Origin of the sequence: Mangrovibacterium diazotrophicum, from assembly GCF_003610535.1 — a bacterium.
GTDB lineage: Bacteria > Bacteroidota > Bacteroidia > Bacteroidales > Prolixibacteraceae > Mangrovibacterium > Mangrovibacterium diazotrophicum.
In genome coordinates this window covers 115,343-230,685 of record NZ_RAPN01000006.1, presented here as the reverse complement: position 1 = coordinate 230,685, position 115,343 = coordinate 115,343, and the positions used below count along the sequence as shown (strand labels likewise).

The window sequence follows — 115,343 nt, the reverse complement described above, 5'->3', positions numbered from 1 at the left end:
TTTTATATTTCTTTTTTATTATTGAAAAAACTTTTTCCAACTCCGAGATTCCAGAATTAATTGTCTCTTTTGCCTCGGAGTCAAAGGATTTTGGATTTTCTTTTTTTATTCTTTCAACCCGATATTTTCGAATGGTGTCAAAGATTTCCTGTCCGTTGGCACATTGAGAACCAATTGTCAAAATAACGGTAAGTATTATTAAAATCTTTGGTTTCATTCTTCTTTCAAAATGTTTGGTAACGTCTGTGTATATGACGGGTGTATTATATATCGCTTATAACGGCGATTTCCCAAAGCTCCATCAACCGACCGTTCCAATGAATTTTCAGCGTTATTTGGTGCTTTCGTTTTTGCAAGAGATAGATTTCGGTTCACGGGTATTCGGGCTTGGTTGTTTTATTCTTTTCGATTCCCAATTTAACATTAAAATGCTTAATTGCTTCTTTTCCTATTTGGTAATTATCAACAAGAGTTGAATATTGGTTGGGGTTGGCCGCAGATAAACAAAGACAAGGCAATTATCATTTGATCATGAGCAATTGGTTTTGCACGGTCATGATCATTTGATAACGGCTCCGCTGGCAGTTGGGCGAGCAATTATCATTTGATAACGCCTCCAAAAAATGATTGGACAAGCAATTATCATTTGATAATAGCTTCCCCGGGAGTTGGTCGACCAATTATCATTTGATCATGCCCTCTCCAACGCGTTGGGCGGCCAATTATCATTTGATAATGCCTCCACCAAACCATCGGACGAGTAATTATCATTTGATAACAGGAGAAATTGGTGGTTTTGCTGGTTAAGCATTTTCTAATTAATCCAACGCATCCATCACCCTGAAGAGTAGTTGCTTGTTGGTTTCGATTAGCTGGTAGCCCCGGCGGATTTCTTCAGCCGATTGCACAAACGGTGCGTCAATGAGGTGGTGGCTAAAAACGTCGAGCATCCCGTCGATGGCGTCTTCGGTTACTTCGAGGTGGCATTGCAGCGCCAGCACTTTGGTGCCAATCGCAAACGATTGGTTGGGGGTGACTTCCGAATAAAACAGGCGTTTGGCTTGCGGCGGCAGATCGAAAGTGTCGCCATGCCAGTGGAAGACGACGGTTTCGTCGGGGAAAGCCTTCAAAAGTTCTGTGTTTTTCCCTTCTTCGGTTTTATAAATCGGGAACCAGCCAATCTCGGGCTGTTTTCCCGGGTAAACCCGCTGCCCCAGCGCTGCGGCCAGTAACTGCGATCCCAGGCAAATGCCAACCACTGTTTTGCCGTTGTCGACAGCCGTGCGGATGAACTGCTTTTCTTCCTTCAACCACGGGTGTTCGGCTTCGTCGGTCACGCTCATCGGGCCACCCATAATTACCAGCCGGTCGAAGCTGTCGAGTGGGGGAAGGATGGAGTTCGCTTCGTAAAAACGGGTGTAGTTTACGCTGCAGTTGTTGGCTGCAAACCATTCGGTGAGGGCGGCCGGGCCTTCAAAAGGCACATGCTGTAAAACGTGGATGCGGAGTGGGTTCATGGTTTTTTATTTGGATATCCGAAGGTATAAAATCGCGCCCGAAGTTTGCAGCGCCGCTTTCGTCGAATTAACGGTTTCTTTAGATGTTTCTGTTATCTTTGCACTTCAAAATTTTTGGAATCTCGATTCACAGGAATTATTTGTAGGGGCAAATTGGCGCAAGTAGCAGCCGATTCAACTCTCCCATTCCGGCTATGGCCGGAATCTCCCTCCCTTGGAAAGGGAGGGCCGGGGTGGGTAATTCTTCGTAACGGGAACAAAAAGAGACTCAATTTTAAAAAGGGCTTATGATTTCGGTTGACCAGTTGGTGGTGAGTTTTGGTGGTTTTGATTTGTTTAAAGGCGTGTCGTTCCTGATTACGCCCAAGGACCGTATCGGTTTAACCGGTAAAAACGGGGCCGGCAAGTCGACCATGCTGAAGATGTTAGCGGGTAAGCAAAACCCGAGCGAAGGAACCATCTCGATGCCGAAAGATGTACGCATTGGTTACCTGCCGCAGCACATGGTGGTGTCGAACGACAAGACGGTTTTCGAGGAAACCAGAACAGCTTTCGACGAGATCCTGTCGATGAAAAACGAGATCGACAGCCTGAACCACGAAATTGCAACCCGCGAGGATTACGAATCGGACAGCTACATGAACCTGATTCACCGGGTAACCGACCTGAATGATCGTTACCTGATGTTTGGCGGGAATAACATGGAAGCCGAAATTGAGCAAACCCTGAAAGGTTTGGGTTTCGAGCGGAAGGACTTTACGCGCCACACGTCGGAATTCAGCGGGGGCTGGCGCATGCGGATCGAGTTGGCAAAAATCCTGCTCCGCCGGCCGGATGTGTTTTTACTCGATGAGCCGACCAACCACCTCGACATTGAGTCGATCCAGTGGCTCGAAGATTTCCTGAGCAGCTACAGTGGTGCCGTGGTGCTGGTTTCGCACGACCGCGCCTTCCTGGACAATGTTACTAACCGGACGGTTGAGATTTCACTCGGCCGCATTTACGACTATAAAGCCAACTACAGCAAATACCTCGAACTGCGCAAGGAGCACAAGGAGACGCAGCTGGCAGCCTACCGCAACCAGCAAAAGCTGATTGAAGAGACGGAGCAGTTCATCGAGCGGTTCCGCTACAAAGCTACCAAGGCTGTGCAGGTTCAATCGCGCTCGAAGATGCTCGAAAAGCTGGACCGTATTGAGGTGGAAGAAGAAGATAATTCGCGCCTGAACATCAAGTTTCCGCCGGCGATCCGGTCGGGTACTGTGGTGGTTGAATGTAAACACCTGTCGAAAAGCTACGGCAATTTCGAGGTGTTGAATGATATTGATTTGGTGATTGAGCGGGGCGATAAAGTCGCTTTTGTTGGAAAGAACGGCGAAGGAAAAACAACCCTGGCGAGGGTAATTTTGAGCGAGCTGGAACACACCGGTGAGCTGAAGATTGGCCACAATGTGAAGGTGGGCTACTTTGCCCAAAACCAGGCCCAGCTGATGGATGAAAACCTTACTGTGCTGGAAACCATCGACCAGATTGCTGTAGGCGATGTTCGCACCAAAATCCGCGATATTTTGGGGGCTTTCATGTTCTCGGGCGAAGATGTGGATAAGAAAGTGAAGGTGCTTTCCGGTGGCGAGCGCACCCGTTTGGCCATGATCCGTTTGATGCTGGAGCCGGTGAACTTCCTCGTGATGGACGAACCGACCAACCACCTGGACATGCGCTCGAAAGAGATGCTGAAAAACGCTTTGGCCGAATACGACGGAACCGTGCTGGTTGTATCGCACGACCGTGAATTCCTGGATGGTTTGGTGAAGTGCGTTTACGAATTCAAGAATAAGAAAGTGAAGCAGCACCTTGGCGGTATCTACGATTTTTTGCAAAAGAAAAAGCTGGAATCGCTGAAAGAGCTGGAGCAGAAAGTACCGAACGCTTCACAATCAGCGAAGCCGGAGGAAAAGAAAGTTGCACAACAGGAAAGTACGCTGAGCTACGAAGAGCGGAAGGAAATCAATAAAGCCATCAGCAAACTCGAAAAGTCGGTTGAGCAATCGGAAAACGAGATTGCCCGCCTTGAGGATGAGATCGCGGCGATGGATGAAAAAATGGCCAATCCTGAAAGCATGAGCGATCCGTCCATCTTTGAGCAATACGAAAAGCTGAAAAAGGATTTGGAAGCGGTGATGGAACAGTGGGCCGAATACACCGAAGAGCACGAAAATTTGCTGAAACAAAAGACCTGGTAGAAGGAAGGTAAAAGGCAGAAGTCAAAAGTAGAAAGTATAAAGTCAAAAGTAAAAAGGAGTTGGAGTCGCAGTGGCAGTCGCAGTTTTTAGGTAGCGAATTTGGAATTTGAAACCTGGAACTCGTAACTTGAAACTCATAACTCGAAACTCTCAGAACATCATAACTCGCACAAAATGTATAACAGAGACAGAGCACCAAAGCAAAAGTCGGACGATATGATTTTCGGTATCCGTGCCATAATCGAAGCCATCAATTCGGGTAAAGAAATTGACAAGGTATTATTGCAAAAAGGGGAGCGGGGAGACCTTTTCAAAGAGGCGTTCGATCTGATTCGCCAGCATGAAATTCCTTTTCAGTATGTGCCGGTTGAAAAACTGAACCGCATTACCCGAAAAAACCACCAGGGGGTGATTGCTTTTGTGTCTCCCGTCACTTTTTATGATATTGAAAATTACCTGCCTACTTTGTTTGAAGAAGGTAAAAACCCGGTGATCCTGGTGCTTGACCAGGTAACGGATGTGCGCAACTTTGGTGCGATTGTTCGTACGGCAGAGTGTGCCGGTGTGGATGCTGTTTTGGTTCCGGATAAAGGTGCCGCGCGCATCAATGCCGATGCAGTGAAAACCTCGGCAGGAGCTTTGCACCTGGTGCCGGTTTGCCGTACAAAAGACCTGAAAAAATCGGTTCTTTACCTGCAACAATCAGGCTTGAAGATTATCGCGGCAACTGAAAAGTCGTCGGAAAATTACATCAAAACCGATTACAGCGGACCGGTAGCAATTGTAATGGGATCGGAAGAGTTTGGAATTGATCGCCAGATTCTGGACCTGGCGGATGATCGGGTTCAAATACCGATTTTGGGCAAGATTCAATCGTTAAACGTATCAGTGGCTGCCGGACTACTGGTTTATGAAGTTGTCCGGCAGCGAGCCGAGGCTAGTAGCTAATCGGCACCTGACGTTTGAACGTTTCTTCGAGCGAGATAAAGGTTTCGGTACTTGAAACGCCCGAAATCTTTTGAACTTTGTCGCTCAATATTTCTTTAAGGTGCTCGTTATCGCGAGCATACACTTTCACAAAAATGGCGTATGCACCAGTGGTGTAGTGGCATTCCACGATTTCGGGAATCGACTGCAGCATGGATGCTACGTCTTCGTAAAAGCCACCTTTTTCAAGGAATACACCCACGTAGGTACATGTTTTATAATCCACCTTTTTAGGATCGATTTGATAGCCAGAGCCTGTAATTACGCTCATTTCGATCATGCGATTAACGCGTTGGTGAACAGCTGCGCGTGATACGCCAACTTCAGCCGCTACATCTTTAAACGGAATACGGGCATTCTTGGTAATAATGTCAAGAATGTGTAAGTCTATCTGATCCAGATTGTTTCGTAATGTCATAATGTCGAAAAATCAAGTTTGATTTAATGGGGTAAAAATAAGCAATATTTAGCAAATAGAAATTATTTATACATATATTCTTTCATTTTGATTGGAGTTAACACAGCGATAATCTTGATGTAAGCATTTTGTTATTAGTATGTTGCGAGAGTGAGTTGTACCCGTATCATGAAAGAATATGACAAAAATCAGAATTTATTCTTTCAATTAGTAGTTTAAATTTTGAGGTTAGTTTTAAATTGCTATTTTTGCAATCGTAAATGTGTCAAATTGATATAGGCTGAAGATATTGAATTTGACTTCTCGCTAAAATTGTAGGATTCTTAACTAATTGACATTATGATGAAAAATGGTAAGCTGAGTTGGCTTCTCATTCTATTGGTATTGATTGTTGTCAGTATTGCAGGCGTATTTGTGCCCAGCGGCTTCGGTGGGCTTGATGATCCAAACATTGTAACCGGAGATGTAGCCTGGATGTTGACTGCTACTGCTTTGGTACTATTAATGACTCCCGGTTTGGCCTTCTTCTACGGAGGTATGGTAAATCCCAAAAATATTTTATCAACCATGCTGCAAAGCTTCATCGCCATGGGCGTTGTTAGTGTTGTGTGGGTTTTGGTTGGTTTCAGTCTGGCGTTCGGCGACAGCATCGGACCCGAAGGATATGGCCTTTTCGGTAATCCCGGAACCTTTTTCCTTTTCCGAAATGTGTGCGGCGCAACTGATCCGAATTTAAGCCCGACCATTCCGTTGGCTTTGTTCGCGATGTTTCAGTTGAAATTTGCCATCATCACACCTGCCTTGATTACCGGATCTTTCGCCGGACGGGTACGCTTCCGTGCGTACATGTTATTCATGGTTTTATTCACTTTATTTATATATGCACCTTTGTGTCACTGGACCTGGCATCCGAATGGATTCCTTCGTAACTGGGGAGTTCTCGATTTTGCAGGGGGTACCGTTGTACACATGTCTGCTGGTTTTGCGGCGCTTGCCGGAGCTATTTTTCTTGGTAAACGCAAGGATTTTGGCAAAGAGATGAAACCAGCCAACATTCCTTTTGTTCTACTTGGAGCAGGTATGCTTTGGTTCGGGTGGTTTGGCTTCAACGCCGGATCGGCTTTAGGAGCCAACTCAACAGCAGCTTTAGCGCTGATGAACACGAACACGGCTTCTGCTGCAGCTATGCTGGCTTATTTGTTCTACGACATGGCAAAAGGTAAAAAACCTTCGGGTATGGGTGCTGCCATTGGTTTGGTTGTAGGTTTGGTTGCCATTACGCCTGCCGCCGGTTTCGTGAATGTTGGTTCGAGCTTGTTTATCGGGGTTGCTGCTGCAATCGTGAGTAACATCGCTATCGAGCTGCGTTCGAAAACCCGCCTGGACGATACGCTGGATGTTTTCCCGGCACACGGTATGGGCGGTATTGTTGGTATGTTGCTGACTGCCGTGTTTGCACAGGAAGTCGGTTTGATCCATGGTGATCCTACAACATTCCTTTTCCACTTGGCGGCTTTGGTAATTGTTGGTATATTCACCTTCGGTGGATCGATGCTGATGTACAAGATTACCGACATGATTGTTTCGTTGCGCGTTTCTGCTCAGTCAGAGAAGATTGGTTTGGATATCAGCCAGCACAACGAATCGTACGATTTTGAATATAAAAGCGATAGTAAGCTTTAACGAGTCGCTCTTTTATATGCTCGAAACTCCCCTTGTCTCCGGGGAGTTTTTTTATGCCCTGAATTTCGGGCAACAAAAAAACCGTTCAGGAAATTGAACGGTTTTTTTAATATTCTTTGGATTCGTTACTTGATCGCAACTTGCCGCTTGAAATCCATTTCCAACGAAATGAATGTTTCTGTACGGGCAATTCCTTCAATTTCCTGGAATGCTTCGTCGATAAGCTTCTTTAAGTGCTTGTTGGTTTTGGTTTGAATCTTCACAAAAATGGCATACTGCCCAGTTGTGTAATGACATTCAACAACCTCCGGGATCTCGCGCAAAGCTTTGGCCACTTGTGAGTGGTATTTGGCTTTTTCAAGATAAACTCCCATATAAGCACAAGTGTTGTAACCCAACTTAGCCGGGTTAACGATGAACTCACTTCCCGAAACAACACCCAAATTTAAAAGACGCTGCACGCGCTGATGAATGGCTGCACCTGATACGCCGCATTCCCGAGCTACTTCAAGGAATGGAATACGGGCGTTCTTTGTTATAAGTTTGAGGATTTTCTCGTCCAGCTCATCAATCTGTGGTAGCGGTTCAATATGATCTTGGTTCATTGTGTAATTTTAATGTGAGATTGAAATTTGGAAGTATAAAAATACGATAAATGCTAAATATTCGATTCAAATTTTTCAATAATTGTAACCTATTGTGTTTAATAAATGAAAAAATGAAAACTCGCTTTCATTTTTTGCGGCTGCAAATGTATGATATTTTTATCAAATTCCGAATGACAATAACCGCGCCAAATAAATTTAATTATTGACAACTGTTCTCTTCTGCAGGTTCGCCAAATTTCGGCCCAATTCGTTGACATCATGGCCACTTGGGTTTTGGTAAACACGAAGGTCAAACTCGGGCAAAATAGCCAGAACATGATCGAAAATATCGGCTTGGATGCCCTCGTAATTTGCCCAGCGCTGGTCCTTGCTGAACACGTAAATTTCGATGGGAAGCCCTAATTCCGTGGGTTGCAGATGGCGCACCAGGAAAGTCATTTCTTCGTGAATATTCGGATTTTGACGTAGGTAGGCTTCCAGGTAGTGTCTGAAAATCCCGAGGTTGGTTTGGCGCCGACCATTATAAACATCTCCGTCCTGCACGTTCAGTTTTTCGTTGAATGACTTTATTTCTTGCTGTTTGTTGGTGATATAGTCTTTCAGAAGGTAAAAGTGACTCAGCTTCTCCAAAAGTTTTGGATCTGCAAAACGCACACTTTTCATGTCGATATTGATGGAACGTTTGATCCGGCGGCCACCGGATTCTTCCATTCCTGCCCAGTTGTTGAATGACTCAGATACCAATGCGTACGTTGGAATGGTGGTGATCGTTTTATCCCAGTTTTGGACTTTTACGGTGGTCAGTGAGATGTCGATTACGGTACCATCAGCTTTGTGGCTGGGCATTTCAATCCAGTCACCTGGTTTCAGCATTTTATTGGCCGACAGCTGGATACTGGCAACGAACCCGAGAATTGAATCTTTGAAGATCAACAACAAAACGGCAGCCATGGCACCCAGTCCTGCGAAAATACCCAAAGGTGATTTGCCAATCAGGATGGCGATCGCAAAAATCAGCGAAACAAAAATGATCAGGATTTGGACGAGCTGAATGTATCCTTTTATCGGCCGGGTTGCGGCGTAAGGCGTTGTTTGGTACATGTCGTTGACCGCGTTTGCAGTGCGCACAGCAGTCATCGCAAAGATGAACACGAAGTATACCCGCGCAATAACCGAGAGGATCGTTGAGACGATTTCGACACCCGAGAAGCTGTAAACGGCGTAAATAATAAATGCAGACGGAATGTGAGCGAGCGCGCTGAATACTTTTCGATCAATCAGGAAGTCGTCCCAGTCAGTTTTGGTTTTTTGAAACAGTTTGTGGATCAGCGAAACCAGGATCAGGCGGGTGAGCAGTTGCGCGGCAACCGCTGCTAGAATTAGCACAATGACACTGATGGTGATTGAAAAGGTCATTGCCCAGTGGTCGAGGATATTCAGTTCTTTAAAAAAGTCAAAAAGCCAAATGTTAAACTGTTTCATGATTTATGTTTTTTCTGAAGTCGGATTTTTATCTGTAATTTGAGGGTCTAAAAATAGCAATTTGCCCAAATTATGAAGCGGTCTCTTTTTATATTCATCATTCTTTTACTGTCGGTTAGTGGTTACACGCAGAAAACCTTTGAAAAATATTTCGAACCCAAAACCTTGCGGGTTGATTTTACCCTTGCGGGAGATAGTAAAAGCACCGAGCTTTTTCTGGAACAATTGAAGAAACAAGGATCTTGGGCCGGAAGTCGCACGCATTTGGTTGATGAGCGCAATTATGGCAATTTCCGTTGCAGTTTAACTGATGCCGAATCCCGAGAGGTGATTTATTCCAATGGCTTCGGTTCTCTTTTCCAGGAATGGCAAACAACAGCGGAAGCGGAGGAAATCAGCCGAAGCTATTACCATGTGCTATTGCTGCCTTTTCCGAAGCGGGATGTGAATTTCAAAATAGAAATGCGGAACTGGGATGGCGGTTACGAGGAGCTCATCAACCTACCGATTGATCCCCGGGATTATTTTATCGTGGACGAAGCGAAGCCGGATTACCCGGTGAAAACCATCATGGAAAACGGCAAGCACCAAAATAAAGTTGACCTGGTTTTTCTGCCAGAAGGATATACGGCTGATGAAATGGGCAAGTTTGAAGCCGACATCAAACGACTGATAGATTACATGTTTGCGATGTCGCCCTATGATAAGCACAAAACGGATTTCAATTTATATGCGGTGATGGTGCCGTCGGCAGAGTCAGGGACTGATATTCCTGGCGACAAAGTCTACAAGAATACCGCTTTCAATTCCACTTTTTACACTTTCGATTCTCCCCGGTATTTGACTACCCGTGACTTGAAGTCGGTGCATGATGCTGCTGCAGCAGCTGTTTACGACCAGGTTTATGTGCTGGTGAACTCGGCTACATACGGTGGAGGAGGCTTCTACAATTACCTGAACCTGACAAGTGTCGACAATGAGCGTTCCCCGCAGGTATTTGTGCATGAGTTTGGACACGGTTTCGCCGGTCTGGCCGACGAGTATTATTCGTCGGATGTATCTTATGAGGAATTTTACAATTTGAAGGTTGAACCTTGGGAGCCGAACATTACAACCTTGGTCGATTTCGATCGAAAATGGAAATCGATGATTGAGCCGGGAACTCCTCAGCCTACGCCAAGAACAGCAAAGTATAGCAAAGTGATTGGTGTATTTGAAGGTGGCGGTTACACGGCCAAAGGAATTTACAGTCCGATGATCGATTGCCGCATGAAGACCAACGAGGCTGCCGGATTTTGCCCGGTATGCTCCAAAGCCATTGAAGAAGCGATCCGCTTAAATTGCGAATAAGTCAACAGAGGTCATTTGCAGGCAGCACCGAAATCCCGGAGTAGTTGCGGGCAGTTTATTTTTGTCCGTTAGTGGGCACTTTGTACCATTTATTTACCGGAGTAGGGGGCGTATAATTTTTCAGGTACTCAATTGCCTCCGAGCTGTTGTTGGCATTATAGTAGAGGTCGCGGTAGGCAGGTTTGGCAAAGTTCTCGTCGAATGAGCGTTCGAACTGGCGGAACAGGTCGTCATAAAAACCATTTGTATTCATAAAAACGATTGCCTTATCGTGGTAGTCCAGCTGTTTCAGTGTGATCACCTCCAGAATTTCTTCCAATGTTCCAAATCCTCCGGGAAGCGCCACGAAAGCGTCAGAAAGATCCCGCATCAGTGCTTTGCGTTCCATCATGTCTTTGGTGACGTACAACTCGCGGGCATGCTCCGAAACCAGGTTGTGACCCTTCAGTTTTTCGGGAATGATGCCGATGGTATGCGCGCCGTGCTCCTGCGCTTTTTCGAGCATGCTGTGCATTAACCCAACATTGGCCCCGCCGTTGACGAGCGTCTGGTTGGTATCTCCGATCAGGCGGGCCAGCTCAATGGCTTCGTCCACGTAGATTTTTTCCAGCGCGTTACTGGAGGATGCAAAAACACAAATTTTCATCTTTTTAAAGTCTTGAGTAATGAGACATGATTCCTGAGAAAAAAAAAGAGTCATGAGCCTGGAGATTTTAGTCTCGTTACTCATGACTCTCAGCTTATGACTTTTTATTAAGCATCGATGTTTGCGTACACCGCATGATCTTCGATAAACTGGCGGCGTGGCGGAACTTCGTCGCCCATCAGCATGCTGAAGACATGGTCGGCTTCAGCCGCATTTTCGATGGTTACCTGGCGCAATGTGCGGCGCTCGGGGTCCATTGTCGTTTCCCAAAGCTGCTCGGCGTTCATCTCACCAAGACCTTTGTAACGTTGGGTGTGTACCGACGATTCTTTACCGTCTGCCCATTCGTCGATCAGGCGCTGACGCTGCTGTTCGTTCCAGGCGTACTCTTCTTTTTTACCTTTTTTCAATAAGTAAAGCGGAGGAGTGGCAATATACAGGTAGCCGCTTTTGATCAGTTCTTTCATGTAGCGGAAGAAGAAGGTCATGATCAGTGTGGCAATGTGGCTTCCGTCCACGTCGGCATCGGTCATGATCACAATCTTGTGATAGCGCAATTTTTCGAGGTTGACCGCTTTCGAGTCTTCTTCAGTTCCGATTGAGACACCCAATGCAGTGAAGATATTGCGGATTTCTTCGCTTTCGAATACTTTGTGCTGCATGGCTTTCTCCACGTTCAGGATTTTACCGCGCAACGGCAAAATTGCCTGGAACCGACGGTTACGGCCTTGTTTGGCGGTACCACCTGCCGAGTCCCCTTCGACCAGGAATACCTCGCAGGATGCCGGGTCACGGTCGGAGCAGTCGGCCAGTTTACCGGGCAAACCACCACCGGTCATCACGTTCTTACGTTGAACCAGCTCGCGGGCCTTGCGGGCAGCATGACGGGCTGTTGCAGCCAAAATTACTTTGTTAACGATCGCTTTGGCCGACTTCGGATTTTCTTCCAGGTAGTTGGCCAGCATTTCGCTCACAGCCTGGTCAACCGGCAAACTAATTTCCGAGTTACCCAGTTTGGTTTTTGTCTGTCCTTCAAACTGAGGTTCCTGAACTTTCACCGAAACAACAGCTGTCAATCCTTCGCGGAAGTCGTCACCGTTGATGTCGAATTTCAGTTTCGTCAACATGCCGGTTGTTTCAGCGTAGTTTTTCAAAGTTCTTGTCAAACCACGACGGAAACCTGTCAGGTGTGTTCCACCTTCAATGGTGTTGATGTTGTTGACATATGAGTGAATATTTTCGGTAAACGAGGTGTTGTAGTGCAGGGCAATTTCCACCGGCACATCACCTTTTTCCGAAGAAATATGGATTGTTTCGTCGATCAGCTTCTCGCGGTTAGCATCCAAATACTCCACAAATTCTTTCAGACCGGCTTCAGAGAAGAATGTTTCCGCTTTGTATTCGCCGTTTTCATCCTGTTCGCGAAGGTCAGTCAGGCTCAGACGCACACCGGCATTCAGGAACGCCAACTCGCGCAAACGTGCCGAGAGGATTTCGTATTTGTAGGTTGTTGTCAGGAAGATGCTCGCATCAGGTTTGAAAGTCACGAATGTTCCTGTGCGATCAGTTTCGCCAACAATCTTAGCAGAGTAAAGTGGCTTACCAATACTGAATTCCTGCACCCAGACTTGTCCGTTACGGTGAACTTCAGCTTTCAAGTGAGTTGATAGCGCGTTCACACACGAAACACCCACCCCGTGCAAACCACCGGATACTTTGTAGCTGTCCTTGTCGAATTTACCACCGGCGTGCAATACGGTCATTACAACCTCAAGCGCCGATTTATTTTCTTTTGAGTGAGTTTCTGTTGGGATACCACGGCCGTCGTCTTTTACCGTGATTGAATTATCTTCATTAATAAAAACTTCAATGTTCTTACAGTAACCCGCCAGTGCTTCGTCAATCGAGTTGTCCACAACCTCGTAAACCAAGTGGTGCAGACCTTTTTCGTTCACATCCCCAATGTACATGGCAGGGCGTTTGCGCACTGCTTCCAAACCTTCCAGTACCTGAATACTGTCAGCTGAATAATTGCCATTCCCGTTTCCGTTTGTTGGCTTATTTTCTAATTCGCTCATCTATAAAATGTTTGGTATTATCAAAACGTTTTAATCATCCTCTTCGAGTAAAGTCGTAAAGGATTGTTATTTCAACTTTTCGTGAAAAGCTGTTTGCTTGTTTATAACCGGGGAAATTCCTGATTTTTGGTGATTTATTGCTGTAATTTTTAATCGTTTGTTTTTCTCCCGCATTAACACGCAAATATAGCAAAAATACGGCTTAAAATGTCCGTTTTTGGAGACGAAAGACTGAAAGTTTTCAACAAGAAATTAAAAATTAAATCACAGTATTTCAGTGTTTTATATTTTCGATTTATGTCGCTGCCAATTCGGGGTTTTGTATAACATCAAATTTTGTCAAATCAGAAGGCTAAACTGGCTCCAACGAGCACATTCAGGCCTTGACTTCTGTAACCGGGGAACAATTCATATCGCTGAGATGTGATGTTGTTGGCACGTCCCCAAAGGCTGATATTTCCGGTTAGTTGGTATTCAACACCCATGTTCAGTTCGATGATTGATTTCAGGCTCGTGATCTCCGAAGTGGTGTTCAATACGGTTGTGTTGTCGGTATCGTATTCGACTGTTTGCGTCAGCGCTTTTCGCGAGCCAATAAAGTTGATGTCGGCCGTAAAGCGAAGCGGTCCTTCCGGATCGAAGTAAAGTGACGCTGAAGATTCAAATGAGGGCTGCAAAAAGGCTTCAGCCAGCGAGTCGAGGCTGTACGAATGGTATTTCGCATTCAGGCGCACGTCGATTTCCTGATTCAAGGCGTACTGCAATTCTCCACCCAAGGTGAACTGCTTCACTTTGTCGTACATTACTTGGAAGGTATTGTTGCGGTAAAGCGTTGCCGTCGGTTCGTTCAGGATGCTGTTTTCCAGATAATAGAAGTGCTGGTTTTTGATGCTCGCATAGTCCGCCTGCAGTTCGTAGCTGAAATTTGGTGTAAACTTGCCCTTGATACCTCCTGTCAGGATATAACTGTACTTCGTGTTTTTCACATTTTGGTCGGGGCGAACGTAAGGATTCTCTTTGGCGATAACCGAGTAGTTGTTTTCTTTCAAATAGCCATCGGTACCGGCGTAAAGAGTGATGACATTTTTCACCGGCATAAATTCGATCCGCGTATTTGGAGCCAGCATGTAGTCGTTGTCTTCATCTTTTTCGAACACGGTGTAGCTGTTGATCCCAATTTTGAATTTCAGCATCTCCGTATCGAAAACGGCCGCCGGATTCACTTTCAATACCAGCTGATTTCTTTTGTCGATCGTTTGCGTGTAGGGCATGTAAACGCTGTCGGTTGTGCTGTATGTGACGCCGGCGTCCAGCACGCCTTCCATCAAATCAATCGGGGCAGAGAAGAGGCCGTTCCATTTTACCAGGTGTTCTTTTTGCCCGGTTTGCGTGCCAAAGTATTGGTATTTTATTCCGGTCTGCAAATTCATCGCTGCACGCGGGTCTTCTTTTTTCGCGTAGTTCAACGAGAAACCGGCAGAGGGGAAAGCTTGTTTTTCATCCCACATTGGCATGTAAAGTTGTTTGTCTTCGTCCGAAAGACTCTCGCCGGTATAACCATAATAACGGAAAGATTCACGCTCATAGAAAATTTTTGATGACAGCAGGCCCGATTTCAGATGGTTGTTCATGAAAAACTCAGCCAGGTTTTCATTGTCGGGTGCTTTTACCTTGTCGTCATTCTCGAGTTTGATTTTACCATTCGAGAGGTGGCTTTTCAGGTGCACGCCCAAGTCGGTTGTTCGGCTGGCTTTTGCATTGTAAAAGAATTCGCCGTATTGCGAAAGGTAATTTCCAACGCCCAGTTTCAGCAAACCACTGTTCAATCTGTCGCCGCGTTCGGGAACCATGCGTGCAGCTTCCACCGGTTCAACACTGAAATTGGTGATCATCGGCTGCGTTTTAATCTGGTACTCGAAAGTTGGTTTTTCATTCGACGGTGCAGCGATCTGCGGCATATCGTTGATTTTGTAGGCGTCGGAAATGGTTGGTTTGTACGCTTTGACAACCTCCACTTCTTTACGCAATTCGGTACTGTCCTTTTGGGCCGAAGCAATTACGACGCTCAGGCCAAGAAGGATTGTCAGTGCGGTATGTTTGATGTATGTTGTGTTCATTTGTCTGCTAAATTGTTTCTTTTTCAAAACTCGTTTTCTCTAATTCTGATTGGGGTCAATCTGCATTGGCTCCGGTTTTTGCTCCTGTTGCTGTTGCTCCAGTTCTTCCAGGTGCTGCAATTTGGATTTAGCCAGCTCAATAATACCATCGTTTTCTTCCGGGTAATTTTCGATCATACTCATCAGCGTATGTTTGGCCTGGAATTGATCACCGTTAGCCAGGTAGATGTCTGCCAGCAAGATGAAGCCTTTGGCCAGCCAGTATTGGTGCGGTGTGTTTTTCGAAATGAAGTCCATGATTTCATTTTCTGACCTCTTGGTTTTGCCTTGGTTGAAAAGTATTTCAGCCTTCAGGTATTTGGCTTCTGCACCTTCCGGCGACTGCGTGTCTTCAGCTAAACTTTCCAGCAGCGGGAACGCTTCTTTTTCCTGTTTGGTTTGAAGGTACGACTTGGCCAGTTTGTAGTCGGCTTCGCGCTTCTGCACTTCCGAAAGGTTTTCCGATGCCAAAACTTTCTGAGCGGCATCCACACTGGCTTTGAAGTTGCCCAGCTCGTATTGGCAGCGCATGATTCCTGTTCTTGCTTTCAGCAGGTTCCATTTGTTGCCCGAACTAACTTCGAGTCGTTGGTAATGAATCAGAGCCTGGTCGTAGTTCGCAGCATTGAACTGCAGTTCGGCAGCCCGGCCCAGCGCGGCTTCTGTGAAAATATTGTCGGTGCGGTCCAGTACCAATTCGTAGTCTTTTAGTGCAGCCGAGTATTCAGCGTCGGCATATTTAGCTTCGGCCAGGTAAAAACGGGCGTTCAGGCTGAAACTGCCCTGTGGATAATTTTGCAGGTAAAGTTCCAGTTGCTGACGGGCTTTTGGATCCTTGCTCATCACCAGTCGTTCGGCCGCCAGGTAGGTTAACGAATCCTGTTCGCTTGCTGTTACTTGCACGTTGGAACCTTGGCGTTTGGCGTAAGCAAAGTAGGCGTCCACATTATTCTGCTCGATGTAATTGTTTTTGATACCGAGCATGGCAGCTTGTGATTCCTCGCTGTCCGGATATTTTTCAGTGATTTGCTTGTAGTAGCTCATCGACTGGTTGTAGTCCGATTGGTTGTAGCTGATCAACCCAAGTTGCAGTAACGCTTTCGGGCGATAGCTGCTCTGCGGATACTCATCCAGTAGGTTTTTATAGTATGAAACAGCCGTCGGGAGTTGGTTCTCGCGTTCGTAGGTGCGTCCCAATTCATACAAGGCATCGTCAACATAAGCTGACGTCGGGTAGGTTTGAACCAGGTTTTTCAGACTCGCGATTTTTTGTTCCGGGTGGCGTTGAACGCCTTCGCTCATTGCTTTTTGGAACAGGGCGTAATCGGCGTCGTACTTATTCAGCGTTAACGCGTTGGCGTAAGCATTTTGCGAACTGTTGAAGTCGCGGTTGATGTAACTGCAGTCGCCCAAACGGTTGTAGGCATCGGCCAGTTTTTCGTCTTGTTCCGGTGCAGATTGAACGAATTTATTGAATGCTGCAGATGCTGCAGCGTAATCTTTCAATTTGAAATAGGCATATCCAAGGTTGTAATTGTAGCTCTTGTATTCGTCGGTTGTGCGGGCTGCCGGCATTTGTCCGAAACGCTCGAAACCGTTGATCGCCGCTTCGTAGTTGCCCAGGCGGTAGTTTGCTTCAGCTTTCCAGAAAGTGGCTGTGGCGCGCAACGTCGGGTTGAACTCGCCGTTCTCAAGCGATTTGTCGAAACAAGCAATGGCTTCGGAATAGGAAAGGCCCTTGAAAAGTTCCAAACCACGGTAGTAGGTCACGCGTTGGTAAGCTTTTCGGATGGCTTGGTTTTTTACCTGAATTTTTTCAATTGAAGCGATGGCATCCTTGAAATTATTGGTGCTCATATAAACCTGCACCAGGTAATTGTAAGCTGCATCATTTCGTTCCGAGCTCGGATAGAGCGCGATGTATTTATCGAACGCGTTGATGGTTTCGTTGAAAGGAGAATAAGAAAGTTCGTAGGTGATTTTCGCATAGTTGAACAAGGCGTCTTCCTGAATTGCCCGGTCGAAACTCATGTCTGATGCTGCTTCGAAGGCAATCCGCGCTTTGTTTTTATCGCCAGTATGAACGTAGCAATCTGCTAAGTGATAATAGGCATTTTGAGCCATTTCATCTTTCCCCGCAGTAGCATATTCAAACGGAGTGATTGCTTTCTCGTAATTCCCGGTCCGGTAATAGCAGTAAGCAAACAGGTAGTTTTCGTCGCGCTGGCGGCTTTTCGATGTTTCGAAATAGCGCTCCAAATATGGAATGGCCTTGTCGAACTGTTGCAGGTGGAAATAAGAGCTTCCTAAAATTTTCGAGAGCTCCGGCACTTGTTGCTTGTCGGCCTTGACTATTAACGGTTCGGTAAATTCAATTACTTTTTCGTATTCGCCACGTTTATAGTAAATCTGGCTCATGTAGAACGGAATGACAGGCGAAAAAGCAGGATTGTCCTTCAGTTGGTTGAAGGCTGTGAGCGCACTGTCAAAATCGTTGTTCATGTATTTAATGTGGCCCCAATAGTAGGTTGCCTGGGGTGCGTAGGTTGATTTTCCGTTTCGGACTTTATTGAATTCTTTTTCAGCTTCAGCGTAACGCTTAATTTGAAAAAGTGAGTATCCATTTTGATAATTCATCCGATCCTGATCCTGCTTGGAAAAGCCGTTGCGCGGTAATTCTTTATAGATGGCTACCACTTTGGGATAGCGTCCGTCTTTAAACCAGGCATTTGCCAATTCAAAGTTTGCCGCATTTGTATAGGGGCTTTGCGGATGATCGCGCAGGAATTTCTCCATGCGTATTTCGCCGTTCTTTGCGTCGGTCTTTAAAGCACAAAGTGCTTGGTAGTATACTGCTTCAGCGTAAACGTCTGATTCGGGATCTGACTCCTTTTCAACCTGTTCGAAAATTGCCCCGGCCGAGATGAACTGGTTCTTGGAGAACAAATCCCGGGCCGTGTGAATGTCGGCAGAAACAGATTGATTATGGATGGTTTTTTGAGCAAAAGTGACAGAGGTGAAGAGGCATATTGTAAGCGCTAACAATACTTGTCTTGTTTTCATTGGCATTAATTTAATAGACTGTAAAAATAGCATTTAAGTGAAGCGTTCTACAAAATCCTTGCCTTAGTTCTCAACAAATGGCTGTTTATTTTGAAGCTTTCATAGGCGGTTAATCAAAAAAACTTAGTTTTGTGGGAAGCAGCATTAAAACACCGAAATGCAGAATAATCCGATCATTCGTTTACAGGGAGTTGATGTTTACCAGCAGGAAAATTTGGTTTTGGCCGATGTGCACCTGGAGGTGCGGTCGGGCGAGTGGGTTTACCTGATTGGGAAAGTTGGTAGCGGGAAGTCGAGCCTGATAAAATTGATTAACGCGGAGTTGGAAATTTTTAATGGAGAAGCCTATGTGGCCGGTTACAACCTTCGGCGAATCAAGAACCGCGAGATCCCGCTTTTGAGACGGAAGATCGGAGTTGTTTTTCAGGATTTTCGTTTGCTGACCGATCGTACCGTTCGTAACAATTTAACTTTTGTGTTGAAAGCGACCGGCTGGAAAAATGACAAAGCGATCAAAGATCGAATTCACGAAGTGATGGAGCGAGTAGGGATGTTGCATAGCCTGGACCGGATGCCGCACGAACTTTCGGGAGGGGAGCAACAACGTGTTGTTATTGCCCGCGCTATTTTGAATGATCCGGATCTTATTTTGGCCGACGAGCCTTCCGGAAATTTGGACCCGGAGACTTCTGCCGAGCTGATGAAAATCTTCAGGGATCTGAACCGGAGGGGCAAAACCATTGTGATGGCCACGCACGATTACCAGCTGATTGAGAACTTCAAAGCGAAAACCCTGCTTTGTGCCGACCTTCGACTTTCGAACCCTGATAAAGAACAGCTGGAAATCGATTTTTCACAACTTTTAGAGCAAAAAAAATGATGTTTCGAAGAAACACCGGTTTCTTCAAAACATCATCATTGGATTCTGGAAGCAAAAATTACTCTGCCACTACTGTGTCAGGCATTGCTACTTCAACTGAATCAGGCATTGCCACTTCAACTGAGTCAACTACTGTTTCTTCAACTGCAGGTGCTACTTCTTCTTCAACTGGTTTTGTTGCTTTTGAACCACAAGAAGCCATGATAGCCATAATACCTAACAAAAAGATAATCTTTTTCATAACAAATAAGGGTTTAACTTGTAAATAATTCAGGGTAAAAAACACTCTTAACGGTGGGACCAAGATAGCCAAAAGAATTTATCTCCAAACAAAAGGGTCTGGAAAATTAAAAAATATCAATAAAATGTTTGATTTTTTTAAGAATATGTTACCGCAGGTTATTGAAAATGCTTTTCAGCACCGGTTGCTCATTCTCCCAGCAAAGATCCTTGGATGCGATCAAAAGTTTATTTAGATATTCCTTTCTAAGATCCTCATTATGTAAAAGTTCCTCGATTTGCTTGGCCATTCCCTCGGGTTGATGAGTCTGTAATATTTGTCCGATGCCATATTTTTCGACAATTCGGGTCATTTCGGGCAAGGAGCTGACCAGTACCGGGATGCGGTGCTGGATGTAATCGAAGAGTTTATTGGGCAATGCATAGCGATAGTTTAGTCCGAGGTCTTCTTCAATTGAGAGCCCCAAGTCGGCCTGGGCTGTGAGTTGCGATAGTTCCTGAAATGGGATCTGTCCAAAAAATTTGACTTTGAACTGCAAATTTAATTGGCGGGCGAGGATTTTTAAGTATTCTTCCAGGTCTCCTGAACCAACCAACCATAGTTGTACGCCCTGCAAAAAGCGCATGGATTGAATGGCAAACTCAAGACCACGTCCCAAATTGAGCGCCCCCTGATAAATGACAATCTTTTCTTCGTGGGGCACAACGGTCAGGTCTTGTTGGTACTCCAGTGATTGGTTCCGGACAGGTAAATTCCGAATGACTTTGAAAGGGGTACCGTATAATTTTTGGTATTCGTCGGCAATTGATTGCGAAACGGTGAAAGCATTTTTTAAACGCGGCAGAATGAGTTTCTCCAGTCGTCGCCACATTCTCTGTTTAAATGGCCGGTCAATCAATTCGGGAACTTCGGTGAAATATTCGTGGCTGTCGTAAACCAGTTTCTTCCGACTTAGTTTGGCCGCAAAATAGCTTGCTGCAAGCGTGTCCAAATCGTTGGATAATATGATTTTCGAACGCGAAAAAAGAAGACGGAAAAACAGGCGAAAGTTAAATTCAACGTAAAACAGCGGTCCCCGTTCGAAGAACAAGCGCATGCGGTGCGTAGCGTAGTCGCGCTCGGCAAGCGGCATACTTTTTCGCTTTCTTCTCCCGGTAAGTTTTGGTGTATAGCCCATCTCCAACAGGCTCTGAGCCACCTTGTGAACCCGATTGTCTGTTACCAGGTCGTTGATAACAACAATATCAATTTTTTTTGAGCGTACCGACATGTACTTTACTTTTCAACCGGTGCCAAATATACGACAATGCGCTGTTGTTTTTATGTTTATTCGTTGTGCTGCAGCACAAAATCAGCTAAATTTTAAATAGGATCGGTAATTAAACGGATTTGAGAACGCATCTATTATCTTTGGCAAAAAATCAATTCATGATTCGTTTCGAGCAAAATTTTTCGCTGAAAGCATACAACACATTTGGTATCGAGGCTACGGCCCGATATTTTTTTGAATTTACCGAATTTGAAGATCTACCTTACTTTTTAGCCAATTTTCAGGAGTGGCAGAAGTTGCCCATCTTGTTACTGGGAGGTGGAAGCAATATGCTTTTTGTGGATGATTTTGACGGGGTGGTTATTCACTCCAATATTCCTGGAATAAAGCAGGTTAATGAAGATCGCAATCATGTGTGGCTGGAAGTCGGTGCAGGAGAAAACTGGGATCGGTTTGTAGCTTATTGTGTTAGCGAGTGGCATGGCGGTGTGGAGAATTTATCACTGATCCCAGGGAATGTGGGGGCAGCACCGGTCCAGAACATTGGCGCATATGGTGTGGAGGTTTGCGATTACATTGAAAGTGTGAAAGGTTTCGATCTGAAGACTTTTGAGGCCTACGATATTCCGGCGGCTGAGTGTCGGTTCGGCTATCGCGACAGTGTATTTAAACATGAGCTGAAGAACCGCTTTATTGTGACCTCTGTTGTTTTTCGCCTCGATAAATTCATTGAATACAAATTGGATTATGGTGATTTACGAGCTGAGGTTGAGAAAAGAGGAGGGGAGAACATCCACTTTGTTCGCGACGCGGTGATTGCAATTCGTGAATCGAAGTTACCTGATCCGGAGGTTTTGGGAAACGCAGGGAGCTTCTTCAAAAATCCGATTGTAGAGAGCGATTTCGCAGAAAAACTGAAAAAGCAATTTCCTCAAATACCTGTTTACCCGGCCGGTGAGGGCAAGAATAAGTTAGCAGCCGGTTGGTTGATCGATCAATGTGGATTGAAAGGATATCGGGTTGGCGATGCCGCAGTGCACGAAAAGCAGGCTTTGGTGTTAGTCAATCACGGTGCAGCTACCGGGAATGAAATTTACGAATTGGCCAAACACATTCAGAACTCCGTTCACGAACGGTTTCAGGTAGCATTGGAGCCCGAAGTCAATATGATCGGAATCTAATCTTTTTTATCTTTTTTGCTGATGTTTGGCGTCACTCGAATGATAGTAGCGCCTGGATTCTGCACGTCTTCATCGTAGGTATTCTCGTTCCCGGTTCTTTTCGTCGGGTCAACCAGAATCTGTTCCTTGATGTCCTGGTTTAATTGATCCATGCTTTGTTCCAGATTCGAGCGTTGCTTCTCTTCGTCGTATGTTGTAATCGGGTTGACCATGTAGGTACGGTAGGTAACGTAAATATGGGCCTTATTGAGATAAGTCGGAACAACATTCACCACTTTCGGTGCCATCGAAACGTGATTTACCATCAGGGAGTCGCCGGCTTCAACAGCCATTTTAAAATAACCGGAATGATCGGTCGCTACAATTTTCGATGTTCGGTAGTTAATTAAAAAAGCGCCTTCCAACGGGAGGGAATCTTGCGAATAAACATATCCGTCGTACACAAAAGATTGCGAAGTTGTATTTTGACAGTAAGCGATCGCATTGATCGATAGAAGAGTGATCAGGATTAGAACCAGCCTTTTCATTTTTGAGGGTATTACCGTAGTTTCTATGTCTAATTTATATTAACGTTGGTTGAATTCAAAGGTTTTAAACGGATTCTTTTTTTAACGGTTTATCTTCTTCTCTTGAAGAGCCCGAACAGATCACTCAGTGATACTGTCAAACCCGGGTTGAACTCGTCTGGATTGTAGGGATTTAACCTGACGGATCTGGCTCTATCCGGGTGGTAGCCCAGCGATCGGAGTTCTGCATATAATTTTTCCATGTTGTGTTCGAAGTTCTTCATTTCGTACGAATAGGAATTGCTAATGACCGGACGAATCATGTAAGTACGGTATGCCACTTCAATTTTTTGCTTTTTGGTGGGCGATTCACCAACATGAACAATTTGCGGAGCCAATGAAAGGTGATTTATCATAAGCGAATCACCCGGTTGGGCAAAAGTCTTAAAATAACCAGTGCTATCGGTTGCCACAATCTTCATGGTCCGGTAGTTAATCAGGAAAGCATTTTCCACCGGAATACTGTCTTCAAGTAGTAAATATCCGTCGAACGCCACCAGCTTGGGCGTATCTTCAACCTGGGCAAAAACTTTGGCTGCGGAGAAGCAAAGTATGATTACAACTATGGGGCGCATATTTTTTATGCAAACATAGCCCGATAGTCTGTTAAGGTAAACTAATGTTAGCTAAATAGAATCAACTTGTGTTAAAGGATGTTTACTCGAAAATCTTATTCTCGTTTAAGGCATTCCTGTATTTGGCAGCATTGGCATTGTGCTGCGCTAAAGTACGGGCAAAATTGTGGTAACCTGAGAAATCTTCGCGGGCACACATGTACAGGTATTTGTTGTTGTCAGCATGCAACACGGCTTCAATGCTCGATACTTCCGGGAAATTAATCGGGCCGGGAGGGAGGCCGGCAAATTTGTAGGTGTTGTAGGGCGAATCAATTTCAAGATGCCTGGTCAGGATTCGCTTGATGCCGAAATCACCCAGGGCAAATTTAACCGTCGGATCAGCCTGCAAAAGCATGCCTTTGTGAATCCGGTTCAGGTAAAGTCCGGCAACAATTGGTTTTTCATCCGGCTTGATGGTTTCTTCCTGAACAATAGAGGCTAATGTAATTACCTGTACTGGTGTCAGTCCAAGCGAGTCAGCTTCGGCCAATCGCTTGGCGTTCCAGAAACGGTTGTACTCGGCGTGCATGCGCGACACAAATTGTTCCGGGGTTGTGGTCCAGTACATTTCGTAGCTGTTCGGGATGAACATGGCGTGAAACGAAGGTTTGTCGAAACCATATTGCTCCATGATACTTGCTGAATCCAGATAAGCGATCAACTCGGCTGAATCCGGTTCAATATACTTGGAGACTTTTCCGGCCAAATCTTCCATGAAACGGAGATTATTGAAGGTGATGGTGATTGGTTTTTGGTTACCGGCCTTCAACATATTTACCAGCGAATTGGAGTTCATTCCTTTATCGAAAATATATTTTCCGGGCTTAATAAAAGCAGGATAGTCTTTCTTGTTTGCAACCCATTTGAAAGCTTTCTCATTCTCCAGAATGTCCATTTTGCGCAGCGAATCAAGAACTTGTTCGAAACTTGCGTCGTAAGGAATAGTAATGCTGCCGGGACTCTTGACGTTCTCTTCAAAGATGTAGTTAAAAAGGCGGTAGCCGTACAACCCAACCGCAACAAAAGCGATTGCAAAAATGACAATAATGAGCTTGTTTAATTTGGGAAAAAGCATCAGGCGATTGCGCGTATTCAGTTCCATGTTTTCAATTTTGTCCTGCAAAAATAAACTTTTCTGAGAAACTCAATCCGTGTAAGCTTTTCTTTAAGTTTAGTCGTTAAATCAAAAGGGAAAAAGACTGAATTAATTCAAATTAGCTATTTTCGTGAACTCAATAAAAATCAACTCAAAAAAACTTTAAATATGCATCAGGTAAAACTAGCTGACAACATTTATTATTTGGGCTATAATGACCGCAGAACAAACCTGTTCGAAAATATCTGGCCGATTCCTCACGGCGTTTCCTATAACTCTTATTTGATTGACGACGAGAAAGTTGCCTTGGTTGACACGGTTGAACGTGCCTACATTGACGACTATTTGGAAGACATCGATGCAATTCTGGGAGGACGCCCGGTTGATTACCTGGTGATTAACCATATGGAGCCGGATCACTCGGGTGCGTTGCGTGCCATTGTGATGAAATATCCGAACATCACCCTGGTTGGAAATAAAAAGACTTTCGGTTTTGTTGAATCATTCTACATGAAGCCGGTTAATACGCTGGAAGTACACGATGACTCAACTTTGGAACTGGGAAAAACAAAACTTCAGTTTCAAACCATTCCAATGGTTCACTGGCCCGAAACAATGGTGAGCTACGAAGAAACCAACAAAATCCTCTTCTCGGGTGATGCTTTTGGTAGTTTCGGAACTTTGGACGGTGGTGTTTTCGATGATGAGATCAACCTCGAATTTTACAAAGACGACATCATGCGTTACTTTACCAATATCGTTGGTAAGTACTGTCCGCATACGCAACGCGCGATCAAAAAATTGTCGCCACTGGATATTAAAATGATTGCAGCTACTCACGGTCCAATCTGGCGTACCAACCTGGATTGGGTGCTTAGCCGTTACAACAAGTGGAGCACCTACACGACTGAACCTGGTGTTGTGGTGGTTTACGGTTCAATGTATGGTAACACGCAGAAGATGGCCGAAGTTATTGCCCGCCAGTTGTCTGTTCGCGGGATTAGAGATATCCGTGTTTACGATGCTTCGAAGACACACAAATCCTATATTATCAACGATATCTTCCGTTACAAAGGATTTATTGTTGGTAGCTGTGCTTACAACAACGCGATGTTCCCGAATGTGGAAAACCTGATTACAACAGTTGAACACATGGGCGTGCGCGATCACTTGCTGGGCGTTTTCGGAAGTTTTGCATGGAACGGTGGCGGTGTTAAAAACCTTATGAAATTTGCAGACAGCTGTGGTTGGGACCTGGTTGCCGATCCGGTGGAAGAAAAAGGAGCCCTGAAAGCTGAAAAATACCAACAGTGTATTGATCTTGCCAATGCGATGGCTGATCGGATTTTAGCAGAATAATTTACGAAAGCATAAGTCAAAGCCGTTGGAGTTTTCTTCAACGGTTTTTTTGTGCCCTTAAAAAAACGATTGAAAGAGGGGATAGATACAAAACAAAAGCCATCAAGGAATCTTGATGGCTTTTTTACTACTACTACTCAATTACTACTAAACAACCCCTACCCGAGGGGTATATCTTTGTTATAAGGTTATTCCGGTTTTAAAGATAGCAATTTCTTTAAAACCGCTCAATTCATGTTTCAATTTTTTTCCTTCGGCCACTGATTTTAGTTCGGCAATGAAGTCAACTAAAGTCTCATCAATTGTTTGATCTTCAACGATTCTACCTGCGTTGAAATCGATCCAATTTGATTTTTTTTCTGACAGTGGTGTGTTAGTAGAAATTTTTAATGTTGGCACAAAACTACCGAACGGTGTTCCGCGACCGGTGGTGAACAACACAATCTGGCAACCGCTGAAACCTAAAGCAGAAGCAGCAACCAGGTCGTTACCCGGAGCACAAAGCAGGTTCAAACCGTTCTTTTTGATTGGTTCTGCATATGCTAGTACGTCAGTAACGGTAGCAACACCACCTTTTTGTGTACAACCAAGTGATTTGTCTTCCAAAGTTGTGATACCTCCTTTTTTGTTACCCGGTGACGGGTTTTCGTAAACCGGAAGGTCGTGTTTCAGGTAGTATTCTTTGAAACCGTTGATCATGTCGACGGTTTTGTTGAATACTTCCTCCGTTTCCGAACGTTCCATTAACAGGTGCTCGGCACCGAACATTTCCGGAACTTCAGTCAGGATGGTGCTACCGCCCTGGGCAACAAGGAAGTCAGAGAATGCACCAACAAGTGGGTTGGCGGTGATTCCGGATAACCCGTCGGAACCACCACATTTTAACCCTACTTTCAAGGTCGAGAATGGTACATCCTCGCGCTTGTCATGACGCATTTGCTCATAGATTTCCTGAAATAATTTCAGGCCCTCTTCTACTTCATCTTCCACATCCTGAGCAACTAAGAATTTTATCCGACTGGCATCATACTCGCCGATGAATTTTTTCAAGTGATCAATCTGGTTGTTTTCGCATCCCAATCCCATTACCAGCACGCCGCCGGCATTCGGGTGATTGATTAATTGAGCCAACGCTTTTTGGGTGTTGGTGTGGTCGTCGCCAAGCTGAGAACATCCGTAGCTGTGTTTAAACACCTGCACGTTGTCGATGTCTGTCGGGTTATTTTGTTCTTTGAAAAGCTGAATAATCTGTTCGGCCTGTCCGTTCACACAACCCACAGTCGGAACAATCCACAACTCGTTACGGATTCCCACATTACCATTGCTGCGCTTAAATCCTTTGTAAGTCAGCGATTGGTTTTGGTAGGCAACCTCGTTCAACTTTTGGTTGAACTCGTAACACATAGTTCCCGACAAGTTGGTTTTTGCGTTTTGGACGTGCACGTAATCGCCCGGTAAAATTGCAGAAGTCGCGTGTCCGATCGGAGCGCCGTATTTTACGATGTCTTTTCCTTCAGCAATCTCTGCGATAGCAATTTTATGCCCGCGGGGCACATCGTTCAGAATTTCTAATGGTGTGCCTTCCAAGTCAATTATTTCTCCCTTGCTAAAATCCTTCAACGCAATAATGACATTGTCCAGCGGGTTAATTTTGATGTAATTTGCCATTTTACCGGTCGTTTATTTTTTATTGATTATTAATTATTAGCTACTTCTTGTTTAGCTTTTTCTTCGATCGTGATTTTCATCAATGGGTTGTTGGCATCCAATACTGCTTTGACAGCTTTTTTCATACCAACTTGCTGAATCAGGAATAAGTAGTGACTAACAGTCAATGTCAGGTTTGGAACATTATTCAGGTCTTGTTTCCAAACTTTTTCCAATTTCAATACTTTTTCAACCAATTGGTAAATTGAAATCGGACGTCCGTCGCATTCAGCCCAAGCTTCTTTGTAGAAATCCAAAATCCATTGGTCATCCTGTACGGTGTAAGTATTTCCTTCAGTTTCTCCTTTGAAGTATGAAATCATTGCAGCCAGCGAGAAAACCAATTTTTGTGGTAACATGCCGTGTTTTTCAGCGAAACCTAACAATGAAGGAAGGTTACGTGTTTCCCATTTCGACATCGCGTTCAAAGCGATACTTTGCCACAGGTGACGGATGAATGGGTTTGAGAAACGTTCCAGGATTTTGCCGGCAAATTTTTGCAATTCTTTTTCAGTACCGTCCAATACCGGAAGAACTTCTTCGTAAACCATTTCTTTCATGAAGTTACCAACTTCCAAACTTTCGTAAGCTTCGCGAACAGTTTCAATACCATACAGGTACGATACTGCGTAGCTACCAGTGTGACATCCGTTCAGTACAGCAACTTTTTGCTCGCGGAAGCGGGTCATATCTTTTACGAATTTCACTTCCAAACCTGCTTTGTCAGCCGGGAATTCAGCAGCTACCCATTCCGGACCTTCAATTACCCATAAGTGGAAATACTCGCCAACTACAACCAGGTTGTCTTCGTAACCCAATTCAGCTTGAATATCCTTGATATCATCTTTCGGGAATCCGGGAACGATGCGGTCAACTAGTGTGTTACAGAAAGCACAAGCTGTGTTTACCCAGTTGATGAAGTCAGCACCAAGGTTCCAGTTTTCAGCGTGTTTCAGTACATATTTTTTCAAAATGTCGCCGTTGCGGTCGATCAATTCGCAAGTGAAGAAAATCAAACCTTTGTCGGCAGCACCTTCGAACGCTTTGAAACGTTCGTACAACAGGGCAGTAACTTTACCCGGGAACGAGTTTTGAGGTTGCATATCCAACTTGTCGTTTTCGTCCCAGCTGATACCAGCTTCAGTTGTGTTTGAAACAACAAAACGCAATTCCGGATTCAGGATCGCAGCTTTGTAAACTTCAAACTCAGTGTAAGGATTGATTCCTTTATTAATACATTGAATGAATTCAAATTCTTTTACTGGTTTACCTTCTTTGATACCTTTCAGGTAAACGTGGTAAAGACCATCTTGCTTGTTCAGCAAATCAACCATTCCGTTCGGAAGCGGTTGTACTACATCGATACCTGCATTGAAGTCGATCTCGTTGTTCATTTTTTGAACGATCCAATCAACAAAAGCACGTAAAAAGTTTCCTTCTCCAAATTGTAAGATGCGACTTGGGTATTTCGCAGCATTTTCAACGTTTGTTCTATTCAGTTCCATGTTCTTGGTTTATTTTTTTAATTCTTCCGTTTTCGTACACGGGATTCATGTTAAAAAAATCGTGTTCGTACACGATATTGTCTGCGAATGTAGAAAAAATATTTATTTTCCGTGTAATAGTGAGTTGTTAAATTTTTTAAACGATTGAAAGTCAAGTGATAAGTTAAGTGCTTTTTGTTCATTTCAGAAACAAGGGAGATGGTTGTAAGTAGCTCGTATTAAAAAGATTATAAAATCGGATATTTTGGTGTCTTTTTTTCGTGGTTTTTACCGTGTAGAATGATTTTAAATTAGTCGGTAAAAGTCGCAGTTTAGATTAAATTTACATGACAGGAATAAATCGGAAATGCGAAAAAACATTGTAGTGATAACCGGAGGTCCCGGATTTGGAAAATCAAGTTTGATCGAAGCGTTGTCTGTAAAAGGTTTTCAGGTCGGTGGCGAAGCAGCTCGGGAAATAATCGGCGAGCAGATGGAAACTGGGGGAGAGACTTTACCCTGGAAAAATAGGCGCGCGTTTCAGCAGGCCGTTTCCCAACGGCGGATTGACTTTTGGGAGTCGGTTGATGGCGTGGATTGGGCTTTCGTCGATCGGGGAATTCCGGATCAGCTCGCTTTTGCTTCGTTTCGAGGTTTCGAGCCCTCCGCAATATTAAAGTCACTGGCTTCGGAATATCAGTATTTCCCGGTTGTTTTCATTTGTCCTCCCTGGAACGAAATCTATGTTCAGGATGAAGTTCGAACCGAGTCGTTTGACGAAGCCTGTCGGATCCATGAAATGATTTGTAAAACGTACAATGATTTGGGATACCGGCTGGTTGATGTTCCACTTTGCTCGTTGGAGGAAAGATGTGCCTTCATTTTGAGTGAATTGAAACTGAGTTCGGGAATTAATCAGTAATTTAAACGCAAAGTTTATTCACCCCCGGCGAACACGCTGGTAAAACCAATAGATTATGAAATTTTCGAGAAGAGGCTTTTTAAAGAGCTCTGCAGTTCAGGCAGCGGGAATTGCTGCTATCCCGATGATTGTTTCCGAAACGGTGAGCGCTTCGCCCAAGAAGAAAGCAGAAGAACTTTCGACTGGTGACGTGATTCTTTTTCAAGGTGATTCAATTACCGATGCCGGGCGGAATCGGGAGCGCCAGCTTGCAAACGACGCAAGTTCTTTTGGAACCGGCTATGCCCTGATGGCAGCCGCTTCAATATTGGAACAAAACCCGGAAGAGCAATTGAAGATTTATAACCGTGGAATTAGCGGGAATAAGGTTTACCAGCTTGCAGATCGCTGGCAAGAGGATTGCCTGGATCTGAAACCTGCGCTGCTGAGTATTCTAATCGGAGTGAATGACTATTGGCACAAGCGCAACGGAAAATACGATGGTACGGTTGAGGTTTACGAGACTGACTTTAGGGCATTGCTGAAGCGAACTTTGGATTCATTCCCCAATGTAAAACTGGTCGTTTGCGAACCCTTTTCGATTGATGGCGGCACTGCTATTGGCGAAGGTTGGCAAGATGAGTTTACGCCTTACCGCGAAGCTGCCAAACGAATTTCCGACGAATTTAAAACAGCTTGGGTACCTTACCACACACTATTCAAAGAGGCATTGAAACATGCACCTGCTGCCTATTGGTCTCCCGATGGTGTTCATCCATCGATGGCGGGCGCGCAGCTGATGGCCCAGGCCTGGCTGAAAGTTGTTTTTGGTTAATCGAATATCGACACTGAAATGAAATAAAAAAGGCCGGAATATCCGGCCTTTCTCTTTATCGTTATCGGGCAATTATGCCATCACTAACAATTCTTTTACCTGGTTGTAGACGTTTTGTCCGTTGAACCCAAGTTTTTCGTCCAGTACCGTGTAAGGAGCCGAGAATCCGAATGATTCCAGACCGAACACTTTACCATCAGCGCCAACCAATCCTTCCAAAGTTACAGGCAAACCGGCAGTCATACCGAATTTTTTGATACCTGCAGGAAGAACTTCAGCTTGGTATTCTGCACTTTGTGAGCGGAATAAACCTTCAGAAGGAACAGACACGATGCGACATTTCACACCGTCTTTTCCCAAAAGTTCAGCTCCGGCAACCAATGTGCTCACTTCTGAACCACTGGCCAACAAGATCACATCTGGCGTTCCTTCGCAATCAGTTACGATGTAAGCACCTTTTTCAGCTTGCAAAGCTTCGCTGTAGCGATCTCCTTTTGAAGGCAGGTTGGTGATATTTTGACGAGACAAAATCAACGCAGTTGGAGTTGAAGTATTTTCCAAAGCCAGTTTCCATGAAGCTGTTGTTTCTTCACAGTCGGCCGGACGCAATACCAACATTGAGTTTTGTCCGTGGTGGTTTTTCAGTTTTTCCATCAGACGGATTTGAGCTTCTTGCTCAACCGGCTGGTGAGTAGGACCATCTTCACCCACGCGGAATGCGTCGTGTGTCCATACATATTTAACTGGTAACTGCATCAAACCGGCCAGACGGGCTGCTGGTTTCATGTAGTCGGAGAATACAAAGAAGGTTGCACAAACCGGGATTACACCGCCGTGCAATGCGATACCGTTCATCACAGCGGCCATTGTTAACTCAGCTACACCAGCTTGCAGGAATGAACCGCTGAAATCACCTTTTTTGAATGAAGTTGTTTTCTTCAGGAAGCCGTCTGTTTTGTCTGAGTTTGACAAGTCGGCAGAAGAAACGATCATGTTTTCAACTTCACCGGCAAAAGCAGCCAATACAGCTGATGAAGCGGCACGGGTTGCAGAATTTGCTTTTTGAGTGATTTTGCTGAAATCGAAATCAGGTGTTTCTTTCGAGAAGAATTTCTCGAATTTAGCAGCCAATTCCGGATTTGCTTTTGCCCATTCAGCTTGCGCCGCTTTTTTCTCGGCAGCAGCAGCGATCAATTCTGCTTTGCGGGCATCGAACATCGCTTGTACTTCGTCGAAAATAACGAATGCGTTTTCAGGATCACCACCAAGGTTAACGATGGTTTTTTCCAGTGATGCACCAGCTTCACCCAACGGCATACCGTGAGTAGCACATTTACGTTCGTAGTTTGCACCTTCAGCTGTAACAGCACCTTTGCCCATAATTGTTTTACCAATGATCAGGGTTGGTTTGTCAGCTTCTGCGTGAGCTACGTGCAATGCACCACGGATTGCTTCAATATCGTTTCCTTCGATGGTCAAAACTTTCCATCCCCAGGATTCATATTTTTTAGCAGTGTCTTCGTTGGTTACCTCGTTGGTTTCAGTCGACAACTGGATGTCGTTTGAATCGTAGAACATGATCAGGTTGCTCAATCCCAGGTGACCAGCCAAACGTCCGGCTCCTTGAGAGATTTCTTCCTGAACACCACCATCCGAGATGAATGCGTATGTTTTGTGGGCCATCCACTCGCCGAAACGAGCTACAAGGAAACGCTCAGCAATGGCGGCACCAACAGCCATTGTGTGTCCTTGTCCAAGAGGTCCCGATGTGTTTTCAACACCGCGAGCCACGTCTACTTCCGGGTGACCCGGAGTTACGCTGCCCCATTGTCTGAAGTTTTTCAAATCGTCCATGCTGTAAGTTCCGGTCAACGACAGGATAGAGTACAACATCGGAGACATGTGTCCCGGATCCAGGAAGAAACGGTCACGGTTGGCCCAAGTCATATCGCTCGGGTCATAATTCAAAAATTCAGAAAATAAAACACTTACAAAATCAGCACCGCCCATGGCACCACCCGGGTGGCCGGATTTCGCTTTCTCAACCATAGCTGCAGACAAAATACGTACGTTATCAGCAGCTCTTTCAATCAACTTGTTACTCATGATTTAATTAATTTTTTTGCCAGAAATTTGATCTATGATTTTTGACGATAAATGCAAATTTAAAATAATTCCCGGATAAAGAAGTCTTAAAAAAAAGATACCGGTACTTTTCGCGTGATTGCTTAAGATACCGGTATCCGAATAAGATTTATCGAGTCAACATTATGGCAGGATGCGAACCATGATGATTCCTTCGATGCTTTTCAGCTTGTCTGCTAAGTCAGCACCAGGGCATGAGCCGTCAAGGTCGATAATGTTGTAAGCAATGTCTGCTCTGTTTTTATTCAACATGTTGGCAATGTTCAAACCTTCAGAAGCCAGCAGGCTTGAGATTTGGCTTACCATTGTCGGGATGTTTTTGTTGGCAATCACCAAACGAGGAGAACCTGTGCGGTCCATTGTTGCTTCAGGGAAGTTTACTGAGTTCACAATGTTACCGTTTTCAAGGTAGTCGCGAACCTGGTCAACAGCCATGATGGCACAGTTGGTTTCCGATTCTTCAGTTGATGCTCCCAGGTGAGGAATTGGGATCACATTTTTCATTTTCAAGGTAGCTTCGTCCGGGAAGTCAGTTACGTAGCAACCTACTTTTCCTGATTCCAAAGCAGCAGCCATATCAGCAGTGTTTACCAGACCACCACGGGCAAAGTTCAGGATGCGAACACCGTTTTTCATCATCTTGATTTTGTCCTTGTTGATGTAGCCTTTTGTTTCTGCTGTTTGCGGAATGTTGATCGTTACGTAGTCAGCGCTGGCCAACAACACTTCGATGCCTTCAGCACGTTTCACATTACGGCTCAAACGCAAAGCTTGTTTTACCGAAAGGTAAGGGTCGTAACCCAAAACTTCCATGCCCAATGCCTGTGCAGCGTTAGCGATCAAAACACCGATAGCACCCAGACCGATAACAGCCAAACGTTTGCCACGGATTTCGTTTCCACCGAAGTTTTTCTTGCCGGCTTCAACCAATGCAGGAACTTCGTCGCCTTTGCCAATCAGGGTTTTTGCCCATTCGATACCCGGTGCAATACCGCGTGCCGATAAAAGCATTCCCGCAATTACTAATTCTTTTACTGCGTGAGCGTTTGCTCCCGGTGTATTGAAAACGACGATACCGTTTTCTGTGCATTTTTCGATTGGAATGTTGTTTACCCCAGCTCCGGCACGGGCAATCGCTTTCAGCGACTTTGCAAGCTCCATGTCGTGCATTGCCTGACTGCGCACAACAATTGCGTCAGGATTCGAAAACTCGCTGGCAATTTCGTATTGATCCAGCGGAAAATTTTGCAACCCTTTTGGGTCAATCTTATTTAAGGTTTGAATCTTAAACATGTGTGTATAATTTAGAAAAGTGCCTAATAATAATTCGATTTTTTAAAGCATGACAAAGATCACAATATTATTGAAGAAATGGTCATTCGTGATTGATTTTTTGACGAATTTGAAATGATGCTAACAATTTTTTTAAGTTTTTATTTCTGAAAATTCGCCATTAATACGAAATCATAAGTTCAGTTTTTTGAGGATACGGGAAAAGCGTTTTTTGGATTTGTTCCGGAGTAGAATTGATAGGAAATGAGGAGGCTTTTGAAGGGCCTTTATTTGCTTTTTCGCCAGCCTTCCATCGATCGGACGGTCGACTCAACGCCCTTGTTCACAAACTTAACTTCCTGGATGGAGTAGAAAGCATTCGGGTTGTAGGTACGAATGGTTTCAATTACCTCGGCAATGTCAACCCGCTTGATAATGGAATAGATAACAGCCACCTTTTCATTCGCTCCGTAAGCATCGTGGTAGGTTATTCCGTAACCTTTGGCCTTAAGTTTGGCAATCAGGTTGTCGGCGTTGGTGCGGGTTATAATTTGAAGGTGAACGATACCAACCGCTAGTTTTTCTTCCAGAATCAACCCGATGTAATTGCCTGCAGCGAAACCAGCACCGTAGGCAACATAAGCCACCCAGTTGTCGATGTTCTGAATGATTTTACTCATGGTCACCAGCCAGATGATGACCTCGAAGAATCCGAGTAGGGGAGCGATCCGTTTCTGACCTTTGGAAACCATCACGATTCGGAGGGTTCCTACAGTTACATCGCTGATGCGTGCCAGCACAATCAGGACGGGCAAAACCAGGTACGAAAACAGGTCGCTATGATAAAAGTCAGTCATTTGGTCAGCGCTGAATTTTTTGCGAATATAAAGCAATTCTATTCAATTAAACAAAAAGCGCGTGTTATATTTGGATGATAGAAATGCTTTGGCCTTGGTTGTGAGTTTGTTAATGAGAAAGCATTTGAGGGCACCACTACCCCTCGTCTTAGCTTTAGCGGTGACGAGGGGTTTGCTACTGGGCGTTTGTAACGCCCGTTAGCAGATATGTTGTACTGCTGAGTATTTTGCCATATATTGTTGCTAAAAATGTCTGCCGATAACTATTTTATCACCGATCAAAATGCCGTTTACTTTTTAACATTCACAGTTGAAGATTGGATCGATGTGTTTACGCGAAAGGAATATAAAGTTGTCATAGCCGATTCGTTTAATTACTGCATCGAAAATAAAGGTTTGGAGGTATATGCCTGGTGTCTGATGTCAAATCACGTTCATTTGGTTTGTCGGGCAAAGGAAGGTTTCAGAATAAGTGATATCATCCGGGATTTTAAAAAGTTTACAGCCAAAAGCATTTTGAAGATGATAGAGAAAGAAACGGAAAGCAGAAAAGAGTGGATGCTTTACCGTTTCCGGTATGCGGGCAAGTTTGATAACCGGGTGAAAACATACAAATTTTGGCAGGAAACTAACCACGCTATTTTGTTGGATAATTCAAATTTGATTGACCAACGGATTAATTATACACACGAAAATCCGGTCAGGGCAATGATCGTTTACCGAGCAGAAGAGTATCTTTATAGTTCGGCCAGAGACTATGCAGGGGAAAAAGGATTTGTGCATGTTCGAACCACCATGTAAAGTGAGTTACAAACTCAATACAGCTAGCCCCTCGTTACCGCTAGCGCTCAAACGAGGGGCAGGTGAGTACAGAGCTTCTAACCTGCTTTTTTAAGGCGCTAACCTGGGGTACGGCCTTGCTACCCCACTTTATTAACGTGCTAACCCGGGGTACGGAGGTTCTAACCCGTTTTTTTGCCTCGCCAACCTACTTTTTAAAGTCTCTAACCAAGGTTAGAAGGTTGCTAACCTACTTTTTTGAGTTCCCAACCCGGGTTGGAGAGTCTCGAACCTGTTTTTTTGCCTTGCCAACCCGGGTTAGAAAGGCTCGAACTTACTTTTTTAATGTCCTACCCCTGCTGATACGGAACTGTGACTCGTGGCTTGCTTGCTAAAAACAATTGAGGGCTTCACCCGGAAGTGAAACCCTCAATATAGTGTCGTTTTTGTCTACCTAAAATTCGCTGGTGAAATGGAACTTGATATCCTTGAATTCGTCCTGAGCCATTTGCAGGATGAAGCCCGAGTCGGCCATAAACACGTCACGGCCACGTTTGTCAACGGCCATTTTCTGGTGTTTCCGTTTTTTGAATTCAGTCAGCATTTTTTGGTCGTCACACTCAATCCAGCAGGCTTTGTGCATCGGTAGTGTTTCGAAGCGACATTTTGCGCCGTATTCGTGCTCCAAGCGGTATTGGATTACTTCGAACTGAAGCTGTCCAACCGTTCCGATAATTTTACGGCCGTTGAACTGGCTGGTGAACAACTGGGCAACACCTTCTTCCATCAACTGGTCAACTCCTTTTGCCAACTGCTTCGATTTCATCGGGTCGGCATTCTCGATGTAGCGGAACATTTCGGGGCTGAAACTTGGCAAGCCTTTGAAATGCACGTCCTCGCCCGAAGTAATGGTGTCGCCAATAATCAGGTTGCCGGTATCAGGCACCCCGATGATATCGCCCGGGAATGCTTCGTCAATCACTTCTTTTTGAGAAGCCATGAAAGCGGTTGGGCTCGAAATCCGCATGTTTTTGCCGGTACGAATGTGTTTGTAAACGGCGTTCCGCTCGAAACGGCCCGAGCAAATTTTCACAAAGGCAATCCGGCTGCGGTGGTTCGGGTCGATGTTGGCGTGGATCTTAAAGACAAATCCGGTCAAGCCTTCTTCCTCCGGGTTGATTTCACGCTCTTCTGAGAAGCTTGGTTTCGGGCTTGGTGCAATCTCCACGAAAGCATCCAGCAACTCCTGAACCCCGAAGTTGTACAAGGCTGACCCGAAGAAAACAGGAGCTAGTTCGCCTGCCAGGTAGGCTTCGCGATCGAATTCCGGGTAAACGCCTTCAACCAGTTCCAGCTCTTCACGCAATTCAATGGCGTCGTTTCCAATGTGGTTTTCCAGTGTCGGATCATTCACATCTTCGAACTTGATGGCCGGTTGAATTTCCTGAACATCGGCATCAAAAAGATTCAGACTTCTCTTGTAAATATTATATACTCCTTTAAAATCGGCACCACTGTTGATTGGCCAACTCAAAGGACGGGTTTTCAATTTCAGCTGTTCCTCAATCTCGTCAAGCAAGCTAAAGGTATCGCGCGACGGACGGTCGAGTTTGTTGATGAACACCATGACCGGCGTTTTGCGCATACGGCAAACATTCATCAGTTTTTCCGTTTGAGGTTCCACCCCTTTGGCGGCGTCAATCACGATAATTACGCTGTCGACGGCGGTCAGTGTCCGGAAAGTATCTTCCTGGAAATCCTGGTGACCCGGCGTATCCAGAATGTTGACTTTGTAATCGCGGTACTCGAACCCCATAACCGATGTGGCCACGGAAATACCACGCTGGCGCTCAATTTCCATGAAGTCGGAAGTAGCTCCTTTTTTTATCTTGTTGCTTTTTACAGCCCCGGCAACACGAATCGCTCCACCAAAAAGCAGCAATTTTTCAGTCAATGTGGTTTTCCCGGCATCCGGGTGACTAACAATACCGAACGTTCTGCGACGTTTAATTTCTTCTTTAAAACCCATAAACGGTGATTTATTTTTGCGTTGTGTTGCGCTTTTCAGCAAAAACAACAACACAGCATTCTATAGCTCAAAATTTTGAGCTGCAAAAATAGAACTTTTTAAAGAAAAGAAATAGCTTTCGTCAGCCTTTAATTTACAGCTTTGGAAACCCGTTTCCAGAAAAGTTTATGGAATTTGTAGCCGTCTTTCCCAATCATTTGGTGATAGGTCTCGGGGATGTCGCGCGGCGAAAATTTGTACTGTTCTTTGTCTTCGTAAAGTGAGGAAACCTCGGGGTGGAACTGCACTCCGAAAACGTTGGGGTATTTTTTATGGCGAATACCTTCAATCACTTTGCCGTCCATAGAGCGGGCAGTAATCTCCCAGCAGTCGTTCAGGTTCTCAACAGCCTGGTGGTGCGAACTGAGCACTTTGGGCGAAATATTGCTCTTCCAGCCCACTTCTTTCTGGAAAAAGCTGCCGATTTCCAGCCTTAGCGGATGGAAGTTGAAAGACGTGAGTTGCGGATTGTCGAAGATTTCCTGCCAGTAATTGCGGTGCAGGTTATCCCGATCGAGTTGCACGATTTCCTGCGGAGTTTTCGAATTATAGAGTTCCGAGGGGATATCCTGGATCATGGTGCCGCCGGTGGCAACGTTCATCGTTTGCATGCCCAGGCAGAAACCAATCACAAAATACTTCGGGTTTCGCTCCAGAAAAGGCGTAAAATTGGGGTTTTTGTTACTCCCCAGCAAGTGAAAAACCAGAGACAGTTCCATGAGGTGTCGCTGAGGATCAGTGACTTCCGATAAGGTCTTTTCTTCGCCGTATGCTTCGGGTTGTATATCGGGCCCGCCAAAGAGGAAAACCCCTTTCGACTGGCTGAACATGATGTCGAAATTGTTGGTGAAATCGTTTGGTTCGAAAATATTGTCAATCGTTAAAGTGCCTGTAAGTCGTTGTAGGTGAAACTTTTCAAGGTTGTTGTCGCGAATGTATCGGATTGTTTGTGAATAATCATATCGCTCAGCATAAAAATAAATTCCAATAAATTCCGTTTCTCCTACAAACAGCAAACGCTTGTCGATTAAGTAACGAATAGTTTCAATATTCTCAATAGTGGGGTGTGTCAGCAGAATATATGTTTTTTCAGGATCGTAGTCCGTATTGAAGAAATTCTGTGCAAAAACCGGGGATGAGAGGAAAAAGTTAAAGATCAATAAGAATTGCAGAATGATTCTTTTGACTTTCATATTGAGCATGCTTTTAAAATTTGAACGATGAAAATAAGCTTTTTCACGGAGATCTGAAAAAAGTCGATCAGTATATTTTTATTATTATTTTTAACAGAACTAAAACATATCTAAAATCATAGAAGATGTCATTTAAACTCTTTTTTCTCAGCACTTTCAAAGGCCTTAAAAATACAGCTAAGGTAGAAAGTAAACGGGATAATCTGTGGTCTGATTATCAGTTATATATTGGCCTTCAGGATTCGGAGGATCTGAAATTGTACCAGGAACTGGACCATTTTGTAAACTCGGAAGCGTTTAAAAAAGAGCGTTCCGAAACCATGTCGATGAAGTTTGCGGGAAGCGAAGAGTCTAAATTGATCAATGAATATCAGAAGCTGGAAGCCGACAGCCAATTGAAGGATTTTTATGTAACACAGCATTCTGCCGATTTTCAAAAATACCAGCAGCTGGAGAAGAGCGACAAAATCAAAACGTTCATTCAGCTGAAGGATTACATCCAGAGTAAAAAGTACGATGCGGATAAAGCGGCTTTTAAAAGCGGTGAAGGAAAAGGCGGCGTTGCAACCTTTGAAGAAACTGAAGCTTACAAAAAATACCAGAGCTATCAGGAACTATCGAAGTCAGCAGATGTGATGTTCTGGACCGAGTTCCCGGCAGCGAAATCCTACAAGAACTACAAGGATATGGTCAACTCTCCGAAGCGGATTCGCTACGAGGAATTGAAAGCCGAGGTTGAATCAGACGCTTTTAAAGCCAAAAAGGAATTTTTGGAAGACCCGAATCGCTGGGAAAAAACAGAGGCCTATCAAAAAGAAAAGAAATACCAGGAGTTGAAAAGTGAGGAACGTTTCAAAGTTTATGAGAAATACAAGAAATCCGATGAGTTCAATTTCTTTGTGAGTCACGAACTGTTGCTGGAAGATCATTTCGAAGGCGGTAAACTGGACGAAAGCAAATGGAAACCGATTAGCCAACTGGCTGATCAGACCGTAGGGAAAAACTTTTCTAAGGCTGGCGATTTGCAGGGCTACACCAACGGTGAAAACGTTTTGCAGGATAACAGCTCGCTTAAATTGACAGTGAAGTACGAGAAAACCGATTCGTTGGTTTGGAATTTTCCGGTTGGATTCAGCCCGGTTAGTTTCGATTATTCAGCCGGTTTGCTGAGCAGCGCCGAAAGTTTCCACGCGAAAAGTGGCGTGCTGGAAGCGAAAATCAAGTACCAACCCAATAAACAGCTGGTCGATCTGTTCTACCTGTCGGACGACAAGAACAGCTATCGTTTGAATTTGCTGGAAGCCGGAACGGTTTGCCGTTTTGGTGTTAGCCAGGACAAAGGCTCGCAGCACGAATCGCTGGGAGGTCTGTCTGCCGGACAGTTCTATATTTTCAGAATTGAATGGGGCCAAGGGCACATTAGCTGGAAAATTAACAACCACGAAATTTACAGCGTTCAGCAAGCGGTGCCGGATGTCCCGCTTCGGATCAACATGAGCTCCATTGTGGTTGAACCACCGCAGGGATTGCCTCACCATTTTGAAGTTGACTGGGTACGGTTGTACCGCAAAAAATAAAAAGAGATTCACAACAAACGCGGCTAATAGCCGCGTTTGTTGAATAATACATATCCGAAACTGAAAACGACGAACCATTTGGTGCTCGCATTTTCAAAATAGTTTGCAGTTAAGCTAACCGGTCCAATCGCGGATTGGTAAACCAAACCTCCCAAGCCCATGAACTTCGTTTCACCGAAATCAAAGTCCTGATATTGCGCATAAACGTCATTGGCTTTAATTGCTTGCAGCGGAAGAAAACCGTAGCCTTCTACCCGTAAATGAAGTTGGTCGCCCAGCCTTAAAATCGATTTAAGCCCCCCGGAAACAAAACTGTTTGCTCTGAAATCGCTAATGATAAGTGATCTACTGAAGGGCGTCGGTTCAAACGAAGGTGCGGACAAAATGGAAGCCGCGTAATTTGAAAACAGATTTTTGTTGGTGTAGGTTCCTTCACCGTATACCCCCAAGGTGAACCTGTGGCTTAGCGGAAGATAGTTGTCGTACAGCCCGTGAAAACGCAAGAACGAGTGTCCGTCGCTCGCGTTCGACAGGCCTGCTTCCGAGGAGGTCGTTCCCGGAGAATATTTTTCTTCGCCGGTGACAAATGTCAGACCAAGCTGGCTGGCGATTCCCTCGTCGGCAAACTGAATGTTGTTGAAACTGTTCTCTTCGAAAACAAGCGCGCTTGCAAAGGTTTTGAAAGCCGTTTCGTCGGCTTTGTCATCTTTTAATACCAGGGAGCTGAGGTAATATTTTTCATTTTCATTGTTGAAGCTACTCCGAAGCATTAATTTACCTCGTGTACCAACGGGAACTCCTAGCTCAAAACGCAGGTTATTTTCATCCAAGACGACGGTTGGTAGTGAGGCTGTGGGGAAAAAGAATTCACTTTCGGTGGGGTAGTATTCCCATCGGTTAAAGGTAAGGTAACCCGACAGATACATCGGTAATTTTGACGGAAAGTCAATTCTTCCTCCAACTTTCACCGAGTTGTAAAAACGCCCGAAATAAATGTTAGTACTCAACGTGTAGGCTCGGTTTTTAAAGAAACGATAATCGAGACTCAGAAAACCCTGGTTGATCGGCTTGGTGGATACATTGCCGCCTATTTGAATTTCCATCTGATTATTCGGTTTTACGCGAAGGTGAAGGTCGAAAAATCCGGTGTGCGGGTTATAAAAAGATACCGGCCGTATTGACTTGATTTGCGGATCGGATACCAGTTTAAAATATTGTTGACGAAGCTCCTCAATGCCAATCGTGTCGGAGCGGTGTTTCAGGTTCATGATGATATATTTCCGTTGCAGCGGATCGCGGACACCTTCAACCTGTACGTTTTGGAATTTTAATTTCGGTTTGCACTTGTTGAATTTTTCACGGCGTTTCATGACGTCGTCAATCGGTACGCGTCGGCTTATCCGTCCTTTGATGCTGTCGATTAACGCCATGGTATGGTCGTATCCTTCCTGGTCAATCTGCTCAATTTTATCAAAGTCGAGTAGCCCAATATCGTCGAAAGTTGATTCGATCAGGATTCCCTTGTCTTTCGGGATCTCGTAATCGGTTTTTTTCATCAACAGGTTTTCAATCTGTCCCATGATGTCATCTTCGCCGGGACGAGCGGCATTGCTGGCCACTTTGTGCCCGATAATGACATCCGGGTTGAAGGTGTCGAGCACGTTTTTTACCGGGAAGTTGTTAACCAATCCACCGTCGAAGACCAGAGTGCTGTCTATTTCAATGGGTTTGAAATAGAATGGTATTGTCATCGATGCTCGCACTGCTTCGCCAAGATCACCTGAGCTGAGCTGGACTTCGGTGTTGTTATAAGCATCGGTAGCTACACAGAAAAAGGGCACAAACAGCTTGTTGAAATCGTAGTTACAGGCTGCATTTGTCGTTGCGAAAAGCTCCATAAACGCAAAATCCATCTGTCCTTCGGGGATGATGTTGGTCGGAAAAATAATCTTGAGCTTGTTGTCGCGCTTTTTAACGTCGAGGCTCAGCCATGCCGGCGATTCTTCCAGCTTGCTGTAGTAGTAGCGGTACTCTTCCTGGATTTTGCCGGTTGACCAAAATTTGAACTGATCCGATTTGAAGAGCTCCTCCATTTGGTCGGGCGTGTACCCGGCAGCATACAAGCCAGCCACAATAGCTCCCATCGAAGTTCCGGCGACATAGTCGATGGGGATGTTGTTTTCCTCCAAAGCGCGGATCACTCCAATGTGAGCCAGGCCTTTAGCACCGCCGCCACTGAGTACGACGGCTACTTTTTGTGCTGAAAGTGAATGAAAAAGGAGAATGAATGTAGCTAAAAGGCAAAAGGCTCGGGTTTTCATGCTTTGGATTGTAATTTTTAGAACATGATCAAAATTATAAAAAATCATCCAAATGTGCCCGAACACAATTACGTTTTAATCGTCGACTTTGAGTTTCAGCGATTGGAATCCTTCACCTAAAATTTCGCGGGTGTCCATAACCGTGATGAACGCGTCGGGGTCGACCTGGCTGATAAACTTTTCAAGAATAGCCACTTCGCGCCGGCTGACCACGGTGTAAATAATTTGCTTTTCCTCGTTGGTGAACATGCCACGCCCCTGGAAGATGGTTCCTCCACGTTCCAGGTCTATCAATATCTTTTCTTTAATTTCTTCGTGTTTAGCCGAGATAATGAAAAGTGCTTTGTGGTAGCTTACCCCTTCCAATGTTACGTCAATTGCTTTGCCGGTGATGTAAATGGCCAGCCACGAGTAAAGAGGAATTTGCCAATCCTGGAATGCAGCCAAACCCAACAAAACAATGGCCGAGTCGACGTAGATCATCAGCTGGCCGAGTTGCATGCCGGTATATTTCGCGATGATCATGGCAATGATATCCGAGCCGCCGGATGTAGCGCGTGATTTGAAAATTAAGCCAGTACCGACGCCAATCAATACACCTCCGAAAATACAGGAGAGCAATACATCGTGAACGAGCGGCGCTTCAGCATCTATCCGCATGTAGGTAACCCAGTCGATGAAAACGGAACTAAGCACAAAACCGGCAACCGTTTTTACACCAAACCGCGGGCCTAAAATTTTAATTCCGGCAATGGTGAGCGGGATGTTAACCAGCAAACTGAATAAACCAATCGGGAAACCGTCGGGCCAGAGTTCGAACATGCCAGCTGTCAAGTAGTGAACAACAATGGCGATACCGAATAAGCCGCCGGGAACGATTTTGTGCGGGGTAATGAAAAAGACGAACCCAACCGCAAGTATGAATGAGCCAATAGTGATGTAGCTGTAGTCCTTAAACCAGCCGAGGCTGAACAGTTTTTCTTTTTGGAGGAATGGCATAGGTCAAGATTTTAGTTCCCGAAAATAGCGGATATCGCTTCAATTGCATTTGATTTTTATCACGCTTTCGGTTGTTTGTAAACTGTTTGGGTATAAAAAAAGGTCTCCGTTTGGAGACCTTTTTAATATACTCAAAGTTGAAATTAGCTTCTTTTTTCTTTGATTCTGGCTTTTTTACCAGTAAGGCCACGCAAATAGAAGATACGTTTACGACGTACGCTACCTTTTTTGTTGATGTCGATTCCATCGATGAATGGAGATGACATAGGGAAGATACGTTCTACACCTACGTTACCTGACATTTTGCGAACAGTGAAGGTTTTTGTAACACCGGTTCCTTTAACCTGGATCACTACACCGCGAAAGTCCTGAACACGTTCTTTGTTACCTTCTTTAATTTTGTAGTGTACAGTAATGGTATCGCCAGCACCGAATTCAGGCAATTGTTTTGCTTGCTCTTCAGTTGCGAATGCTTGTTCTGCTACTTTAATTAAGTCCATCTTATTAAATGTTTTAAGTGGCAATATTACGCCGTTGTGGCATAAGAGATTGCATAAATTTTGCGCAAAATTAATAAAAATTGAATTCGATCAAAACTTTCAAGCTATTTATGATGAAATAATTTCAGCCATTGGGGTTTCTAAATGGCTGAAAATTGCATCAATGTGCACTTTCGTCTAATACCTTGAAGTGGTCGCCAGTGCTTTTCACAATAGCATCGTACCACCATTCCGGGTAGCCCGGTTGATCCGGAGATGCCGGCATGCCCCATTCGTTGCGTTCGAATTCGCCGTCTTTTTCTTTTTTCACGTTTCCGTCAATGTATTTCACCAGCAAATATTCAAACAGCTTTTCCCATTGGGCCGTCATGTTGTTGGCTTCGTTGTCCGAGTACATGGTCAGGAACTCACGGGCTTTTTCCGGGCTCGATTTTTCGTACAGCATTTTCGCTGCCGCATCAATAGCCGGTGTGGTTTCCATGAATTTGCCCTCGATTGTTGCTTGAGTTGCGCGCACGTGTTGAATCATTTCGCCGTAGCGCAGGTACGCAAAGTTGGTTACTTTGTTGAAAGTCCAGAAAGCCGAAGTAGGCGAGTAAGTCAACATGTCGCCGTTTCCAACGCGGAAACACTCCGGAACTTCTGTAATACCACAATACATGGGAGCGTAGCAAGTGCTGTAAGTATCGTCGACACCAAACCACAGGATTCCGCCAATTGGATCGGGGAGTGAGGCACGCGATTGTGCCACAAACGAGAAGCCGGTTTGTTGGGTTGAAATCGCGCGCTCGTTGCAATATTCAACCGAGTCAACTTTCCAGGTCAATCCTCTCCAGCGGTAAGGTAATTTATAAGGTCCGGCGCCAATATCCTGAGTCATGTCCAGATCGGTTCCTTCAAAGTGGTCGCGCATCATTTCCATCACGTCTTTCACCGTCAGCTTTTTGTCGGGTTTAATCCACAATGGCATGCGGTTGGATGCGTAATTGTTTTCGCCGCCGTGTTCAACTTTTCCTTCGGCATACTCGGTATACTGATCCATGCCTGAAGCCACTTTATTGAAGCCTGCCCAAACGCGAGCTTCGCAGAAACGGGCACCACCAAAGTCAACCGGTGCGTAAACATCCGAGAAACTAAAATCTTTATTCTTGCCGTCGAACCAGCCTTTTTCGCGTGCAAAGGAAATCACGTCTTTTGAATACAGGCAGTTATCCGAATCACTCAGCGGGAATGTGGTAATCCGTGCCTGGTTGGCGTGGCCCGAAATGTAACCGTCGGGAATGCGCATGGCGACCCAAACAGCTCCCTTTTCGCCTTCGCCTTTGCCGATCATCTCCATAATCCACACTTCATCTTTATCGGAAATAGAAAAAGATTCTCCCGAACTGTAATAACCATATTCGTCCACCAGGCTGGTCATCACTTCAATGGCTTCACGTGCTGATTTGGCACGTTGCAGAGCCACGTAAATCAGGCTTCCGTAATCCATGATAGCGCCTTCCTGCGTGTGCAGTTCCGACCGTCCGCCAAAGGTGGTTTCGCCAATGGCCAGCTGATGCTCGTTCATGTTGCCAATCACGCTGTAGGTATGTGCAATCTCCGGAATTCGTCCAAGGAACTTGCCGGTGTCCCACTCGTGAATATCTCTCATGGCGCCCTCCGGGTGATCGGCTGCCGGCTGGTGGTACAATTCGCCGTACAAGGTGTGCGAATCGGCCGCATAAGTAATCATGCTCGAGCCGTCGGCTGAGGCTCCTTTGGTAATCAGAAAATTGGTACAGGCAAACACCTGAACGTAAGCAAATGCCAACGCAAAAAATACAAGACTAATTCTTTTAATCATTCTATAAACACTTTTTTCGGGTCATCGACCGCCTGTTATTGCTATTTGTTTTGGTGAAAGGCTTTGCTAAAGCCTGCAACGATTTGGGGTTCGTTTGTTTTTTCGGTAGTCAGCAAATATAACGAAAGGAAGAGGAAGTTAAAATGATATCGCTCAAATGATCTGCTAAAATTTGAATGCTCAGGTTTCATTGGTTTTTACCGAAATCTCCGGAGGCAAAATCCCGCTACTTCACTTTTTTCAATTAGGTAATTATTGTCAGTTGTTTCGTGTAATTTTTTGTTTATCATTGCGCGCTTAGAAAAAAGGGGGGAAATAACGAAAGGGATAGAAGGGTTGAGAATGGGCTGAAACAGTGATTTTTGAGTTTTTGTTCGGTTGTGTGTAGACAACGAAACTGTATGTTCAAAAAGACTGGTTATGTTCTGTTGTTGACTTTTCTATCGTGGATGAAGCCGGTTGATGTTTTGGGGGAGCCGGTATCGCTTTCGTTATCATTCAAGCAAAAAAGACTGTTTTCTCAAGGGAAAAATAAGAACCGAAGAGTGAGTGATTGGCACAGCCTGAAAAAATGTTGTGCATGTATTTTGGATGTAAAAAAGTTAGCATTCTGTACGATAAGGCATTGGTTTAGTGTGATAAATGCGTCTGATTTGAACGATTATAAGGGTGTGAAGTGTTTGTGCGTTAATGCAAAATTTTAATCTCAATTCCGAAAAGTCATTCCGGGAAATGTTTAGTGCTTACTATGTTTCCCTGGTTAATTACGCCTGTACTTTTGTGAGCGACACGGACGATGCCGAGGATATCGTTCAGGAGGTGTTCGTGAATGTTTGGGAGCGGAAGGATGGTTTTGGGGATGAGTTTAAATCGTATTTATTCCGTTCGGTGAAAAACCGTTGCCTGAATTTTTTGAGAGATTCTGCTGTTAAAAAGAAGCGGTTGGACGAAATTCAGGAAGAAACTGTTGAGTTCGACCTCAATCACGATATGATCAGGGAAGAAGTCTATCAGAAATTGCTAGAGACTTTAAACACGTTGCCACCTCAGTGCAAGAAAATTTATCAATTGTCACTTTCCGGAATGAAAGCTTTCGAAATCGCGCAGGAGCTGAATTTGTCGGTTGAAACGATCAAGGCTCAAAAGAAACGGGCGAAAAAACTTTTGGTTACTCGTTTGGGCCGAATATCCTACATTTTGTTTGTGCTTTCACAAAATTTATAAAAAAATGTAAAAAACGTTTACCCCCTTTTCCCCCTTTTGGTGTACTAAGAATAACAGCCAATCAAAATGGTTTTATAAGTGGGTAAAATGAAACAATATGAAAGTAGAGAGTCGGCTTTGATTGTCAAATATATCAAAGGTGAGATCACTGACACTGAGCTGACCGAGCTGGACGCCTGGATTGGGGCATCGGCTTCGAATAAGCAGTTGTTTGAGAGTTTACTTTTGGAAGAGAATTTTGAAATAAGACGAAGCCATTCGTCTAAAGTCGATTTGGACAAAGCTTATCAACAATTGCAACGAAAAATAGCGATTCGGCAAAAGCCAGTTGCTAAAACTCGTGTTTTAAACTGGAAGCGGTTTAGCGCAGTTGCCGCATCAATTTTAATTCCGCTGGCGATTGGTGTCGTTGTTTTCATGCAGACTGAACGCCAGCCAAGACCACAGGTTGCCACAATCGAAGCGGGTAACCACAAGGCCCAGCTGTTTTTCTCGTCCGGCGAACGCATCGAGTTGGACGAGAACACAACCGATACAATTTATAAAGACAATACTTCGCTGGTAGCCGATCATGGAATGATTTCCTATTCGAACGAGAAAGCTGTTGAGGCTCAAATTAACCGTATTGTAGTCCCTCGCGGCGGCGAATTTCAAATGGTACTGGCGGATGGCACCAAAGTTTGGCTGAACTCAGAGTCGGAGCTGGTCTTCCCTACAGTCTTTAACGAAGCGACACGCTCCGTTGAGGTGAGTGGCGAAGCCTATTTTGAAGTTACCAAGAATAAAGAGAAGCCTTTTATCGTAAAAACTGGTGGTCAGCAGATCAAAGTCTTGGGCACTGCTTTCAACGTGCGCAACTATTCCGAAGAAGAAAGAGCAATAACAACACTTGTAGAGGGCTCCATTGCACTAACACCTGATGCGATGGCGCTGGGCAGTGTGCTGCTTAGTCCGGGTGAACAAACAATCCTCGATTTTGCGACTGTTGGTATCAGCAAGCAGTCGGTTGATGTCAGCGAATTCGTGTCGTGGAAAGAAGGCGAATACATATTTAAGAGTAAGCCGCTGGTGGACGTGATGAATGAGTTGGCGCGCTGGTATGACCTTGATGTTGAATTTGGCGACGAATCGATCAAGCGCAGTGTTGTAACCGGGAAGTTTAAACGGGTTAACACGTTTAATGCCTTTGTCGATTTATTGGATAAGATTGAAGTCGCTCATTTCGAGATAAGTGGAAATAAAGTAACAATCACTGAATAACATTAAAAAAGGGAATGCTGCAACACATTCCCCTCTTAAAATTCCCACTGCAATGGGAAAATGTAACATTAATACTTGAGCAAATTTATGAAAAAGAATGGTTTAAGTTATCCCATCGGGTGGGATAGATGGAAAAAAACACTTCTTATTATGAGGATAACCTTCGGGTTACTCTTAGTAGGAGTTATTCAAACTTTTGCCCTAAGCAGTTCTGCGCAGCAGGCGAAAGTTAGTTTGAATGAGAAGAATGCAAGCCTGGTGAGCATCTTTACCAGTCTTCAGAAACAGTCGAATCTTTCGTTTATGTACAAAGACGCGGATATTGAAAAATATCAGAGCGTGTCGATTGATGTGGAAGATGAAGAAATTCTGGAGGTGCTGGGTAAAGTTTTAGACAAAACCAACCTGAAGTACGAAGTGTATGACGATGTGATCATCATCAAACCGAAGGAAGTTCAGCAGGACGAAATGAAAGACGTGAAGGGGCAGGTTGTCGACGAAAAAGGCAATCCTGTTGCCGGAGCGAACGTCATTGTGCAGGGAACCGGACGCGGTGTCGTTACTGATTCTGACGGTCATTACACCGTGAAAGCCAAGTCTGACGATGTTTTGCGTTTCTCGTTTATCGGCTACAAGAGCCAGATTGTTTTGGTGGAAGCAAAAGCCAAAATCGATGTGAAGCTGGTGCCCGAAGTGGAAGACATTGACGAAGTTGCCGTTGTTGCATTTGGTGCTCAAAAGAAAGAGAGCATGGTATCGGCTATTACTTCCGTTAAATCCGGCGACTTAAAAAGTTCAGACAGTGACCTGACCTCTTCTTTTGCCGGAAAGATTTCCGGCGTAATTGGCTGGAACACCGGTGGTGCACCCGGTGCGCTGACTGACGATGAAATGAACACCAAGTTCTACATTCGCGGGATTACCTCGTATGCAACAGGAGCTAATATCGACCCGTTGATTTTATTGGATGGGATTGAAATTTCGAAGCTTGATCTGGCACGTATCGACCCGGATGATATCGAGTCATTCAACGTGATGAAGGATGCTTCGGCAACAGCCATGTATGGTGCCCGCGGTGCCAACGGTGTCATCTATGTAAAAACCAAGAAAGGGAAAGAAGGAAACATCCGTACTACTTTCAACTATGAGAAAATATTAAGTCGCCCGACCGATGAAATTGATGTGGTCGACCCGAAAGAATACATGCGCTTGTTCAACCAGGCTATTATGGGCCGCGGAATCAGCGACCAGCCGGTTTATTCGAACGAGCGTATCGAAGCGACCAACGATCCCCGTTACCCAAGCTGGGTAAACCCGGGCAACGACTGGTACGACATTCTGTTCAAAGATTACAGTATCAACAATCACTACGGGCTGAATGTACGTGGTGGTAGCGCAAAAGTGCAGTACTACGTTTCGATGAACCACAACGATAACAACGGTTTGATCAAAACAGACCCGTTGAACCAGTTCGATTGTAACATCTCGAACAAGCAAACCAACTTCCGCGTCAACCTGAATGCCGACCTGAATAAAAGCGCAAAGCTGAATATGAATTCGTTCTCGACCTACGACAACTATCACGGTACGGTCGCTGACGTGAGAACAGCTTACGCTTTGGCTTTCAACGCAAGCCCGGTTGATTACGCACCGGTTTACCCGGCTGACGAAGAGTACAGCTGGCCTCACATCCGTTTTGGTGGTCGCGGAATCGATTCCCAAACCGGAATTATCGACAACCCATACGCGGAAATTCACAAAGGGTATCGCGACCGGGTGAGATATTCAACCATCAACCAGTTTGAATACATTCAAAGTCTGGCAAGTTTTGTTAAAGGCCTGGAGTTGCGTGCAAGTGTTGCCTTGACTAAAACTGGTTACTTCGATAACGTGTACACCACAACGCCAGCACTTTATACACTCCGTAAATACGACTATGCAACCGGTGAATTCTGGTTGAGTGCGTCGAATCCGGGACAGGAAGATAACAAGCTGTCGAAAAAAACCGGTTTAAGCGGAAGCTACGCTGAGACCATCATGGACTACCAGTTGCGTGTGTTGCACACTGCTGCCTGGGGCGAACATCAAACCAGCTTTACCGGCGCTTTTACTGCCCGCCAGAAAGATGACTCGGCACCGGACGACCTGATGGGAAGTTTACCTTACCGGAACATTGGTTTGGCCGGTCGTGCAACCTATGGCTACAAGGATCGCTACTTTATTGAAGGTAGTTTGGGTGTGAACGGTTCAGAGCGTTTCGCTGCCGGAAACCGCATTGGTTACTTTCCTGCAGTTGGTGGTGCGTGGATTTTCTCGCGCGAGAACTTCCTCCGCTCGGCAAGCAATTGGTTGGATTTTGCCAAGTTGCGTGCGTCGTATGGTATTACTGGTAACGACGGTGTAATTAACGACCCGCGTTTCCTTTACCTGGAAGATATTGACGGTGGTGGCAACATCCTGGTTGGCGAACCTTCATATGGCCAATCATACATCGTGGTCAACAGCTATGCGAAAGAAAATACAAAATGGGAAACCAATGAACAATTGAACTTCGGTTTAGATGTAAAACTGTTTAAAGGTGTCGTCGAAATGAACGTGGATGCTTACCATGCTGTTCGCCACAACATTTACGACTACCGCTATACCATCCCTGCATCAGTTGGTTTAATTCAACCACCGCTGGATAACTTCGGTAAAGTGAAGTCGCAAGGTTTCGATTTCTCGGGAAAAGTTCAGCATGCCTTTAGCTCAGATTTATGGATGATCCTGAACGGAACAATCACATACAACAAAGCAACTTTCAAAGAAGTGGAAGAACCAGGTGGCAAGCCTGATTGGCAGAAACGTGTGGGCCACGATATTTCGCAAAGTTTTGCCTACATCGCTGAAGGTTTGTTCCAGGACTGGGATGAAATTGACAACGCTCCGGTGCAGGACGGAATCGTAGAGCCCGGCGACATTCGCTACAAGGATGTGGACAAGAACGGGAAAATTGATATCAACGATGCTGTTATGGCCGGGTATCCGGAAACACCACGCTTGATTTACGGTTTCAATGCATTCTTCCACTACAAGAGCTTCGAGTTTTCGATGGCGTTCCAGGGAGCAGGCAACAGAACCTTCTTCATCAACCCGGCTCAAATTTCGCCTTTTGTGAACAACCGTGCTGTGTTGACAGCGATTGCTGATTCGCACTGGACGGAAGAGAATCATGCAGATCACTCGTTCTGGCCTAAATTATCGACTGAGAGTATTGTTTATCACAACCCGCAGGAAGATTACGCCAATACCGAGCGCCGCAAGAGTACCTATTTCATGCGCGAAGGACAATTCCTGCGCTGTAAGCAAATTGAAGTTTCTTACTACCTCAGCAAAAACTGGATTAAGAAATACAAGATTGACAATTTCAAACTGTACGCCCGGGCAACGAATCCGTTCCTGATCAGTGATTTCAAACTGTGGGATATCGAGTTGGGATCAAGCGGATTTAACTATCCGATCCAACGGTCTTTTTCCCTTGGCTGTAACATTAGTTTCTAAAATTGAAAAGATATAACGAGATGAAAAAGAGAATACTATATTCCATGATTGGCCTTCTGGCGCTGACCTCGTGCGATAAGTACCTGGATGTTGTGCCCGAGGACGATATCCGAACCCTTGAGTCGGTCTTCGAGAAGAAGCAATCGGCCATGAGCTATTTCTACGGATGCTACAAATACTATTTAAATTCTGGTTCCATGTTCCGTGATCCGGGTGTGGCTGCGGGCGACGAAATGACAACCGGGCAGCTCTTGCGAAATTCAACACTTTCGGGAGGGGTTACAATTCCTGCTTTCGATATTGCAACCGGTTCGTTAAGCGCATCGAATCCAATTATGGGAACCTGGGGAGCATCGCAAAATTACTACGAAGCGATTCGTCAATGTAACGACTTTATCGAGAACGTTGACAACGTGTACAACATGACCCAGGAAGAAAAATCGGAGTACAAAGCGAGTGCAAAAGCCATTAAAGCGCTATACTACTTCGAGCTGATGAAAATGTACGGCCCCATCACCCTGGTTCCTGAGAATATTGACGTGGAAGCATCAATGGAGGAAATGCAGCTGCCACGCTCGCCTATTGATACTTGTGTAAATACCATCGTTCAGTTGTTTGATGAAGCCATTGAATTGGGGATTCAAACTTTTGCCGAACAACCCATGTACGAAGCAGGATTGTTGAATCGCGAGTCGGTTTATGCATATAAAGCCAAGGTTTTGCTGTGGGCTGCCAGTCCGTTGTTTAACGGTAATCCATGGTATTCGAACTTCACAAACCGCGATGGTGAGCAACTGTTTAGTGCCGACTACGATCCGAAAAAATGGGAGCGGGCAGCTATTGCAGCTGATGAAGCTGTGGCTTTCTGCGAGCAACGCGGTAAATCGTTGTATGACGGTTACAACGCAGAAGGTTCGGAGTTGGTGAACCGGGTGAGAGATATTCAACTTTCAGTCATGCCGATTGCCTTCGGATCGGATGAACTATTACACGGAACGTACTCACTTGTAGAAGCGGATATTATGACTCGTTTGCCACGTTTCTCAAGCGTGGACGAAACTTTGGAAACTTCAGCAAGCTACAATATTGGTTTGGTGAGTCCGACGATGACCATGGTAGAGCTCTTCTACACCGAAAACGGCTTGCCGATTGACGAAGATAAAAACTGGGATTTCTCGGGTCGTTACGAAATTGGCTCCGAGTCGGATTTCCGATACAATAACATTGTGGCACTGAACAAAGACGTGCTGAAACTGCACTTGCGTCGCGAGCCACGTTTCTATGCCAACATTGGTTTCGACGGTGGTGTGTGGAAACGCAAGGACGAATACATGGTGATGGAACCTTACCGTGGCGGGCGAAACGGCTTTGAAGAGCTGGTGGTAAAACCGACCGACCGACTGAATATCACGGGGTATTGGGTGAAGAAACATGTTCACAGCAGTAACTACACAGACCGAAGCACAACTGCGATCAAACCGGTTGCCCCATTCCCCAAAATGCGTTTAGCCGAGGTTTACCTGATGCAAGCTGAAGCGTGGAATGAATTCGAAGGTCCTTCAGAGAAAGTGTACGAAGCATTGAATGTGATTCGCAAACGCGCGGGTGTTCCCGACATTCAGGAAGCCTGGGAAGTGTATGCTAAAAATCCGGCCAAAATTGAAAACCAGGAGGCTCTGCGAGATATCATCCGCCAGGAACGCATGATCGAGTTGTGTTTCGAAGGTCAACGCTACTGGGATTTGAAACGCTGGAAAATTGCACACGAATACCTGTCGCAGCCGGTAAAAGGATGGAACGTGCTGGGTGAAAAAGGCGCCCAATTCTACAACCAGTTCAACGGACCGGTTGAAGTCTGGACATCCAACCGCTTCAGCTCGCCACGAGACTATTTCTGGCCAATTGAAGACGAGGAAGTGCTGCGGGCAAACGTTGTGCAGAACCCGGGCTGGTAATGTGCCGCAAGTTTACGCCTGCACACGCAGGCTCTTACTAACCAACAGTAAAAAGTAAAATGATGAAAAAATATTTTCTAATCTTATTCATGGCAAGCCTCTTGTTTTCGTGTTCCGACGACGAGAAGCTGCTGTTTGACGTTGACCTGGCCGATTTGGCGGTTTCGTTCGAGCCGTTCGAAGGAGGCGCGTATCTGAATTACAGCTTACCCGCCAATACCGCTATTTACGGTATTCAGGCCAAGTACAAGGACTACAAGGGACAGGAGCTGGTTGTTAAGGGAACACACACAAACAACCAACTGGAGTTATTTGGATTCAATGAAGCACAAACTGAAGTTCCGGTTGAAATCAGCCTGCTTGACCTTGAAGGAAATGCTTCCGAAACCGTGACCCGCACCTTCAATACCAAGTCGAGTGCTGCATTCAGTGTGTTCGACGAGCTGGAAGTGAACCCGCACTGGAACGGATTCCGTGTGAGTTATCCGGCTTTTGAAGGCCGTGCTGAAGGGATCGTCAACATCTATTACATTGGTGTTAACCCGAAAACCAACCTGATTGACTCGCTTTTGGTGAGCTCGCTTCCTTTTGCAGCGGATGGCTACACCGTAAAATACGCCGACCTGGAAGATGAGTCGATAGATGCAGTGACCGTGATTGTTAAATCGGAAGATGCTCGTGGTAATGTAGTTAAAAAGAAAATCTTCGAAGATGTTGCTGTTTCTCACGCAGGACAGTTCCCTTCGGGCAACATTGGATTCTCGGGATCATCGGAAGAAAATGATACGAAAAAACGAGGCTGGATGTACTTGTTCGATGGTGATGTTCGCGGCTCACAATGTTTGCTAAAGGGAGATGATAAGAAGGATTACAGCTATCGATCGTTAGCGGGAGCAGAATTTGACGGAAACAATGTCATCACGCTCGACCTGCAAAACGAGCACGAGATTGCCTGGATTCGCATCTACTCGCACCTGAGTGCTAAAATCCCGAACAGTTTCACGTCAGGGCGAACCTTAATGACAATGAAACTCGAATACCAGTTTTTCTATCCGAACAGTGTGACGCTTTACGGGACAAACGATACTGATGCGCCGGAGGCTGAGTGGGACGAGATTTCATCGTTTTACGAATCGGCAACGCTCGATCGTGAATCGCGTTGGACGGCTCCTGCATTTGATGAAGAAACTTACCTGACTGTTGACGAGTACGACCTCTTCCAGGACTCCGATCCGAACTATATCCAGTTGAACTGTGATATTACCGGACTTTCGTATCGCTACCTGAAAGTGAAAATCAACGAAACTTACTATTCGGGTAACTATGGGTTGACCGGCGTGTTCGGAATGGAAGAGTTGGAAGTTTATGTGAAACCTGAATAAAAATCTGAAGCAAATGAAAAGATTAATATATCTGTTGAGCATTGCCATCTCCCTTGTTGCTTGCGAAAGCATGGAGGATACCTATTCGGAATACAATACGCCCAAGGAACGGTATGTGGGGAAATGCTCAGACTTAGTGTTGGAACAAGGCTGGAACCGCTTCCGCCTGACATGGACCAATAGTGTGGACGCAGCCATCGAGAATATCAAAGTAAAGTGGGAAGGTGAGAAAGAATCGCCGGATAGTGTGATTTTGGCTGCCGGTACCGAAGTGTACGAAACCCTGCCGGTTTTCACCAACCAAAGTTACAAGTTCACGGTTACTGCAATCGATAACAGAGGCGTTGAGTCGTTCCCGGTTGAAGTGTACGGGAAACCCTTCACGGCGAGCAGCAGCCTGATCGAGATGTTCAGCACCGTGGAAAAGAAATTCTTCTTTGTTGATGAGGAGCTGATTGTTATGCTTTACGAAGCAGGGGGAGACATTTACAATGCGGAGATCTCTTATACATCGGGTGGTGAAGCGATGACCCGCGCCATTACATCCGAAGATTTTGAATTGGGCCGTTTGCAGATTTCAGGAGTGGATGCCGGTAGCGATGTGACCATGAGTGGCACCATGAATTTGACCGAATGCATTGATGAAATCCCGGTTGAACCTTATGTGCTGGATCGCGAAAAGCGAAGCTGGTCGGGTGCATTCATCGGGGCCATGCGCGAGCAGTTCGACATGCAGGATGTGAGCGATGAGCAGCTTGACACACTCACAACTTTGTACATCGACTATAACGTTAACAGTTTGGAAGATATCCTTTATTTGCCCAATCTGGAGCATGTTGTGTTGGGTAAACGCCGGATGAACTCGGCTTCAACCTACATCTCGAGCGCCTCTTATGTGAGTAAAATTACCGACGTGGATGCCAGTTTATTCGCTTTGCGCAAAATGCACGACATAAAAGGAATCACGGTTGATATTTACGGAAACCAGTTCTTAATCAAGGACAGCCTGGATTTTGAAACGCTTCATTCAACAAACCCGCCACCGGCAGTTTCGGTTCCGGCTGATGCCAGCTCGTGGGTGTTGACCATCAACAACCCGGATTATTACGAAAATGAAGACCCGGCAGACAACCACCCTTACGAGTTGGAGAACATGCTGGGCTCGTACAACGACTGGCAGTCAATTCCGCAGTCGGGCACCTTGGAAACGCACGAGATTACTTACGACATGAACGAGCTGAAAGAAGTGAAAGGCTTCCAGTTCTACCAGTCAACCTCGCGTTTTGTACGCAGTTATCTTCCATCAACCATCGAAGTGCATGTGTCGGCCGACGGTGACAAGTGGGAAACCGCTTTCTACCAGGCAACCATGAATGTTGGTGGTGCACCGGGCGAAGTAACCATTGCCCACATGGCCGAACCGAAGACGGTTCGATATATTAAAATGATCGTTCGCGATGTTGAATCAAGTTCAACGAACTACGTGGCGATTGGCAATTTTGTACCCGTTCTTTAAGAGTGATAACCCCAGAGAGCTTGCGCCGGTACCGTGCCGGTGCTCGCTCTCTTTTTTAGGCTAAGCGTATTTTATGAAACAAATCAGGTTGATATTGGCTTTCCTGCTTTTGGCGGCTTCGGTCAATGCCCAAACCGGGAAAGTGTATCCAAACACAGGAATCAAAAAAGGTGTACTTAAAAACGGACTAACCTACTACCTCTATCATAATCCCGGTGCACAGGGCAAGGTAAACTTTTACCTGGTTCAGGATGTCGGTGCAATTCTCGAAGAAGACAACCAGGCCGGTTTGGCGCACTTCCTGGAACACATGTGTTTTAACGGAACCCAAAACTTCCCCGGCAATGCCATCATGGAGAAGTTTAGTGCCAAGGGGTTGACCTATAACATTAACGCCTACACGGGCATCGACCAAACGGTTTATCATTTTACAAACATCCCGTCGAACGACCGCGCTTTTTGCGACGAATGTATCTTGATTTTGTACGACTGGTGCCACAGCATTACCCTTGCCCCGGACAGGGTTGAAGCCGAGCGGCCGGTTATTTTGGAAGAAATGCGTACCCGGAATAATCTGAATTTTCGTCTGAGCGAACAGGCCTCACCGGTGCTTTATAACCACTCTAAATTTGCGGATCGAAATATTATTGGGCCGGCGGAAGTCATCAAAAATTTTACACGCGACGAGCTGATCGATTTCTATCATGCCTGGTATCGCACCGACTTACAAGCCATTGTTATTGTCGGCGATATTGATGTGATTGAAACCGAAGAGAAGGTGCGCAACCTGTTCTCAACGCTTCCCCCGAAAGAAAACCCGAAAGAACGCTACCACATCAGCATCCCCGATAACAGCGAAACTTACTACAAGGAGATTCGCGATGCGAACCTTAAAGAGCAATCGGTTCAAATTAGCTTCCGGCATGATTATACCGAAAACACCGACAACAACTTTATGGGTGTTTTGCTGAATGGCATGCTGCAAAAGCGAGTGGCTAAACTGCTGAAAGACGATAAAGACAAGGATAAAAACGCCGGGGAAAAGTTTGTGCGGTTGTCGCTGAGCTTTGCGCCAATTCAATACGGTTACGGAAACTACACCATTGATGTGGCCTACCATGAGGGAAAAGCCGAAGAAGCTTTGCAGGCGGCATTGGGCATGCAGAAAGATGTGCTGGAAAATGGCTTCACCGAAGAGGAGTTCACGAGCTTTAAAGAGAAATTGCAGGAAAGTTTGAAGAACCTGGTGAATGCCCGCAACGGCTTGTCAAACGATTACCATTTCGAGAATATTAAAAAGAACTTTATCAGCAAGGTCGATTTGCTGGATGAAAAGTCGAACCTGAAGGCGTTCCAAAAATTGGTGGACGGGCTCACGTTGGCCGATTTGCAGGCCGAGCTTAACCGTTGGTATTCGGGCCCCAATAAATCGATCTTGGTGAAAGGCGACCTGGAAGACAGCCTGATGACAAAGCAACAGGTGCTCGACTGCGAACTGAATTGCAAAGCGTTCCCGGTTATCCCGGGCAAAGACGATGATGACGATCAAGCGGCTGATGAAAGCCAGTTGGCCGGTGACAGCCTCGAAGGTTCGGAGGTTGTCGCTTCGGAAAAGATCGCTGATCTGGTGGCTGAAAAATGGACACTGGCCAATGGAGCCACGGTCGTTTTTAAAGAATGCAATTTTACCGCCGATGGCATTGTGGTTTACGCGACCAGCCCCGGAGGACTTTCGAACCTGAACGGAACGGATTGGGTGAATGGCATGGTATTTACAAGCTTTGCTCCGGCTTACGGAGTGAACGGCTATTCGCAGGAGCAATTTGAAAACCTGCTTAAAACGAAGCAGATTCAAAGCCAGTTGAAAATTGGCCAGCGCGACGAGGAAGTGGTGGTGCTTTGCAAATATGCCGAGGTTGAAACAGCCTTTCAGTTGCTGTACGGCCAGTTCACCAGTCCCGAAATCTACTCCGAAAAGTTTGATAAGCTCTACGCTGACCTCGGAGTTTCCATTAAGCAAACCCCGGTGACCTACAAAACCATGCTGAGCGATACCATTGCCCTGGCGCGTTATGGCGCCGATCGCTATCATCCGGTCGACAGTAGTTGGTTCGCAGCCATTTCGCAGGAGCAGTTGCAGAAGGTTTACGCTGATCGTTTTCAGGATGCCGGCAACTTCACCTTTTATATTATCGGTGGAATTGGTTCGGGCAAAGCGAAAAAGCTGGCCGAGAAATACATTGGTTCCTTGCCGACAACAGGTCGGAATGAAACGGCGACCCTGATTGAGAATCGCCTGGGACCGGGCCGCAGAAAGCAAACCTGCCATTTCGATATTCCCGGTAACCAGGCCGGAGTGGTGTACAACCTGGACATGGCCGCCGACTTCACGTTCAAAAACAACATTTGTTTTGCCATGATGAAGTCGTACCTGCAGGAGCAGCTGCACAACGAAATTCGCCAGAAGAACCGCGGAACTTACGGTGTGCAGGTTTCAAACAGGCTGGAACGAGCCACCTCGAAGAACTGCAACTTCGAAATTCGCTTTGAATGTGACCCGGAGCGGGCAGAAGAATTGGACGACATTCTGCACGAGTCGCTGGTGAGCATTTGCGAGAATGGAATCAGCCCCGAAGATTTTGAGGTACTCCGGAAAAAGTTCGATCAGCCGCAAGGCATGCCGATGAAGAATAACCAGTACTACCTGAATATTCTGAAGGATTATGTGGAACTGGGAACCAACAACGACGAAAAAGACTTTTTCAAAAATACACTCGACAGTGTTGACCGCGATTACATGAATGAGATGCTCAAAGAGCTGATCGCCAATGCTGCGATTCTCGACCTGGTTTATATGCCGCGCTAAACAGCAGTCGTAACCCGGTCGGTATAAAACTTAACAATACTATTCTTCCCGGAATTAGTTTCTCCCAAGCCCGTCGCCGCCTCCCTTGGTGGCGGGCTTATTTGTTTCTGTTGGTAATTTTGAGTTTGCCTGTAAAATGCGCCTGTTTTTGCCTATTTTAGTCCTTCAACATTAAAATTACCACTATGAAACTGCGAGCTTTCCATAAACTCTCCTACGGACTTTATTTAATCGCTTCGGAACACGAGGGTAAAAAGGCGGGCTACATCGCCAACACCGTCTTCCAGGTAACTTCCAAGCCGCCGCTGATTGCTATTTCGTGCCACAAGGATAACATGAGCACGGCCGTCATTCGAAATTCGGGTAAGTTTTCGGTGTCGGTATTGAAGAAAGAGCTGGATGTGAAAATCATTGGTGATTTTGGCTTCATGTCGGGCGACGAGATAGATAAGTTTAACCAGCGCGAGCTGATGACAGCGAAAACCGGTGCACCGATTGTGTTGAATGAAGCCGTGGCCTGGTTCGACTGTACCGTGCACCAGGAGATTGATTTGGGAACGCACTGGCTGGTAATCGGGGAAGTGCAGGACAGCGATCTGCTGTCGGAGGACGATCCGCTTACTTACGCCTGGTACCGCGAAAAATACAAGATGTTCTCGCCCCGAAATTCGCCAACTTATCTTGAAAAAGACAAGCTGGATGAAGAGCGTAAAGAGGACGAAGCGAACGCCCCGCAGGAAGAACCCAAACACGAAGGAGCCGAACCGCACGTCTGCCTGATTTGCGGTTTTGTGTACGATCCCGAAGTTGGCGACCCGACCATGGGAATCCCGCCGGGAACACCTTTCGAGGACCTGCCGGAAGAATACAAATGTCCGATTTGCAACGCCGGAAAAGATTATTTCCGTAAAGTATAAGCATCGCGTGCTTTGAAGCCCGGAGCAAGACACTTTCCCCGAGGTCCAAATGAAAAGTACATCGGGGATTGTTTTTTTCCCAAGGTGCGCAAGACGGGAACATATGACAGCAAAGGGCATCGGGCTGCCTGAGACAAAATAGTAGAGGCTGACTCATTGAGTCAGCCTCTTTTGTGATTATGATTCCTCCCCATAGGAATCGTGCTCTGTTTCCCTCTAGAGCTTCTTTAGCGTCAGTGTTAATGTTTTTTGATTCCCTTAAGCGCTTTGGGATCATCTACTTTGATCAAGCTGATAGCATAACCACCACCAGAAGCACAAAACAACTCAAACTTACTTTTGTTCGTTACAGCGAATTTTTCAATCTCGTAAGCTTTCGGATTATTTTTGTAGTGCGCGTCCTTTCTGTCGTGGTAAACCGTTGCCAGGTACTTTTCTCCTTCAGGTAAAAAGTCGAGGCTGATTTCCGATGTCCGCGGCTCCTCGTCGTTGGTGCGTCCCACGAACCAGTTATCAGTTCCTTTTTCTTTGCGGGCGTAGGTAATGTAGTCGCCGGGTTCAGCTTCCAGCACTTTGCTGTCGTCCCAGTCCACCGGCACGTCAACTATAAATTGAAAAGCATCGAGGTATTTCTCGTAAGTTTCCGGCAGGTCGGCAGCCATTTGCAGCGGGCTGTACATGGTCACGTACAGGGCCAGCTGGCGGGCAATGGTGGTGTTTACCCACGAATGATTGTCGGGATTGTACTGGCTCACATCCTGCTCAAAAATTCCGGGTGTGTAATCCATCGGGCCACCAATCAAACGAGTGAAGGGCAGAATGGTGGTGTGGTCGGGCGTGTTGCCGCCAAAGGCTTCGTACTCGGTTCCCCGAGCCGATTCGTTGCCGATCAGGTTGGGATAGGTGCGGCAAATACCGGTTGGGCGAACAGCCTCGTGCGCATTCACCATGATTTTATAGTCGGCAGCTTTTTCAATCGCATAATGGTAATGGTTGACAATGAACTGGCTGTAGTGCGTTTCTCCGCGAGGAATAATGTCACCCACATAACCGCTTTTTACGGCATGGTAACCGTGATCAACCATAAACTGGTAAGCCTCGTCCATGTGGCGTTCGTAGTTGCGAACCGAACCTGATGTTTCGTGGTGCATGATTATTTGCACCCCTTTTGAAGCTGCATAATCGCGAATTTCATCCACATCAAAGTCAGGGTAGGGGGTTACGAAATCAAAAACGTAGTCCTTCGATTTGCCGAACCAGTCTTCCCAGCCTTCGTTCCATCCTTCAACCAAAACACCATCAAAACCATATTTCGCGGCAAAGTCGATGTAGGCTTTCACATGGGCGGTATTGGCGGCGTGACGACCATTCTGCGTTAGTTTCGAGAAGTCGGTTACACCCAGTTGAACACTCGGAACATCGGCGTAAGCCCAGCTGCTTTTGCCGGTAATCATTTCCCACCAAACCCCAACGTATTTCACCGGCTTAATCCAAGAGGTATCGGCAATTTTGCAAGGCTCGTTCAGGTTGAGGGTGATGTGCGACAGCAGGATATCTCCGGCTTTGTCGGATACAATCACGGTTCTCCACGGACTGGTGCAGGGTGCCTGCATGTAGCCTTTGTCGCCAACGGCGTCGGGTGTAAGCTGCGAGGTAAAGACCATATCCTGATCGTCCAGGTTCAGGTGCATACACGAGTAGTCGACCAGCGCCGCTTCGTGCAGGTTGAGGTAGATACCATCGTCGGTTTTCAGCATCAGTGCGGTTTGCACGGTGGTTGGGCCGGCGGCTTTTTGCGATGCATTTGGTGTGATGGCTGCTTGCATCAACCCGCGAATTTCCGAAAGCTTCGATTTGTGGTAGCTGTATTCCTGGGTGTCGTAATCGCCCGGAATCCACCAGGCTGTGATGTCGCCGGGCATGGCGAATTGGGTTTTTTCTTCCTTGATGACGAAATAGACCAGGTTTGGCTGATCGGGGAATTCGTAACGGAATCCCAGTCCGTCGTCAAACAGGCGAAAACGAACGATCATTTTGCGGTCGGTAGTTGTCTGATTCAGGGTAACGGCAAGTTCGTTGTAGTGGTCTCTGATTTCGCTCACTTCGCCCCAAACCGGTTTCCAGCTTTCGTCAAAGGTCGAACGTTTCACACCGTCAACAACAAAGTCGTTCAACAGGTCGGCTTCATTTTTCAAATCAAAGCCCAACCGGCTGTCTTTAATCACGGCTTCACCTTTGTAGAACAGCCGATAGACGGGCTGACCGTCAATCACTTCAAATTCCAGTTTCTGGTTCCCATTGGGGGATAACAGTTCCTCAGCCCGGGCGAACCCAACGCTGAGTAAAAGGGCAAGGATCAATACTAAATTTTTCATTCGTATAAATTTTCGTTTTACTATTAATTTTTTGAACGTACTCAAGGAATAGCCATTGATTCATTTTCGTTTTGCATGAGCTTTGTCTGTATGGCTATTGCATTGTTAATTATTTTCGGTAGCTATTAATTCGATTTGATGAATTTACTGTTTGTTGTTTTGCTGCCGGAATTTATTTGCAGAAAATAAACGCCGTTTTGCAGGTTGGCAATGTTTAAGTCGACAGTTGATTGTTCGGGGCTGACTTCCCGGATCAGTTTCCCATCCATCGTAAAAATCCGGAGCTCAGTGATCTTTTCATCCGCCTGAACCCAAAGTTGTGTTGAGGCCGGGTTTGGGAAAACAGAAACTGAGCTCGCTGCAATTTGCTGATCCTCGACATCGGTCGCCAAATCCTTGAAGGCGGGTAACTGCTGATCCGAGTACAACCGGTATTCTCCTGCTGCCAATGTGATGGTTTGGCTGGTTGAGCTGACGGCGTAAGTTTCTCCGGTGAAAAACTCGTACCAGGTTCCGGTTTGCGAGAACGGTGCAGAAATGGAGGCTGAAGCCACTCCGAAGTTACCGATCAACGTGATGTGGTGTCCGTCTTTTGAGAGCTGTAACGATTTGGTTGCACCGCTCAAGCTGCGTGTCTCGGTTCCCGAGGTGAAAACCGGATATTGTTTCCGGAGTCGCAGCATGGCCGAGTAAACATCGAAAAGCTTTTGCCGGTTTGTATCGTCCAGGTAATCCCATTTGACCGGTTTCTCACCAACCCGTTCGTTGTAATCGATGGAATAATCGTATCCCAACTCACCAAACTGCCAAATCATTTTTGGCCCGGCCAAACTAAAGAAAAAGGCTGCAGCCATTGCATTACGTTCCAATGCTGTTGCAAGTTGGGTGATATCGTAGTCGCCGGATGAGTTTCCGTATTGCAGGTTTTTATACATCAGGCGCTCCTCGTCGTGGCTTTCCATGTAAGCGACCAGCCCGGGTTGAGCGAATCCGCGAGCTTGGTAGGATGACCAGGAGAAATCCGAGTTGTCATTCCAGCCCATGGTTGCTTCGTTGAAATTGTAGTTGCCATTTCCCCATACCATCATACCATTGCTGTAACTGGTTAGTACCTGTTCTTCAGCGTTAGCTGCAAAATGCTCGAGAATAACGTAAGCATCGGATTTTACCGACCAGATGTGGTTGGCCATACGCTCGAGAATGGCAATGCGCGAGGCGTCGTAGGCCGAACCGTCTCCGGCTGTGTTGGTGAACCCTTTGGTAAAATCGAAGCGGAAGCCATCCACCTTATATTCATTCATCCAATAGCTGGTAACCGTGTCAACAAAGGCCTGAGTGTAGGTACTCTCGTGATTAAAGTCGGAACCCCACGAATAGGCGGTATTTGGTGATGTTACGTTGAACCAGGGATTGTCCGCTGAAGGACGGCTGTTGGTGTCGTCCCAATACATTTTTGCCATGGGGCAACTGTTGTAGGCATGATTTAGAACCATGTCCTGAATGACGATCATCCCGCGGTTATGAATCGAGTCGATCAATTCTTTCAAATCATCTTTGGTTCCGTAGGCTTTGTCGGGGGCAAAATAGTAGTTCGGGTTGTAACCCCAGCTGCTGTTGCCTTCAAATTCGCTAAATGGCATCAGCTCGATGGCATTCACGCCCAGGCGTTCCAGGTAACCGAGTTTGTCGATAACCGCCTGGTAAGTACCGTCCTCGGTAAAGTCGCGGATCAGCAGCTCGTAAATCAATAAATTTTCCTTGCTCGGCAAGGTCCACGAGCTGGTTTTCCATTCGTAAGCGGTTTGGCCGGTTTGCAAAACAGATGCACGGCCCGAGGTTTTGTCGCTTGGATAGACAATCAGGTCGGGATAAACTGCATCTGTAATGTAGCTGTCGTCGTAGGGATCGCTGATTTTATCGCAAAGCGGATCGCCAACCCGGACGTCTCCGTCGATCCAGTATTGGTAAATGTATTCTTGTTGAGGCGTTAAATTGGAAAGGGTGATCCAAAAGTATTCGCCATCTTTTTTCATCTGGTAGTCAGTCGAAGGTGTCCAGTCGTTGAAATCGCCCAAAACGTAGATGTCGGTTTTGTTGGGCGCTAAAAGGACTAGTCCAACTTCAGTTTCGCTAATGTAATTAATGCCCTGCTTGTAGGAGCTTGGTTTTGCTTGTGTCCCGGGAGCGGGGCTAACAAAGATATGTAACGAATCGTAGGTGGTCGATCCGTTCAGGCTGGCGGAGGCAATGAGCCATTTCCAGCCGGTGTCGGTTAATGTCGTTGTAGTTGAAATGCTGCTTCCGGTTTGTGAAGCCAGCAATGTTTCATCCATTTTCAGGCTTAAGTCGGCGTCAGCTGAGCTCAAAGCGGAGATGCTCAGACTGGAGTTTTGTTGAAACAGCGTTTGACCTTCCGGAGACGAAATGGTGATCGCCAGTGACGACTGGTAAACGGTTACCGGCAAGTCGTTGGTTTGCTTGGTTCCGTCGGCAGAACGAAAAACAAACATCAGTTGAGTTACGGTTTCTGTTGCCGGAACACTGTAATAAGTGTTGATATCGGGAGTGATTACCAATTCGTACCGGCCACTGCCCAGGTAGGTAAGCTTGGGTTGTGTGGTATTGTTAGCCCAACTTCCAATCACATGTTGCCATGAGTCGCTCCCTTCGATTTTAACCCCGGTGTGTGCATACAAATCGCCGGTAAAATAGCCTAGTCGACTTTCCATCGAAGAGTCGAAGGTAATTGTTACCGCCACACTGGCTGTCGGAAAAGCCGGAGAGCTGGTAATTTGCGCTTTGCCCAGGAAGCTTACAAAAAGGAATATCAGGGGTAGAAAATACTTCATAGTTCCGGGTTTGGATGATGAATAGGGCTGCCTTATATTCCAACGTTGCAGATTGTCGGTTGAGAATACAGGCAGCCCCAGTTCTTTATGAGATTAGTAAAGTTATGGTGCCGCTACCGTAACAGACAACTCATTTAAATCGAGCGTGATCACGTAAGTGCCGGCCGATTTGTTTTTGAAGTTACTGTCGCCATCACCCGCGTTTTCAAACATGGCAGCTACAGTGCCGTCAGCAAAGTACGGGTAGTTATAGCTTGTTGGGCTCCAGTCGGCTTGTGCAAAGAAGCGCCATGCTTCGCCTGAAACAAAAGTTGCAGTTGCTTTCCATACGTTTTCTTTGACGAAGGTCATTTTAATAGAAGCGCCAGTTCCGGGTTGATCCCAGCCGCCGATTCCAGCTCCGGTCATATACATAATCGGTTCAGCAACCGATTCCATTTCAACGGTCAGTGTTTTCAAATTTACGGTCACCCGGTAGTATCCGGTTTCACCCACAAACTTGAAGTTGTTGTCGCCGTCCATTGCATCTTCCAGCAGGCTGCTAACAGAACCAGCGGAGAAATACGGATAGTTGTAGCTCGTTGGGCTCCAGTCCTGTTGGGCGAAGAAACGGAATGCTTCGTTTTGGATGAATTTCCAAACAGCAGTGTAAACACTTGGTGATGAACTTGGCACTTCAACAGCTAAGGATGTATCCCAGCCACCGGTAGCTGCTCCAATCATATAGATCGGAGGGAACTCGGTTGCATATGGTGTAACAGTTGCCGATTGTGTTGAACTAGTCAAATTGTCAACAGCAGTGCTAACAGTTGAAACGACGCGGAAGTCGATTGATGTTTCGGTTTCCGGATCCAGCGCCAACTTGTTTAAGATGGCTGTGTTGAGTGTTGATACCGTCACAGAGGTACTTAATCCTGTTCCGCTGTAGAGGTTGTAAGGCTCGGCAAAATCTGTTCCCGATGCAGCAATCTGCAATTGGTAGGTTACCGCCAGGGCGATGTCATAGTCTGCAGCTGTCCAGCTGAATGCAAGCGCATCATCCGCATTGTCCATTGAGAGTTCGATGGACGGAATTTGAGACAGTTCCGGTGCGCTTGAGGTTGTGGTGTCGATGGTCACCAGGTCTGTGTCCTCACAAGAACTGAGTAAACCGACAGCCAGTGCAATTATAAATAGATGAATGAGTTTTCTCATGTCGATTAGCTTTAAGATTAATAACCGGTTTTAATTTGACTTAAATTCGGGTTGGCGTTGATGTCGGAAGCCGGAATTGGGAACACATTGAAACGATCATCAGTTGATGCACCATCTTTTGTCGCTCCTTTCCAAGGCCACAGATAACTGCTACCCGTTAGCTTTCCATATCGAACCAAGTCGGTACGACGATGACATTCCCAGAAAAGTTCGCGGGCTCTTTCATCCAGAAGGAAGTCCAGTGTCAAATCGCTTGAGCTGATGTCGCCAGAGTCATCACCATAGGCTCTTTCCCGAATGTCGTTGACATAACCAAGAGCTGTGGCAGCATCGCCACCGGAACCACCACGAAGAACGGCTTCAGCGTACATTAACAGCGCATCAGCATAACGGAACATCGGGAAGTCGGTATCCGGGAACGACAGGTTGCTTCCGGTTGCACCGCCCGAAGTAACGTTGCGGTATTTACGAATGGCGTAACCATCGCGGAATTGGAAGATGTCTTCAATTTCGTAGTTCTGACCTTCGGAGAAGAACATTGCTCTACTGTCGGTTGTACCGCTTGGATCGTCGAACATCTCAACAAAAGCTTTGGTTGTGCGGTTACCACCCCAACCACCATCGATACCTGATTCGCTTGCCGGCATATCACCACCAACTGATGAGTGAATGATAAAGGTCATACCACCCCAGGTTTGAACGCTGTCTCCGTCGGAAATAATCGGGAAGATAATTTCATTGGTACGCAAGTCGTTATCAGCCAAAAACAGGTTGGCATAGGTTGGTTCAAGTGAGTAGCCTGCTCCGATGATTTTCTTGGTGTAAGTAATACACTCGGTATATTTCTGGGTGTTGATGTAGACTTCTGAATTCAAATAAAGTTTTGAAAGCAGCATCCACGCAGCAGCCTTGTCTACACGACCGTATTCATTGGTTCTGGGGTCCGGCAAAAGCGTTTCCAGCTCCAGAAGTTCTGATTCGATGTAATTGTAAAGCTGCTCAGCAGTTGCCTGTTCGGGGAAGAAGAATGATCCGATACGGTCTTCTTCTGTTACAAACGGTCCGGTGCCAAACATGTCCAGCATGTGCCAGTAGCTGATGGCACGAAGCATGCGTGCTTCGTTGCGGTATTCAGCATACTCACTTTGGTCGGTTGTTAATTTGATCAGGTTGTTACAGTATGCAATTTCCAGGGTAATCCGGTAATACATAGCTGTTACGAACTCGTTTGATGAGTTCCAGTCCATATCATGCAGGTCGCGCAGGTTACCGTCGTTCCAGGCACAAATTGCTTCGTCAGTTGGTAACTCCTGGTGATTCCATAACAAACGCAGGTACGATGAAAAACTACCGTTGATACTGCTGATGTCAGGTTCCCCGTCAACGGCTGTTTGTCCGCCTAAGATGAAGCCGGCGTAGCATTTGGCTAATAGTTCTTTGTACGACAGGTCGTCCGTCAGAACCTTCTCTTCAGTCTGAATGTCCTCGTCGATCGGCGTGGTGTTCAGATCGTTGACGCATGCTGCCTGAGCGAATAGGATGCCCAACAGCAAAATGTCTCTAAGTCTTTTGATATATAATGATTTCATTGTAAAAGCTGGTTTAGATTAAAAATTAGCACTAAGACCGAAGGTGAATATTCTTGGACGTGGATACACATCATTATCGATTCCACTCGGTATTTCCGGATCCAGACCATCATAGTCAGTAATCACAAATACGTTTTGCACGGTAGAGTACAGTCTTAGGTTGACTTTGTCGTGAATAATTTTCTTGAAGGTGTAACCCAATGAAATATTATCCATGCGCAGGAAAGAAGCATCTTTTACAAAATAGTCTGAATACTGTTGTGCCGTTTCAAATTGCGAGAATTTGATTTCTGAAGGCATATTAGTCAGGTATTCGTTCACGGTCAGCTCCTGGTAGCGGGCACCTACAATTACGTTATTGTACACATAGTTGCCCAAGGAAATTCTTCCGCTGAAACCGAAGTCCCAGTTTTTGTAGTTGAATTTAGACGAGAAACCCATTGACACGGTTGGAGCCGGATCTTTGTAATAATATTTGTCGTCCAGGGTAATCTGACCATCGTTGTTGCGGTCAACATACAAGCCTTCAATTGGCTTACCATCAGTATCGTAAACCTGTTGGTACACATAGAATGTATTCAACGAATGGCCCACAGCATTAATCTGGATATAGTTTCCAACACCAACACCGCTGATTCCACCTACTTCAACGCCTCTGTAATCAGGATCGTCGTAGTTTGTCAGGCGGGTAACTTCGTTCTTGTTGTAAGCCAGGTTGAACCCAAGCTCCCAGTTCATGTCCTGTTTGCTGATAACTATACCGCTTAATGAGAATTCCAAACCGTTGTTTTCCAGGTCACCAACGTTAGTCAGCAAGCGGTCGGTGAAGTTTGTTCCTGCAGGAACCGGGATGGTGTTCAACAGCTTTTCCGTTTTCCGTTTGTAAACTTCAATCGATCCGTTCAAGCGGTTGTCGAAGAATCCGAAGTCCAAACCGGCGTTGTAGGTGGTTGTTTCTTCCCACTCCAGGCTCTCGTCGTATCCGTTCGGTCTGATCAGCGTGTAATACTGATCCCCGAATTGATATTGTGTACGATTGTCACTCAGGCGGTAAGTTCCCAGGTATGGATAGTCACCCGAGTTCAGTTCTTGCTGACCGGTTACACCGTATCCCAAACGAAGTTTCAGGTTGGTAAGCTGCTTGATGTTCTGCATGAATCCTTCTTCGCTCATTCTCCAGGCAAAAGCAAATGACGGGAACGTACCCCAGCGATTGTCTTTGTGGAAACGGGAAGAGCCGTCCTGACGAACTGTTGCTGTTAACAAGTAGCGATCTTTGAAAGTATAGTTCAAACGACCGAAGAACGAAACCAGGTAGTTTTCGGTAGCGTCTTTCGAATCTTCAATTTTATTGTCATCGCGATCCCATTCAACAGCACTGCTGGTGATGTGGAAGTGTTGCCACTCGTAACCGGCCATCGCATCGATACGGCTGTCAATTCCGTCCAGTTCTTTTTGATAGTTCAAAATGAAGTTGAACAGCTTGTTGTTCTTCTCCTGAGTATACACGCGGTTTACGCCAACTGATGAAGCTTGCGTCCAAGCGGCCAGTGTGTCCGTCACGATTGTTCCATCGCTGTTTGAATAGTCAATGCCACCTTTTACAGTCACATTCAATTCAGGCAGGAAGTGAACCTTGTAGTTTGCCTGGAAATCGGCAATAACACGTGATACATCAGATTCGTCAGCGCGTTGCATTAATTGGGCAACCGGGTTGCGTGTTCCGTTCACGTTACGTGTTCCGTCAGACATCAACCAGGTGTAGTAGCCACCGTAGCGATCGTACTTTGGGTCGTCATCTTTCACCGGCTGTGTCGGGTCGAAGCGTAGGGCGTTACCAATCGCGCCTTTGTCGGCAAAACGGTTGTTAATTTTCATCGCTTTCACGCCTAAACTAAGTTTCAAGTGGTTTTCCAGGAAGTCCGGAGTAACATTTAACGATCCGGTGTAACGTTCCAGGTTCGATGTTTTCAGGATACCATCCTGGTTGGTGTAGCCAACTGATGCACGGAATGGGATTGTAGCTGCTGAACCTGAAAGCCCCAGGTTGTAATCTTGTCCAATCGCAGTTTGGAAGATTTGGTCTTGCCAGTCGGTATTGGCTGAGCCCATCAAATCAGGGTTTACTGAAGAATGATCAACGGCGCGGGCATTTACCAAATCGCGGAACTCGTCAGCATTCAAAACACTGATGGTTTCCTTCACCTCGCTAACCGAGAATTTCGAGTCGAAGTTCAGGCGCAGATCTTGTCCTTTTGTTCCTTTTTTAGTTGTAATCAGGATAACCCCGTTCGATGCACGGGATCCGTAGATCGCTGTCGCCGAAGCGTCTTTCAAAACCGTGAAGGTTTCGATGTCCGCCGGGTTAATAGAGTTAAGAATGTTGCTCATCCCGCTGATTGTACGGTTGTCCAGTGGCATACCGTCAACAATAATCAATGGATCGTTGCTGGCCGACATGGATGAACCTCCACGAATACGAATTTGAGTGCTTGATCCGGGAGCGCCACCTTCACTGGTAATATTTACACCGGCAATTTTACCGACGATCAAATCCTGTGGCGAACTGCTCGAGCCTTGGTTAAAATCATCAGACTTAATCGCCACAACCGATCCGGTAGCGTCATCCTTTTTAACCTGGCCGTAACCGATGATCACAACTTCTTCCAGTTGTTCGGTATCAACAGCGAGTGATACGTTAATAGTCGTTTCTTCTCCAACGACCAGTTCAGTCATCTTGTAACCAATATAGGTGTATTGAACGGTGGAGCCCTTCTCTACACTAAGAACGTACTCACCGTCGAAATTGGTAATAGTTCCAATTGTTGTTCCCTGTACCAAGACTGTAACTCCGGGAAGTGGTTCACCGGTTGCAGAGTCGGTAACCTTTCCGGAAATACTAACAACCTGGGACCACGCAACATTGCTCAGTAAGAGTCCCAAAGCCATTAGAAGGACGTTTAAGTTTTTGCGAATAATCTTCATGTTTTTTTTAATTAGTTCATTTAATTCAATTAGGTCATCGATTCCTTACTTCAAGTTTTTTTTGAATGAGATTTATTCCGTTTTATGATCCGATGGGACAATATTAAATGATAGGTTTTAATTTTTTTTAACAAATCGAAGGCCTTTTTTATGCAAACGTTTGCGGTGACGTTTGCATCAATTGTGTTAAAAAACAGGTGGTTACTGGTGGGGTGCTTTTAGGTGTTGATTAAAAGATGTTTTGATCTTTTGTTCGTTGTCTTTTATGATGAATAAATTAGTTCGTTTGGCATTGTGGCGGCTTAAATTGATATTTAATATAACGTATTGATCTTGAGCTGTAAACAACGTCGCTATATTTGAATAACATATTTTTGCAAGACGGAGAGCATATATCTATTCCTGTTTTTATTTCTATATTGCGGACACATCCCAAACCAGCTGATGAAAAACAATCCGATCACCATTAAAGATATTGCCCGCATATTGGGTATTTCCGCATCAACCGTTTCGCGTGCATTGAAGGACCATCCGGATATCAGTGTTGAGACTAAGAAAGCGGTTAACGAGCTGGCGGCGCAATTGAAGTACCAGCCCAATGCCATTGCGTTGAGTTTGAAGCAAAGCCGAAGCAATACGATCGGGGTTATTATCCCGGAGATTGTACATCATTTCTTCTCATCTGTTATTAGTGGTATCGAAGATGTTGCCTATAAAGCGGGTTATACGGTTATGATATGTCAGTCGAATGAGAAGTACGACCGGGAAGTGGCCAATACGAATATGTTGCTGGCTCACCGGGTTGATGGTGTTCTGGTTTCGGTAGCCAAAGAAGCGACAAATTTCGATCACCTGCGAATGATGAAAGAAAAGGGAATTCCGCTCGTTTTTTTCGATCGGATTGTTCCGGGGCTGGAGTCTGACCAGGTGGTAATTGATGATGAAGAAGCCGCATACAAAGCGACGAAGCATTTGATTGATAATGGTCGAAAGCGAATCGTGCATTTTTCGGGACCGAGTCATTTACAAATTAGTACGAATCGTAAAGACGGTTACCTGCGAGCAGTACGGGAAGCGGGATTGACCGAGGATCCTGCATTGATTATTGAGGCTGATAATTTTGAAAAGGCTGTTGTTGCTGTCAGACATATGGTCGACAATAAGAATTTACCGGATGGTATTTTTGCTACCAATGATTTGACTGCTGTGGGTGCGATGCAAGGACTGCAGAAGTTAGGTGTTAAAATTCCGGAGCAAATTGCAATTGTAGGTTTTAGCGATGGACGCCTGTCGGGGATTACCAATCCTCCATTGACTTCAGTCGATCAACACGGCTATGAAATGGGGAGTCTGGCCACCGAGATTTTGCTGCAGCGAATACTCAGCTCCGACGAAAATTACACACCAGTTACCCGTGTTTTGCAAGGGAATTTGGTTGTTCGAGAGTCGTCGAAATAAGAAAATCAAAATTTTTTCAAATTTCTCCGCAAACGTTTGAAATGGGCTTTGCAGACCGAATTTCGTTCTTTTTCAGTCTGTTGTTGGATGCAGAGCATATTCGGGAATTTGCATAATTTGAAAATTGCAGCTTATATTTGCTCCAGATCATCCGATATTTTACTTCGATTTTATTCCGTTTTTAACTGAGTTTCTCAGAATCCGAAGCATGCATTTTTCAGGCTCGCCTGATTGGTGCGTGGCAATTTCAGTTTTTAAATTTAAAAGGTTGACAGCCTTGAAACTTAATAAGCTAATATGAAGATTAAACCTGCTCTTCGTTTTTGGCAAATCTGGAATGTCAGTTTTGGTTTCCTGGGAATTCAAATCGGTTTCGCATTACAGAGTGCCAATGTCAGTCGGATACTTTCAAACCTGGGTGCTGATTTGCACTCCCTTTCCTTTTTTTGGTTAGCAGCTCCGGTGATGGGCTTAATTGTCCAGCCGATTGTTGGTGCGGCAAGCGACCGAACCTGGAACCGTTTTGGCCGTCGTGGCTCGTACATCTTAGGAGGCGCATTTATTGCCGCTGTTGCCATGTGGCTCATGCCCAACTCGGCAGCTTTGGTGTCAGTTATCCCGGCTCTGGTTTTTGGAGCCTTGATGTTCGCCCTGATGGATGGCTCGTTCAACATTACCATGCAGCCTTTTCGGGCTTTGGTGGCCGACATGGTTCCCGATAACCAGCGCACGCTGGGGTACTCGGTGCAGAGCTTCCTGATTAACACAGGGGCAGTTGTTGGTTCTGTATTGCCTTATTTTCTGACCAATATTTTGAAAGTAAGTAACACGGCTGCCGAAGGCGAGGTTCCTCCCTCTGTAATTTGGTCATTCTACATTGGCGGTGCTATTTTGTTGCTATCGGTTATTTGGACGGTGTTTAAAACCAAAGAATATCCACCTAAAGAATACTGCGCACAAAACGGGATCGACTTCGACGAATGGACGGCGTACGGGAAACAAAAAAAATCGCTGGGCGAAAAGCTGACCAACTTTTGGCATTTGTTCACTCAAATGCCGAAAGTGATGGCTCAGTTGGCGCTTGTACAGTTCTTTTCCTGGTTTGCACTCTACATTATGTGGGTTTACACAACCCCTGCGGTGGCGCAACATGCCTTTGGAACACCCATAGGTGATGCCACATCGGAGTTGTACCAGGAAGCCGGAAACTGGGTCGGCGTTTTGTTTGGCGCCTACAGTTTGTTTGCGGCGTTGTTTTCGGTTGTAATGACCCGCATTGCCGGGACTTTCGGTCGGAAAACCACATACGGCGTTGCCCTTTTGCTTGGAGGAGTAGGTTATATTTCCATGTACTTTTTCAATTCACCCAATTTGTTGATTCTGTCGATGGTTGGCGTTGGTATTGCCTGGGCGGCAATCCTGGCCATGCCGTACTCGATTCTTTCCGAATCGCTGCCGGCCGATAAGATGGGTGTTTACATGGGCATCTTCAATTTTACCATTGCAGGTCCGCAAATTATCTCGGGCTTTGTAGGCGGTTTCATCCTGAAAAGTCTCTTTGCTAACGAAGCGATTTACATGATGATTGTCTGCGGCGTTTCCATGCTGTTAGGCGCTTTGGCTGTCACCTCGATCAAAACACCTCGAGAAAAAAGACAATGAAAAAAATAGCTGCTTGCTTGTTCGACCTGGACGGAGTTCTGGTCGATACGGCCCGTTATCACTTTTTAGCCTGGAAAAAACTGGCTGAAGAGTTGGGTATCGAATTCACCCTGGAGCACAACGAACTGCTGAAAGGCGTAAGTCGAATGGATTCGCTCGATATCATCCTGAATTTAGGAAAGCTTGAACTGCCGCAGGAAAAGAAAAATGAACTGGCGGAACAAAAAAATAGCGACTATCTGAATTACATCATGCAGATGGGCGAAGACGAAATTTTGCCTGGAGTGAAAGAGTTTTTGACCGGGTTGAGGCAGAGAAAGATTGGTGTAGCCCTTGGCTCTGCCAGTAAAAATGCGCAATTAATCCTGGAACGTTTGAAGATTGGGGATTTGTTCGATGCGGTTATCGACGGAACAAAAGTCAGCAAAGCCAAACCCGATCCCGAGGTTTTTCTGAAAGGAGCGGAAGCTTTACAGGTTGAACCGGCAGCTTGCCTGGTTTTCGAGGATGCGATAGCCGGGGTGGAAGCAGCCCGTAACGGTGGCATGCGATGCGTCGGAATTGGTGACCGAAAAACGCTAGCCATGGCCGATTTGGTTATTCCCGGCTTTGACGGGGTTGAACCTGAAAGCCTTTTTCAACAAATTAATTTAACGATGACTAAGTGACAAGTATGAAAAATTACATTATACATTCGGAATGGCAGGTTATTGAAGAAGGATTTAATCCGGGGTATAACCGAATTTCGGAAAGTCTGTTCAGCATTGGAAACGGACACACCGGCCAGCGGGCTAATTTTGAAGAAACTTATTCGGGCGACTCGCTCAAAGGAAATTATATGGCGGGGGTTTACTATCCCGACAAAACACGTGTAGGCTGGTGGAAAAACGGCTATCCCGAGTATTTCGCCAAAATCCTGAATGCCGCCAACTGGATCGGCCTCCGCATCCGGTTGGACGAGGAAGAGTTGGACCTGGCGACGGCGGAAGTTGAAGATTTCTCGCGTGTTTTGGATATGCGCACAGCACTGCTAACCCGCACTTTCAAAGCCCAGTTGCCATCGGGAAAGAAAATCGAGGTTAAAGCAGAACGATTCCTGAGCATCGCCGAAAAAGAGGTTGGTGCTATCCGCTACAGCTTGAAAAGCGTCAATTTCGACGGAACACTTAGCCTTTGTTCCTTCATCGATGGCGATATCGCCAATGAAGATTCGAACTACGACGAGAAATTTTGGATGGAGACCGAAAAAGATGTTGCTCCGGACAAAGCCTTCCTTTGCATGGAAACCAAGAAAACCTCGTTTTTTGTTTGTCATGGTATCGAAACACATTTGTACCACAATGGCGAAAAAGTAAAGGCAGCCCGGCAGCCGTATTCCGACGAAAAGTTTGTAGCCAATAATTTTGAGCTCGGCGTTTCTGCCGGTGATGAAGTTGTTATTGAAAAATACATGGCTGTTAACTCATCGCTTTATCAATCCAGACAAAAGCTGATGCTGCATGTTAAAGTGAAATTGGGCGAGGCGGTTGCTGCCGGTTTCGATAAGTTGTTTGATGCACATAGCGAAAAGTGGGAGAAGCGTTGGGAAACGGCCGATATCATGGTCAAAGGAGATGCTGCCGCGCAGCAGGGCATCCGTTTCAATATTTTCCAGCTGATGCAAACTTATTCGGGCGATGACGAGCGGCTGAATGTTGGTCCCAAAGGCTTTACCGGTGAGAAATACGGCGGCGTAACCTATTGGGATACTGAAGCCTATTGCTTGCCATTCTTCATGGCGACAGCTCCGCAGTTGGTGGCCAAAAACCTTTTATTGTATCGTCACAAGCACCTGCAAAAGGCGATTGAAAATGCACAGAAATTAGGTTTCAGCGATGGTGCAGCTTTGTACCCAATGGTGACCATCAATGGTGAAGAATGCCACAACGAGTGGGAGATCACTTTTGAGGAAATTCATCGGAACGGTGCGATTGCTTATGCGATTTACAATTACATCAACTACACCGGCGACAAAAACTACCTGGCTCCGTTTGGCTTCGAAGTTTTGCTTGGAATCTCTCGTTTCTGGGCGCAGCGTATTAACTGGTCAGAGGATAAAAACGCCTACGTCATGCTGGGCGTTACCGGTCCGAACGAGTACGAGAACAACGTCAATAATAATTTCCACACCAGTCGCATGGCAGTGTGGACCTTGAAATATACCCTTGAGGTGATCGATTACCTCACGAAAGAACATCCGTATTTGTACAGCGAGTTGACCCGCAAATGGTCGTTCAACGAGCAAAGTGAGACCGCTTTGTGGCGGGAAATCATTGACAACATGTATTTCCCATACGATAAGAAGCGCGAAATCTTCCTGCAGCAGGATGGCTTCCTGGACAAAGAAATTATTCCGGCTGCCGACCTTGATCCTGCCGAACGTCCGATTCACCAAAACTGGTCGTGGGACCGGATTTTGCGCTCCTGCTACATAAAACAGGCGGATACTTTGCAAAGTTTTTACTGGTTCCGGCACGACTTTGACAAGGAGACTTTGCGTCGCCACTTCGATTTTTATGAACCGATCACTGTTCACGAATCGTCCTTGTCATCCTGTATTCATGCGATTCTGGCAGCACGTATTGGTCGCGAGGAAAAAGCTTACGAAATGTACCTGCGCACGGCTCGCCTCGACCTGGATGACTACAACAACGATACAGAAGATGGTCTTCACATTACTAGTATGGGAGGAACCTGGCTGGCTTTTGTGGAGACTTTTGGTGGCATGGATGTAAAAGACGGCCAATTGCTGTTGAACCCATTTCTCCCAAAATCATGGGATGCTTTTGCATTCCGAATTAATTTCCGTGGAGCACACCTGGAAATCCGCATGGGCAGTGAACTGAAAATTACCAATCACAGCGCGGTCGCTGTTGATGTTGTTATTTGGGGTGAACAGCACCAACTAAAGGAAAACGGCGAATTGGTGCTGGCGAGCAAATCAGTTCCCCAATAAAAAGTTAAATTGTAAGAAAAACCGAAAACCAATGAAACGTTATTTAGTACTTCTTGTCCTGTTCGTTGCGCAGCTCAATTTTCTGATGGCTGCCGGAATTGATCGGGTTGAGCCGATGTTCTGGTGGGTTGGCATGAAAAATCCGAACCTGCAGCTGATGATTCATGGCGAGAATATCGGCGCCAGTATGCCTGAAATTAGCTATCCCGGAGTTACGATTGAGAGTGTAACGCGGGTTGAAAATCCCAACTACCTGTTTGTCGATCTTCAGATCGCGAAAGACGCACAGCCCGGAAGTTTTGCGATTGTGTTTAAAACCGGTAAAAAGCAAACCGGGGAATTTAAATACGAATTGAAAACCCGCGAACCACATTCGTCAGAACGAAAGGGCTTCAACAGTTCAGATGTGATTTACCTGATCACGCCTGACCGCTTTGCCAACGGCAATCCAGGAAATGACGCCGTGGAGGGGATGAAAGAACAGCCGAGCCGGGCAGATAAAGACGGTCGTCACGGTGGCGATTTACAGGGGATTGTTGATCACCTCGATTACATTCAGGATTTGGGTTTTACAGCTGTTTGGCTGAACCCGGTTTTGGAAAATAACATGACCAAAACTTCTTATCATGGTTACTCAACCACCGACTTTTACAAGGTTGACCCGCGTTACGGAAGCAATGACGAATACCTCGAGCTTTCAAAAGATTTGAAGAAAAGGGGCATGAAGCTGATCATGGATATGATCTTCAACCATTGTGGCTCGGAGCACTGGTGGATGGACGATATGCCGATGCACGACTGGATTAACAACTATCCAAACTGGAAAGTGACGAGCCATCGCAGAACGGTGAACCAGGATCCGCATGCTTCGGAGGCGGACAAAAAAGCAATGTCGGACGGCTGGTTTGTTGAAAGCATGCCTGATCTGAATCAGCGCAATCCGTTCATGGCAACCTACCTGATCCAAAATTCGATTTGGTGGATCGAGTATGTTGGTTTGGATGGCATCCGTCAGGATACCTGGCCTTACCCGGACAAGCACATGATGGCCGACTGGACAAAACGCGTACTCGAAGAATACCCGAACTTCAACATTGTGGGAGAGGAGTGGAGCATGAATCCGGCGACGGTTTCGTATTGGCAAAAAGGAAAAGTAAACAGCGACGGTTACGAATGCTACCTGCCCAGCCTGATGGATTTTCCCTTGCAAAATGCAGCCTCGCGGGCAATGAACCATGCGGAAGATTTTGACTACGGAATGATCGAGCTGTATGAAGCTTTATCAAACGATTATCAATATTCGGATGCTGGTAACCTGGTTGTTTTCCCCGATAATCACGATATGTCGCGCTTTTACACACAGGTTGGCGAAGATGTGAATAAGCTCAAGCTGGGCGTGGCGTACTTCCTGACGACTCGCGGAATACCACAGATTTATTACGGAACAGAAGTTCTGATGAGTAACAAGGGAACCGAAGATCATGGCGTGATCCGCAGTGATTACCCGGGCGGATGGGACGGAGATGCGGTGAATGCGTTTACCGGCGAAGGACTGACTGACGCACAAAAGGACATGCAAAACTATGTTCGCACTATTCAACATTGGCGGAAAGATAAGGAGGTCATTCACAATGGTCGCTTGATTCACTTCGTCCCGGAAGATGGTGTTTATGTCTATTTCCGAACAAACGATGAAGAAACAGTCATGGTGATTCTGAATAAAAATATGCAGGAAAAGCAGGTCAAAACGGATCGTTTTTCAGAAGTGATGGGCGGTTTCACAACAGGTAAAGACATTATCACAGCGACAAATTTGACTGACCTCTTAACAATTGCCGTGCCTGCAGAATCGGCAATGATTATTGAGTTGAAGTAGTCTGGCGGTACGCTAAAACCGAAATAATAGAAGAAGAGTCGATAGTCATCCTGAACTCGTTTCAGGATCTTTTCCATTCACAAAGAGATCCCGAAATAAATTCGGGATGACGTCTTGGGAAATAAGTTAAGGATGACTATTTCGAAATTTAACAGGGTTTCAAAATTCCATTCATAAAATGAAAAATAAGCTAGCCATGTTACTATCCGGTTTGTTTCTGTTGGCTTGTCAACCCAAAACGAGTGTTATTCCTGAAAAGGAAACGAATGAAGGGAAACCGGTTGTTTACCAGGTTTTCACCCGATTGTTTGGCAATACAAATACAACCAACAAACCTTGGGGAACAATTGAAGAAAACGGGGTAGGGAAGTTCGCCGATTTCACGGATCGGGCGCTCGACTCGATTAAAGCGATGGGCGTCACCCACATTTGGTACACGGGCGTGCCACATCATGCAGTTATTTGCGATTACACGGCTTATGGTATCGATAATGACGATCCCGATGTGGTAAAAGGTCGTGCCGGTTCGCCCTATGCAGTAAAAGATTATTACAATGTTGATCCCGATTTGGCCATCGACCCGGCGAAGCGGATGGAAGAGTTCGAGGCACTAATCGAACGTACGCATCGCCACGGCATGAAGGTGATTATTGATATTGTGCCGAACCATGTTGCCCGAAATTACCATTCCATCTCAAAACCCGAAGGTGTGGCTGATTTTGGAGAAAATGATGATACTTCTGTTGAATACAAACGCGATAATAACTTCTACTATATCCCGGGAGAAGCATTTCAGGTGCCGGTTGCCGGGAACGGGTACAAACCGCTGGGTGGCGAAGAGAATCCGCTGTCGGACGGCAAATTTGAAGAGTATCCTGCCAAATGGACGGGCAACGGATCTCGTAAAGCACAACCAGACATTAACGATTGGTACGAAACGGTAAAGGTGAACTACGGCGTTCGTCCTGATGGGACCCCTGATTTTGACAGTTTGCCGGCAGGTTATGATACACTTAGTTATCAGATTCATTTTAATTATTGGAAAGACAAAGATGTTCCCAACTCATGGATAAAGTTTCGGGATATCGCACTTTTCTGGTTGGATAGGGGCGTAGATGGTTTTCGCTACGATATGGCCGAAATGGTGCCGGTTGAGTTTTGGAGTTACATGAACTCGTCGATCAAGATGAAAAATCCGGATGCTTTTCTGTTGGCGGAAGTATACAATCCAAGTTTGTATCGCGATTATATCCGGTTGGGTAAAATGGACTATCTGTACGATAAAGTGGAATTGTACGACACCCTGAAACACATTATGCAGGGGCATGGAAGCACTGATCACATTGCGCCGATCCAGGATGGTTTGGCGGATATCGAGCACCACATGTTGCATTTCCTGGAAAATCACGACGAGCAGCGCATTGCCAGCCCCGAATTTGCGGGAAGTGCAGAAAAAGGAAAGCCTGCCATGGTGGTTTCAACCTGTATTAGTACATCGCCAACCATGCTGTATTTTGGGCAGGATGTTGGCGAGCCGGCAGCCGGGGATGCCGGATTCGGATCAGCAAGCCGAACCACGATTTTTGATTACTGGGGAGTCCTGGCTCATCAGCGCTGGATGAATGGCGGCGCATTCGATGGCGGGCAGTCTACTCCGCAAGAAAAAGAGCTGCATCAGTTTTACCGGACGTTGCTCCGTTTTTCTTCAACATCAACAGCATTGAACGGAAACTATCGCGAGATTCATTCTTTCAATCGCGAAAATACCCCGGGGTACAATGATAAAGTGTTTTCATTTGTGCGTTGGAAGGACAATGACAGGGTGATTATTATCTGCAATTTCAGCGACAGTGAAACATATTCATTCGAACTAAAACTGGACACCCGGACTATCGAAGATTGGCATTTAGTTGATGGTGACTGCGCTCTGACGGATGTGCTTACAAACGATGGTGAACACCGACTAAACGTAACGAATAATAAGGCTCAAATTAATGTCGTCTTGAAGCCTTTGCAATCCTTTATTTTTCAAGTGGATTAAGCTAAAATTGACATGTCTGACAACATCAAAAATAGTGAGTTAAAAGGCAAACTTATAGGCTGGAAAACGGTAGAATAGCTCTATAAACGCAAATAGAAACAACCAATTTCATAAATTGGGATTTAGTTAGTTAATTGATCAGATTCATTTAGAAGGCCGCATTATTGCGGCCTTTTCTGTCTTTAGGACATTCTGAAAAAAAATAGGGTTTTTACTGTTATATTTGGAACATTGTTATGCCGCAGCCAAATTTCCAATCCGATCAATTTCTTCTTGACTCGTTACAGGACGGTCAGGAGAAGGCTTTCGATTATATTTTTCGGAAGTACTTTAAAGGGTTGTGTGCTCAGGCAAATCTCTATGTTCACGATTTGGATCACGCGCAAAATATCGTTCAGGAATGTTTTGTGAAGATGTGGGAGAATCGGAAAGATGCGACAAAAATTGCGAATCTCTCAGGCTATCTTTCTTTTATGGTTCGAAATCGCTCCATCGATCATGTTCGGAAATTTAAGCGGGAACTGGTGGTTGAGTCGGTGGGTGAAGATGTTGGAATGACTGATTCTTCAGACGCAGTTTTGTTGTCACACGAATTTGAAGAGAAACTAGTTGAAGCGCTATCGATGCTTCCCGAACGTTGCCGCGTAGCTTTCGAGTATAGCCGTTTTGAAGGCCTAACCTATGGCGAAATTTCTCAGAAAATGGGCATCTCCGTAAAAGGTGTTGAGGCATTGATGAGCCGTTCCTTAAAAATTCTTCGAGGTGAATTGAAAGACTATCTTCCTCTTTTACTGCTATTTTTAACCTGATAATTTCCAAGTTTAAGAAATTTTAGAAAAAAATAACAAATGATGTAGGGTGCATCGCTGACTATTTCGTCTATTGGTAAAATTAAGCCAAAGTGAAAAACGACGAAATTGAACCTATCCTGATTAAATCGTTTGCCGGTCAGGCTTCTTCAGAGGAAGAAAAGCGCATTGCTGATTGGATTGCTGCTTCAGACGATAACTTTGCCGAATGGAAACGGTACAAGGCACTTTGGAACAAATCGGAGGCGCTTCAATATTCCGATAAAATTAATCTGGAGAAAGCACTTACTACAACAAAAAAGAGAATCCCGCAATTCCGGAAATCCAAATCATTTAAACTTCAGTGGTGGATGCAGGCAGCTGCCGTCATCCTGCTTTCGTTGATATTTTCGGTTACCATTAATTATTTCCGTCAGGAACCTGTTAAAGAAGTTGTAGCAACCAATGTGGTTTACCAGGAAGTGAAAGCGGCGTACGGCACCCAAACAAAAATTTCGCTGGAAGACGGAACACAGGTGTGGCTAAACTCCGGCAGTAAACTCAAATTCCCGAACACATTTACCAGTCAAAATACACGCGATGTCGAGCTGGTCGGTGAAGGCTATTTCGAAGTACACCACAATGCGCAACAACCGTTTATTGTGCATACCCGCGACCTTGGCGTGAAGGTTTTGGGAACAAGCTTTAATGTGAATGCCTACGAAAACATGAAACGCGTAACGGTAGCTCTTGTTGAAGGTAGTGTAAGCGTGATAAAAGAGAGTAAAAATCAAACAAACGAACTGTTGCACCTGAAACCATCTGAAGTTGCCGATTACGACATAGAAGCAAATAAAATATATCAGTCTCAAACAAAACAGATTGGCCGCTATACGGCATGGAAAGACGGAAAGATTGTTTTTCAGGACGATACGATGGAAGAAATGGTAGGTCTGTTGGAGAACTGGTACAATGTCGATATTGAAGTGAAGGGCGAGGTTTTGCTCGGATACCACTTTACGGCAACCTTTAACGATGAATCTTTAGATCAAATATTAAAGTATCTCAGTATTTCGACATCATTTAAATACCGTTTTGTTGATCCCAAAGAGTTTGGCGGCTCCCGTGATCAGCGACGCAGGATTGTTTTATACCAATGAAAACGATAAAACTAAATAGAAAAACAGGGCTTATGTAAAAACACCGTTAAAAGAAACAGGAAAGTATTGGCGTACTTCCCTGCTAATTTTTCACCTGAACGGCTAATTCAGGCAATTTCAATTTGTATTAACGAATACTATTCAAATCTATGAAAAAAAATGAAATGATGAAGGGCTCCGACTTTGGGAAAGCCTTTCTAAGAGTATTAATTATGATGAAACTAACCGTTTTTTTCTTATGCTTGGCGGTTTTTAGCAGTATTGCTTCAGGCAGCTACTCACAAAACACAAAGATTTCCCTAAACTTGAGAAAAACTACAATCAAGGAAGCGTTGAAAGGGATAGAGAATAGCACAAACTATCTTTTCCTTTATAACAACGATTTAGTTAACGTAGACAAAGTTATCGATATTGATGCTGAAAATGAGACTATCGAGTCGGTTCTGAATGAAATATTCAAGGGAGAAGCGGTAAAATACACTGTGATCGATCGTCAGATTATCATTACTCCGGACGCCGAAAATGTTGTCGGAGAAAGTCAGCAAGGAAAAATTACCGGTGTTGTTACCGATGCTGGTGGTGGTCCGCTTCCTGGGGTAACAGTCTTGGTAAAAGGAACGACAACTGGTACGATCACCGATTTTGACGGAAAATATACCATTGAAGCGAAAAGCACCGATATTTTGGTGTTCTCGTTTGTTGGTATGCAATTGTCAGAAGTTCCGGCTACTAAATCAGTAATCAATGTTGTTCTGGAAGAAGAAACAATAGGTATTGAAGAGGTTGTTGCAATCGGCTACGGTGTTCAAAAGAAAAGTGATGTAACCGGTGCAATGGTAAGCGTATCGGCCGACGAGCTGACTGCCCGCCCGGTAAATAACGCACTTGAAGCATTGCAAGGTAAAGCAGCTGGTGTTGATATTACTTCAAATGAACGTCCTGGTACTGTCGGTTCTATTCGTATTCGTGGTAACCGTTCATTGTCTGCCAGTAATTCACCTTTGTATGTTGTTGATGGTGTGCCTTTGATGTCTGCTTCAGCAATTGAAACATTGAACCCGCGTGATATTGAGTCGATTGATGTATTGAAAGATGCTTCAGCCACAGCGATCTATGGTTCACGTGGTGCGAATGGTGTTATCATTGTTACCACGAAGCAAGGTAAAGCTGGGCAGTTCAGCCTGAATTACTCAGGTACAGTTACCCTCTCCAACATTGTAGACCGTGCGCCTTCAATGAGCGCTTCTGAGTTTATTAACTTCCGTCGCTGGGCTGCTTACAACTTAGATCCCGATACATATGCTAGTCCTTATAGTCCAACTTATGAAAACGACTACGATCTTTTCGAAAACGGTTTGGATGATAATACTTCCTGGAATAACGTTGCGAAGGGTTGGGCCAGCGGTGTTTGGGATCCGTCAAAAGTGACCAATACTGACTGGACTGATTATGTAACTCAAACGGGCGTAACACAAGAGCACACAGTGAGTGCAAGTGGCGGTTCCGAAAAAATGCGTGCTTACGGATCATTTGGTTATTTGAAAAATGAAGGTACTCAAAAAGGACAGTGGTACGAACGTTATACAGCTAAATTGAGCACAAATGTGAAACCGGTTGACTGGTTTGATATGAATGCGTCGATGAATGTATCATGGAGTGATCAGGACTATGGTATGTCTACTTTAGGAGGTACAAGTTCTTCTGTTCCGGACGCGATTTACGGCGCTGCAAAGGCAATTTATAACTTTGCAGTTCCTTATGATGAAGATGGCAACATGGTTATTAACCCAGGGGGTGAAAACGGAATGTATAACATCATCGATGAGTGGACAAAAAGTACACAACGTTCACAAACCTTGCGTGCACTGGGTAACTTCTCAGCTACATTCGACTTTGGTAAAATGTGGAAGCCAGCAGAAGGCTTAACATACAAAATCAACTTCGGTCCCGATTTCCGCCACTGGCGTGAAGGTTCATATATCGACGGATCTTCTGTTCGTCGGTTAAACTCAGATGGTAGTGATGGAACAAGTTATGCCCGTTTGCAAAACCGTCGTGATTTCTCGTGGACTTTGGATAACATGGTGAATTTTGACCGAACTTTTAACGATATTCATAAAGTTGGAGCTACGTTGTTGCAAACAGCTTCCTCATGGAATATTGAGAATTCATCAATGAGTGCCTATAACATTGCGAAACCTTCATATTTATGGAATGCAATGGGATCAATTGATGTTACGAATTCAGACTATAGTGCATCAATGTCTTCGGGATTGACCGAACGCCAGTTGACTTCATATATGGTGCGTTTGAACTATGGTTTCGATGAACGTTATCTGTTGACCGTTTCCGGTCGCTGGGATGGTGCCTCGCAGTTAGCAGAAGGACACAAGTGGGACTTTTTCCCGTCAGCAGCCTTGGCATGGCGTATTATTCAGGAAGATTTTATGAAAGATATTTCTTGGTTGGATAACTTGAAACTACGCTTAGGATTTGGAACAACAGGTAACTCAGCTGTTGATGCTTATGCAACGAAAGGAGATATCACCGCGATTTACCTTCCTTTCAATGGTATGGACAACGTATTAGGTTATACGACCAACGAGCCTTACTATACAAAGTCAGGAACGGCAATGGCAAACTCTGATCTCGGTTGGGAGAAAACAACACAGTACAACCTGGGTGTTGACTTCAGCGTATTTAATGGCCGTATTAGTGGTAGCTTGGATGCTTATCGCTCTTACACAAGTGATTTGTTAATGGAAATGACTATCCCAACATTAACAGGTTACTCTTCAACCTATGCTAACGTGGGTAAAACAAATAACCGTGGGGTTGAATTGACGTTGAGCTTCATTCCAGTTGAAACACAGAGTGGATTTACTTGGGATTCCAATTTCAACGTCGCATGGCAAAAAGATGAAATTGAAGAACTGGCTTACGGAAAGAATGACATGGTGGACAACTCCTGGTTCATTGGCGAATCAATTGGCGTTTACTACGGATATGACAACAGCGGAATCTGGCAAAACACAGAAGAAGACTTGGCTGAAATGGCTTTGTGGAACGACAATGGATACGATTTTACGCCAGGTAATGTTCGTCCAAAAGATCAAAATGGTGATTATTTGATGGATGACAACGATCTTGTTATTTTGGGAAATACAACTCCTCGTTGGACAATGGGGTGGAATAACACGTTCAGTTTTAAAGGATTGGAATTGGGAATTACGATGTACTCTAGAATGGGTTATATGAAATCGTTGGGAGGACAATCTTTAACTGCTCACGCTAACCAAACAAAGGTTGACTACTGGACTCCGGACAATACAGATGCTGAATTCCAAAAGCCTATTTTGGGACAGGCTACATCCGGTTCAGGAGATGATTTTTCAAGTCTGCTTGGATACAAAAATGCAGCATTCGTTAAAATTCGTAATATTTCGTTAGGGTATAACTTCCCGAAAGCGATTTGTTCGAAAATTGGAGTAGGAAACATAAAAGTTTACGGACAAGCCGTTAATCCGGGTAGCATTTATTCATCGGTTGATTGGTACGATTTTGACGTAAGCCACACTTACTACAACCGTAGCTTTGTTTTCGGTCTCGAAGTCGGATTATAATGGAATTGGGAGTTATAACAATTAAAGGAAGTACAAATGAATAAGATAAAAAATATAGGAATTGGTCTTTTGGCAGTCGTGGCTTTATCAATGGGCTCATGTTCAAAGGATTTTCTGGACGAAGAATTAACGACAAAATATTCTACCGAGTATTTTGAAACTGCTGAAGGGCTTGAAGCATTGACTGTTTCGCTTTACGGAAACATTCGATGGCATTTTGGGTATGAATGGGCTTACGGTATTACGCTCTACGGAACTGATGAATTTACCAATGCGAATGACCTGACCAACGAAATGTGGAACACTTATGATAGTCGTTTGGGACCGATTGGTGCAACTACATCAACAGGGGCAGCCAATGGTAACGCAACATCACCTAATGCTCTTTGGAACGAAATGTACTACGGTATTGCATCCTGTAACACAATTATCGCGAATGCCGATAAAATTGATGATGAAGATGTTCGGAATCGTTGTTTAGCTCACGCTTATTTTCTGCGTGGTTACAACTATTATCGCTTGACAGCACAGTATGGCGGTGTTGTTCTGCAAACAGAACCGGCATCGGGGGTTGTTCGTAACTTTACGCGTTCAACAGAAGAAGAATGTTGGGCTCAGGTGATCTCGGATTTGCGTAATGCTTATGACTATTTCGAAGGTGAAGTTTATACTTATGGAAAAGGGATCACCTGGACAAAAGCTACTGCCGCTCACTTCCTGGCCAAAGCATTGTTGTTCCGTGCTTCGGAACGGTGCGATGACTGGAATAGTTCATATAAGCAATCAGACTTGGAAGAAGCAATTGATGCTTGTTCTTATGCCATTACTGCTCGTGGCGGTAAACTGACTGATAATTACAGCGATCTATATGCCAACTGGACTGGCGTAGATTGCGATATTGAACAATTGGATGAAATTTTGATGGCTGCCGGACACAACGCCGATTCATCAACATCAGGCCGTTTTGGAAACCGTACTTACAACTATTTCACTCCCCAGTTTTCAAACTTCTCCGGAAGTTGGGTGAAACGTGGTGTTTGGATCGGTGGTATGGACTTCCAACGTTGTCGTCCTACCGAGTATTCTTACGAAGTATACGACCACGTAAATGACGCTCGTATGTGGAAAACCTTCAAAACCGTCTATGGTGTTAACAACGTTGCTGATGCTACTGCCGGTATTGAGGCTGGTGATCCCGGTATCGTAATGATTTTGAATACAAAAGACGATCACACTTACGATAGTTACACATTCGGTGCATCTAAACAAGCGCCAAACTGGACTGATGACGCTGGTCGTTTGCCGGAATGGACCGTAGGCTCTCGTCAAACTGAAACTTCAGGTTCATTGACTGCTGAAACTGGACAATGGGTACCAAACTCATTGGTTCTGTATCAAAACGGCGAATATGTAGCATCTAGTTTTACAAGCCAGCCGATCTGTAACTTCTTTGCAGGTATCAACAAGACAGACGATGGATCTCGTACGGCAGAAAAAGGCGATGCTCACCGAGATGTAACAATGGCTCGTTTGGCTGAAACTTTCTTAGTTCGTGCAGAATGCTATGTACGTCTTGGAAACTATTCAAGTGCAATGGCTGACATAAACGTTGTTCGTGCTCGTGCTGAATGGAAATCAGGTGAAAACCGTTCGTATTACAGCGATGGATCTCAAGCTTTTGAAAACAACTCATTGAACACAGGAAGTTCTGCAGAGAAGTACATCTATTCAAACCTGAATATGAACACATATTACCTGTCGAACCCGGATTTGGAAGTTACAACTGAAGCTTCAAGTTTGGAACTGACTAGTTTCCCTTCTGTTTTGCCGGACGAAGATGAAGCAATTATGACTGCAATTGGCGCATCAAGTGATTACGAGCGTGCACTGAACTTTATTTTGGACGAACGTAGCCGTGAATTGTTAGGTGAATGGCAGCGTTGGGAAACCTTGTCCAGAACAGGAACTCTGATTACACGCGCTAAAGCATTCAACGCGGAAGCTGCGCCGAACATCACGGCGGGTAAGCATGAGCTTCGTCCAATACCACAAACATTCATCGATGGTTTGTTGAATGATGATGGTTCAAACTTGACCGAAGCTCAAAAAGAAGCATGGCAAAACCCCGGATATTAATCCGATAAAAATAAACAGTCCTTCATGGAGGATTGTGTAGTAGTAGTTTAGTTTAGTTAGTTACAAAGGGATGAAACAAGCGTGTTTCATCCCTTTTTCGTTTTCTGTTTCCGTTAGGTGTGAATTATTTACGTGCTGCTGTTTGTTTGGTCTTATAGTATTCCTGCAAAACGTAGAAAGCTTTCTTCTTTTGCCCTGTTTCCGATACCAATCCCTTGCGGTTCCACCCATCCTGCACATTGGGTAATTGTCGCAGCGGCGATTGAAAATCGACCAATATCCAGGGAGTCATTCCCGAAAGTCCCGGTACACGCTCAAACATGGCGATGTTTTCCTTGTACATGTATTCCTGGTATTCTTCGCTCCAACGTGTGGTCGAGTCGCCATGGAATCCCTGGATAGCGCCACCGCCAAATTCGCTGATGATAACTGGTTTGTCGTAGGCAATAATGAAGGTTTTTTTGCGGCTTTCTTCCGGCGCGCCACCATACCAGCCAATATATTCGTTAAAACTGACGACATCCAGCTTTTCTGCAATTGGGTCGCTCACCAGGTAGTCATTGTCGGGATGGCCGTCAACTGCCAGGTCTTTTTTGCAGGCAGCGCTCAGCAATCGGGTCGAATCCAGCTCGCGCACGTAGTCAGCCACTGCTCCCAGGAATCTGTTTCTGTCAGTGCCGGGGCTCGTTTCGTTCGCAATACTCCAAATAATTGTAGCTGCGCGGTTTTTATCCCGGTGGATGATTTCGGCATATTGACGTTTGGCATTTTCAAGAACTTGGTCGCTTTTCCAGTCAATGCCCCAGTACAGCGGCAATTCTTCCCAAAGCAGGATGCCCATTTTGTCGGCTTGGCGCACCATGTTTTCCTGGTGCGGATAATGCGCCAGACGGGCAAAATTACAGCCCAACTCTTTCGCCCAACCCAGAAGCAATTTGGCATCATCCACCGAATTTGCACGATCCCGGCGAATCGGGTTTTCATCGTGGATGGAGATGCCACGCAGGAAGATTGGCTGGCCGTTCAATAAAATTTGTTTGCCTTTTGTTTCGATGGTGCGGAACCCAACTTCGTCAGTCAATTGATCTTCACCAGCCGAAATATTGATCGTGTAAAGCTTTGGATTTTCAGGACTCCAAAGTTCCAGTTTTTTGGTTTTCAGGCTGAATGTTCCTTCTCCTTCCGCATCAATTTTTACAGTCTGGCTAATGCCCAGTTCCGGAATGGTGACGGTTGCATCTGCAGGGAAGTCTTTCCCATTCAGGACAACATTCCCGTCAATCGCCTTTTCTTTGGCAGTCAGGCTTTCTTTATTCAAGCTAACCGTAAAATCGTCGATAAAGGTTTGCGGAACTTCAATCAATTTCACATCGCGGGTAATGCCGCCGTGGTTGTACCAGTCGGTTACCATGCCGGGAATGTAGTCGGGTTCGCGGCGGTTGTTTACGCCCAAAATCACGAAATTGTCTTTCTCGCGGATCAGGTCGGTTACTTCAAAACTGAACGGTGTAAATCCGCCCTCGTGCTCGCCCAGCTTTTTCCCGTTGAAGGAATATTGGGTTTTATAGTTGGCTGCTCCAACATAAATGAACACGCGCGAGTTTTTCAATTTGGGTTGATAATCGAACGTCTTGCGAAACCACATGCTGCCTTCATAGTAGTAGAGCTCGTCTTTTTGAGAGTTCCACGATCCCGGCACCCAAAGGCTTTGAGCGTCGTCGAAACTGTATTCCACGCGGTCGGTTTTGTCTTTTGGGCTTTTGTTTTCGTACAATGGCGAAAAACCGATCGCCCCCGTGCTGTATTGGTCGATAATGTATTTCCATTTTCCACCTAAACTGGTATTTGTTCGGTGGTCGACATTGGTGATAAAGTTTGGTTGCGCTTGCAGGCCAAGGCAAAAAAGTAAGAGAATCAGTAGGGAAGTTGTTTTCATTTTATTGACTCGTTTAATTAGTTAAAATGCGGTTTGTTGCTCCCGGTTTCGTGTGAATTCTTCTCCGGGATTTCAGAATGATCATTAAAGCAATTAAATTTAGTGCAGATTTGGAGATTTAACATCCGTTTAACGGTAGTTGTAACCGTTAATGTCGATGGTTAATTTGCAGATATAATGATTCTTAACGATAATTGAACGTAACACCTGACTAATTTGGACGCAAATCAAAAGAAAGAAATCCTGGCTCATGTTTTGGCGCAATCAACATTCTCGAAGTCGCCAACGAGTAGCGTTTTGCTCGAATATTTGGTGAGTGCAACCATTGCCGGAACCGATTTGAAGGAGATGACCATCGGCGTTGATTTGCTGGGGGACAAATTTGACTCGGAAAGCGGTAATGCCCGGATTCGGGTAAACATCTACAACCTGCGAAAGAAGCTGGATAACTATTACAGCGGCGAAGGCAAGGAAGATGAGTGGCGAATTGTTATCGAGAAAGGACAGTACCGGGTTGATTTTATCCCGGCGAAAGCACCCAAAAGTGAAACGCAGGCTTTCGGGCGTCGCGTGGCTGTTTTCCTGATTGCAGCGCTGGTTCTTTCGTGGGGAATTTTCTTTTGGCAGACCCGCCCCAATCCTGCCCCAAAATTCTGGAAAGACTTCTTCAAAAACGGGGCTGCGACAAACCTGATTATTGGCGACTCGTACGGATTGATGGGAGAGGTTGGAACCGGGCATCACGGCTGGTTTCGTGATTACGGCATCAATAGCCTCGACGATTTGTACACTTTTCTGGAGGCCCATCCGGAGTTGAAAAACAAAGTGACGCCGGCCAATTACTACTATACAACAGAGATGGCCGCTTTTTCGGCAAAAGAGCTGGGGGAGCTTTTCCAGCGAAACAAAGCCGATTTCGCGATTCGCTTTTCAACCCGTACAAGTTATTCCGATATCGTTTTGGGGAATGCCATTTATGTCGGGCCAATTAAAAATGACAATAAGTTTATCCGCTTGTTTAACGAGGGAAATCCACAGTTTAAGATTGAAAATAACCAACTTCATTTTGCGGGAGCTGCGCAGCAGGCGGCCAAAGATTTTAATTTATCTACCGAGGGTTTAGTGTCCGAATATGCGATTGTCAGTCGGATGGATGGTGGCAAGAACAATGCCCGTTTTGTCTTTTTTTCTGATCACGATATTGGGGTGAAAGCCACAGTTGAATACTTCACGAACAAGGATTCACTTCAGGCTTTTGCCGATCGCTATTTTGAAGGTAGGGCTGCGAATTTCACGGCTGTTTTTGAGACGACCGGGATTGAGAGAAATAGTTTGCGGCTAAGCCCGGTTTTGGTATCTGAGATTCAAGCCCGGTAAAAAAGACCGAGGGCTTCACTTGGAGTGAAACCCTCGGTAAAGAATATTATCTGGTATTTTATTTTCGGCTAATCGAATGATCGGCAGCTTTCCAGTGGTTGTTGCTGTCGTCAACATCGGGCAATTCCATCTCCGGATCAACATCAACCGAAATAATTCGGCTGGTTGAGGCAAAATTGTAGGTGTATTTGCCGCCGCGCTGCCAGATTTCAACCGGCAGTTTCACGATCGTTTCCTTTCCGTTTTCTTCCTTGATTTTTAGTTTCACCGGCATCACCATTTGTTGCAGGTTTTCCAGTGTGATTTGCGATCCTTTCGTGGGTTCATTTTCCACATAGCTAACGGCAGTCACAGCTTGGTCGAGCGTCCATGTTTGGTAGTACCATGCGTTCCAGTACCAGTTCAGATCTTCACCTGTGGCGTTATTCATCGCGCGGAAAAAGTCGTTTGGTGCCGGGTGTTTAAAGGCCCAATGGCGGATGAACTCGCGGAAAGCGTAGTCAAAACGATCGGCGCCAAGGATGTACTCGCGGGCCATCACCAAGCCATGCGCCGACTTGTAATAGCTGAGCGTATGTCCGTATTTTTGCTGAAGAACGTCCGCCAGGTTAATTATGGCTTCGGCCTCAGGGCTGGTCATATATGGCACCAGGTCGCGTGATGGATTTTTGGCTTCGGGGTCATACTCGCCGTCGCGTTTCGGGGCGAACTCTCCGTTGTTAAAATCCTCTTGGGCATAAATGTCGATGAACGTGTTGAAACCTTCGTCGATAAAGGCGTAGCGGCGTTCGTTGGAACCGACAATCATCGGGAACCAGTTGTGCCCGATTTCGTGAGCCGTTACAAAATAAGTCACCTTTGGCGTGCTGAATTTCCAGCTGCAAAAGCACAAGCCGGGGTATTCCATGCCTCCCACCGGGCCGGCAATGTTAATGGCAACCGGGTAAGGGTAGGGGAACCAACGTGCAGAGAAATGCTCGATGGAATGTTTCAGGTATTCGGTGGAGCGGGTCCAGGCCGAATCGCCAACGCTCTCAACAGGGTAAACCGACATGGCCAGCGCTGTTTTTCCTTCCGGCAGGTTTACCTTGGCAGCGTCCCAAACGTAGGCTTTCGATGCAGCCCAGGCCACATCGCGGCTGTTGGTCATGCTGAATTTCCAGGTCATTGTGCCTTCACTTTGGGGGCGTGCTGCTTTGGTGCCAACTTCCTCCGGAGTAATGATAAACTGTGTTTCGTCACTGGCTGCAGCTTTCTTCAAGCGCGAAAGCTGTTTGCGGGTCAGCACTTCTTCCGGGTTGGTCATTTCACCCGACCCAACAACAATCAGGTCAGCCGGCAAAGTGATTTCATATTGAAAGTTGCCGTACTCGCAGTAGAATTCACCCGAGCCTTGGTAGGGCAGCGTGTTCCAGCCGCGAATGTCGTCGTAAACGCACATGCGCGGGTACCATTGCGCCACGTCGTAAATCTTACCGTTTTGGGTTTCCACCAGACCGGTTCTGAATTGAGTCGGGCTGATTTTAAAGCTGTAGTTAAAAACGACCTGAACATTGCCGCCTTTGGCCGCGATTGGCTGAGTCAACCGGATTTGCATCCGGGTGTCGTTGATATTGTAGTCGGCATTCTTGTCTGCGATTTTCACCGATTGAAATTGAAAACCACCGGCATCGGTTTTAGCGCCTTGACTGAAGCTTCCGATTGAACCTTGCTGAAACAGGTTTTGGCCCAGTTCGAGCCACAGATACGACAGGTCGTCCGGGCTATTGTTTGTGTAAGTCAACGTCACTTTGGCTGTAATGGCGTTGGCAACCGTGTCCAGCTCTGCTTGAATTTGGTAATCGGCCTTGTTTTGCCAGTAATTGGCTGCGGGAATTCCGCTGGCACTCCGGTAAGGCGATTCCGGTGCAGTCATCAGGTTCGGACTAAACGCTTTGTGTTGGTCAAATCCTTCGGTGCTTTGCGCCATTCCGGTCGCAGCGCAGACAATCAACACAAAAGTCATCAGGTAATTCAAATGCTTCATGAGGTGCGGGTTTAAGGGTTGAAATGGTTTGAATCGTTTATGGTTGACAAATAGGTATCGGGAGCGCTTGCAGAATTACAAAAGTGACTGAAAATAATTGAGGAGGCTGTCCCAAAAGTCTGAATAGTTTTTTCAAAGCTATCAAATTGTAAGTCCGTTCAGGCTACATAACCCCTAAATCCCCTGAAGGGGACTTTAAGCCGCCCCTTTAGGGGAGGTTTGGAGGGGTAAATCAGCTAGAGCTTTCAATTTGTAAGTCTGAATTTCTTCGTATCGACTTTTTGGACAGCCTCTTTTTTTGTGGGCGATGTTAAAAAGACAGAGGGCTTCACTTGGAGTGAAACCCTCTGTACAATTCATTTGAAAATATCTTTTAAAGTTGCCAGCCGTTTTGGCTTTTGTCTTTCACTTCCAGTTGAACAGTTTCCAAATGCTCGGCCAGGTTGCGGGCGACTACTTTCACCGAACCGTCGTCGTTCAATTCAAAACGGCTGATGCTGGTATTTTTGGGCGCATCCCAGTGGTAATACGAGTCGTGATCGAAGCCGTGAAGTACGGTCCAAAATGCACGAATCAATCCTCCGTGACTCATGGCAAAAACTTTTTTGCCGTCGTGTTTTTCTTTAATTAGCTGGATGAATGCTTCGGCCCGGGCAATCAAATCCTCCGCTGTTTCAGCGCCTTCGGGCAGATCCAGTTCTTTCCAGTTTTTCGGGAAAGGTTTTCCTTGCCAGGCAGCCAAATAGCGTTCGCGCAAAAGTGGCTCCGGGATGATTTCCTTTTCGGGATGATATTTAGTGACTTCTTGCGTTGTCTTCATGGTGCGAAGCAAATCGCTTGAATAGTAGAAGTCGAATTCTTCCTCTTTCAGGTACTCGCCTAAAGCTTTGGCCTGTGCTATCCCATCCTCGTTGAGGGTTCCCGGGGTTTGTCCCTGGCAAATGCCTGCTGCGTTCTCAACGGTCTCTCCATGTCTGATCAGCCAAAATTCAATCATTGTCTATTTTTGTTTCGTGTTAACTTCTGAAATTTGATTTCAGTGCAAAATTGCAAAAACCAGACCAACAAATCACTTCTTTAATTTGTTCGGGTTGATTCTTTGCATTCATTTAATGTGATTTCGCGACTATTTAACTGTAATTTCTAAGGCTTTTCGCTACCTATTAGCGTCAACCTTTCTGTTGAATTTCTATTAATCGCTAAATAAATTCCTATGATCAAACAGTGTTTAGTTTTTATGACGGTCTTGCTGGCCTGGTGCGGTACAACGCGCGCAGCCGATCAGGAAGCACGTCTGTTGCGTTTTCCGGCCATAATGGGAAACGAGATTGTGTTTTCGTATGCAGGCGACCTGTATTCGGTTCCGGCAGATGGCGGAAAAGCACGCAAACTGACCTCGGATATTGGCTACGAGATGTTTGCCAAAATCTCGCCCGATGGGAAAACAATTGCTTTTACCGGACAGTACGACGGCAATACCGAAGTTTTTACGATGCCAGCTGAAGGCGGCTCGCCCAAGCGATTGACGTACACCGCAACTTTGGGGCGCGACCTGGTTTCGGACCGCATGGGGCCAAACAACATTGTGATGGGGTGGTCGCCCAATGGTAAAGAAATCATTTACCGTTCGCGCAAGCAAAGTTTTAACTCATTCAAAGGGCAGCTGTTTAAAGTTTCAACCGAGGGCGGACTTTCGGAGGAATTGCCTTTGGCTGAAGGTGGCTTCTGCAGCTATTCACCCGACGGGTCGAAGTTGGCATTCAACCGTGTTTTCCGCGAATTCCGTACCTGGAAATACTATAAAGGCGGTATGGCCGATGATGTGTGGATCTTCGATTTCAAAACGAAAGAAGTTAAAAATATTACCAATAACGACGCACAGGATATTTTCCCGATGTGGGCGGGCGACGAGATCTTCTTCCTTTCGGATCGTGATCGGACGATGAATATTTTTGTGTACAACACGAAAACGGGAACAACGGAAAAGGTAACCAATTTTGATACCTATGATGTGAAGTTCCCGTCGATTGGTGGCGACCAAATCGTGTTCGAAAATGGTGGCTACATCTACAAAATGAGCGTGAAAGACAAAACGCCCGTGAAAGTTCCGGTTTACATTGACAACGATTTTATTTATGCCCGGAACGAATGGAAAGATGCGTCGAAGCAGATCTTCAATGCTGATGCGTCGCCGGACGCCGAGCGATTGTTGTTCAGTGCCCGTGGCGATGTATTCAGTGTTCCGGCAGAAAAAGGCTTGACTCTGAACCTGACGCAAACGCCCGGAGTGCATGAGCGCGAAGCAACCTGGTCGCCCGATGGAAAATATGTGGCTTACCTGTCGGACGAAAGCGGCGAATTTGAGCTTTACATGAAAGAAGCGAAAATTGGCGCCAAAGCGATTCAGCTGACAAGCGGTGCGGATACCTATAAGTTCAGCATCGATTGGTCGCCCGACAGCAAGAAAATTATGTGGTCGGACCGGAAACTGCGCTTGCGTTATGTCGATGTGGAAACGAAGAAAGTGACGGATGTGATTGATTCGGAGTGGGGGCAGGTTCGCGCTTATAATTGGTCGCCCGACAGTAAATGGATTGTTTTCAGCAACCCGACGGACAACGATTTTTCGAAGATTTCGGTTTACAACCTCGACTCGAAAGAGATTAAAGACGTGACTGATAACTGGTACGACAGCGGTTCGCCGCGCTTCTCGGCCGATGGCAAATACATTGTTTTTGTATCGGAGCGCGACTTCAACCCAACTTACAGTTCTACAGAATGGGACCATTCCTACTCGGACATGGCCCGTGTTTACCTGGCTATTTTGTCGAAAGATACCCCTTCTCCTTTCGCCCTGGAGAACGACACGGTGAAAGTAGAGGAGGAGAAGTCGGACGCGAAAAAGGACGACAGTAAAGAGGAAAAATCGGATGATAAGAGCGTAAAAATCGACTTCGACGGTATCCAGGAGCGCATTCTGTCGCTGCCGATTAAAGCATCAAACTATTACAATGTCAACCTGGTTGGCGATAACGTGTACTATTCGCAATACGACCATGGAGTTACCACCAAACTTTACGATCTGAAAGACAAGAAAGAAACCGATTTGGGCAAATTTACCTATGGCATCACGTCTAATAACAAGAAGATGATCGTACGCGAGAAAGGTAAATATGCCATTATTTCGTTGCCGGTTGGGCCTGTCAAAGTTGATAAAACGGTGGACACCTCGAACATGGATGTTTGGGTGGATTACCAGAAAGAATGGAAACAGATTTACGATGAAAGCTGGCGCCAGATGCGCGACTTCTTTTACGTGTCGAATATGCACGGGCTGGATTGGAAAGCCATGCACGACAAATATGCGGTGCTGGTTCCTTACGTGCGTCATCGCGATGACCTGACTTACCTGATTGGTGAATTGATTGGCGAACTGAACGTTGGTCACGCTTACGTGTTGAGTGGAGAACGTCCCGAGCCGAAGCGCATCAAAACCGGTTTGCTCGGAGCCAAAATCAGTGCCGATAAGTCGGGCTATTTCAAAATTGACGAGATTCTGAAAGGTGCCAACTGGGACGAAAAACTGCGCTCGCCGCTGACCGAAGTTGGTGTTGACGCCAAAGCGGGTGACTACATTGTGGCGGTAAACGGAATCAGTACAACCACCACAAATGATGTATACTCAATGCTGGTTGGCCTGGCCGGAAAAGAAGTTGAGTTGAGCTTGAACAGCAAAGCAAGCGAAGATGGAGCCCGCCAGGTGTTGGTGAAACCAATTGCCGACGAATCGGAATTGTACTATTACAACTGGATTCAAACCAACATTGAAAAAGTAAACAAAGCAACCAACGGCGAGGTGGGCTACATTCATATTCCCGATATGGGCCCTGATGGATTGAACATGTTTGCCCGTTTATTCTATCCGCAGCTGAATAAAAAAGGCTTGATTATCGACGACCGTGGAAATGGTGGTGGTAATGTGTCGCCCATGATTTTGGAGCGTCTGCAACGCGAGGTTCAGCGTTCCAATACACGTCGCAATTACAAACACCCGACTTCGGTGCCAACCAAAATGATGATGGGGCCGAAAGTGTTGCTGATTGATAAATATTCAGCTTCCGACGGTGACTTGTTCCCATATGGTTTCAAACATTACAACTTGGGTACGGTTATCGGAACCCGCAGCTGGGGAGGTGTTGTCGGTATCAGCGGCTCGTTGCCGTTTATGGATGGCGCTGATTTACGCAAACCTGAGTTTGCTTCGTATTCTTCGGAAGAAAGCAAATGGATCATTGAAGGGCACGGTGTTGATCCGAACATTGTTTTGGATAACGACCCGTATCAGGAATACATGGGCAACGATGCCCAGCTGAACAAAGCCATTGAGCTGATTAAAGAAAAAGTGAAAACGGAATACAAGCCGTTACCGGCCATTCCGGAAGCACCGGATAAAACGAAATAGGAGATTTTTTACATATAGCAAGAGGGTATGCCTGAGAGTCATACCCTCTTGCTTTTTCATGGTTGAAGGTATTGTTTGTTTCGGGGCTCAGCCTTAATAGATTCTTGTTTCTGTAACTTTGGGTTTTCCAAGAAATATAGTGCTGATAATGGCTAAAGCTGCTATGAACAGGATTATCCAATGGTCGTAAAGGATAATTTTTTCAATATACGCAGAGAGTGGATTTGTTTGTTCCGTCATCCGATCGATCATCCACGACAGGGCTGCAATTCCGCCCAAAACAGCGCCAAATACCCGAAATTCGCGGTAGATGGAAGTACGGCTCATCAAAATAAGCCATGGAACAATGAGCAGAACGATAAAAAGTTGCATGATTTCAATCCCCATGTTGAATCCCAAAATACTAAGCGCCATCTGGCCAGGGCTAAGTTTGAGGCCAGTCAGCGTATTTGCAAATGCCAAGCCATGAATCAGACCAAACCCGAAGGCAATGAAGATACCTTGTTTGGGGAAAATTGGTCGTATTGCGTGAATTGCAGAAACCAAAATGGAAAATGCGATCAAAGTTTCAATCAACTGACTTGGCAGTTTTACCAGCTCTAGAGCTCCAATCAACAAGGTGATGGAGTGTCCGATTGTAAACGCTGTGACAACCTTCAGCAAACTTTGCAGGCTATATTTTACACCTCCAAAATTCAGCCATCTTCTTCTTCCCGGAAGCAGTGGGGCAGGCAAAAGCAATACCAGCAAAAACAACAGGTGGTCTGTCCCTTCCTGTATGTGGCGCATGCCGAGAACGAGCATACTTTTAAAGCCCTCGAACCAGCTCCCTTTTTGTGCTTCAACTTTAAACGGTGGAACGATATTATTCACAACGTCCATCGCAATGGTTCCGGTTTGCACCGGCTGATCCTGGTAAATTCCAGCTTCCCAATCTTGCCGGATTGAGACCAGTGCCGTGTGAGTTACGACCTGGTTGATGATAACATCGTAATCCAAAATAAACGAGCGCACATCTGATTCTGAAGCAGGTTGAAGCCATAAATGGACAGTGAGTTCCTGATATTGATTTTGGTCTCCCTGAGCTGGAGGCGTAACCTGTAGGTCTGTAATGGCAACGTTCCAATCCTCGTTGTTCAGTCCGCTGGGATGCAGATGCTTCAGAATGTAGGCTTTTAATTCCGTTTTTGATTTTTCAGCCCAGTCATCAGTATTTGTATCGATTTGTCCGCCGACGGCCAACTTTAGCTCAACCAGGGGCAGCTGTAATTCCAGCCCAACTCCGTTTGAATGCATGTCAATAAGAACCAACGAATTGGGCATCGGGTGACTGTAACTGCGAAGCGATCCAGTGAAAAGGAGCAACGCAGTTACAATATATTTAACGAATTGTTTTTTTGTCATCATTAACCAGATTGGGAATGAATTTCAGATTTACCAGCGATTTAAAACGAAAAGTATCCGCCGTAGTCGCTGCTATGATCTCTGTAAACCGAGTGATAGTGAATGGCTGAATAAACAACACCTGACTGGCAAACAAACTCAATCCAAACACTTGGTCCGTCAATTCTAACGTAGTCCGCATGATTCGTCAAACTGATGTTTCCGGAATAAGCAACGTAAGTATCGTCCAATTCGCCTTCATACATGGCCAAAACTGCTGTTCCTGTTTCATCATCCACATCATCGGTCCAGGGTTTCATGGCTGCAACAACCAAGGCTTTTTGATCCGTCGTTAGTTCGCTACAAGGAATACCCAGTTTTGTTGCAGGAAATTCACCGTCGTTACCTGGTCCCAACACAACATCACTAAAACTGCTTGATAACTTTGCCTCGATCAACTGCGAACTTGTAAGTCCTGCCAGCATGGCAATCATCGCTTCGTGTTCAGTATTCAGAGGGTCATATGTGGTTGATCCTGATGTCCATGATGTTGGCTCAATACCTTGGTGTGATGGAGTGGAACCAACAACTTCTCCGCCCGAGTAGGTGATGTTTTGGGCGTAGTGGTGGCCACCAAATTGGAGCATCCAGGTGCCCGTTGTACTAGGTGTACCCAGGAAGGCGATGATGTATTCTCCCGATGAGTAGGTACTTCCTGCTTTTTCTCCAAGCACGTCGTCGGCTGCATTGATTTGAGAAAACTCACTGTAACCTTCGTCTTCCGTTGTACCGGCTGCTGCGGCAATAACTGCTTTTGCAGCGGTCAGCTGTGTGTCGGTTAGCGTACTGAATTCCAATCCATTTCTGATGCTGACACCACCGGGTAAATTCGACCATTTAATGGCATTTGCCTTGGTGAAATCTAATTCCAGCGTGCTGATTTGCGAAGTAGTCAGCGTAGCCTCAAATGCTTCAGCCAGGCAGACAATCTTGGCCACTTGTGTTGTAGCTGAACTACAATCTGTACTTGTGCTTGTACTCGAGTCTGAACTGCTATCATCCGTTGTCGTCGTTTCCGAAGATGTATCCGAATCATCAGCAACAACTTCATCATTATTACCGCTACACGAACTCAATGCTACAGAAACAAAAAAAATAAATATAACCGGCAGGATCAGTACCAAAATGGTTTGCGCTATCCTGCGATTTGTAGTTGCACTCGTCATAATCGTTTTCTTTTTTTACTGTTTTAATAAGACCAATATCTTTTTGTTTTACCCTACCGGTTGTGTGGTTGTATTTCAGTTATTTATACAATATGCGTGTTTGTGTTATGATAATTGCATCGGGTAATCACAAGTGATAAAACCTTATAAGATGCTTTTGTCTTATATGTCTTTATGCAAGATGAATTATATCTTTTGTTAATTTCTGTTAGCGAAATTTTTTAGAATTTTTTTTCGACATCTGTTGCACTGTGGCGGGAGGTGATTCTGATAGCTATTAAAAGATCTCATTGCGATAGCGGATTCACCCGTTGCTTTTCCTGCCTGCGTTGGCATTTTGCATTTTTAATCGTTGGCAAGGAACGACTGTGACGTCCGGTTGGATAGGTACAATGCAAAGGGATTCGTTCGGTACCTCGAGTAAAAGGGGTTGACAGCTTTGGTCAATCCTTTTTTTTATTTCTTTAGAGTGCTGGCCCCAATGGTTTTACCCGGTTGAATCGGGGCAGGATGGATGAGGTTTCTTGGTTGTATAATACAGGAGCTCGGCGTTATATAATCGAACGGTCATCGATAAAAAGCAAAAGTGCCGCAAGTATTAATTGCGGCACTCTGGTGGATTCATAGGGGTGCTATGAATTTATCAAGTAATCTGATTATTCTTTATCAGCCTGTACAAATTCTCCGCTTGCGCTGATCCGTACCAGGTCGCTAACGATCGCTTCCGGGAATTTTCCGCCGATTTCAAAATCAGAACGGTTAAGAGTTCCTGTAATTTGAAAAGCGGTAGTCAGCTTTTGCGACATTGGATTTGTTGTTTGTCCTCGGTAAACCAGATCAACAGTAATCGGTTTTGTAACTCCGTGAATGGTCAGGTTACCTGTTAATTTGTATTTGTCTTTACCGTCAGGAGTAATTTTGGTGCTTGTAAAGCTAAGTTCCGGATACTTTTCAGCATCAAAGAAATCAGCACTTTTCAGGTGGTTGTTTCTCATTTCCACACGTGTATTAATTGAAGCTACTTTAGCGTTCAGCGTAAATACAGCATCGCTGAAATCGGGTTTCGATGCGGTTACGTCAACTTTAATGTCGTCAAAAGTTCCGCTTACGTCGTTAAAACCTAAGTGGGTTACGGTAAAGAACAGTTGCGAGTGAGGAGGATCGTTTGTCCAAACAGAAGGTTTATCAGTTGTGAATGCAGATAATACAAGCAGAGCTGCAAGCGATAATAATACACTAACTTTTTTCATAATGATGTTTTTAAATGTTGAATTTTTTGTATTTCTATTTTCAATTATTAGCTATTCAAACTCCTCCGGTCGTTTTGCATTGCAATTTCTTCCTTCGGTTAATTGTATATTGCAAAGTTAGCTTGGGAGCAGGGGGACAGGGTAATAGTTTTCGGAAGAAGAGTTGTAGTTTTCGGAAATCGCCGTTTTAACTTCAGAACGAATATCAGTAGATCGTGAAAGACAAGGGATGCTTTTGGGCTGAAGACAACATCGAAGAGGATGCAGTAGCAACGAATCATGTGAAGTCATTCAAAGTGCAATGCAATAAAAAAGGCCACTCAATCTGAGCGGCCTTTCATGCTATGGCTTGTAATGAAAGCCTTTTAGGCTTTTGTTTTTTCAAGGAACGGGTAATCGGTGTATCCTTTTTCGGCACCGCCGTAAAAAGTATTCCGATCGTAGTCATTCAGTTCTGCTGCCAGCTCGATTCTTTTCGGCAGATCCGGATTGGCAATAAAGTGGCGTCCAAATGCAATCGCATCCGCTTTACCGGCTTCAACATATTCCGCAGCTGTTTCCGGTGTAAAACCATCAGCAGCGATAATGGTGCCGTCGTACGATTTCCAAAGGGCTTCTTCTTTGGCTGTTACGTTTTCAATCTCGCCCTGGCGGTAGCGAATCAGGTGCAAATAGGCCAGCTTGTAACTGTTCAGTTTTTCAACCAGGTACTGGTACACTTCATACGATTTCGGATCGTACTCGCCATAAGGGTAGGCGAATGGTGACAAGCGAATACCAACTTTGCCGGCTCCGAATACGTCAACCAGTTGGTCGAGAACTTCGAACACGATACGGGCTTTGTTTTCAATCGAACCACCGTACTCGTCGGTTCGCAGGTTGCTGGTTTCGTGCAGAAACTCGTGCAATAGGTAACCATTGGCAGCGTGCAACTCAACACCATCGAAACCGGCCGCTTTTGCATTCTCGGCTGCTTTGCGATAATCATGAATGGTTTGTTTAATTTCGTCAACAGTGATAGCACGTGGTGTTTCAAACGGAACTTGTTCGAAAGATGCCGTCAAAGTCATCCCTGGTGCTGCAACGGCAGATGGTGCTACCGGCAAACCCGCTTCCGGGTGCAGTGATGTGTGCGATACACGTCCCACGTGCCAAAGCTGGATAAAGGTCTTGCCATCCTCAGCATGGACGGCATCGGTTACTTTCTTCCAGCCTGCTACCTGTTCGTCGCTGTAAATACCTGGTGTGAGCGGATAGCCCATGCCAAGTGGCGAGATTTGGGAAGCTTCAGTCACAATTAGTCCGGCGCTTGAACGCTGACGGTAATATTCAACGTTTAAATCGTGTGGGGCCAGGCTGCCCGCTGTTGCCCGCATGCGGGTGAGCGGTGCCATAACGAGTCTGTTTTTCAACTCGTAATCGCCTAGTTGGAGTGGTGTGAATAATTTGTTTTCCATTGCTGTTTGTTTTTTTAGACCGATTGGTCTGTTTCGTGGCAAAAAAATTTAAAAAGTTTCAATTTCTGTTTTAATCAGATTCACGATCTGTTCTAATTGTTCTCTGTTGTTTTCAATGCGGCTGATAATGACAGCACCTTCCAGCATCACGTAAAATTTCAGGGCCTGGGATTCGCAGTTCAAACCGGCTGAAAACTCGCCGTTTTCAACACCTTCCCGCAGCAGGTTTGTGATGGCCTCGCGCGAGGACTGGATGACCTGCTTCACCCGCTCCCGAATCGCAGGATGAGTGTCGTCTGATTCAGCACCAAAATTAATAACCGGGCAGCCTCCCATTTCATCCCTGAGTTTTCCGGCCAGGGTGTAATCCAGGTAAGCCAGTAATTTGGCTTTGGCGCCCGTAAAATTCTGAAGATGTTCCTTCAGCTTGTTTACATAGCTTTGAGACAAGTAATTGAACGCTTCGAGGCAAATCTCATCTTTGTTTTCGAAGTTCCCGTAGATGCAACCTTTGGCCAATCCGGTTGCCTCCATAATATCGCTCAGCGAAGCGCCGGCCATGCCCTTCCTGTTGATAATGGGAGCTGCTTTTTCGATGATAAATTGCCTTGTACGTTCTGCTTTACTCATGATGATTCAAAAATAGACCGTTCGGTCGGATGAAATAGACTGATTGGTCTTTTTTTTGATCGGTCTTCAGAAAAATTTAACGTTAAGACCTGATTTCAGATATCGCTAGTTGGGGGCTTCTGTTCTTTCCAGGTGAGAAACAGCCAGGTTGTTGTTGCCGCCATTCCGGATAATCTGCCAGCCACGCTTCGCCAATTCCCGCCGCATTTCTGAGATCAGGTAACCGTGCCCAACAAGCACGACTGTCGAATTTTGCCGGGCCAGTTCCTCCAATAAATTCGTTGCTGCCTGAAGTCGTGCTTTCGTTTCGGGGCGGCTTTCAGCTTCTGAGTTGAGATGAACGAGCCACATCAAACGGGAGAAACCGGTCCAGACCGGGTAGGGCATGGGAATGAGCGGGATTCGGACAATGCCTAATTGGTATTCGTTGAAAACGGAATAGCCGGTAATGCTGTCATCGGGAAACAGGCGGCAGGCTGTGTCGATTGCCCGGGGGAGCGCGCTGGTAACAACCTTCGGATGCTCAGCCTCAATCAGCCCGCGAACCGGTGCCGGGTCGAAGTCGTAAATCGGAGCCGAATTGTAGGCCTTCACCAGCTCGGCAGCCTTCTTTGAGCCCATCACTGTGGGGCGGTCGATATTAACTTTGGCGTGCCGTACCAGGTAAATGTCGAGCTTGCGGGATTGAGCCCAGGCGGGAACAACCACGATCATCAGCCATATGAATAGGACGAAGTTTTTCAAAGCTTGAAATTTAAAGTGACCTGCACTATTCGGTCGTCGTTGCTCCAATTGTAGCTGGCAGTTAAAATCGTCATGTCAAACGGAGAAACCCACAAGCCGGCACCGAAGCCCTTGTGCCAGTAGTCGGATTTCTCGCCCGAAAGCCAGACTCGTCCGGAATCAAAAAGTCCCAGCAGCCCGTATTCGCCATTCAACACAACCGATTTAAAATCATGGATTTTGTAGCGAAGCTCCGTATTTTGGTAGAAGCTGGCATCGCCATAGAAGCGGTCGCCAAGGTAGCCGCGAAGGTTGGTTTTACCGCCGAGCGTTGCCGATTCAAGAAAGAAATGATCGTTGAATATTTTTTCCCCGCCAACTCGCAGTACCACCACTGTTCGCGGGTTTCTTGTAAAGCTGAGGTATGCTCTGAAGTCGCCCGAAAGGGTTGTGAATTGTTCTTCCGGGCCATCAATCCGCCAGGACTGACGTGCTTCGGCATTCAGCAGGTATCCTCGTTGCGGATTGGATTCCCGATCCAATGCTTTGGTCGTGTAGCCGATGCGGACACCGGAATAAACATGTTGCTCCAAGTCGTCGGCTGTGAGTTCGTTTTCGGACAGATTGGAGATGAAATCGTTCCCTGGTTCTTTGATATGTGAGCGTTTGACGAAAAGACCGACCTGTAGTTCACTTTCCTTAATTGTTCCGTCTTCCGATTCCTCAAAAGCTGTTTGTCCCCAGCGTTTTCCCAACGAATACTGGATGTTTGTCTGGTTGATTCGCATTTGGTAGTAGTCACGGTCAAATTCGCTGTTGCGGGTACTTTTGTTCCCCATGCCAAAGTAGTTCATCGCGTAGTTCGGCGCTTTCATATCAATACCAATATGGTGGTCCCAACCGCCATTTTCACTGAACGACTCGAACTGGTAAAGGGCATTAAAGGCCGCGGTAAGTGTGGCAATGTTAGCCATGATCGTGTGAACCTCGTGCCGGCGAAAACGGTATTTGTAGATTATTGGTCCGCCACCGATGAAAACAGCATCGTCGGGATTGAAACCTAGCAACACGCCGGGCTTCACAACATCATATTTAAAGTCCATCCGGTCATAGTAGTTAATCTGTTCGTGGTTGGACAAATGGACGCGTGTATCCTGATTCCGGGTAACGTTGGTTCCCTTTTTATTGTCGTAAATGCTAACTTGGTTTCCGCCGGAGCTTACGATTGAATTATTTTGAAAGGAGTCGTCATCTTTTCCGCCGATTAAACGAATTTTAGAACCTGACTTTTGGTTCCCGTTGAGGACGAACTTGTCATTTCCTTTGAGTCCGTAAAGCCTAATTTCTTTGGTTTCGTTGTTGTTGAAAAGGCGGTGATATTCCAGAATCGTGCGGTCCGAATTCCAGACCTGCACATCAGTTTGTCCGTTGGCTAAACGTTCAACATGAAAAATATCGTTCTCATTAGTCCCGGTTATGTTGACGTTTTTTGCAAGCGAAAGGTAGTGTTCGCGGATCATTTTTCCCATGTTGGCTTTGCGCGCAATCAGAATATCAGCCGTGGAATCGGCACACAGGGGCTGCACTTCTTTTGGAAAGGCTTGGGTCGCAGCCCGTATTTTTTCGTCGGTCAGCCGCATGGTCAGGCTATCAAGCATGGTTGCCCAGTTGTTCCAATCCGGTTCGGTCAGGAAAGTCCGGTCGAAATATCGCGCGTTAAAAGCCAGTCCGTTCATATTTTCGGTCATCGGCCCAAAACCCTGGAATTTGGGCATCAGCCATTTGCGGGTAACCAGCCAGGGCAAACGTCCCTGGTTGACATAGAAAGCCTGGTCGCGGTCGCGGGGAATGGGCCGATAAATGGTTTCCCCGTTTTCCATGAAAGAGGCCCAGCGCCATTGGTCATCATGCCGGTCCCAGTCGTTGAGGAAGGTGTCCAGGATTCTTGCCCGAAGCACAGCCTTTTGATCGACGTGATTGTTGGCCGATTCTTCTGTTTGATCCAGTACGTCGTCGGTTCCTACAATCTCTTTCGAATAACCAAAGCTTTTCTGATCAGACCAGTCTCCTGCCGGTCTTTCTTCAAACAAAAACAACATGTTCGCCAAATCTTCGGTGTATTCTTCCATGCGGTAGTCGCGGGGCACATAAACAACCTCGGGATTGGTGTGCATTACACCAGCCACCTCGGCCAGTTGCGCAGCTACCAAAGCGGCGTAGGGGTTTGAAGCCGAAATATTATCCTGCAAAACTTCGATGGCAAAGGTGTTGGCCAGTTCGGAGGAAACAGCTCCCTCCACATCTTTTTCAATTGAGCGCAAAGTGTACTGGTGTTTATTCGTTGCCTTCAGGCGAAGCGATTTGGTCTGTTGTCCTCCACCTCGTTTGAGAATCACCAGGCCGCCTTTTTCTTGCATGATGTCGAAAACCGGCGCTTTGATCGGTGTCGACCAAATGTCGCGGTAGTTTTCACCCACCCATTTGTAGTGCTTTGGATCAATGTCATAGCGCGTGCTTGCCAACGCAACCATACTATCCGCAAACGTCTGATTTTCGACAATCGGTGCCAGGTGCTCTTCACAGGTCGAAAAGTCGTACACGATTTCGTTGCATTCGGCCATTTCCGGATTTTCGATGCTGAAGAACTTAAGTTCAACCTCGCCTGAAGCGTGGAAGTCGAGTCGGGCAAGACCTCCGTCACGACTGCTACAGCTTGTCTCTTTGCTTTTCACATAGTCGCCACCGGTCAGCGATCCCCCAATGATGTAATGGACCTTGTTTTCGGTGAAGTACTGGAAATTCCGCTCGTGCGAGGAAGCATAGATAATGTTGGGAAATTCCTCCAGCACCGATTTCAATCCCTCTGAAAATTCGGAATAGAGCGGATGCGACAGATCGAGACGGCTGCCCACATTCTTCCTCATGAAAACATACGGAAAACCGATGATTTGGACGAATGGCGAGAAATAGCCCCCGTATTCGCCATAAGAAACGGGTGGGTGGTAGCCCGCAACCACAACCTGTTTGTCGCGGTTGCGCCGAAGGACATCGCGAAGATTGTTCCAAAAGTCGGCTTTGTCTTCCATGTCACACTTGCCCATACGCGTGTCAAACGGATGCATCCACCACTGGGTGTCTATCAGTACCAGGGTAATCGAGTCGCTGATGAAGACTTCTTTCGGTCCGGGGCAACCTCCGTCGGGCATGTAAACTTCTTCGTTTTTCAGTGTTTTATTGATGGTTTTATATTCCCACTTGACCATCTCTTTGCCGTTGGACGCGCCGTACGACCAGTCACTCCAGCCAGCCACAAAGCAGATTGGACCGTTAAATTGTTTCAACTTGTTTAGTTGAGGTCTGGGTTTTTTATCCTCGACATCTTCGGAGAAAAGATCGGAAAAGGAAGGGTAGAAGTTATTACCAAGGAAGATGATCCCTTTTTTGTTGCGGTCAAATTTCATGATCTGATTCATCAGCTTCACCTGTTGCGAATCGGCCGATGAAAACTTACCGCAGTTACCGATCAAAAACAGGCTGAAATTCACCGGATCATCATTGCTTTCGAAATCCCGAGTGCTTGTTTGTGCTTTCGAAGGGGAAAATATGGATAGAAATAAGAAAAAGAGAATAATTTTGTTCATTTTTAAAGTCGGTAGTGACATACGCAAATTTAGTATTCTGTAAAACATTTTGCCATGGAAGTCATCGAAAAGGTAAAACTTCATGTGATCGATTTTTTTGAGAAACACCCCAATCAGCAATTGGTTTTTCATACGCTGGAACATACGCTTTCGGTTGTTCGGCAAGCTGAAATAATTGGCCAGGCTGAAGGGCTTTCGCAGGAGGATTTGAACGCAGTGACGATTGCTGCCTGGTTTCACGACACAGGCTATTTGTTGCAATTGGAAAATCATGAAGGTGCGAGTGTGACGGTGGCCAGGGAATTTTTTAAGAATCATCCGGTTGGTGAAGTCTGCGAAAATATTGTGATTGATTGTATTGAAGTGACTTGCCGGAAGCGTGAGCCAAAGTCGGTGGCAGAAAGTGTGATTCTGGATGCCGATATTGCGCATGTGGCTGATGAAAACTTTATACAGATATCGAAAAAGCTAAAGCGGGAGATTTCGAACTGTATGGACTGTGATGTGAAGGTTCGGGATTACTGGGAAGGCACCTTGTCTTTCATGGAAAAGCTGGAATTTTACACCGACTACGCCAAAACTAATTTCCCGGCCTTGTTGCAGGACAATATCGCGAAGGTTAAAGATTTACTGAAAGTGGAAGCCGAGAAAGAAAACAAAAAGGAGAATAAGAAAAAAAGAAATACCGAAAAGGGAGTCGAGTCGATGTTTCGTCTGACTGCCAGTAACCAGATGAGACTGAGTTCAATTGGTGACAAAAAGGCGAATATTCTGATATCGATCAACTCAATTTTAATTTCCGTATCGGCAGCTGTGGCAACGAGGCAGGCCATGGATTACCATCCGTTTCTTCCTGCTTTGGTGACACTTTTTCTTTCAAGCCTAATATCCCTGATTTTTGCGATTTTATCGTGTCGTCCAGAGCTGAAGCCGGTGAATGTGACCGACGAGGAGCTGAAACAACGCAAGATAAATTTGCTTTTCTTCGGAAATTTCAACGGGATACCTTATCCAAAGTATCACGAATCGATGCGTGAAATGATGGATGATTACGATTACCTGTATGGGAACCTGATCAAAGACCAGTATAATTTGGGGAAGACATTGTACCGCAAATACAAGTTATTGCGAATTGCCTACAACGTTTTTATGTATGGATTTATCCTGGCTGCTCTCGTTTTTGCCATTAATTACATGCAGTTGACGTAGGCATCATACAGTTGGTATCAACTTCCAGTTCATTTTCAATTTCAATGGCGAAAATGTCGACTTTGTGTTTTTTGCCAATTAACAGATCTTTTGCAATCCATTCAATTTTAAACCCGTTGCCAACCTCCTCAAATTTCGTGGCAAAGGTTTTTGTTACCAGCAGTTGGCGATTGTAACTTTTGCATTGTTTCTGAATCCGGGCCGCCGTGTTCAGGACATCGCCGTGAAAGGCAATTTCACTTTTAATCGAGCCGACCTCCGAAACCATAATCTTTCCGGAGTTGATGGATGCTGTGAAGTTGGGAATAATGCCAAATTCTTTTTTAAACTCTTCCTGCCGACAGTTAAGCATGTAACTGAATTCGTAGTATAATTTTACCGCATGCCGGAAATTCTGGATGTTTTTGGTGTACCAGGTCAGTACCACCTCGTCGCCGATAATCTGGTATTGCATGGCGCGGTATTTAATTTCGAGCAGTCCGAGCGGTTCAAAACACTTCTGTAAAAACTTACTGTATTGGCGGTGTCCCAGCTGTTCTGCATATTTTGTCGACGAGATTAAGTCGATGAAAATGAAGATGCGTTCTTCTTCCCTTGGTTTGCGATAGTAGCCCGAAACTATCTTGAAAAAATTTAAGGCACCAACTTTTTGACGAATGGCCTTAAACATGTTGATGATCATGGAAATAAATACCGCCATGATGAACAGGAATGCGCTGGTGCGGCTAATAAAGAACCACTTCAAAAGCAGCAAATATTCATCGATATCGGTAAAAATTTTGTTGTGGTAGTGGTAGGCGGAAACAACAAGAAAAACAAATACTACTAAAAGCATGAGTACCAGGAAACGGTACAGGAAGACAACTCCCATACTTTTGCGGGACAGATACCGATACAGAACCACATCTTCAATCAGCCAGGTGAAAAGAGCCATCAACGAGCTCAGCAATAGGGGAACCACGTGATTTTGATCAACGACCTGGAAAAAACGAGCTCCATTTGTACCAATATCAGGCTGTAACAGGAAAACGGACAGGAAAAGTATTCCGGTCAGGATGGCCCAGGCAATCAGGTTAAAAAAGAGCTTTCCAACTAACCACAAAGTCTGAAACTTCAGGTTTTGTTTTTGATTCATTTTCCGGAACAACTCTTTTTTATCCATGGCAGCAAATTCTCAACTAAAAGGTATACAAATACAATGTAACCTGTCCTTTTCCGGTCGGAAATTAAATTAAATTTTCGCCAAAATAAACGATTTGTTGAGACATTTGGAGCGTTCAGCGATCTTCGCGATTCCTAGATGGCGAAATCTGCCCGCTGGTTCAGGAAATTAATGAGACCTTGAAAATCCTGTTCGGTTTTAAAAATATACTCTTCGCTTAACTTCATCGAGTGAACGTGATGGTAAAGCGTAGTCACATTCTCTTTTGATGGATTGGTCAACTTTTCACAGAGGTTGTTGAATAGTTTTTGTCTTACAGTTTTCATTCTCTTTCTCTACTCTTGTTAATACTTTATGAAATACTTAACCCCTTTTCTTGAATCGATTTATTTTCAATGCGCACAGCATGATTCTGTGATTTTACTCAAATAGTTTGGATGTAAATATTTCGGCCATCCGTTCCAATTTCTCAGGATCATAGTTTTCTGCTGTCAGGATCATATATTTCACGGTGCCGAAATAACCAGCCAGAAATAATTCGGCCATTAACGGGAGGTCATCTTTTTGCAGATTACGGCATTCCCCCGAATCATAAGCATCGAACAAAATTCGCTGCAGGTACGATTTCTCAAATTCCATCATCTTGCAAAAGCGCTCTTTTGTATTCCGTTGCTCGTAATTGGCATCGTTCATTATCCGGTAAACGTTGGCCATGCACAAGCTTCCCTTTTGGAATTCGACCATGTATGTTTTCAGTTTATCCGTGATTGACTTTTGCTGCTCCACCTTGTCTTTCACTTGTTTGCGAAGATTGGTCAATTCCATTTCAATCACTGCATCAAATACTTCCTCTTTGCTGGTGAAGTAGTGGTAAAGCGTACTTTTGGCTTTCCCGCAGGCTGCTGCAATCTCATCCATGGTGGTTTTTTTCAAACCATATTGATGAAACAACTTTTGCGCTTGTTCCAGTATTTCCGTTTTGACTATTTCATCCTTTTCTCGCACCATCTTAATCGACTAAATTAGTTTTCCAGTAGCGAAATTAATGTAAATCTGCTTTTTAGCGAAGAGAATTTTGTTAAAAAGTTGAAATCGTGTATTTCTGACGTATTGAAGGTGTTTCGGAACTTCTCAAATAGAGCGGTCAACGAGCATCTTTACTCCGAATTGTAGTAAAATTTCAAATCCGTTTCTTTAAATTGTACTAAGCTATTCAAAGTTGCGGAGAAGGCCTCTCGATTGGATTTTATCTGCGTGACGACTTCCTGTTTCGAACTTCAGAGGTACAAAAAATACGCCTGACCAAATTTTTTTTGAACTCCCAATGCAGTTGGCTGTTTTGTAAATCCGAAAAGACTAACACTATGAGTACTGTTTTTAACCAAGTGCGCCGCTTCTTGGGCAAACCATATGATGATTTGCATTTCCTGCTGAGTTGTTTCAAGGAGGTGCTCGAAGAGAGTAATAAGGAAGAGCTTGTTCCCTTTATTCCTTGGTTAAGCGAGACCAAAAAGCCGGGGCCTGCTGATTTGATCAGTAACGATTATATCCACCTGATGTCGATGTGTTTTCAACTGCTGAACCTGGCCGAAGTAAACGGCGCGGTACAGAGTCGTCGTTTGAAGGAAGAAGTGGATATGGCCAAGGTGAATGGCTTGTGGGCCAACCAGTTTAAAATGCTGAAAGAGCAGGGAATTGGTGAGAAAGAGATATTGGAGGAGTTGCCGAAAGTCATGATCGAGCCAGTTTTAACGGCTCACCCAACTGAAGCAAAGCGTGCGGTGGTATTGCACGAGTATCGCAAATTATACCTCTTGCTGGTAAAGCGCGAAAACAAAATGTACACGCACATCGAGCAACAGGAGATTCGTGATGAAATCAAGCAGATCCTGCACCGGTTGTGGCATGTAGGTGAAATTTATATTGAAAAGCCCCGTATTGAATCGGAGCTGGATAATATTCTGCACTACCTGACCAACGTGTTCCCGGGGGTGCTGGTAATCCTGGACAAACGTCTGCGTCAAGCCTGGAAAGAATCCGGTTTCGACATGCATTTGCTGGACAATGTGGATTTGTACCCGGCCTTCTCATTCGGAAACTGGGTCGGCGGCGACCGCGACGGGCACCCTTTGGTTACGCCCGAAATCACGCGTCTGACTTTACAAAAACTGCGGATTCACGCTTTCTATATTATCAAGAACGAGTTGGTAGAGCTGGCTCAAAAGCTCAGTATTTACCGCAACTCATCCGAAGTGTCGGATGAATTCAACAAGCGGGTGAACGAGCTGGTTGCCGAATTAGGCGAACCCGGTGAACAGGAGTTGAGAGAGCACGGCGAAGAGATTTTCAAGGTGTTTGTCGACTTGTTGCTGAAAAAGATTCCAATTGATTTGAGCCGCGAGTTTAATATGGAGCTCGAAGACCGGACCAACAGCTACCGCAGTTCGATCGACCTGGTTGCCGATTTGAACTTGTTGTATGCCGAGCTCGAAGCTTGCCAGGTTGGCGAAGTTGCCCGGGTTGATGTAGGCCGCGCAAAACGCTTGGTTCGTATTTTCGGTTTCCACCTGGCTAAACTGGACATCCGCCAAAACAGCGCCTATCACGAAAAAGCCCTGAACCAGTTGGTGACAAGCTCGCTGGGCGAGGAAGCTGCAAAAGATATTGATTCATCGCAGGAAGCGAAACGAAGCTTTTTGGATGGAGAATTGAAAATAAACCGTCCGTTCCTGGTCGATCATCAGAACCTGGAACTGGAAGGCAAAAATGTAATGGGTGCGATGAGCGTTGTGGCCGAACATGTGCACCGCTACAGCCCCAATGCTTTCGGGAAACTCATTGTGAGTATGACCCGCAATACCGAAGATTTGCTTACTGTTTACCTCTTCATGCGTGAAGTTGGTTTGATGGTGAAAAAAGAAAACGGCCTGGCAGCAATGTTGCCGGTTGTGCCGTTGTTCGAGACCATTGAAGACCTGAAAGAAAGTCCCGGCATTTTGGACGACTACCTGAGCCATCCGGTTGTGCAAAACAGTTTGAAAGCACAATCGTGGGAAAATGCCGGTGGTGAGCTCATACAGGATGTGATGATTGGCTACAGTGACAGTAACAAGGATGGTGGTATTTTGGCCAGCACCTGGTTCCTGCACGAAGCGCAGAAAGCGCTGACTGAAGTTGGCCGAAAACATGGCGTGTCCATCCGTTTCTTCCACGGTACCGGGGGGAGTATCAGTCGTGGTGCAGGTCCGGCACACTGGTTTGTAAAGACATTGCCGGCTGGCTCTATCAACGGTAAATTCCGGGTAACAGAGCAGGGTGAAACCATCGAGCGGAAGTATGCCAACCTGGTGAACGCCGCCTATAACCTGGAGTTGATGCTGGCCAGTGTGACTGCTCAAACGGTGTTGCACAAACACAGCAAAGCGGAACGCCATGAAGTGGAGACCTTGTTCCGCCAATTGGGCGACCGCGGACGATTCTATTATCGCCAGTTGATTTCTGATCCCGATTTCATTCGCTTCTTCGAGCAGGCCACACCGATCGATGT

The 115,343-nt window shown here is 45.6% G+C and carries 76 protein-coding genes (2 of these 76 running past the window's edge); 33 read left to right on the top strand and 43 right to left on the bottom strand.

Annotated elements, in window-relative coordinates:
* Nucleotides 1-217 carry the beginning of a hypothetical protein gene (locus tag BC643_RS23230; RefSeq protein WP_120275863.1) on the bottom strand. It extends 386 nt beyond the left edge of the window, so 217 of the gene's 603 nt are visible here — the first part of the coding sequence; its start codon is at nt 215-217; the stop codon falls past the left edge of the window.
* 601 nt (nt 218-818) lie between these two features.
* Nucleotides 819-1,517 (bottom strand): type 1 glutamine amidotransferase, encoded by a 699-nt coding sequence (locus BC643_RS23220; RefSeq protein ID WP_120275861.1) that lies wholly within the window; start codon nt 1,515-1,517, stop codon nt 819-821.
* Between the two features lie 287 nt (nt 1,518-1,804).
* Here BC643_RS23220 and BC643_RS23215 point away from each other — a divergent pair, with 287 nt between their 5' ends.
* Together BC643_RS23215 and rlmB are read left to right on the top strand one after the other, a co-directional pair.
* Complete coding sequence (locus BC643_RS23215; RefSeq protein ID WP_120275860.1) at nt 1,805-3,760, top strand: ABC-F family ATP-binding cassette domain-containing protein; 1,956 nt, start codon at nt 1,805-1,807, stop codon at nt 3,758-3,760.
* A gap of 174 nt (nt 3,761-3,934) precedes the next feature.
* Entirely contained in the window at nt 3,935-4,708 is a 774-nt protein-coding gene (gene rlmB, locus BC643_RS23210; RefSeq protein ID WP_120275859.1) for a 23S rRNA (guanosine(2251)-2'-O)-methyltransferase RlmB, read from the top strand.
* Here the strand turns inward: rlmB and BC643_RS23205 are convergent.
* Nucleotides 4,698-5,165: an Lrp/AsnC family transcriptional regulator gene (locus tag BC643_RS23205; RefSeq protein ID WP_120275858.1), complete on the bottom strand. Its 468-nt coding sequence runs from the start codon at nt 5,163-5,165 to the stop codon at nt 4,698-4,700. The two genes, rlmB and BC643_RS23205, sit on opposite strands and share 11 nt — an antisense overlap.
* A 339-nt stretch (nt 5,166-5,504) precedes the next feature.
* On the opposite strand from BC643_RS23205, the gene BC643_RS23200 reads away from it, so the two are divergent.
* A complete protein-coding gene (locus tag BC643_RS23200; RefSeq protein WP_211338182.1) occupies nt 5,505-6,848 on the top strand; it encodes an ammonium transporter in 1,344 nt (447 codons plus the stop codon).
* A 125-nt stretch (nt 6,849-6,973) separates the two neighbouring features.
* Here BC643_RS23200 and BC643_RS23195 read toward each other — a convergent pair whose 3' ends face one another.
* Entirely contained in the window at nt 6,974-7,453 is a 480-nt protein-coding gene (locus BC643_RS23195; protein ID WP_120275857.1) for an Lrp/AsnC family transcriptional regulator, read from the bottom strand.
* 198 nt (nt 7,454-7,651) lie between these two features.
* On the bottom strand, nt 7,652-8,938 hold the full coding sequence (locus BC643_RS23190) for a mechanosensitive ion channel family protein (protein WP_245995054.1): 1,287 nt from the start codon (nt 8,936-8,938) through the stop codon (nt 7,652-7,654).
* Between the two features lie 72 nt (nt 8,939-9,010).
* On the opposite strand from BC643_RS23190, the gene BC643_RS23185 reads away from it, so the two are divergent.
* Nucleotides 9,011-10,288 carry a M64 family metallopeptidase gene (locus BC643_RS23185; protein ID WP_120275856.1) on the top strand — a complete coding sequence of 426 codons (1,278 nt, stop codon included), beginning with the start codon at nt 9,011-9,013 and terminating at the stop codon, nt 10,286-10,288.
* Nucleotides 10,289-10,343: 55 nt separating this feature from the next.
* On the opposite strand, the gene BC643_RS23180 is transcribed toward BC643_RS23185, so the two are convergent.
* The 4 genes from BC643_RS23180 to BC643_RS23165 form a co-directional block, all read right to left on the bottom strand.
* The gene (locus BC643_RS23180) at nt 10,344-10,934 is read right to left on the bottom strand and encodes an LOG family protein (protein WP_170154672.1); all 591 of its coding nucleotides are present in this window, start codon (nt 10,932-10,934) and stop codon (nt 10,344-10,346) included.
* Between the two features lie 107 nt (nt 10,935-11,041).
* Complete coding sequence (gene gyrB / locus BC643_RS23175) at nt 11,042-13,012, bottom strand: DNA topoisomerase (ATP-hydrolyzing) subunit B (protein WP_120275854.1); 1,971 nt, start codon at nt 13,010-13,012, stop codon at nt 11,042-11,044.
* Nucleotides 13,013-13,356: 344 nt separating this feature from the next.
* Nucleotides 13,357-15,129, bottom strand: a complete 1,773-nt coding sequence (locus BC643_RS23170) for a TonB-dependent receptor (RefSeq protein WP_120275853.1) — start codon at nt 15,127-15,129, stop codon at nt 13,357-13,359.
* A gap of 39 nt (nt 15,130-15,168) precedes the next feature.
* Nucleotides 15,169-18,231 (bottom strand): tetratricopeptide repeat protein, encoded by a 3,063-nt coding sequence (locus BC643_RS23165; protein WP_170154671.1) that lies wholly within the window; start codon nt 18,229-18,231, stop codon nt 15,169-15,171.
* 157 nt (nt 18,232-18,388) lie between these two features.
* On the opposite strand from BC643_RS23165, the gene BC643_RS23160 reads away from it, so the two are divergent.
* Nucleotides 18,389-19,111 (top strand): cell division ATP-binding protein FtsE, encoded by a 723-nt coding sequence (locus BC643_RS23160; protein ID WP_120275851.1) that lies wholly within the window; start codon nt 18,389-18,391, stop codon nt 19,109-19,111.
* Between the two features lie 58 nt (nt 19,112-19,169).
* Here BC643_RS23160 and BC643_RS23155 read toward each other — a convergent pair whose 3' ends face one another.
* Both BC643_RS23155 and BC643_RS23150 read right to left on the bottom strand, forming a co-directional pair.
* Entirely contained in the window at nt 19,170-19,352 is a 183-nt protein-coding gene (locus BC643_RS23155) for a hypothetical protein (protein WP_147377320.1), read from the bottom strand.
* A gap of 148 nt (nt 19,353-19,500) precedes the next feature.
* Complete coding sequence (locus BC643_RS23150; RefSeq protein ID WP_120275849.1) at nt 19,501-20,622, bottom strand: glycosyltransferase; 1,122 nt, start codon at nt 20,620-20,622, stop codon at nt 19,501-19,503.
* Between the two features lie 158 nt (nt 20,623-20,780).
* On the opposite strand from BC643_RS23150, the gene murB reads away from it, so the two are divergent.
* Nucleotides 20,781-21,803 (top strand): UDP-N-acetylmuramate dehydrogenase, encoded by a 1,023-nt coding sequence (gene murB, locus BC643_RS23145; RefSeq protein WP_120275872.1) that lies wholly within the window; start codon nt 20,781-20,783, stop codon nt 21,801-21,803.
* Here murB and BC643_RS23140 read toward each other — a convergent pair.
* The 3 genes from BC643_RS23140 to mltG form a co-directional block, all read right to left on the bottom strand.
* Nucleotides 21,800-22,330 carry a hypothetical protein gene (locus tag BC643_RS23140; RefSeq protein WP_120275848.1) on the bottom strand — a complete coding sequence of 177 codons (531 nt, stop codon included), beginning with the start codon at nt 22,328-22,330 and terminating at the stop codon, nt 21,800-21,802. The genes murB and BC643_RS23140 overlap by 4 nt on opposite strands.
* Before the next feature lie 89 nt (nt 22,331-22,419).
* Nucleotides 22,420-22,944, bottom strand: a complete 525-nt coding sequence (locus tag BC643_RS23135; RefSeq protein WP_120275847.1) for a hypothetical protein — start codon at nt 22,942-22,944, stop codon at nt 22,420-22,422.
* A gap of 82 nt (nt 22,945-23,026) precedes the next feature.
* The gene (gene mltG / locus BC643_RS23130) at nt 23,027-24,088 is read right to left on the bottom strand and encodes an endolytic transglycosylase MltG (protein ID WP_120275846.1); all 1,062 of its coding nucleotides are present in this window, start codon (nt 24,086-24,088) and stop codon (nt 23,027-23,029) included.
* Between the two features lie 162 nt (nt 24,089-24,250).
* Here mltG and BC643_RS23125 point away from each other — a divergent pair, with 162 nt between their 5' ends.
* A complete protein-coding gene (locus BC643_RS23125; RefSeq protein WP_120275845.1) occupies nt 24,251-25,441 on the top strand; it encodes an FprA family A-type flavoprotein in 1,191 nt (396 codons plus the stop codon).
* Between the two features lie 180 nt (nt 25,442-25,621).
* Here BC643_RS23125 and BC643_RS23120 read toward each other — a convergent pair whose 3' ends face one another.
* Entirely contained in the window at nt 25,622-27,109 is a 1,488-nt protein-coding gene (locus BC643_RS23120) for a UxaA family hydrolase (RefSeq protein WP_120275844.1), read from the bottom strand.
* 29 nt (nt 27,110-27,138) lie between these two features.
* On the bottom strand, nt 27,139-28,653 hold the full coding sequence (locus BC643_RS23115) for a tagaturonate reductase (protein ID WP_120275843.1): 1,515 nt from the start codon (nt 28,651-28,653) through the stop codon (nt 27,139-27,141).
* Between the two features lie 346 nt (nt 28,654-28,999).
* Here BC643_RS23115 and BC643_RS23110 point away from each other — a divergent pair, with 346 nt between their 5' ends.
* A complete protein-coding gene (locus BC643_RS23110; RefSeq protein ID WP_120275842.1) occupies nt 29,000-29,554 on the top strand; it encodes an AAA family ATPase in 555 nt (184 codons plus the stop codon).
* A gap of 55 nt (nt 29,555-29,609) precedes the next feature.
* A complete protein-coding gene (locus BC643_RS23105; RefSeq protein WP_120275841.1) occupies nt 29,610-30,368 on the top strand; it encodes an SGNH/GDSL hydrolase family protein in 759 nt (252 codons plus the stop codon).
* Between the two features lie 72 nt (nt 30,369-30,440).
* Here the strand turns inward: BC643_RS23105 and BC643_RS23100 are convergent, their stop codons facing one another.
* The 3 genes from BC643_RS23100 to BC643_RS23090 all read right to left on the bottom strand — a co-directional run bounded on the left by BC643_RS23100 (nt 30,441) and on the right by BC643_RS23090 (nt 34,642).
* Nucleotides 30,441-32,474: a transketolase family protein gene (locus BC643_RS23100; RefSeq protein ID WP_211338181.1), complete on the bottom strand. Its 2,034-nt coding sequence runs from the start codon at nt 32,472-32,474 to the stop codon at nt 30,441-30,443.
* Nucleotides 32,475-32,636: 162 nt separating this feature from the next.
* Nucleotides 32,637-33,806 (bottom strand): phosphoglycerate dehydrogenase, encoded by a 1,170-nt coding sequence (locus BC643_RS23095; protein WP_120275839.1) that lies wholly within the window; start codon nt 33,804-33,806, stop codon nt 32,637-32,639.
* A gap of 266 nt (nt 33,807-34,072) precedes the next feature.
* Complete coding sequence (locus tag BC643_RS23090) at nt 34,073-34,642, bottom strand: DUF2179 domain-containing protein (protein WP_120275871.1); 570 nt, start codon at nt 34,640-34,642, stop codon at nt 34,073-34,075.
* 249 nt (nt 34,643-34,891) lie between these two features.
* On the opposite strand from BC643_RS23090, the gene BC643_RS23085 reads away from it, so the two are divergent.
* Nucleotides 34,892-35,443, top strand: coding sequence for an REP-associated tyrosine transposase (locus BC643_RS23085; RefSeq protein WP_120275838.1), 552 nt, complete (start codon nt 34,892-34,894; stop codon nt 35,441-35,443).
* 433 nt (nt 35,444-35,876) lie between these two features.
* On the opposite strand, the gene BC643_RS23080 is transcribed toward BC643_RS23085, so the two are convergent.
* Nucleotides 35,877-37,451, bottom strand: coding sequence for a peptide chain release factor 3 (locus BC643_RS23080; RefSeq protein WP_120275870.1), 1,575 nt, complete (start codon nt 37,449-37,451; stop codon nt 35,877-35,879).
* A 128-nt stretch (nt 37,452-37,579) separates the two neighbouring features.
* A complete protein-coding gene (locus BC643_RS23075; RefSeq protein WP_170154670.1) occupies nt 37,580-38,683 on the bottom strand; it encodes a gamma-glutamyl-gamma-aminobutyrate hydrolase family protein in 1,104 nt (367 codons plus the stop codon).
* A 125-nt stretch (nt 38,684-38,808) separates the two neighbouring features.
* Here BC643_RS23075 and BC643_RS23070 point away from each other — a divergent pair, with 125 nt between their 5' ends.
* Nucleotides 38,809-40,260, top strand: a complete 1,452-nt coding sequence (locus BC643_RS23070) for a glycoside hydrolase family 16 protein (protein WP_120275836.1) — start codon at nt 38,809-38,811, stop codon at nt 40,258-40,260.
* A gap of 23 nt (nt 40,261-40,283) precedes the next feature.
* Here BC643_RS23070 and BC643_RS23065 read toward each other — a convergent pair whose 3' ends face one another.
* The 4 genes from BC643_RS23065 to BC643_RS23050 all read right to left on the bottom strand — a co-directional run bounded on the left by BC643_RS23065 (nt 40,284) and on the right by BC643_RS23050 (nt 45,923).
* The gene (locus BC643_RS23065; RefSeq protein ID WP_170154669.1) at nt 40,284-42,581 is read right to left on the bottom strand and encodes a patatin-like phospholipase family protein; all 2,298 of its coding nucleotides are present in this window, start codon (nt 42,579-42,581) and stop codon (nt 40,284-40,286) included.
* A gap of 75 nt (nt 42,582-42,656) precedes the next feature.
* A complete protein-coding gene (locus BC643_RS23060; RefSeq protein ID WP_120275834.1) occupies nt 42,657-43,580 on the bottom strand; it encodes a YitT family protein in 924 nt (307 codons plus the stop codon).
* A gap of 143 nt (nt 43,581-43,723) precedes the next feature.
* Nucleotides 43,724-44,080 (bottom strand): 50S ribosomal protein L19, encoded by a 357-nt coding sequence (rplS, locus tag BC643_RS23055; RefSeq protein ID WP_120275833.1) that lies wholly within the window; start codon nt 44,078-44,080, stop codon nt 43,724-43,726.
* Between the two features lie 160 nt (nt 44,081-44,240).
* On the bottom strand, nt 44,241-45,923 hold the full coding sequence (locus tag BC643_RS23050) for a dipeptidase (RefSeq protein WP_120275832.1): 1,683 nt from the start codon (nt 45,921-45,923) through the stop codon (nt 44,241-44,243).
* Nucleotides 45,924-46,613: 690 nt separating this feature from the next.
* Here BC643_RS23050 and BC643_RS23040 point away from each other — a divergent pair.
* From BC643_RS23040 to BC643_RS23005, 8 genes are all read left to right on the top strand, one after another.
* The gene (locus tag BC643_RS23040; protein ID WP_120275830.1) at nt 46,614-47,147 is read left to right on the top strand and encodes an RNA polymerase sigma-70 factor; all 534 of its coding nucleotides are present in this window, start codon (nt 46,614-46,616) and stop codon (nt 47,145-47,147) included.
* An 87-nt stretch (nt 47,148-47,234) separates the two neighbouring features.
* A complete protein-coding gene (locus BC643_RS23035; protein WP_120275829.1) occupies nt 47,235-48,407 on the top strand; it encodes a FecR family protein in 1,173 nt (390 codons plus the stop codon).
* 150 nt (nt 48,408-48,557) lie between these two features.
* Complete coding sequence (locus BC643_RS23030; RefSeq protein ID WP_211338180.1) at nt 48,558-51,947, top strand: TonB-dependent receptor; 3,390 nt, start codon at nt 48,558-48,560, stop codon at nt 51,945-51,947.
* Nucleotides 51,948-51,967: 20 nt separating this feature from the next.
* Nucleotides 51,968-53,902 (top strand): RagB/SusD family nutrient uptake outer membrane protein, encoded by a 1,935-nt coding sequence (locus BC643_RS23025; protein WP_147377319.1) that lies wholly within the window; start codon nt 51,968-51,970, stop codon nt 53,900-53,902.
* A 62-nt stretch (nt 53,903-53,964) separates the two neighbouring features.
* On the top strand, nt 53,965-55,284 hold the full coding sequence (locus tag BC643_RS23020) for a DUF4959 domain-containing protein (RefSeq protein ID WP_170154668.1): 1,320 nt from the start codon (nt 53,965-53,967) through the stop codon (nt 55,282-55,284).
* 13 nt (nt 55,285-55,297) lie between these two features.
* On the top strand, nt 55,298-56,800 hold the full coding sequence (locus BC643_RS23015; RefSeq protein ID WP_120275825.1) for a DUF4998 domain-containing protein: 1,503 nt from the start codon (nt 55,298-55,300) through the stop codon (nt 56,798-56,800).
* Nucleotides 56,801-56,873: 73 nt separating this feature from the next.
* A complete protein-coding gene (locus tag BC643_RS23010; RefSeq protein WP_120275824.1) occupies nt 56,874-59,666 on the top strand; it encodes a M16 family metallopeptidase in 2,793 nt (930 codons plus the stop codon).
* A 185-nt stretch (nt 59,667-59,851) separates the two neighbouring features.
* Entirely contained in the window at nt 59,852-60,583 is a 732-nt protein-coding gene (locus BC643_RS23005; protein ID WP_120275823.1) for a flavin reductase, read from the top strand.
* Between the two features lie 239 nt (nt 60,584-60,822).
* Here BC643_RS23005 and BC643_RS23000 read toward each other — a convergent pair whose 3' ends face one another.
* The 5 genes from BC643_RS23000 to BC643_RS22980 all read right to left on the bottom strand — a co-directional run bounded on the left by BC643_RS23000 (nt 60,823) and on the right by BC643_RS22980 (nt 71,575).
* A complete protein-coding gene (locus tag BC643_RS23000) occupies nt 60,823-62,958 on the bottom strand; it encodes a glycoside hydrolase family 97 protein (protein ID WP_120275822.1) in 2,136 nt (711 codons plus the stop codon).
* A gap of 125 nt (nt 62,959-63,083) precedes the next feature.
* Complete coding sequence (locus BC643_RS22995) at nt 63,084-65,807, bottom strand: alpha-amylase family glycosyl hydrolase (RefSeq protein ID WP_120275821.1); 2,724 nt, start codon at nt 65,805-65,807, stop codon at nt 63,084-63,086.
* 102 nt (nt 65,808-65,909) lie between these two features.
* On the bottom strand, nt 65,910-67,001 hold the full coding sequence (locus BC643_RS22990) for a SusE domain-containing protein (protein WP_120275820.1): 1,092 nt from the start codon (nt 66,999-67,001) through the stop codon (nt 65,910-65,912).
* A gap of 17 nt (nt 67,002-67,018) precedes the next feature.
* Nucleotides 67,019-68,590 (bottom strand): RagB/SusD family nutrient uptake outer membrane protein, encoded by a 1,572-nt coding sequence (locus BC643_RS22985; protein WP_120275819.1) that lies wholly within the window; start codon nt 68,588-68,590, stop codon nt 67,019-67,021.
* Between the two features lie 18 nt (nt 68,591-68,608).
* A complete protein-coding gene (locus BC643_RS22980; RefSeq protein ID WP_120275818.1) occupies nt 68,609-71,575 on the bottom strand; it encodes a SusC/RagA family TonB-linked outer membrane protein in 2,967 nt (988 codons plus the stop codon).
* A 444-nt stretch (nt 71,576-72,019) separates the two neighbouring features.
* Here BC643_RS22980 and BC643_RS22975 point away from each other — a divergent pair, with 444 nt between their 5' ends.
* The 10 genes from BC643_RS22975 (at nt 72,020) to BC643_RS22930 (ending at nt 89,314) form a co-directional block, all read left to right on the top strand.
* Nucleotides 72,020-73,033, top strand: a complete 1,014-nt coding sequence (locus tag BC643_RS22975) for a LacI family DNA-binding transcriptional regulator (RefSeq protein ID WP_120275816.1) — start codon at nt 72,020-72,022, stop codon at nt 73,031-73,033.
* A 297-nt stretch (nt 73,034-73,330) separates the two neighbouring features.
* A complete protein-coding gene (locus tag BC643_RS22970; protein ID WP_120275815.1) occupies nt 73,331-74,695 on the top strand; it encodes an MFS transporter in 1,365 nt (454 codons plus the stop codon).
* Entirely contained in the window at nt 74,692-75,363 is a 672-nt protein-coding gene (gene pgmB, locus BC643_RS22965; RefSeq protein WP_120275813.1) for a beta-phosphoglucomutase, read from the top strand. The genes BC643_RS22970 and pgmB overlap by 4 nt, the downstream gene beginning before the upstream one ends.
* Before the next feature lie 5 nt (nt 75,364-75,368).
* Nucleotides 75,369-77,690, top strand: coding sequence for a family 65 glycosyl hydrolase domain-containing protein (locus BC643_RS22960; protein ID WP_120275812.1), 2,322 nt, complete (start codon nt 75,369-75,371; stop codon nt 77,688-77,690).
* A gap of 31 nt (nt 77,691-77,721) precedes the next feature.
* Entirely contained in the window at nt 77,722-79,566 is a 1,845-nt protein-coding gene (locus BC643_RS22955) for a glycoside hydrolase family 13 protein (protein WP_120275810.1), read from the top strand.
* A gap of 178 nt (nt 79,567-79,744) precedes the next feature.
* Nucleotides 79,745-81,607 (top strand): alpha-amylase family glycosyl hydrolase, encoded by a 1,863-nt coding sequence (locus BC643_RS22950; protein ID WP_120275809.1) that lies wholly within the window; start codon nt 79,745-79,747, stop codon nt 81,605-81,607.
* A 236-nt stretch (nt 81,608-81,843) separates the two neighbouring features.
* Nucleotides 81,844-82,416, top strand: a complete 573-nt coding sequence (locus BC643_RS22945; protein WP_120275807.1) for an RNA polymerase sigma factor — start codon at nt 81,844-81,846, stop codon at nt 82,414-82,416.
* A 92-nt stretch (nt 82,417-82,508) separates the two neighbouring features.
* Nucleotides 82,509-83,555, top strand: a complete 1,047-nt coding sequence (locus BC643_RS22940; RefSeq protein ID WP_120275805.1) for a FecR family protein — start codon at nt 82,509-82,511, stop codon at nt 83,553-83,555.
* Between the two features lie 305 nt (nt 83,556-83,860).
* Nucleotides 83,861-87,178 carry a TonB-dependent receptor gene (locus BC643_RS22935; protein WP_211338179.1) on the top strand — a complete coding sequence of 1,106 codons (3,318 nt, stop codon included), beginning with the start codon at nt 83,861-83,863 and terminating at the stop codon, nt 87,176-87,178.
* Nucleotides 87,179-87,214: 36 nt separating this feature from the next.
* The gene (locus BC643_RS22930) at nt 87,215-89,314 is read left to right on the top strand and encodes a RagB/SusD family nutrient uptake outer membrane protein (RefSeq protein ID WP_120275804.1); all 2,100 of its coding nucleotides are present in this window, start codon (nt 87,215-87,217) and stop codon (nt 89,312-89,314) included.
* A 124-nt stretch (nt 89,315-89,438) separates the two neighbouring features.
* Here the strand turns inward: BC643_RS22930 and BC643_RS22925 are convergent, their stop codons facing one another.
* Nucleotides 89,439-91,250: a glycoside hydrolase family 2 protein gene (locus BC643_RS22925; RefSeq protein WP_120275803.1), complete on the bottom strand. Its 1,812-nt coding sequence runs from the start codon at nt 91,248-91,250 to the stop codon at nt 89,439-89,441.
* Nucleotides 91,251-91,466: 216 nt separating this feature from the next.
* Between BC643_RS22925 and BC643_RS22920 the strand changes: the two genes are divergently transcribed.
* Nucleotides 91,467-92,627, top strand: a complete 1,161-nt coding sequence (locus BC643_RS22920; RefSeq protein ID WP_120275801.1) for a helix-turn-helix domain-containing protein — start codon at nt 91,467-91,469, stop codon at nt 92,625-92,627.
* Nucleotides 92,628-92,685: 58 nt separating this feature from the next.
* On the opposite strand, the gene BC643_RS22915 is transcribed toward BC643_RS22920, so the two are convergent.
* Nucleotides 92,686-94,653, bottom strand: a complete 1,968-nt coding sequence (locus BC643_RS22915; RefSeq protein ID WP_120275800.1) for a M1 family metallopeptidase — start codon at nt 94,651-94,653, stop codon at nt 92,686-92,688.
* A gap of 373 nt (nt 94,654-95,026) precedes the next feature.
* Nucleotides 95,027-95,650, bottom strand: coding sequence for a histidine phosphatase family protein (locus tag BC643_RS22910; RefSeq protein ID WP_120275798.1), 624 nt, complete (start codon nt 95,648-95,650; stop codon nt 95,027-95,029).
* Between the two features lie 216 nt (nt 95,651-95,866).
* On the opposite strand from BC643_RS22910, the gene BC643_RS22905 reads away from it, so the two are divergent.
* Complete coding sequence (locus BC643_RS22905) at nt 95,867-99,115, top strand: S41 family peptidase (protein WP_120275797.1); 3,249 nt, start codon at nt 95,867-95,869, stop codon at nt 99,113-99,115.
* A gap of 93 nt (nt 99,116-99,208) precedes the next feature.
* Here the strand turns inward: BC643_RS22905 and BC643_RS22900 are convergent, their stop codons facing one another.
* The 7 genes from BC643_RS22900 to BC643_RS22870 all read right to left on the bottom strand — a co-directional run bounded on the left by BC643_RS22900 (nt 99,209) and on the right by BC643_RS22870 (nt 109,425).
* Nucleotides 99,209-100,519, bottom strand: coding sequence for a HupE/UreJ family protein (locus tag BC643_RS22900; protein ID WP_170154667.1), 1,311 nt, complete (start codon nt 100,517-100,519; stop codon nt 99,209-99,211).
* A gap of 41 nt (nt 100,520-100,560) precedes the next feature.
* Entirely contained in the window at nt 100,561-101,724 is a 1,164-nt protein-coding gene (locus BC643_RS22895; RefSeq protein WP_120275793.1) for a DUF3500 domain-containing protein, read from the bottom strand.
* A gap of 656 nt (nt 101,725-102,380) precedes the next feature.
* Nucleotides 102,381-102,974, bottom strand: coding sequence for a YceI family protein (locus tag BC643_RS22890; RefSeq protein WP_120275791.1), 594 nt, complete (start codon nt 102,972-102,974; stop codon nt 102,381-102,383).
* Nucleotides 102,975-103,339: 365 nt separating this feature from the next.
* Nucleotides 103,340-104,431 (bottom strand): alkene reductase, encoded by a 1,092-nt coding sequence (locus BC643_RS22885; protein ID WP_120275790.1) that lies wholly within the window; start codon nt 104,429-104,431, stop codon nt 103,340-103,342.
* A 48-nt stretch (nt 104,432-104,479) separates the two neighbouring features.
* Nucleotides 104,480-105,061: a TetR/AcrR family transcriptional regulator gene (locus BC643_RS22880; protein WP_120275788.1), complete on the bottom strand. Its 582-nt coding sequence runs from the start codon at nt 105,059-105,061 to the stop codon at nt 104,480-104,482.
* A 105-nt stretch (nt 105,062-105,166) separates the two neighbouring features.
* The gene (locus BC643_RS22875) at nt 105,167-105,805 is read right to left on the bottom strand and encodes a histidine phosphatase family protein (RefSeq protein ID WP_147377318.1); all 639 of its coding nucleotides are present in this window, start codon (nt 105,803-105,805) and stop codon (nt 105,167-105,169) included.
* Nucleotides 105,802-109,425: a BamA/TamA family outer membrane protein gene (locus BC643_RS22870; RefSeq protein ID WP_170154666.1), complete on the bottom strand. Its 3,624-nt coding sequence runs from the start codon at nt 109,423-109,425 to the stop codon at nt 105,802-105,804. The genes BC643_RS22875 and BC643_RS22870 overlap by 4 nt, the downstream gene beginning before the upstream one ends.
* A 54-nt stretch (nt 109,426-109,479) precedes the next feature.
* Here BC643_RS22870 and BC643_RS22865 point away from each other — a divergent pair, with 54 nt between their 5' ends.
* Nucleotides 109,480-110,634, top strand: a complete 1,155-nt coding sequence (locus tag BC643_RS22865) for a Pycsar system effector family protein (RefSeq protein ID WP_120275784.1) — start codon at nt 109,480-109,482, stop codon at nt 110,632-110,634.
* Here BC643_RS22865 and BC643_RS22860 read toward each other — a convergent pair.
* The 3 genes from BC643_RS22860 to BC643_RS22850 all read right to left on the bottom strand — a co-directional run bounded on the left by BC643_RS22860 (nt 110,612) and on the right by BC643_RS22850 (nt 112,804).
* Nucleotides 110,612-111,796, bottom strand: a complete 1,185-nt coding sequence (locus tag BC643_RS22860) for an adenylate/guanylate cyclase domain-containing protein (RefSeq protein ID WP_120275782.1) — start codon at nt 111,794-111,796, stop codon at nt 110,612-110,614. The two genes, BC643_RS22865 and BC643_RS22860, sit on opposite strands and share 23 nt — an antisense overlap.
* A gap of 134 nt (nt 111,797-111,930) precedes the next feature.
* Nucleotides 111,931-112,122: a hypothetical protein gene (locus BC643_RS22855; RefSeq protein ID WP_120275780.1), complete on the bottom strand. Its 192-nt coding sequence runs from the start codon at nt 112,120-112,122 to the stop codon at nt 111,931-111,933.
* A 94-nt stretch (nt 112,123-112,216) separates the two neighbouring features.
* Nucleotides 112,217-112,804, bottom strand: coding sequence for a TetR/AcrR family transcriptional regulator (locus tag BC643_RS22850; RefSeq protein ID WP_120275779.1), 588 nt, complete (start codon nt 112,802-112,804; stop codon nt 112,217-112,219).
* 356 nt (nt 112,805-113,160) lie between these two features.
* On the opposite strand from BC643_RS22850, the gene BC643_RS22845 reads away from it, so the two are divergent.
* Nucleotides 113,161-115,343 carry the 5' portion of a phosphoenolpyruvate carboxylase gene (locus tag BC643_RS22845; protein ID WP_120275777.1) on the top strand. It continues 589 nt past the right edge of the window, so 2,183 of the gene's 2,772 nt are visible here — the first part of the coding sequence; it begins with the start codon at nt 113,161-113,163; the stop codon falls past the right edge of the window.

What these genes read in the sequence shown, in the direction of transcription:
- BC643_RS23220 (WP_120275861.1), bottom strand. Translation starts at nt 1,517, where the DNA reads ATGAACCCACTCCGCATCCACGTTTTACAGCATGTGCCTTTTGAAGGC.
- BC643_RS23215 (WP_120275860.1), top strand. Translation starts at nt 1,805, where the DNA reads ATGATTTCGGTTGACCAGTTGGTGGTGAGTTTTGGTGGTTTTGATTTG.
- rlmB (WP_120275859.1), top strand. Translation starts at nt 3,935, where the DNA reads ATGTATAACAGAGACAGAGCACCAAAGCAAAAGTCGGACGATATGATT.
- BC643_RS23205 (WP_120275858.1), bottom strand. Translation starts at nt 5,165, where the DNA reads ATGACATTACGAAACAATCTGGATCAGATAGACTTACACATTCTTGAC.
- BC643_RS23200 (WP_211338182.1), top strand. Translation starts at nt 5,505, where the DNA reads ATGATGAAAAATGGTAAGCTGAGTTGGCTTCTCATTCTATTGGTATTG.
- BC643_RS23195 (WP_120275857.1), bottom strand. Translation starts at nt 7,453, where the DNA reads ATGAACCAAGATCATATTGAACCGCTACCACAGATTGATGAGCTGGAC.
- BC643_RS23190 (WP_245995054.1), bottom strand. Translation starts at nt 8,938, where the DNA reads ATGAAACAGTTTAACATTTGGCTTTTTGACTTTTTTAAAGAACTGAAT.
- BC643_RS23185 (WP_120275856.1), top strand. Translation starts at nt 9,011, where the DNA reads ATGAAGCGGTCTCTTTTTATATTCATCATTCTTTTACTGTCGGTTAGT.
- BC643_RS23180 (WP_170154672.1), bottom strand. Translation starts at nt 10,934, where the DNA reads ATGAAAATTTGTGTTTTTGCATCCTCCAGTAACGCGCTGGAAAAAATC.
- gyrB (WP_120275854.1), bottom strand. Translation starts at nt 13,012, where the DNA reads ATGAGCGAATTAGAAAATAAGCCAACAAACGGAAACGGGAATGGCAAT.
- BC643_RS23170 (WP_120275853.1), bottom strand. Translation starts at nt 15,129, where the DNA reads ATGAACACAACATACATCAAACATACCGCACTGACAATCCTTCTTGGC.
- BC643_RS23165 (WP_170154671.1), bottom strand. Translation starts at nt 18,231, where the DNA reads ATGAAAACAAGACAAGTATTGTTAGCGCTTACAATATGCCTCTTCACC.
- BC643_RS23160 (WP_120275851.1), top strand. Translation starts at nt 18,389, where the DNA reads ATGCAGAATAATCCGATCATTCGTTTACAGGGAGTTGATGTTTACCAG.
- BC643_RS23155 (WP_147377320.1), bottom strand. Translation starts at nt 19,352, where the DNA reads ATGAAAAAGATTATCTTTTTGTTAGGTATTATGGCTATCATGGCTTCT.
- BC643_RS23150 (WP_120275849.1), bottom strand. Translation starts at nt 20,622, where the DNA reads ATGTCGGTACGCTCAAAAAAAATTGATATTGTTGTTATCAACGACCTG.
- murB (WP_120275872.1), top strand. Translation starts at nt 20,781, where the DNA reads ATGATTCGTTTCGAGCAAAATTTTTCGCTGAAAGCATACAACACATTT.
- BC643_RS23140 (WP_120275848.1), bottom strand. Translation starts at nt 22,330, where the DNA reads ATGAAAAGGCTGGTTCTAATCCTGATCACTCTTCTATCGATCAATGCG.
- BC643_RS23135 (WP_120275847.1), bottom strand. Translation starts at nt 22,944, where the DNA reads ATGCGCCCCATAGTTGTAATCATACTTTGCTTCTCCGCAGCCAAAGTT.
- mltG (WP_120275846.1), bottom strand. Translation starts at nt 24,088, where the DNA reads ATGGAACTGAATACGCGCAATCGCCTGATGCTTTTTCCCAAATTAAAC.
- BC643_RS23125 (WP_120275845.1), top strand. Translation starts at nt 24,251, where the DNA reads ATGCATCAGGTAAAACTAGCTGACAACATTTATTATTTGGGCTATAAT.
- BC643_RS23120 (WP_120275844.1), bottom strand. Translation starts at nt 27,109, where the DNA reads ATGGCAAATTACATCAAAATTAACCCGCTGGACAATGTCATTATTGCG.
- BC643_RS23115 (WP_120275843.1), bottom strand. Translation starts at nt 28,653, where the DNA reads ATGGAACTGAATAGAACAAACGTTGAAAATGCTGCGAAATACCCAAGT.
- BC643_RS23110 (WP_120275842.1), top strand. Translation starts at nt 29,000, where the DNA reads ATGCGAAAAAACATTGTAGTGATAACCGGAGGTCCCGGATTTGGAAAA.
- BC643_RS23105 (WP_120275841.1), top strand. Translation starts at nt 29,610, where the DNA reads ATGAAATTTTCGAGAAGAGGCTTTTTAAAGAGCTCTGCAGTTCAGGCA.
- BC643_RS23100 (WP_211338181.1), bottom strand. Translation starts at nt 32,474, where the DNA reads ATGAGTAACAAGTTGATTGAAAGAGCTGCTGATAACGTACGTATTTTG.
- BC643_RS23095 (WP_120275839.1), bottom strand. Translation starts at nt 33,806, where the DNA reads ATGTTTAAGATTCAAACCTTAAATAAGATTGACCCAAAAGGGTTGCAA.
- BC643_RS23090 (WP_120275871.1), bottom strand. Translation starts at nt 34,642, where the DNA reads ATGACTGACTTTTATCATAGCGACCTGTTTTCGTACCTGGTTTTGCCC.
- BC643_RS23085 (WP_120275838.1), top strand. Translation starts at nt 34,892, where the DNA reads ATGTCTGCCGATAACTATTTTATCACCGATCAAAATGCCGTTTACTTT.
- BC643_RS23080 (WP_120275870.1), bottom strand. Translation starts at nt 37,451, where the DNA reads ATGGGTTTTAAAGAAGAAATTAAACGTCGCAGAACGTTCGGTATTGTT.
- BC643_RS23075 (WP_170154670.1), bottom strand. Translation starts at nt 38,683, where the DNA reads ATGAAAGTCAAAAGAATCATTCTGCAATTCTTATTGATCTTTAACTTT.
- BC643_RS23070 (WP_120275836.1), top strand. Translation starts at nt 38,809, where the DNA reads ATGTCATTTAAACTCTTTTTTCTCAGCACTTTCAAAGGCCTTAAAAAT.
- BC643_RS23065 (WP_170154669.1), bottom strand. Translation starts at nt 42,581, where the DNA reads ATGAAAACCCGAGCCTTTTGCCTTTTAGCTACATTCATTCTCCTTTTT.
- BC643_RS23060 (WP_120275834.1), bottom strand. Translation starts at nt 43,580, where the DNA reads ATGCCATTCCTCCAAAAAGAAAAACTGTTCAGCCTCGGCTGGTTTAAG.
- rplS (WP_120275833.1), bottom strand. Translation starts at nt 44,080, where the DNA reads ATGGACTTAATTAAAGTAGCAGAACAAGCATTCGCAACTGAAGAGCAA.
- BC643_RS23050 (WP_120275832.1), bottom strand. Translation starts at nt 45,923, where the DNA reads ATGATTAAAAGAATTAGTCTTGTATTTTTTGCGTTGGCATTTGCTTAC.
- BC643_RS23040 (WP_120275830.1), top strand. Translation starts at nt 46,614, where the DNA reads ATGCAAAATTTTAATCTCAATTCCGAAAAGTCATTCCGGGAAATGTTT.
- BC643_RS23035 (WP_120275829.1), top strand. Translation starts at nt 47,235, where the DNA reads ATGAAACAATATGAAAGTAGAGAGTCGGCTTTGATTGTCAAATATATC.
- BC643_RS23030 (WP_211338180.1), top strand. Translation starts at nt 48,558, where the DNA reads ATGAGGATAACCTTCGGGTTACTCTTAGTAGGAGTTATTCAAACTTTT.
- BC643_RS23025 (WP_147377319.1), top strand. Translation starts at nt 51,968, where the DNA reads ATGAAAAAGAGAATACTATATTCCATGATTGGCCTTCTGGCGCTGACC.
- BC643_RS23020 (WP_170154668.1), top strand. Translation starts at nt 53,965, where the DNA reads ATGAAAAAATATTTTCTAATCTTATTCATGGCAAGCCTCTTGTTTTCG.
- BC643_RS23015 (WP_120275825.1), top strand. Translation starts at nt 55,298, where the DNA reads ATGAAAAGATTAATATATCTGTTGAGCATTGCCATCTCCCTTGTTGCT.
- BC643_RS23010 (WP_120275824.1), top strand. Translation starts at nt 56,874, where the DNA reads ATGAAACAAATCAGGTTGATATTGGCTTTCCTGCTTTTGGCGGCTTCG.
- BC643_RS23005 (WP_120275823.1), top strand. Translation starts at nt 59,852, where the DNA reads ATGAAACTGCGAGCTTTCCATAAACTCTCCTACGGACTTTATTTAATC.
- BC643_RS23000 (WP_120275822.1), bottom strand. Translation starts at nt 62,958, where the DNA reads ATGAAAAATTTAGTATTGATCCTTGCCCTTTTACTCAGCGTTGGGTTC.
- BC643_RS22995 (WP_120275821.1), bottom strand. Translation starts at nt 65,807, where the DNA reads ATGAAGTATTTTCTACCCCTGATATTCCTTTTTGTAAGCTTCCTGGGC.
- BC643_RS22990 (WP_120275820.1), bottom strand. Translation starts at nt 67,001, where the DNA reads ATGAGAAAACTCATTCATCTATTTATAATTGCACTGGCTGTCGGTTTA.
- BC643_RS22985 (WP_120275819.1), bottom strand. Translation starts at nt 68,590, where the DNA reads ATGAAATCATTATATATCAAAAGACTTAGAGACATTTTGCTGTTGGGC.
- BC643_RS22980 (WP_120275818.1), bottom strand. Translation starts at nt 71,575, where the DNA reads ATGAAGATTATTCGCAAAAACTTAAACGTCCTTCTAATGGCTTTGGGA.
- BC643_RS22975 (WP_120275816.1), top strand. Translation starts at nt 72,020, where the DNA reads ATGAAAAACAATCCGATCACCATTAAAGATATTGCCCGCATATTGGGT.
- BC643_RS22970 (WP_120275815.1), top strand. Translation starts at nt 73,331, where the DNA reads ATGAAGATTAAACCTGCTCTTCGTTTTTGGCAAATCTGGAATGTCAGT.
- pgmB (WP_120275813.1), top strand. Translation starts at nt 74,692, where the DNA reads ATGAAAAAAATAGCTGCTTGCTTGTTCGACCTGGACGGAGTTCTGGTC.
- BC643_RS22960 (WP_120275812.1), top strand. Translation starts at nt 75,369, where the DNA reads ATGAAAAATTACATTATACATTCGGAATGGCAGGTTATTGAAGAAGGA.
- BC643_RS22955 (WP_120275810.1), top strand. Translation starts at nt 77,722, where the DNA reads ATGAAACGTTATTTAGTACTTCTTGTCCTGTTCGTTGCGCAGCTCAAT.
- BC643_RS22950 (WP_120275809.1), top strand. Translation starts at nt 79,745, where the DNA reads ATGAAAAATAAGCTAGCCATGTTACTATCCGGTTTGTTTCTGTTGGCT.
- BC643_RS22945 (WP_120275807.1), top strand. Translation starts at nt 81,844, where the DNA reads ATGCCGCAGCCAAATTTCCAATCCGATCAATTTCTTCTTGACTCGTTA.
- BC643_RS22930 (WP_120275804.1), top strand. Translation starts at nt 87,215, where the DNA reads ATGAATAAGATAAAAAATATAGGAATTGGTCTTTTGGCAGTCGTGGCT.
- BC643_RS22925 (WP_120275803.1), bottom strand. Translation starts at nt 91,250, where the DNA reads ATGAAAACAACTTCCCTACTGATTCTCTTACTTTTTTGCCTTGGCCTG.
- BC643_RS22915 (WP_120275800.1), bottom strand. Translation starts at nt 94,653, where the DNA reads ATGAAGCATTTGAATTACCTGATGACTTTTGTGTTGATTGTCTGCGCT.
- BC643_RS22910 (WP_120275798.1), bottom strand. Translation starts at nt 95,650, where the DNA reads ATGATTGAATTTTGGCTGATCAGACATGGAGAGACCGTTGAGAACGCA.
- BC643_RS22905 (WP_120275797.1), top strand. Translation starts at nt 95,867, where the DNA reads ATGATCAAACAGTGTTTAGTTTTTATGACGGTCTTGCTGGCCTGGTGC.
- BC643_RS22900 (WP_170154667.1), bottom strand. Translation starts at nt 100,519, where the DNA reads ATGACAAAAAAACAATTCGTTAAATATATTGTAACTGCGTTGCTCCTT.
- BC643_RS22895 (WP_120275793.1), bottom strand. Translation starts at nt 101,724, where the DNA reads ATGACGAGTGCAACTACAAATCGCAGGATAGCGCAAACCATTTTGGTA.
- BC643_RS22890 (WP_120275791.1), bottom strand. Translation starts at nt 102,974, where the DNA reads ATGAAAAAAGTTAGTGTATTATTATCGCTTGCAGCTCTGCTTGTATTA.
- BC643_RS22885 (WP_120275790.1), bottom strand. Translation starts at nt 104,431, where the DNA reads ATGGAAAACAAATTATTCACACCACTCCAACTAGGCGATTACGAGTTG.
- BC643_RS22880 (WP_120275788.1), bottom strand. Translation starts at nt 105,061, where the DNA reads ATGAGTAAAGCAGAACGTACAAGGCAATTTATCATCGAAAAAGCAGCT.
- BC643_RS22870 (WP_170154666.1), bottom strand. Translation starts at nt 109,425, where the DNA reads ATGAACAAAATTATTCTCTTTTTCTTATTTCTATCCATATTTTCCCCT.
- BC643_RS22865 (WP_120275784.1), top strand. Translation starts at nt 109,480, where the DNA reads ATGGAAGTCATCGAAAAGGTAAAACTTCATGTGATCGATTTTTTTGAG.
- BC643_RS22860 (WP_120275782.1), bottom strand. Translation starts at nt 111,796, where the DNA reads ATGGATAAAAAAGAGTTGTTCCGGAAAATGAATCAAAAACAAAACCTG.
- BC643_RS22855 (WP_120275780.1), bottom strand. Translation starts at nt 112,122, where the DNA reads ATGAAAACTGTAAGACAAAAACTATTCAACAACCTCTGTGAAAAGTTG.
- BC643_RS22850 (WP_120275779.1), bottom strand. Translation starts at nt 112,804, where the DNA reads ATGGTGCGAGAAAAGGATGAAATAGTCAAAACGGAAATACTGGAACAA.